General features: G+C 43.6%; 90 protein-coding genes, 2 pseudogenes and 1 CRISPR repeat array (1 of these 93 only partly in view). Of the genes and pseudogenes, 44 read left to right on the top strand and 48 right to left on the bottom strand.

The window, feature by feature from the left end:
- The 7 genes from MA_RS19485 to MA_RS19455 form a co-directional block, all read right to left on the bottom strand.
- On the bottom strand, positions 1-345 hold the beginning of the coding sequence (locus MA_RS19485) for a multiheme c-type cytochrome (protein ID WP_052279209.1). Its footprint begins 1038 nt before the window's first position; 345 of the gene's 1383 nt are visible here — the first part of the coding sequence; it begins with the start codon at positions 343-345; the stop codon falls past the left edge of the window.
- A gap of 262 nt (positions 346-607) precedes the next feature.
- Positions 608-973 carry a class II SORL domain-containing protein gene (locus MA_RS19480; protein ID WP_052279208.1) on the bottom strand — a complete coding sequence of 122 codons (366 nt, stop codon included), beginning with the start codon at positions 971-973 and terminating at the stop codon, positions 608-610.
- A gap of 74 nt (positions 974-1047) precedes the next feature.
- Complete coding sequence (locus MA_RS19475) at positions 1048-1401, bottom strand: carboxymuconolactone decarboxylase family protein (protein ID WP_011023641.1); 354 nt, start codon at positions 1399-1401, stop codon at positions 1048-1050.
- A 176-nt stretch (positions 1402-1577) separates the two neighbouring features.
- Complete coding sequence (locus MA_RS19470; RefSeq protein WP_048065787.1) at positions 1578-1802, bottom strand: DUF2180 family protein; 225 nt, start codon at positions 1800-1802, stop codon at positions 1578-1580.
- An 11-nt stretch (positions 1803-1813) separates the two neighbouring features.
- Positions 1814-2044, bottom strand: a complete 231-nt coding sequence (locus MA_RS19465) for a DUF2180 family protein (RefSeq protein WP_011023639.1) — start codon at positions 2042-2044, stop codon at positions 1814-1816.
- Positions 2045-2154: 110 nt separating this feature from the next.
- A complete protein-coding gene (locus MA_RS19460; protein ID WP_011023638.1) occupies positions 2155-2280 on the bottom strand; it encodes a desulfoferrodoxin FeS4 iron-binding domain-containing protein in 126 nt (41 codons plus the stop codon).
- Between the two features lie 111 nt (positions 2281-2391).
- Positions 2392-2583 carry a hypothetical protein gene (locus tag MA_RS19455; RefSeq protein WP_048065786.1) on the bottom strand — a complete coding sequence of 64 codons (192 nt, stop codon included), beginning with the start codon at positions 2581-2583 and terminating at the stop codon, positions 2392-2394.
- Positions 2584-2998: 415 nt separating this feature from the next.
- Here MA_RS19455 and mer point away from each other — a divergent pair, with 415 nt between their 5' ends.
- The 3 genes from mer (at position 2999) to MA_RS19440 (ending at position 5720) form a co-directional block, all read left to right on the top strand.
- Positions 2999-3985, top strand: coding sequence for a 5,10-methylenetetrahydromethanopterin reductase (mer, locus tag MA_RS19450; RefSeq protein WP_011023637.1), 987 nt, complete (start codon positions 2999-3001; stop codon positions 3983-3985).
- 107 nt (positions 3986-4092) lie between these two features.
- Positions 4093-5133: a F420H2 dehydrogenase subunit FpoF gene (gene fpoF, locus MA_RS19445; RefSeq protein WP_011023636.1), complete on the top strand. Its 1041-nt coding sequence runs from the start codon at positions 4093-4095 to the stop codon at positions 5131-5133.
- A gap of 65 nt (positions 5134-5198) precedes the next feature.
- Entirely contained in the window at positions 5199-5720 is a 522-nt protein-coding gene (locus MA_RS19440) for a nicotinamide-nucleotide adenylyltransferase (RefSeq protein WP_048065785.1), read from the top strand.
- A gap of 38 nt (positions 5721-5758) precedes the next feature.
- On the opposite strand, the gene MA_RS19435 is transcribed toward MA_RS19440, so the two are convergent.
- The 8 genes and pseudogenes from MA_RS19435 to tnpA all read right to left on the bottom strand — a co-directional run bounded on the left by MA_RS19435 (position 5759) and on the right by tnpA (position 13379).
- Positions 5759-6319, bottom strand: coding sequence for an adenylate kinase family protein (locus MA_RS19435; protein ID WP_011023634.1), 561 nt, complete (start codon positions 6317-6319; stop codon positions 5759-5761).
- Positions 6310-6711, bottom strand: a complete 402-nt coding sequence (locus MA_RS19430; protein ID WP_157860334.1) for a PEP/pyruvate-binding domain-containing protein — start codon at positions 6709-6711, stop codon at positions 6310-6312. Before MA_RS19430 ends, MA_RS19435 begins: the two co-directional genes overlap by 10 nt.
- Before the next feature lie 258 nt (positions 6712-6969).
- Positions 6970-7491 carry a pyridoxamine 5'-phosphate oxidase family protein gene (locus tag MA_RS19425; RefSeq protein ID WP_052279207.1) on the bottom strand — a complete coding sequence of 174 codons (522 nt, stop codon included), beginning with the start codon at positions 7489-7491 and terminating at the stop codon, positions 6970-6972.
- Between the two features lie 70 nt (positions 7492-7561).
- The gene (locus tag MA_RS19420; protein ID WP_011023631.1) at positions 7562-7795 is read right to left on the bottom strand and encodes a cytochrome b5 domain-containing protein; all 234 of its coding nucleotides are present in this window, start codon (positions 7793-7795) and stop codon (positions 7562-7564) included.
- A gap of 129 nt (positions 7796-7924) precedes the next feature.
- Entirely contained in the window at positions 7925-10018 is a 2094-nt protein-coding gene (locus MA_RS19415; protein ID WP_011023630.1) for a thioredoxin domain-containing protein, read from the bottom strand.
- A 613-nt stretch (positions 10019-10631) separates the two neighbouring features.
- Complete coding sequence (uppS, locus tag MA_RS19400; RefSeq protein ID WP_226990666.1) at positions 10632-11573, bottom strand: polyprenyl diphosphate synthase; 942 nt, start codon at positions 11571-11573, stop codon at positions 10632-10634.
- Positions 11574-12134: 561 nt separating this feature from the next.
- On the bottom strand, positions 12135-12404 hold the full coding sequence (locus MA_RS19395; protein WP_011023626.1) for a DUF2551 domain-containing protein: 270 nt from the start codon (positions 12402-12404) through the stop codon (positions 12135-12137).
- A 596-nt stretch (positions 12405-13000) separates the two neighbouring features.
- Positions 13001-13379: pseudogene (tnpA, locus tag MA_RS19390) on the bottom strand (IS200/IS605 family transposase).
- Positions 13380-13464: 85 nt separating this feature from the next.
- Here tnpA and tnpB point away from each other — a divergent pair.
- The 8 genes and pseudogenes from tnpB (at position 13465) to MA_RS19350 (ending at position 21853) form a co-directional block, all read left to right on the top strand.
- Positions 13465-14577 (top strand): IS200/IS605 family element RNA-guided endonuclease TnpB, encoded by a 1113-nt coding sequence (tnpB, locus tag MA_RS19385; RefSeq protein WP_011023625.1) that lies wholly within the window; start codon positions 13465-13467, stop codon positions 14575-14577.
- Between the two features lie 142 nt (positions 14578-14719).
- Entirely contained in the window at positions 14720-15400 is a 681-nt protein-coding gene (locus tag MA_RS19380; protein WP_157860333.1) for a 4'-phosphopantetheinyl transferase family protein, read from the top strand.
- 201 nt (positions 15401-15601) lie between these two features.
- Entirely contained in the window at positions 15602-15847 is a 246-nt protein-coding gene (locus MA_RS19375) for an acyl carrier protein (RefSeq protein WP_011023623.1), read from the top strand.
- Positions 15848-15852: 5 nt separating this feature from the next.
- A complete protein-coding gene (locus tag MA_RS19370; protein ID WP_048065781.1) occupies positions 15853-17331 on the top strand; it encodes a class I adenylate-forming enzyme family protein in 1479 nt (492 codons plus the stop codon).
- The gene (locus MA_RS19365; protein WP_011023621.1) at positions 17312-18334 is read left to right on the top strand and encodes a hypothetical protein; all 1023 of its coding nucleotides are present in this window, start codon (positions 17312-17314) and stop codon (positions 18332-18334) included. Before MA_RS19370 ends, MA_RS19365 begins: the two co-directional genes overlap by 20 nt.
- 179 nt (positions 18335-18513) lie before the next feature.
- Entirely contained in the window at positions 18514-19578 is a 1065-nt protein-coding gene (gene nadE, locus MA_RS19360) for an NAD(+) synthase (protein ID WP_048065780.1), read from the top strand.
- A gap of 301 nt (positions 19579-19879) precedes the next feature.
- Positions 19880-21018 (top strand): annotated as a pseudogene (locus MA_RS19355) (DUF362 domain-containing protein).
- A gap of 286 nt (positions 21019-21304) precedes the next feature.
- On the top strand, positions 21305-21853 hold the full coding sequence (locus MA_RS19350) for an acyltransferase (RefSeq protein WP_011023619.1): 549 nt from the start codon (positions 21305-21307) through the stop codon (positions 21851-21853).
- Positions 21854-22918: 1065 nt separating this feature from the next.
- Here the strand turns inward: MA_RS19350 and MA_RS29000 are convergent.
- On the bottom strand, positions 22919-23095 hold the full coding sequence (locus MA_RS29000; RefSeq protein ID WP_226990664.1) for a hypothetical protein: 177 nt from the start codon (positions 23093-23095) through the stop codon (positions 22919-22921).
- A 407-nt stretch (positions 23096-23502) separates the two neighbouring features.
- Positions 23503-24564, bottom strand: coding sequence for a radical SAM protein (locus tag MA_RS19335; RefSeq protein ID WP_011023617.1), 1062 nt, complete (start codon positions 24562-24564; stop codon positions 23503-23505).
- Positions 24565-24721: 157 nt separating this feature from the next.
- Between MA_RS19335 and MA_RS19330 the strand changes: the two genes are divergently transcribed.
- Both MA_RS19330 and MA_RS19325 read left to right on the top strand, forming a co-directional pair.
- Positions 24722-24907 carry a DUF362 domain-containing protein gene (locus tag MA_RS19330; RefSeq protein ID WP_048066529.1) on the top strand — a complete coding sequence of 62 codons (186 nt, stop codon included), beginning with the start codon at positions 24722-24724 and terminating at the stop codon, positions 24905-24907.
- 209 nt (positions 24908-25116) lie between these two features.
- Complete coding sequence (locus tag MA_RS19325) at positions 25117-25854, top strand: cyclase family protein (RefSeq protein ID WP_011023615.1); 738 nt, start codon at positions 25117-25119, stop codon at positions 25852-25854.
- Positions 25855-25885: 31 nt separating this feature from the next.
- Here MA_RS19325 and MA_RS19320 read toward each other — a convergent pair whose 3' ends face one another.
- The gene (locus MA_RS19320) at positions 25886-26494 is read right to left on the bottom strand and encodes a hypothetical protein (protein ID WP_011023614.1); all 609 of its coding nucleotides are present in this window, start codon (positions 26492-26494) and stop codon (positions 25886-25888) included.
- A 317-nt stretch (positions 26495-26811) separates the two neighbouring features.
- Between MA_RS19320 and MA_RS19315 the strand changes: the two genes are divergently transcribed.
- Entirely contained in the window at positions 26812-27165 is a 354-nt protein-coding gene (locus MA_RS19315; RefSeq protein WP_048065779.1) for a hypothetical protein, read from the top strand.
- A 197-nt stretch (positions 27166-27362) separates the two neighbouring features.
- Here the strand turns inward: MA_RS19315 and MA_RS19310 are convergent, their stop codons facing one another.
- From MA_RS19310 to MA_RS19300, 3 genes are all read right to left on the bottom strand, one after another.
- Positions 27363-27917, bottom strand: coding sequence for an XTP/dITP diphosphatase (locus tag MA_RS19310; protein ID WP_011023613.1), 555 nt, complete (start codon positions 27915-27917; stop codon positions 27363-27365).
- Positions 27910-29553, bottom strand: a complete 1644-nt coding sequence (locus tag MA_RS19305; protein WP_011023612.1) for a bifunctional N(6)-L-threonylcarbamoyladenine synthase/serine/threonine protein kinase — start codon at positions 29551-29553, stop codon at positions 27910-27912. Before MA_RS19305 ends, MA_RS19310 begins: the two co-directional genes overlap by 8 nt.
- Before the next feature lie 163 nt (positions 29554-29716).
- A complete protein-coding gene (locus tag MA_RS19300; RefSeq protein WP_048065778.1) occupies positions 29717-32779 on the bottom strand; it encodes a tetratricopeptide repeat protein in 3063 nt (1020 codons plus the stop codon).
- 1464 nt (positions 32780-34243) lie between these two features.
- On the opposite strand from MA_RS19300, the gene MA_RS19295 reads away from it, so the two are divergent.
- The 6 genes from MA_RS19295 to MA_RS28985 all read left to right on the top strand — a co-directional run bounded on the left by MA_RS19295 (position 34244) and on the right by MA_RS28985 (position 60491).
- The gene (locus tag MA_RS19295) at positions 34244-35371 is read left to right on the top strand and encodes a DUF3344 domain-containing protein (RefSeq protein WP_226990663.1); all 1128 of its coding nucleotides are present in this window, start codon (positions 34244-34246) and stop codon (positions 35369-35371) included.
- 248 nt (positions 35372-35619) lie between these two features.
- Entirely contained in the window at positions 35620-36141 is a 522-nt protein-coding gene (locus MA_RS19290) for a thioredoxin family protein (protein WP_048065776.1), read from the top strand.
- 244 nt (positions 36142-36385) lie between these two features.
- Complete coding sequence (locus MA_RS19285) at positions 36386-36670, top strand: hypothetical protein (protein ID WP_157860332.1); 285 nt, start codon at positions 36386-36388, stop codon at positions 36668-36670.
- 1762 nt (positions 36671-38432) lie between these two features.
- A complete protein-coding gene (locus MA_RS28995; RefSeq protein WP_011023607.1) occupies positions 38433-44078 on the top strand; it encodes a PKD domain-containing protein in 5646 nt (1881 codons plus the stop codon).
- Positions 44079-45585: 1507 nt separating this feature from the next.
- On the top strand, positions 45586-53040 hold the full coding sequence (locus tag MA_RS28990; RefSeq protein ID WP_048065773.1) for a DUF3344 domain-containing protein: 7455 nt from the start codon (positions 45586-45588) through the stop codon (positions 53038-53040).
- Between the two features lie 1400 nt (positions 53041-54440).
- Positions 54441-60491, top strand: a complete 6051-nt coding sequence (locus MA_RS28985) for a PKD domain-containing protein (RefSeq protein WP_011023605.1) — start codon at positions 54441-54443, stop codon at positions 60489-60491.
- Positions 60492-61237: 746 nt separating this feature from the next.
- Here MA_RS28985 and MA_RS19260 read toward each other — a convergent pair.
- The 11 genes from MA_RS19260 to MA_RS19210 form a co-directional block, all read right to left on the bottom strand.
- A complete protein-coding gene (locus tag MA_RS19260) occupies positions 61238-61420 on the bottom strand; it encodes a hypothetical protein (RefSeq protein WP_048065772.1) in 183 nt (60 codons plus the stop codon).
- A 516-nt stretch (positions 61421-61936) separates the two neighbouring features.
- A complete protein-coding gene (locus tag MA_RS19255) occupies positions 61937-62086 on the bottom strand; it encodes a 30S ribosomal protein S27ae (protein WP_011032551.1) in 150 nt (49 codons plus the stop codon).
- Positions 62087-62107: 21 nt separating this feature from the next.
- Positions 62108-62413, bottom strand: coding sequence for a 30S ribosomal protein S24e (locus MA_RS19250; RefSeq protein WP_011023602.1), 306 nt, complete (start codon positions 62411-62413; stop codon positions 62108-62110).
- Positions 62394-62981 (bottom strand): GTP-dependent dephospho-CoA kinase family protein, encoded by a 588-nt coding sequence (locus tag MA_RS19245; protein WP_011023601.1) that lies wholly within the window; start codon positions 62979-62981, stop codon positions 62394-62396. The genes MA_RS19250 and MA_RS19245 overlap by 20 nt, the downstream gene beginning before the upstream one ends.
- A gap of 1 nt (position 62982) precedes the next feature.
- The gene (gene spt4, locus MA_RS19240; protein ID WP_011023600.1) at positions 62983-63168 is read right to left on the bottom strand and encodes a transcription elongation factor subunit Spt4; all 186 of its coding nucleotides are present in this window, start codon (positions 63166-63168) and stop codon (positions 62983-62985) included.
- A gap of 31 nt (positions 63169-63199) precedes the next feature.
- Positions 63200-63784, bottom strand: a complete 585-nt coding sequence (locus MA_RS19235) for a DNA-directed RNA polymerase (protein ID WP_011023599.1) — start codon at positions 63782-63784, stop codon at positions 63200-63202.
- 58 nt (positions 63785-63842) lie between these two features.
- On the bottom strand, positions 63843-64208 hold the full coding sequence (locus MA_RS19230) for a PIN domain-containing protein (protein WP_011023598.1): 366 nt from the start codon (positions 64206-64208) through the stop codon (positions 63843-63845).
- Positions 64205-65431, bottom strand: coding sequence for a translation initiation factor IF-2 subunit gamma (locus tag MA_RS19225; RefSeq protein WP_048066527.1), 1227 nt, complete (start codon positions 65429-65431; stop codon positions 64205-64207). Before MA_RS19225 ends, MA_RS19230 begins: the two co-directional genes overlap by 4 nt.
- 369 nt (positions 65432-65800) lie before the next feature.
- Complete coding sequence (locus MA_RS19220) at positions 65801-66964, bottom strand: formate--phosphoribosylaminoimidazolecarboxamide ligase family protein (RefSeq protein WP_011023596.1); 1164 nt, start codon at positions 66962-66964, stop codon at positions 65801-65803.
- A 300-nt stretch (positions 66965-67264) separates the two neighbouring features.
- Positions 67265-68008: a stage II sporulation protein M gene (locus tag MA_RS19215; RefSeq protein WP_048066526.1), complete on the bottom strand. Its 744-nt coding sequence runs from the start codon at positions 68006-68008 to the stop codon at positions 67265-67267.
- Between the two features lie 109 nt (positions 68009-68117).
- The gene (locus MA_RS19210; RefSeq protein WP_011023594.1) at positions 68118-68987 is read right to left on the bottom strand and encodes a DUF63 family protein; all 870 of its coding nucleotides are present in this window, start codon (positions 68985-68987) and stop codon (positions 68118-68120) included.
- Between the two features lie 733 nt (positions 68988-69720).
- Between MA_RS19210 and MA_RS19205 the strand changes: the two genes are divergently transcribed.
- The 3 genes from MA_RS19205 to MA_RS19195 all read left to right on the top strand — a co-directional run bounded on the left by MA_RS19205 (position 69721) and on the right by MA_RS19195 (position 72243).
- Positions 69721-70791 carry an NAD(P)-dependent glycerol-1-phosphate dehydrogenase gene (locus tag MA_RS19205; RefSeq protein WP_011023593.1) on the top strand — a complete coding sequence of 357 codons (1071 nt, stop codon included), beginning with the start codon at positions 69721-69723 and terminating at the stop codon, positions 70789-70791.
- A 291-nt stretch (positions 70792-71082) separates the two neighbouring features.
- Positions 71083-71532 (top strand): UPF0179 family protein, encoded by a 450-nt coding sequence (locus MA_RS19200; RefSeq protein WP_011023592.1) that lies wholly within the window; start codon positions 71083-71085, stop codon positions 71530-71532.
- Between the two features lie 75 nt (positions 71533-71607).
- Positions 71608-72243, top strand: coding sequence for a DUF2150 family protein (locus MA_RS19195; RefSeq protein WP_011023591.1), 636 nt, complete (start codon positions 71608-71610; stop codon positions 72241-72243).
- A gap of 220 nt (positions 72244-72463) precedes the next feature.
- Here MA_RS19195 and MA_RS19190 read toward each other — a convergent pair whose 3' ends face one another.
- The 7 genes from MA_RS19190 to MA_RS19160 form a co-directional block, all read right to left on the bottom strand.
- The gene (locus MA_RS19190; protein WP_048066524.1) at positions 72464-73579 is read right to left on the bottom strand and encodes an aldo/keto reductase; all 1116 of its coding nucleotides are present in this window, start codon (positions 73577-73579) and stop codon (positions 72464-72466) included.
- Positions 73580-74026: 447 nt separating this feature from the next.
- Positions 74027-75190, bottom strand: coding sequence for a glycosyltransferase family 4 protein (locus MA_RS19185; protein WP_048065771.1), 1164 nt, complete (start codon positions 75188-75190; stop codon positions 74027-74029).
- 352 nt (positions 75191-75542) lie between these two features.
- Positions 75543-76571 carry a galactose-1-phosphate uridylyltransferase gene (locus MA_RS19180; protein ID WP_011023587.1) on the bottom strand — a complete coding sequence of 343 codons (1029 nt, stop codon included), beginning with the start codon at positions 76569-76571 and terminating at the stop codon, positions 75543-75545.
- Between the two features lie 57 nt (positions 76572-76628).
- Complete coding sequence (locus tag MA_RS19175; RefSeq protein WP_011023586.1) at positions 76629-78422, bottom strand: glycosyltransferase family 4 protein; 1794 nt, start codon at positions 78420-78422, stop codon at positions 76629-76631.
- Positions 78423-78798: 376 nt separating this feature from the next.
- The gene (locus tag MA_RS19170; protein WP_048065770.1) at positions 78799-79605 is read right to left on the bottom strand and encodes a DUF1638 domain-containing protein; all 807 of its coding nucleotides are present in this window, start codon (positions 79603-79605) and stop codon (positions 78799-78801) included.
- Between the two features lie 604 nt (positions 79606-80209).
- Positions 80210-81004: a DUF1638 domain-containing protein gene (locus MA_RS19165; RefSeq protein WP_011023584.1), complete on the bottom strand. Its 795-nt coding sequence runs from the start codon at positions 81002-81004 to the stop codon at positions 80210-80212.
- Between the two features lie 160 nt (positions 81005-81164).
- Positions 81165-81989, bottom strand: coding sequence for an ABC transporter ATP-binding protein (locus tag MA_RS19160; protein WP_011023583.1), 825 nt, complete (start codon positions 81987-81989; stop codon positions 81165-81167).
- Between the two features lie 570 nt (positions 81990-82559).
- Here MA_RS19160 and MA_RS19155 point away from each other — a divergent pair.
- Positions 82560-82916, top strand: coding sequence for a hypothetical protein (locus tag MA_RS19155; RefSeq protein WP_011023582.1), 357 nt, complete (start codon positions 82560-82562; stop codon positions 82914-82916).
- 252 nt (positions 82917-83168) lie between these two features.
- Here the strand turns inward: MA_RS19155 and MA_RS19150 are convergent, their stop codons facing one another.
- Positions 83169-83663 (bottom strand): GNAT family N-acetyltransferase, encoded by a 495-nt coding sequence (locus MA_RS19150; protein ID WP_011023581.1) that lies wholly within the window; start codon positions 83661-83663, stop codon positions 83169-83171.
- A gap of 135 nt (positions 83664-83798) precedes the next feature.
- On the opposite strand from MA_RS19150, the gene MA_RS19145 reads away from it, so the two are divergent.
- From MA_RS19145 to cas2, 5 genes are all read left to right on the top strand, one after another.
- Positions 83799-84518 (top strand): DNA alkylation repair protein, encoded by a 720-nt coding sequence (locus tag MA_RS19145; RefSeq protein WP_011023580.1) that lies wholly within the window; start codon positions 83799-83801, stop codon positions 84516-84518.
- A gap of 663 nt (positions 84519-85181) precedes the next feature.
- The gene (cas6, locus tag MA_RS19140; RefSeq protein WP_011023579.1) at positions 85182-85922 is read left to right on the top strand and encodes a CRISPR-associated endoribonuclease Cas6; all 741 of its coding nucleotides are present in this window, start codon (positions 85182-85184) and stop codon (positions 85920-85922) included.
- A 12-nt stretch (positions 85923-85934) separates the two neighbouring features.
- Positions 85935-86522: a CRISPR-associated protein Cas4 gene (cas4, locus tag MA_RS19135; protein ID WP_011023578.1), complete on the top strand. Its 588-nt coding sequence runs from the start codon at positions 85935-85937 to the stop codon at positions 86520-86522.
- A gap of 65 nt (positions 86523-86587) precedes the next feature.
- Positions 86588-87589, top strand: a complete 1002-nt coding sequence (gene cas1b / locus MA_RS19130) for a type I-B CRISPR-associated endonuclease Cas1b (protein ID WP_048065768.1) — start codon at positions 86588-86590, stop codon at positions 87587-87589.
- A gap of 1 nt (position 87590) precedes the next feature.
- Positions 87591-87854, top strand: coding sequence for a CRISPR-associated endonuclease Cas2 (gene cas2 / locus MA_RS19125; RefSeq protein ID WP_011023576.1), 264 nt, complete (start codon positions 87591-87593; stop codon positions 87852-87854).
- A 29-nt stretch (positions 87855-87883) separates the two neighbouring features.
- Here cas2 and MA_RS29550 read toward each other — a convergent pair whose 3' ends face one another.
- A complete protein-coding gene (locus MA_RS29550) occupies positions 87884-88015 on the bottom strand; it encodes a hypothetical protein (protein ID WP_281085358.1) in 132 nt (43 codons plus the stop codon).
- A gap of 150 nt (positions 88016-88165) precedes the next feature.
- A CRISPR array of direct repeats spans positions 88166-90269; the repeat unit is 30 nt; unit sequence GTTAAAATCAGACCTTAGAGGGATTGAAAC.
- A 124-nt stretch (positions 90270-90393) separates the two neighbouring features.
- On the opposite strand from MA_RS29550, the gene cas8a1 reads away from it, so the two are divergent.
- The 7 genes from cas8a1 (at position 90394) to MA_RS24805 (ending at position 98069) form a co-directional block, all read left to right on the top strand.
- Complete coding sequence (gene cas8a1, locus MA_RS19120) at positions 90394-91758, top strand: type I-B CRISPR-associated protein Cas8b1/Cst1 (RefSeq protein ID WP_011023575.1); 1365 nt, start codon at positions 90394-90396, stop codon at positions 91756-91758.
- Positions 91759-91760: 2 nt separating this feature from the next.
- On the top strand, positions 91761-92762 hold the full coding sequence (cas7i, locus tag MA_RS19115) for a type I-B CRISPR-associated protein Cas7/Cst2/DevR (protein WP_011023574.1): 1002 nt from the start codon (positions 91761-91763) through the stop codon (positions 92760-92762).
- Position 92763: 1 nt separating this feature from the next.
- Positions 92764-93387, top strand: a complete 624-nt coding sequence (gene cas5b, locus MA_RS19110; RefSeq protein WP_011023573.1) for a type I-B CRISPR-associated protein Cas5b — start codon at positions 92764-92766, stop codon at positions 93385-93387.
- A 20-nt stretch (positions 93388-93407) separates the two neighbouring features.
- Positions 93408-95624 (top strand): CRISPR-associated helicase/endonuclease Cas3, encoded by a 2217-nt coding sequence (locus MA_RS19105; protein ID WP_048065767.1) that lies wholly within the window; start codon positions 93408-93410, stop codon positions 95622-95624.
- Positions 95625-95905: 281 nt separating this feature from the next.
- Positions 95906-96091, top strand: coding sequence for a hypothetical protein (locus tag MA_RS19100; protein WP_048065766.1), 186 nt, complete (start codon positions 95906-95908; stop codon positions 96089-96091).
- A complete protein-coding gene (locus MA_RS29545; RefSeq protein WP_281085359.1) occupies positions 96088-96210 on the top strand; it encodes a hypothetical protein in 123 nt (40 codons plus the stop codon). Before MA_RS19100 ends, MA_RS29545 begins: the two co-directional genes overlap by 4 nt.
- Before the next feature lie 224 nt (positions 96211-96434).
- Positions 96435-98069, top strand: a complete 1635-nt coding sequence (locus MA_RS24805) for a PGF-pre-PGF domain-containing protein (RefSeq protein WP_226990662.1) — start codon at positions 96435-96437, stop codon at positions 98067-98069.
- 79 nt (positions 98070-98148) lie between these two features.
- Here the strand turns inward: MA_RS24805 and MA_RS28980 are convergent, their stop codons facing one another.
- Positions 98149-98295, bottom strand: coding sequence for a hypothetical protein (locus MA_RS28980; protein ID WP_157860331.1), 147 nt, complete (start codon positions 98293-98295; stop codon positions 98149-98151).
- 795 nt (positions 98296-99090) lie between these two features.
- On the opposite strand from MA_RS28980, the gene MA_RS19085 reads away from it, so the two are divergent.
- The 4 genes from MA_RS19085 (at position 99091) to MA_RS19070 (ending at position 103595) form a co-directional block, all read left to right on the top strand.
- On the top strand, positions 99091-99888 hold the full coding sequence (locus tag MA_RS19085) for a class I SAM-dependent methyltransferase (protein ID WP_048066520.1): 798 nt from the start codon (positions 99091-99093) through the stop codon (positions 99886-99888).
- 213 nt (positions 99889-100101) lie between these two features.
- Entirely contained in the window at positions 100102-101238 is a 1137-nt protein-coding gene (locus tag MA_RS19080; RefSeq protein WP_011023568.1) for a hypothetical protein, read from the top strand.
- Positions 101239-101834: 596 nt separating this feature from the next.
- Entirely contained in the window at positions 101835-102563 is a 729-nt protein-coding gene (locus MA_RS19075; RefSeq protein WP_157860330.1) for a 4Fe-4S double cluster binding domain-containing protein, read from the top strand.
- A gap of 459 nt (positions 102564-103022) precedes the next feature.
- The gene (locus MA_RS19070; protein ID WP_011023565.1) at positions 103023-103595 is read left to right on the top strand and encodes a flavodoxin family protein; all 573 of its coding nucleotides are present in this window, start codon (positions 103023-103025) and stop codon (positions 103593-103595) included.
- A 367-nt stretch (positions 103596-103962) separates the two neighbouring features.
- Here MA_RS19070 and MA_RS19065 read toward each other — a convergent pair whose 3' ends face one another.
- From MA_RS19065 to MA_RS19055, 3 genes are all read right to left on the bottom strand, one after another.
- On the bottom strand, positions 103963-105093 hold the full coding sequence (locus tag MA_RS19065) for a CapA family protein (RefSeq protein WP_226990661.1): 1131 nt from the start codon (positions 105091-105093) through the stop codon (positions 103963-103965).
- A 421-nt stretch (positions 105094-105514) separates the two neighbouring features.
- Positions 105515-105757, bottom strand: a complete 243-nt coding sequence (locus MA_RS19060; protein WP_011023563.1) for a hypothetical protein — start codon at positions 105755-105757, stop codon at positions 105515-105517.
- 793 nt (positions 105758-106550) lie between these two features.
- Positions 106551-107231 (bottom strand): class I SAM-dependent methyltransferase, encoded by a 681-nt coding sequence (locus MA_RS19055; RefSeq protein WP_011023562.1) that lies wholly within the window; start codon positions 107229-107231, stop codon positions 106551-106553.
- A 494-nt stretch (positions 107232-107725) separates the two neighbouring features.
- On the opposite strand from MA_RS19055, the gene MA_RS24800 reads away from it, so the two are divergent.
- From MA_RS24800 to MA_RS19025, 4 genes are all read left to right on the top strand, one after another.
- Positions 107726-108196, top strand: coding sequence for a GNAT family N-acetyltransferase (locus tag MA_RS24800; RefSeq protein ID WP_011023561.1), 471 nt, complete (start codon positions 107726-107728; stop codon positions 108194-108196).
- Positions 108197-109110: 914 nt separating this feature from the next.
- Positions 109111-110115 (top strand): dimethylarginine dimethylaminohydrolase family protein, encoded by a 1005-nt coding sequence (locus MA_RS19040; protein ID WP_011023559.1) that lies wholly within the window; start codon positions 109111-109113, stop codon positions 110113-110115.
- 268 nt (positions 110116-110383) lie between these two features.
- Entirely contained in the window at positions 110384-110560 is a 177-nt protein-coding gene (locus MA_RS19035; RefSeq protein WP_157860329.1) for a hypothetical protein, read from the top strand.
- Between the two features lie 719 nt (positions 110561-111279).
- A complete protein-coding gene (locus MA_RS19025; protein ID WP_011023557.1) occupies positions 111280-112080 on the top strand; it encodes a hypothetical protein in 801 nt (266 codons plus the stop codon).
- Positions 112081-113032: 952 nt separating this feature from the next.
- On the opposite strand, the gene MA_RS19020 is transcribed toward MA_RS19025, so the two are convergent.
- The 3 genes from MA_RS19020 to MA_RS27475 form a co-directional block, all read right to left on the bottom strand.
- A complete protein-coding gene (locus MA_RS19020) occupies positions 113033-113326 on the bottom strand; it encodes a hypothetical protein (RefSeq protein ID WP_048065761.1) in 294 nt (97 codons plus the stop codon).
- Positions 113327-113789: 463 nt separating this feature from the next.
- Positions 113790-113969: a transposase gene (locus MA_RS29855; protein WP_157860328.1), complete on the bottom strand. Its 180-nt coding sequence runs from the start codon at positions 113967-113969 to the stop codon at positions 113790-113792.
- Between the two features lie 102 nt (positions 113970-114071).
- The gene (locus MA_RS27475) at positions 114072-114218 is read right to left on the bottom strand and encodes a hypothetical protein (RefSeq protein ID WP_157860327.1); all 147 of its coding nucleotides are present in this window, start codon (positions 114216-114218) and stop codon (positions 114072-114074) included.
- Positions 114219-115343 lie beyond the last annotated feature (1125 nt).

Genomic DNA, 115343 nt, shown 5'->3' with positions numbered 1-115343 from the left:
TTTTGCAACTTCGCTGAGGTTAGAGCCGTCGAGGGGGGGAATTTCGGCCGAAACCATTCCTATGGGCGTATGGCAGCGAGAACAAAACTCCGGAGGAAGCCCCTGGGCTTCTGCAGCTACCCCGTATTCCTGAAGCATTGCTTGGTAAAAGAAGTCGCTGTCCGCATTCGAATGCATCGAGCCGTCCCATTCCCCGAAACTGCTCCCATGGCAGTTCGAACAAAGACCGGACTTGGAAAACTGGCTCGAGGTAAAGTCCCCGGGCCCGCTCGGGTCTGCCAGGGCAGAGGATGTCCAGATTCCTGTAAACAAAAAAATGCTAATCAAAAGTCCCGTGCTTTTCACTGACGTTCCCTCCAGACGTTACCCTCCGGTTTTTAGGTCTCCCAGGTGCACGTTTGCCTTTTCTCCCCCGGATATTCTCGACTTACTGGAAACCTGCCCTGAGGCCGCGTGAGTGTTGCTGTTCTCTCAGGTACGCAGGTTTACTGTTACGGATTTTCTTCTCCGTAGCCTCCTGCAAGTTTACTCTTCAGACTCTATAGTTCTCACTGTCCCTCAGGCAGCAGGCCCCAGCTAGCTTCCTCTTTTCTATGTCAGTTTCTCTTTAGCTCATCTTGATAGTCATGAACTCTTCCCAGAGCCCATGGATATTGCAGTTTTCAAGAGCCCGGAGTTTGCTCTCTTTTCCTGCCAGAGATTTGTCGGCCTCAACCGTGAATGTGGCTTCAGCCTTCTTGTTTTCTAAGGAGAGTTCCGCTCTCCTTATTTTTTTGTCGTTGAGGTAGAGTTCGATCCATTCAATGTGATGCTTTTCCTCCATTACATGAGGAATTATCCCCACTTCCACGGTCACATCAAAAGGCTCTCCTGCAACGATAGTTTCCGGTACGTTTATTATTGGGATGTGCTTTTTCTCGCCGTCGGTAAGGTTGTTAGGATCCGCAGGCTTGTTTATTTTTTCTTCCGCCATTTTCTTCCCCATCACTATTTTGTTTTAAAAATGTAGTTTTTAAATGTAGTTTTTATTTGTTCTCAAATGCGGCTTTACATATCTTTCAGCATTTTAAGAGCATTCCTGCATGCAGCTACGGCAGGAGCACCTGAGGTGATGAAGATGACTTCCATTGTCTCCATGATCTCTTCTTTGGTAGCTCCGTTTTTAAGCGCACTTTTCATCTGGGCTACGGTACAGGATTCGCACTGCTTTGATGCCACAACTGCAAGAGCCATGAGAATTTTCACTTTGGATGGAAGAGCTCCGTCCGTCAGTATTTTGTGATCGCATCTCCTGTATTTGTGCAGGAATTCCGGATCAAGATCCCCCAGCGTCTCCAGAACTTGCGGAGTGAATCCCATTTTTTCTCCCATACTCTCCAGTATCTCTTCATGCTCTGTCATTTTTCCAGTCTCCTTACTCCGATAACTACCAGCTGTTGATATTTATATTGGTTATTTATATTTATTATTAATTAATATTTCTCAAATCTGTGTTCAGGCCTTTTACTTCCTCATTCCTGTCCAAAGGCCCTTTATTAAAGTCCGCATCCTTTGTTATGGGCTGCACAATAATTTTTTCAAACGCAGAACCCGTCCCCGAGAATAGAACTGATGCATTCCTTACACATCATCCTGGGAAGCCCTTTCTTTAGAGTTTTGTGGGGCAGCGGGTACCCTCCTCCCTTCATTGGGAATTCTACCTGCTGGATATGTTCCATGCAGAGCCCTTTCCCGCAGACGATGCAAACACCTACGGCTTCGCTGTCTTTACCCTCTTCAAGGCAATCGTAACATTTCAGCATATTTGACCACCTCAGCAAACCTCATTAAACAGACAGTTCTCCTTCAGAGCTTCATGGCAGGGGACACAGACGATCCTTTTAATGTGTTCCTTGTCAGGCTTAAGTTCGATAGGATAGTCGCCTTCCCACGCAGGTGTTTCCTCATGGATAAGGTGTTCTTTGCAAACTCCTCTTCCACATACGATACAAATTCCCACAGCATCCGTATCTTTGCCCTCTCTGGCACATTCGTAACACTTCATTACTTTCCCTCCAAATCAGGAAATCCTGTTTTATCCGAATTTTATCCGCATATTTTCAGGTCTGAGATATCATAAACCCATACATATAGAGAGAATTTCTTACTTTTTTGTTATTCTTCAATGAGAGTCATATCTTCTCCGCAGCAAACAAGTGTTCCGCCTCCTACTTCTGTTACAACGACTTCGTTGCCGCAGATCTCGCAGCGGTACTTTTCTCCTTTTCTGGATACAGCCATAGCTACTTCACCTCCTTGCTTCTGAATTTAAATACCTCAAAACTTTCAAGCGGGCTTTCCCCTTCCCTGTAATCCCGAAATTACTCCGGGTTTCACCAACACTCATACATGTTAACCATTCTTTGTATATAATTGTAAGGACTTTTTAAAAAGTAACATAAATTTTTTCCTTCTATTCGGGTATGTCTTATTTTTTTCATACATTTCTGTCCGGGGTTTCAGGGCATTTCTTCTCCTCTTTTCACTGCTAATGGCCTCAATTTTTCCCCTGCCAAGCATGGAAAGGTCTGCAAATTTCGACATCCCACATTTTTACAATATAAATCTTTTCCTGCTTCCTGATGATAAACTTTCGCTAAAATAAGCTATTCAGTCTTTTTTCTGCATCCTATCCTTACCGCCTGAAATCCGGCATGGAACTACCCTATTCTGGAAAAGGTTTATAAGGTTTGATTATTTCTTTTGAATGGGTCAGGTATTTAATAGGTCTTCACTCTAAAGGACTGTTTGAGAATACATTTTATCAGTCTTTTTATATACAATTCATTTAATACAGTTAATTATATATAGATTCTTAAATACTGTTATGTGAATTCTAGTTAGGGTTGTAATTAACATTGATTGTAACGGATGTTAATTATAATTTAAAAGATATTTTTATATGGGACGAAAACAGGCCCATCTAGCCACTAAGCAGTAGTTAAAGGAGTAATCAAAGATGAAGTTCGGAATCGAATTTGTGCCGAGCGATCCTGCTTTAAAGATCGCATATTACGCAAAGCTCTCAGAACAGCAGGGATTCGACTACGTCTGGATCACTGATCACTACAACAACCGTGACGTATATTCCACTCTTACCGTTCTCGCTCTGAATACCAACAGCATCAAGATTGGCTCCGGTGTCACAAACTCCTATACCAGGAACCCTGCAATTACAGCATCAAGCATTGCTTCCATCGCCGAAATTTCCGGCGGCAGGGCAGTCCTCGGACTCGGACCCGGAGACAAGGCAACCTTCGATGCCATGGGCATTGCCTGGGAAAAGCCTCTTGCAACCACCAAAGAAGCAATCCAGGCAATCAGAGATTTCATTGCCGGCAAAAAAGTCTCCATGGACGGCGAAATGGTCAAGTTCGCAGGTGCAAAGCTCGCTTTTAAAGCTGGAAATGTTCCAATTTACATGGGTGCTCAGGGTCCCAAGATGCTCGAACTTGCCGGTGAAGTTGCAGACGGCGTCCTGATCAACGCTTCCCATCCGAAGGACTTTGAAGTCGCCGTGGAACAGATCCGCAAGGGCGCTGAAAAAGTCGGTCGCGACCCAAGCGAAGTCGATGTCACCGCATACGCTTGCTTCTCCATTGACAAAGACCCCGCAAAAGCCATCAACGCTGCAAAAGTAGTGGTCGCCTTCATCGTTGCAGGTTCCCCTGACCTTGTCCTTGAAAGGCACGGAATCCCTGTCGACGCCAAGAAGCAGATCGGTGACGCTATTGCCAAAGGAGATTTCGGAGCCCTCATGGGTGGACTTGTTACCCCCCAGATGATCGAAGCCTTTGCAATCTGCGGAACTCCTGAGGACTGCATGAAGAGGATTAAAGATCTTGAGGCAATCGGAGTCACCCAGATTGTCGCCGGATCCCCGATCGGTCCTGAGAAAGAAAAAGCAATAAAGCTTATAGGCAAAGAGATCATTGCAAAGATGTAATTTTTATTACATCTTGCATAATCATTTTTTTTACGTTATATTTTTAAAAACTTTTAAAAAACATCTTGCCGTTAAGGCAAGCTTATCGAGGCATTGGAGGTAACTGATTGCCACCAAAGATTGCAGAAGTCATTGATTATGACGTATGCGCAGCCTGCGGGGCATGCGAGGCCGTATGTCCCATCGGGGCTGTTACCGTAAAGAAGGCGGCAGGAATTCGAGATCCGAACGATCTGAGCCTGTATGAGAAAGGAGGCGGATACCAGGTTTGTGAAGGTTGCTTAACCTGTAGCCGGGTCTGTCCGGTAGTTGACGGTTTCATCCAGGACGAACTTACAAATGTGCGCAAGTTCTTCGGTGCAAGGTCAAAGGACAATGTAGGCAGCCAGGACGGTGGAGTAGCCAGCGGCATCCTCAAATCTCTCTTCAAGCAGGGTAAAATCGACTGTGCAGTCGGAATTACCAGAAATGAGAAATGGGAACCTGAAGTTGTCCTGCTGACAAGTGCGGAAGACGTGGAACGGACAAGAGGGACAAAGTACACCTCGGACCCCGTGCTCGCAGCGCTCAGGGAAGCCTTCGAAAAGTACGACCGGATTGCAGTTATCGGAGTCCCCTGCCAGGCTCATGCTGCACATTTAATCCGGGAAAATGTAAACGAAAAGATCGTGCTCATTATCGGACTGCTCTGTATGGAAAGTTTCCATCATGATGTCATGCTCGAAAAGATCATTCCTGAAATTCTCAAGGTAAAGCTCGAAGACATCCGGAAGATGGAGTTCACCAAGGGTAAGTTCTGGGTCTACACTAAGGACGGGGAGGTCCACTCCGTGCCCATCAAAGACGTGGCCAAGTTTGCCAGAAACCCCTGCCACCACTGCTGTGATTATACATCGGTCTTTGCCGATATCTCGGTAGGTTCGGTCGGGGCTCCTGACGGGTGGAACTCGGTCTTCATAAGAACCGAAATCGGAGAGAAGTACTTCGATATGGTCCGCGAGGATATGGAGATCATGGAAGACCCCAAGCCGGGCCTCGAACTTGTCGAAAAGCTTATCGGGATGAAGCGTAAGGGTAATGCTGAACATTTCCTTGAAGTTTGTGAGAAGTTCAGCTTTGAGACCGGAATCCGCAATGAAACGATCTGAGACCAGAAGATATATCCAGATATATCCAAAAAGATAACCAGTACAAATTCGAGGTGGAATCCGGGATGATGCGAGCTTTCTATATCGGACGTTTTCAGCCGTATCATTTCGGGCACCATGCCGTAATTACGCGGATTGCCGAAGAGGTGGACGAACTGGTCATAGGTATAGGAAGTGCCCAGAAGAGCCATGAAGCCACCGATCCGTTCACGGCAGGGGAAAGGGTACTGATGCTCTATAATGCGCTTGAGAACCTTCCCGTCCGTCATTACGTCCTTCCTATCGAAGATGTCAGGTATAACTCTATCTGGGTCCACCACGTCGCATCCAGAACCCCTCGTTTTGACGTGGTGTACTCGAACAATCCTCTCGTTATCCAGCTTTTCCGGGAAGCCGGGTTCTGCGTTAAGGAGTCTCCCCTTTATGTCAGGGAAAGGTACTCCGGGACTGAAATCAGGAGAAGGATGATTGCCGGAGAAAAATGGGAGCACCTTGTTCCGAAGCCCGTTGCGGAAACAATCAAAGATATTGACGGAATAACCCGTCTGAGGAATGTTTCTGCAAGCGATAGCAACTTTTCTTTATAATTCGGTCTGGGCAATACTTTTCTTCTCATTAATTCCTTTCAGGGTACCGAATCTATCCAGTCAAGGGAACCCGGGCCGTATTCCTGCAGTTGTTCTTCTTTTCCGCTCAGGAGAGAATCTATGATTTTTTCCACATCTCCTGCGGTCTCTTCCGCAGTTCTGCCAGTCGTGTTTATTTCAAAAACTTTGTCACACCATTCAAAAGCTTCTGCCAGGATCAAATCTATCGATTCGGCTTCTGCGTTTTCGTTTACCTTTTCTTCGGAATATCCGCGTTTTTCCAGCCTTTTTTTCAGCTCGGGCGGATAAGCCCTTAGCACGATTACGATATCGGTTATGTAGTGGGCAAGGTGGCTCTCAAGAATTACCACTTTGTTTGCCGGCTCCTTTTCCATTTCATTAATGAGCTCAGGAAGACGGCTTCGGACAAGTTCCATATCCGCAACTACCGAATCCCTTTTTTCATCAACCTCGGTATAGAGGTGTTCTTCTTTGATCAATTCGTTAAGGTGAATTATCTTCCACTGCCTTTTTTTTTCGAGAAGCTTGCTTACCGAGGTCTTTCCCGTACCAGGCGTGCCCGTAAGTCCTATGAGCATGGAGAGGAAGATAAGGTTTTATCGCAGTTATACTTAATCCCGGTTGAGCCAGTCCGGGATGTTTTTTCTGCTGTGGGAAGAGTCCAGCTGTCAGGCTCCACAGTGCTATCAACAATCCCCCGGTTAAGTCCGTATACGGCTTCGACAACGGCTTCAGCTTCTTTATCGGGATTTTTTCCGAAAGCAACCCCCGATACTTTGCCATCTATCATTTCCTGGACCAGAACAGCCATTGCACTGTCGAGAATATCGAGCCCTATTTCTTTTCGATACAGGAGAGTCATATTCGCCCAGGGGAAAGCCCGGATAAGGCGGAGATGCCGCAGGGCAGCCTGGGCTCCGCATATATTGACATATGAGGTGTGCACCCCCTGCAAAAGAGGTCTTTGCACTGTCTTCACCCGGGAACAGTCAGACCTTCCCTGTGCAGGGTCCCAGGGGCAGAAGCTTTTCCTCCGCAGACTTTTCCGGTATTTCCCGGGTATCTCCGATAGGTACGAGCCACCTTCCCGTAATCAACCTCCTCTATTAATTTCAGGTTTGAACAGAAACACACAGCTTGAATAAAAATAAAGCCTGATTACCTCGAAAAATGCTTGATTGCGTTATAGATATCAATCCAGGCAAATATCCCAGGCCGAATAAGCAGATTAAACCGAAACTTCAACAACGTGCTGGAAACGGGTCACAACAATATATTTTTCCGCCCGTATTTTCAGAAAAACCGTTGTAGGCGACTGCAAAAAATCCACGAGATGCGGGTGCTTCATCAGATAGATTTTTTCCATTATGCTGTGTTCGAAGTCCTCGACGGGTTCGACTTTCCCGAGCACTGTCACAGCCATTGCATCTCTAAAATCTTCGATTGCGTTCTTCCTGTTGTCAATCAACAGGGAGACAGAATGATTTTCTGACAGATTTGAGTATTTTCTGGTTGCTTTCGTGGTAGAAAAAAGAATATATTTCAGCTTTTCATCCGAGGCAAATGCAACAAGGCTCACGTAAGGTGCTGTTCCGTTTTGTGTTGCCAGGACGGCAAGAAGCTGGGATTCAAAAAATTCTTTCAGTTGTTCAAGCAGTTCTTTTTTTTCGAGCCCTTTCTTTTCTACAGGTTTTTCCCCTTCCTTTTCTTCCAGTTCCTGAGGAACAGCGGATGCAATCTCATCTTTCATACTCACAACCCCCTCTTATCTGTTATCCTGCTTTTTCCTGAAACCTTTTATCCATTCGTCACAATGCCTTTTATTTTTTCAAAGTTCCGACAACCGGGTAATCCTTAAAAACCTCAGGGCCGTGGGGCGCTTCGTTGTCCATAGCGTCCGAGAGATCCTGCCCTGAATCATGGAGCCCCTGGTGAGTCCCGTCTTCCCACATGTAACTGTCTGATACGTCGTATACCTGCCCGTCATAGGCGATGTAAATCTTGCCGTTCTTCCCGTTGTACTCTGAAAGTTCTTCAAGTGTATACTCTTTCATTTTCGGTTTTCCCCTTTCTTTGACTTTACAATATTAATTTGAGTTTTCATCTCATCAAGTCCGAGTTTTGATCTCATCCAATCCGAGTTTTGATCTCATCCTGAGGCTCGTATCAACGGAGTGCGGAACTCAGACATTAAGCAGCTTTAACATCTCTCTGGTTTCGGTGGTAGGAAGCTGGCATTCATAGTTCTGGCAGACGTATGCAGTTGCTTTCCCTTCAATAGGGAGCTGTTCTTTTGTATATTCCGCAAGGTCTGCAATTTCGGGATTTTCTCCTTCGGGCCTGAAAACCAGCACCTTATTGGGTGTGAAGTAGCTCCAGAGCTCTTCGAGCATATTCACTGTATCCGGAGACTCGCGTTTTCCTGAAATAATTACTTCGTATGAAGGGCCCAGTCTGAAATCAAAGGCAGACAGAAACTGAGTATACCCTGAAGGAGTTTTTTTGATCAGCTTTGAAAATGCGCGTTCGAGCCTGTCAGCAGTTTCTTCCATTCCGGGGTCGGCAATTAGCCTGGAGAGGCGCAGAAGATTCAACATTTCAAATGAGTTCCCTGATGGGATTGCTGCATCCGTAAACTCCTTTTTTCTGAAGATCAGAACTTCGCTATCGCTGGCTGTGAAATAGAACCCCCCGTTCTCCGGATCCCAGAAATGTTCAAGCAGCTCTCTGTTCAGGGAAACGGCTGATTTGAGGTAGCGCAGCTCGAACCCGGCCTCATAAAGTTCCAGGAGCCCATGTATCAGGAAAGCGTAGTCATCGGAAGTTCCGGAAATTCCCGCAACTCCGTCCCTGTAGCGGTGATGCAGCCTTTTTTCGGGGCCGTAAAGGGTTTCCAGGAGAAAATCCGCGGCTTTTTCTGCGGCTTTCAGATACTTTTCCTCCCCGAAAACCTGGAAACCTTTTGCAAAGGCGGCGATCATGAGCCCGTTCCAGTCGGTCAGGACCTTGTCGTCCAGTGAAGGCCTTTTGCGCTCGTACCTGGCTTTAAGGAGTTTCTCCCGGGCGCTTTTTACCCTGCTTTCAACTTCTTCTACGGGGATCTCAAGTTCGGCTGCAAGGGAACCCGGCGAGTGGACCATATAGAAGAGGTTTGTTCCGGTTTTTCTGCCTCTGATCTCTTCTTCAAAGTTGCCTCCCCTTTTCAAGTTAAACATTTTAATAATCAGTTCGGAGTCCTCAGGGCCAAGGATACTCATGACCTCTTCTATGGTCCACAGGTAGTACTTTCCTTCTTCCCCTTCAACATCGGCATCCTCTCCGCAGTAAAACCCACCTTCCGGGGATGTCAGGTCCCTTAAAACATAGTCAAGGATTCCCTCTGCCGTTTCTTTATACAGGTCTTTTCCGCTAACCTGATAGGCTTCAATGTATGCGATTGCGGTAAGGGCCTGGTCGTATAACATTTTCTCAAAGTGAGGCAGGAGCCACATGTTATCCGTGGAATAGCGGTGAAAGCCCGATCCCAGATGGTCATAAATTCCTCCGCTGCGCATATTGTCCAGGGTATGTTCTACCATATCAAGGGCTTCCGGGTCCCCGCTGCGTTTCCAGTAGCGGAGCAAAAAGGAAATTTTGTGCGGGGTCGGGAATTTCGGAGCCCTTCCAAAGCCTCCGTACTCGGGATCAAATGAATTCAGCAGGTCGTTATAGGCTTCTTCGATTATCTCTTCTCCAAGCCCTTCACCTGTTGATTCTACAATCATGTTCTGGATGGTGGATGTAATCTTCTCAGCTGAATCAAGCACTTCTTCATGTTGCTGGTCCCAGATTTCTTTTATCCTGGGGATCAGTTCCGTCATTCCTGTCTGGTTGAAGCGTGATTTTTTCGGGATATAGGTGCCTGCAAAAAAAGGTTTCTTACCCGGAGTCATAATTATCGTTAGAGGCCAGCCCCCTCTACCAAGGATAATCTGGCAGACAGTCATGTAAATATTATCAATGTCGGGCCTTTCTTCCCTGTCCACTTTTATGGAAACAAAAGCTTCGTTCATGAGTCTTGCAATCTCTTCGTCCTCAAAAGACTCATGTGCCATCACATGGCACCAGTGGCAGGTAGAGTATCCTATTGAGAGAAAAATAGGCTTATTTTCTTTTCTGGCTTTTTCAAAAGCCTCTTCTCCCCAGGGATACCAGTCCACAGGATTATAGGCGTGTTGTAGAAGATAAGGACTCTTTTCGTTAATCAGGCGGTTAGGTTTTCTTTGTTCTTTTCCCAATACAATCCCTCCTGCTTTTTACATAAAATCCTAATTTAAAAAGCATCTTTTTCTCTTCCCCCGGCCCTGAAAAGATTTTTTTCATTCATTATATATTTGCAGCCTTTGAGAAGTTCCGGGCGGGAGCTGAACCTCTCCTGAGCAGCCTTATACGCCTGCAGTTTAAATCCTGAAATACATGCTCTGCAGGAGCAAGGATTTAACTTCCTGAAAGCACCCATTAAAACTCCCCGTATCTGAATCAGTAGCTACCAAATATTAAATCCTTTACCGGATAACCTTACCGGATAACCTTACCGGATAACCTTACCGGATAGCTTTAATCCCATTAAGAAATTTTCATTTTCCCGGGTGTGCGATAAGTTCACAGGGTATCTGATATCCCCGGGAACTGAAAAATTAGATATGGCCAAACTTTCCCCAATTTACATAGTCGTCACCGGAATATCAATATATCGGTACTTTAAGGAGTTTTTTCCGATGGCTGAGATCCAGGATGGCAATTTTTTAAAAAAAGGATTATTGAGTCCATGCAGTGCAAAAAAAGGAATTATTGAGTTCGTGCAGTGCAAAAAAAAGATTATTAAGTCTGTATCCACAGGTATTTAAGACTTCAGGCCACTCCCTGCTTTTTTAACGGCAGGAGCTGTCCTAGCTCTTCGCTTTTTTCCCCGTATTTTCCCACTCCGAGGAAATTTATAACTTTTGAGACCCGGTATGAGTTTTCCTGCTTTTTTTCGTCTTTTCGGGCCTGATATACTCTGATTGAGCGGAGAAGGTCTATTTTTCGGAATTCCGGCCAGAAAGGAGCACAGAAATAGGTCGCACACTCGCTGCCGTTAGCCTGCCACGGCAGGAAGTTGGAGACTCTTTCATCGCCCCCGGTGCGGACGATCAGGTCCACATTCGGGACAGACACTCCTGGAGCTGGGTAGAGGTGTTTTGAGATCAGGTTTTCATCAACATCTTCAAGCGAGAGTTTTCCACTTGAAACGCAGGCTGCAATATCCCGGACTGCCTGCATTATGTCCTGCCTGCCGCCATAAGCAATAGCCACATTCAGGTTAAACTTTCTATGGGTTTCGGTGGCTTTTTCAATCTTTTCAATGGACTTGTTCAGAAAAGCCGGCAGTTTTGTTCTATCCCCTATTACCCTGATCTGTGTCTCTTTTTCGTAGGTCCTTTTGTCATTGTAAAGTTTCAGAAACTTCTCATTGATCAGGTTGAAAAGTCCATCGACCTCTTCTTCCGAACGCTGGAAATTTTCCGTGGAAAAGGCATAGAGGGTAAGCTCTTTTACTCCGATCTCATAACACCACTCAATAACCTGTTCTGTAACTTCTGCCCCCATAGCGTGCCCGAAGCTTCGGGTTCTTCCCCGCTGTCCCGCATATCTGCGGTTTCCGTCCATGATTACAGCTATGTGGTCAGGGATTTCGGAACTTAAAATCTCTTTTTCAAGCAGCTGTTCATACTCTTGGTAGAACATGCTGAACGTCCTATTTTTCACAAAGCGAAGCCCTGCCCGGAAGGCTCCTTTATTCCACGGTACCATTTTTTGGCTAATAATCTTTTTTCCCCCTGGCAGTATTGATAGGTAACAGGAATATTAATATACATTTTTTGCGGTATGAATTCAATTTTTCAGATTAAAATATTATTCCTTTTTTCCTTAATTTTTTCTACTGTCCATATTTATTCCCAAACTTTTTAACTTTTATGCTGAGACTCTCTGAAATTCCCTAAATTGAGATGGTAGTGTTGTATTTTAGGCTAATATGTATGTGTGGATAGAAAAGCCATTTGATACTAAATATAACAATTAAGTATAATGCCTAACTATATTAACTTTTTTAAATGAATTGAGCTAGCCGCCCGGTTTTGATAAAACCAGAGAAAGGTCATTTCTTCTTGGAAAGGGAGCTCTAATTAACGACACTGATTTTTACGGAAAACTATTTTCTATACGCCCGTTTTTGTCCTCCTGAATGAGAAATCTTTATAGAGTTTTTAAACCTACAGTTCGCTAAGTTTTGTCTAGAGCATCAACAGAGCAGAACAGGAGATTTGAATATTTCTTGTCACATAAAAACAGGATTTACAACCAGAAAATGGCTCAGTAATTCTCAAGAACAGAACCGACAATGTTTTTATAACTCTCTTTCAGGGAATATACGTTATGATCCCCTGTGACATTTATGCTCAGGATTCCAAGCCTGGTATTCATGAGCCCGACCATGGCTGACACTCCCCGGTAGCTTACCTCGAAATTTCCTTTATCGAGGAAGTCATAAACTTCACCGGTGGTGAACTTGTCTCCGGTCAGGAAGAGATTGAGCACAACCTTGCGTATCCCGTTATCGTCCCTGCCGAGATACTTTATCAATCTCGCTCTTACCCTTTCTTCCGCAGTCTGCAGTTTCGGACACCTCAGTTTTTGATGATAATTTGAATTATACTTTTTTAATACCGATTTGAATCTGCTCTTTATACCGTATTTATCCCGTTATGTTTGTTATTTCCAAACAGGTGCGACCCTGACAGAGGGGCGCTAAGAATCGAATACCCTATATCCTTATCGTTTATATATTTTAGGATTACTTTTTTTTGAATAAATATATTGGAGTATACTATGGATATGCAGATATGTCATACAGCTCCCCCTAATTAATTCAGAAAAGCTGAAAATCTCATAGTTTTTATATGAAGAAGCGTAAAACCCCTGAGTCTTTAAGTTCAGGGGGATATAAGCGTCAACTTCAACCCTGATTACGTATGTAATATTCGGCAGCTTCTTTACTAAGTAACTGTCACAAAACAGATTAGGCAGATTTTTCATAAAGTTGATTTTCACTTAGGAATGGTGAAAATTTAATTTCAAACACTTATGCCCTGTATTGCCATTAATGATATTGGGAAGTGCAATTATAGGGCCATTATCAAAGTGAAAACTTGAAGTCAAATTTCAACCATTCCTTAGTACTATTGATCTTGAAAATCAAGGCACCCAATTGAAACCCGTGCATAGTTTGTTCTGTGATGATTCCTAACATTTCCGATAGTAGAAGCAAAATATCCATCACTCCATAATGTATTTTCACCCCAATAATACTTTTCCAGATATTCCTTTTGTGATTTCCATAACCTGTTAGTAGATTCTTGTTTCAATTTTCTGACTATTGATAAGACGCTAACTTTCGGTTCACTCTTGATTAAGAAATGTATATGATCTTTGTCGGCTTCCATTTCAAGAATTTCAAATAGACTCTTTTGAAATCTCAATCATAATCTGTTTGAGTTCTTCGCTAATCGGTTCAAGTATGACTTTTCGGTATTTGCAAACAAAGATAACATGATACATTAACAAAAATTTGCTATGATTTCTTGTTTCATATTTCTTGTTTATCAAAAGCTATATATTTTGTTAAATCATATGATACCTTTGAATGATGAAAACGTTCAAATTTAGACTTTATCCTACAACTGCACAATCTGTTCAATTGAATCAGCATATAGGTAGCTGCAGGTTTGTTTATAATTGGGCACTTGATCAGAAAATCAAAACTTACGAACAAACAGGGAAATCAATTTCCAGATTTGACTTAAACAAATTAATTCCTACTCTGAAGGCTTCTAATGAATGGTTAGGAGAAGTAAATTCACAATCATTGCAGGGAATGACTAAACAGGTTGAATCCGCTTTCACTCGATTTTTCAGAGAAAAGAACGGTTTTCCTAAGTTCAGGTCAAAAAAGAATCCTATACAATCGTTCCCTGTACCTCAACACTATTTTGTGAACTTTGAAAATAATACCGTAAAACTTCCCAAAATCGGGGAAATTAAAGCGGTTCTTCATAGGAAGTTTGAAGGCGAGCTTAAAACAGCTACCGTTTCAAGGACTTGTAAAGGACATTACTACATCAGTATTCTTGTTGAAGATGGTAGAGAGCTTCCAACAAAGCAATCTTTTTCAGAATCAACTACGGTAGGTATAGATGTAGGTATCAGAGATTTTGCAGTCCTTTCTACAGGTGAAAAAATAGAGAATCCTAAATACCTGAAAAACTCACTTCAAAGGCTTAAAGTACTTCAGAAAAGAGTATCAAGGAAACAGAATGGCTCTAAGAACAGGGCAAAAGCCAAAAAGAGGCTTGCTGTACTCTATGACAAAATAACGAATCAGAGTAATGATTTTCAGAACAAACTTTCTTTCAGACTTGTTAGCGAAAACCAAGCCGTAGCTCTGGAAACTCTGAATGTTAAAGGCATGGTTAAGAATCATCATTTAGCACAGGCTATTAGTGATTCGGCATGGAGTAGCTTCGGTACAAAGTTAGAATATAAGGCTGAATGGTTAGGGAAAACTGTCTTGAGAATAGGACAATTTGAACCATCTTCTAAACTCTGTAGTGTTTGCGGATATTACAATAAAGAGCTTCAATTAAAAGACAGAGAATGGACTTGCCCTGATTGTAAAACAAAACATGATAGAGATATTAATGCCGCTATCAATATCAAGAAATTTGCTCTTATAGATCAAAATCTAATTGGATTGTAACACCTACGGAACGTGGGGAAGAGCTTGAGGACTTGCCCTCAATGGAGGGAGGAATGAATCAGGAAGCCACTCAGTCTTTAGCTGAGTGGTAGTTCACATAACAGTCAATTGTAGTAACTATAGTAAATATGCCGTGAGTTGCATGTACACAGAGAATTCGATTATACTCTCCTCCGTTCCTCTGAAAAACCTCCCTAACTTATGGGCACAAAACGATGTTCTCATCTTTCTTATTGATCTGGGTGATTATGATACGCTGAGTATGGAATGTCTCAACAACAGTGAAAGAGAACATTTTGAAAAACTTAAAACAGCATATTTCAAAAAAAGATATGTTGTCTCCAGAACGGTTTTGAAACATATCCTATGCCAGCTCCTCAACAAAAATTCTGTCCTTCAGATCGCTACTTACAAAGATGAGTTTGGGGAAGTGCATATACTCAACCACAATGAGCTGCATATCTGTCTCTCTTATTCTGAAAATATCGCAACTCTTTCAGTTTCAAAGGTTAAGGTTGGTATTGATGTCGAAATTAAAAGACCGATGGCACTGAAAAATACTTTGAAATACCTACAACCTGCATCTCCGTTTTCTGGTAAATCGGAAAGTGACACCTACGTTCTGATTGAGTGGACTTTGAGAGAGGCTTATTGCAAGTTTTCCAATAAGCCTATGTTATCCGTTCTCAGTAAAGAGCCGGACTTCAATAATACTTTTTATTCAAGCTATTTACTGGACAATAAATACATCTTTTCCCTCATTACTGATTCGGACTCACATACTATTAAGATCAGCCGCCTCGGGAAAATCAGTTCTGATTGAAATAGGATGTTCAATACTTTTGTCTCCAGATGCTGTTTAACTCTTCTGAATTTCTTCTTTTCAGTGTTTTCTACGGCAACCAATTGTTTCAAATTATTTATATAGTTCTATCGCATAGTTATATGTGGGCTTTCAACTAATATGGGCAAGGTGTGTGTGTTACTTACATAATAATCTAATTTGAATAAGGGGTAAGATTGTATGGAACAAGTAAGGGATAATATACTTGATTATTTGAAGGAAAATTCTTTCATGGAACGAGAAGCTGTTCTTGGAGATAATGATTCGCTCACCCAGAATGGCATCATGGACTCTATCGGTTTACTTGAATTGATAGACTACATCTGTGAAACATACTCTATCGAAATTCCTGAAGAAATGCTGACTCCGGAGAATTTCGATTCTCTGGAGGGAATCACTACCCTGATAAACAGACTGGCGAAGTGAAGTGTATGAGAATTGATGCTTATATCGCTGAACATGCCAGAAATACTCCTCACCAGACCGCACTAGAAGAGGGGAAAAAGTCCATTTCTTACAGCTGCCTTGATGAGGATATAAGCACAATTGCCTCATTTCTGACCGACTTTGAGCACTGCGGATTTGCAATACTCGCGGAGTCCGGCATACAGTACATAAAAATGCTTATGGCAGTATACCGATCAGGTAACATTGCAATCCCTCTGCCAATCGAATTGCCAGGGTTAAGCCTTGAACGAATTCTTGACGCTGCACGCATCAATAACATAATTGCAACGAAAAAACAATACTTAAGGTTCGGAAACGGATTTTTTGAACGTTTTGGAACCGTGATCGTTGTTTCTGATGATACAGCAGTGGAGGTCCTCAGCAAAAGGGTGGTATGCGAGAGAAACAATCCCGAACTGAGGCTGGTTCTTTATACCTCGGGTACAACAGGCACTCCCAAGGGGGTTATGTTGAGCGACAAAAACCTGGTAGCAAACGCCAGGTCGATAATCGAGGTTCTGAACATAAGCTCAAAAGATAAAGGAGCACTGGTAATCTCTCCGCATCATGCCTTCGGGAACTCGATAATCAATTCCCACCTGATGGCCGGAGGGTCGGTCCGTACGGGAACGATGAATTTCATGGATCCGGTTTTTAATCTCATTGAATCCGGAGTATCCATCTTCTATGGAGTGCCCAGTACCTATCGTATTCTTCTCAGATACCCTGAAAGGTTCAAAAAAGCCTTTGCGAATGTCAGGACCGCTGCGTCGGCCGGCGGAGCCATGGACATGTCTATCGTACGGAGTATCAGGGAGTTAAGTCCGGGTATGCAGATTCTGCCAATGTACGGTCAGACGGAAGCTACAGCAAGGCTTGCCTACCTGCCGACAGAGGATGTGGACGAATTTTTCGATACGATAGGAAAGGCGATTCCAGGGGTTACCCTGGATGTCTTTGACTCTGAAAACAGGCCAGTAGAACCTGGTATCACAGGCGAGCTTGTTGCCCGGGGGGACAATATCCTGCTGGGTTACCTTAATGATGAGGAAGCAACTGAAATGAAGATCATCGACGGGTGGATGCATACGGGAGATCTGGCGCAGAAACTTCCTTGCGGATACCTCAGGCTGCTTGGTCGTAAGGACGACCTCATCAAAATAGGTGACCACCGGGTTAACCCGAGGGAAATCGAGAAAGAGATCGAGATGAACAATGAGGTTTCCAGCGTTTTTGTTGTGCCCGTATTCCACGAGCTTATGGGCAGTGCGATCAGCCTCATGGTCATATCAAATCAGGAAACTGACGTCGATACGATTCTTGCTTTTTGCAGGAAGAACCTGCCAGGCTACCTGTATCCCAGAGAGATCCTCTTCATTGACCATCTTCCGCTGAGCGAGAACGGGAAAATCTCCAACAGGTCCATTATAGAGGAGTATCAGCATGTCAAAGCTAGTATGTAAAAAATGTGTTCTGGACTCGGATATTCCAGGCATAGAAATCAACGAAGAAAACGGGCTCTGCCATTTCTGTGAGACCTATGTTCCTCTTTCTTCTCAGGAGAAGGAGCAGTATCTTAACAGGATTGAAGAACTCTTCAAAGAATATAGTGGCAGGGGCAATTATGATGTTATATTTGCACTTTCAGGTGGAAAAGACTCTTCATATACACTTTACAAACTCAAAAAAGACTATCCCTTCCTGAGAGTCCTTGCTGTCCAGTTTGATAACGGTTTTATCTCGGATTATGCCGTGGAAAACGCAAAGAAAATGTGCGAAATTACGGGATGCGATTATTTTAAGCTGACAATGGAAAAGGATGTCCTCTACGATCTCTTCCGAAAGGCAGCCGAATCCTGTGATGCGTTTCCGAAGTTTGCCAAGTACAGGGCAAGCGACATCTGTAATATCTGCATCGGTATCATCAAACAGAAACTGATTGAACAGGCCATAATCCAGAAAGCGCCTTTTATCGTTTTTGCTTTTACGGCAGGGCAGTCGCCAAATCCCATAATCAAACTGTCAGCTAATTTCATACAGTGGTCAAGGAACCTTTTTGAAAAGCAGCTTCAAAAAATAGGTGTTGAGGACAGGGATGAACAGTTCCTTGTTAAAAATGAGGTAATCAAAAATATAGGTGAGGTTGCCCCCTCTATTCTACACCCGCTCTGCCTATGGGATTATAGTGAAGATAGAGTACTTGAGACCGTAGTGAATCTCGGGTGGAAATCTCCTGCTCTCAATGACAGTAATTCAACCAACTGTACCTTGAATTCTTTTGCATGTTATAACCACCTGGAAAAGTACGGCTTCCATCCGTATGCATTTGATATAGCAGGGCTTGTCCGAAGCGGGGAAATGTCAAGGGAAGAAGGGTTGGATAAACTTCACAAGGAACTCTCACAGCCGCTTATAAAGGACGCAGCAGAGAAGCTGGATATGAAGCTCAATAATTTGCAAAAATAATGCTGAAAATTTGCTCAGGTAAAATTTGCTCAGATAAAATTTGCTCAGATAAAATTTGCTCAGATATTATCTCAGTGAAAGGTCATTTAGTAAGAAATCCGGTGATTTGATACATAGTTGCCGGCAGTTTGAACGAATACCTAATTATCAAACAAATAATCGATCAGGGGAATAATATTATGCAGATAACTGAAGGTAGTGTAACGCAAACTATGGAGAATAATGCAGGGCAGTTAACTAAAAATAACGCCGGAAAGTTAGTGGACACTGGCAACGTTCAAATTCTTGAGGAACTGAACAGAGATATTGATAAGCTTGCTGCAAGCCTCAGGGGCTTTATACGGGAGCAGGTCACGGCTTTTAAGAAAAAAGGAGTGGTTCTGGGGGTTTCCGGAGGTGTTGACTCCGCCGTAACCCTTACGCTTTGCGTACAGGAGTTCGGCAAGGAAAAAGTATACGGTCTTCTTCTCCCGGAAAAAGAATCGGCTCCTTCAAGCAAGACCCTTGGAGCAGAAATCTGTGAAAGCCTTGGGGTTTCGTACGAGGAGGTCCCGATTTCTCCAATCCTGGAAGCCCTTAATATTTATGAGAAGAAAGATCAGGTTTTAAAGAGAGCCTGTCCCGAATATGATCCCGAAATACACAAAACCTCACTGGTTTTGCCTGATTTCCTTGACCGGGAACTTTTGAATGTTCCTTATATCCGGCTGATAAAAGACGGGGAAACGGTTGCCAAACACAGGTTGAAGGCAGCCGATTATCTGGAACTTATCGGGCTGCAGGGGGTCAAACAGAGGTCAAGAATGTTAGTCCAGTATATGTATGCCGAAAAAATGAATTACGTTGTTTGCGGCACAACAAACAAGACCGAGGTTGTCCTGGGTCAATATGTCAAATATGGGGACGGCGGCGTAGACCTCGAACCGCTTGCAGACTGCTATAAGACCCAGGTCTATGCTCTGGCAAAGCACCTCGGAGTAAATGAGGCGATCATAAAACGCCCTCCAAGTGCCGACACCTGGAGCCATTATACAACTGACGAGGAGTTTTACTGGCGTATGCCCATGCACATTATAGACCAGCTCCTGTATTCTCGAGAACACAACATGTCTTTAGAGGTAACTGAAAAGAACACCGGGCTTCCCAGAGATACCATCGAAAAAGCCTGGAGGCATATCGACCGGGTAAAGGACACCACTGAGTATATACGGGCTGTACCCCCGGTCTTCTATCTGGACAGGTAAGCTGCATATACGGAGGTAGCTGCATATACGGAGGTAGCTGCATATACGGAGATAGCTGCATATACGGAGATAGCTGCATATACGGAGGTAGCTGCATATACGGAGGTAGCTGCATAAGGGCAGGTATAGAGTAAATTGTTAAATAAAAATAGGCCTCTATTCCTGTCAGAAATGCGTTGAGGTTTTTGTCTTAAGAGGCACTTTCTCTTAAGATGTTTTTCCTCTGAAAGGTAACAATCCCGGCATTCGAGTCAACATTAATCCTTCAATATTAATCTATCAGTAATTCCGGTTGATAAGCATGAACTCCAGAGTTTACATAGTACGCTGTTTCGACTATTCTGGTGTAAAAGTTGCGATTCAGGAGGCTCTTACTCTGATAGGCGGGCTTGAGAGTATTGATATCTCCGGGAAATAGCGTACTCCTTAAACCTAACGTGCTCGCTATCCGGGCTCCGGAAGCTGCTGTCACCCCTCATCCTGCAGTAGTGGCTGCCATGTGTGAGCTTGTCCGGGAGGCAGGGGGTATCCCTGTTATAGGAGACGGGTCCGGGATTGCGAAACCGGGGTCTACGACGACTTCGGAGGCTTTTCGTGCATCGGGAATTGAAGGGATTGCATCCGCCTGCGGTGCAGAACTTATCAATTTCGAGACCTCAGGTTACACCGAGGTCGCTGTTTCCAATGCCAGACAGTTTCCGAGCCTGTACATCGCAAAAGCAGTCCTTAAGGCTGATGTGGTAATTGGTAATCTCACTTCCGAACCTCAAGACCCATGAACTTACTCTCTACACCGGGGCTGTAAAAAACTTCTTTGGGGCTGTCCCTCAGAAAATCCGAAAGCAGGCCCATGCCCTTGAAGGCCGTGACCGCTTTGGGAGACCGTTGTCGATATATATTCGGTAGTCAAACCCTGTCTCGCAGTTATTGACGGAGTAGTCGGGATGGAGGGAAGCGGCCCTGCCAATGGGACACCCATTGCTTCAGGAGTGGTCCTGGCAAGTTACGATTGTGTAGCCTTTGACATTGTTGCTTCCGAACTGATAGGGATTGATCCGCTAAAAGTGCCCACAAACAAAGCCGCGCTTTCGAGAGGGTTCGGGACACAAAATCCTGAAATTGCAGGTGTGACTCTGCAGGAATTTAATCTAAGGTTTAAAATGCCCGAAGGCGGAGTCACCGCGATGGTGCCTCACTTCTGATGAGAGCCCTTCGGAAACAGCTCACAGTAAAACCCTTCATCAACACCTCAAAATGTGCATTTTGCAAAGCCGGTGTTATGGACTGTTCAACGCATGCGATTGAGAAAGTGGGCAGGGCCCTCAAAATCAACCAGTAAAAGTGTATTCGGTGCTACTGCTGTCGTGAACTGTGCCCGAATGATGCATAGAAATAAAAAAGTCTTTACTCATGAAAATTGTAACCCGAAACAGAACCTGATAAACCCATCACATGCCAGGAACCGTTCCGTGACCTATAATCGGTCCCTTGATGTAATCATTCACACAATAGATAATAATATTACCAGATAGATAACTATTGACATTACCGATAATAATTCACCTGATAGATTATCATAAAATTAAGTTTCTTTCGAAATTATATCTCGAAAATCTCCATTACTACGGTTCAAACTTCAATTAATTTCTCTTTCAAGTTTTATAGGAAATATATTTATCGGTGGGAGAGTAATGAAAAGTAGGTTTCAGGTGTTTTTCACCGCAAAATGGGGGGCATTACCATGACTGCTGTTGTATCTAACAGAGATAAAATAAATTTTCATGAAGTGGCTGATCATTATCATAGTAATAAAATCATCTTTGGAATTAAGTTCCTGAAAAACTGGGCTCTTGAACGCCTCGCTTCCTGCGCTCCTGTCCCTTCCTGGAGAGCTAAGCTGCATAAAATGAGGGGTGTAAACATCGGGGAGAATGTGTACATCGGCTATGATGTGATTTTTGACAGGATTCACCCCGAGATGATCACAGTGGGGGACTATGCTGAAATTGGGGACCGCTGTATCCTGTCCGCCCATTCGAGAGGCAGCCTTACCACAAGGCAGGCTTATCCGAGGAGTATAGCTCCCATAAAAATAGGGCGCGGGGTTTCCGTAAATCCCGGATGTATAATCACCCAGGGAGTCGAGATCGGAGATAACTCGATAATCGGCGTCGGATCAGTAGTTTCTCGTAATATTTCTCCGAACAGCCTTGCTCTGGGTTATCCGGCTAAAGTTATTAAAAAGCTCGATGGAGTAGGCGAGCTTCAAACCTGATTTACAGGTTTTTATTTGTTTTTTCCTTCTTCATTCTGTTGCATATTCCTTACTATTTCCATTTTTTTCTCATTGATGAGCGATTCTTTTTGTTCATTAGTTTTTACTTCTGGTGCTTCCTGACTATATCAGTTGGCCCACTTCGGAATTCCGGAGAGAACATCCTTCAGTGTTCTCTTCCTACGCCGCGCAGAACCTATGCCGGTCCGCAAGCAAGATAATTAACGATTTGAAAGTCAGTACCGAAATTAAGAGATACAATATACCGAAGAAATATCCTCAGGGCTGAGAAAGCTGCCCTTAAGTCCGGAAGCAGTTTTTCAATTATTGTATTTATTAACGCTCCCACCAGCTGCCTGGCAGTTCTTCCCAAAAAGCAGAACGGAAGTAAAAAGAAGCAGAAAATTATTGTTTTCCCTGGCAAATATTACATGTTAGTTTCTTGTGGTGTCATCATTCGTTTTTGTTTTTGGACTTTTTCTCATCTCTCTTCTTTTCAGTCTTTTTGGGAAAGACCGCTCTCCTGCGTCGAGCGGGACATGAACGACATGATGTAGTGAATAACGTTGAACGGTCAGAGGTATCTTCAATTTAATCCTCTTGAGCTCAGTTCATTGCTAAAACCGTCAAGTAGTCCTCGAGCGAAACGAAGTGGAGCGAAAAGGACAGTGGGCTGTTGCGATTACATCGCAACTTCCGGAAAATCTTTGATTTTCTTATGATCCCGATGTGAAATTCGGGTAGTGCAACTCTCCCGGGAAAGGAGCGACCTCGTACAGCGGATATGATTGTACGGGTCAGAAAACCTGGATTTTAATCTGCTTGAGGAAATTTTATTTTTCAGCCCCGTACCCGAGCCCAAACCCGAATTTGTTCAATGCGAACAGTGTCATTAATATCACAACAAAAACACAGAAAACGGATACAAAAGATACTATAAGGTACTTAAATAGGCCAGCCTCCGCAAACCCTGTATCCATCATTGAGAATATGCTGATGCGTGCGTTGTACAGAGGATAGAGATAAGCGAGCCGTCTTCTGAGATATCGTCTAACAGCAGGTGCGTTAGGAAAGCTGCCCCTGCAAAAATTGCCATGACAGTGCCTTATCGAGTTTCCTGTATGCCGCATATCCTACAAGCATTCCGAAGAGGATCGCAGTGAAACTGAACAGAAGTGAGTGTGTCGGGACCGGGCCAATCAAGCAGTGGTTCAGATTGCCGTTTACGAACAGATTATACACAGACGTTACATCCGGAAATAAAGTGACATAAACCCCCGACTAACATCAGCAACAGTAGCTTCTTTGAGTCTTTTAATGAAAGTTCTCTGCGAGATATCGCTTTTGCTATGGCATATACGGCTGCGGCGCTGATGCAAAACCAGAAAACAGAACATGTACAACAGGATATGGCATGAGGATCCTTTTTCCAATTTATCGTGTTTCCCCTACGTGTTTCTCCCACGTAAAACGGATTTGAGTATTCCGAGCTCCCATCTCTGATCAAATCCGGGAGGAGATTATTACCTCTTAAACTCTATTACCCTATCTCCTACAAAATTTTCTTTCTCATTGGTCCGCTGGAAAAACTCTCCCTGTTTCTTTAAAATGGAACGGACAAAAGTCCAGATCTCTTCAGGGCAAAATATTTAGAGAGGGATCAGTTCTACAAGCAGTCCGTCTTCAAAAGGATGCCTTTCGACTATGAAAATTCTTGTCCCGAGGGGTTCGAGCTCTTCTTTGAGTCCGTCCTTAAGGTCTTCAAGCACCCACCATGCGATCTCGATTTTTCCTTCCTTCACTTCGAAAAGTTCATCAGGAATTTCGATCTCCCTGAGAATCTCTTCTGCAAGTGCCTGGTTCCCGCCGTTGATGACCCCATAGATAAGGGTGCCGTCTTCCGTGATTTCATCAAATTCTCTTGCTGTATTTTTTGCAATCCTCTGAAACCTTTTGCGCAGCTGGACTGCATCCTTATAGGTCGAGGAACAGAAATGCACCCGTTTGCACACCTGAAAAGCCTTTTCAGAATGCGTATGTGAACCTGCAGCAGCACAGGAGGTGTCTGATTCCAGGGAAAATCCGTTTTCAAGAAGAGCATCCGAGTTATTATCGGAAAATTCCAGTTCGTTCAGGTTGAGAAAGATTCCCATTTCCTCTGCAAAAGCCGCAACTATTTCAGCCCCTTCAAGGGAAGGGATTTCGATTCCTGTTTCCATGCCCAGGGCTTTTGCATTTTTCAGGGAGTCCGCATAGGGGCTGTGCCTGAGCTCTCCCCATACAACCTGTGGAGGGTGAAAGCGAATTTCGTCAAGGCCCGCTTCTGCTAACTTTTCAAGGATTTCCCGGTCCGGGGCAAGCGAGGTATAAAGATGAATATGGTGTTCTTTTCCAAAAGAGGACTTTAACAGGCGGATGTAGTACAGGACTCTCTCTACTTTTATCAGGGGCTCTCCTCCGGTAATTCCTGTCCCCAGGGCGTCCATAAGCCCGGCTTCCTTCAGTAAATCCTCATCGCTTTTTACAGGCCTTTCGTTTGCAAAAACCAGGTCTTTTCCCCGCCTTTCGTCCGAAAGTGGGCAGTAAAAACAGCTTTTAGGGCAGAGCCCTGTTACAAAGAGCACCATTTTGGCGCCCTGCTGGCAGAACCTGCAGCCTTCGGAAAGGTAGCTGCAAAAAGAGCCTGTCTGATCCTCAGTGAACTTTTCCATGCCTGAGACTGCATATTCTTTTGTCCTATATAAGGCTTGTTTCCTGTGATTTCTTTTATGTCTATGAAGAAACGCAACGAAAAAGAATTTTTCCGGGTACGGACTGGAAATTCAGGGCTCAGAAACTAATATATCCATGTATGCCAAAGATTCACTGATGTCAGAGAAGGATGGATATGTTGTAGTCTTCGGCTGCAAAAGGTGCGGCAAGTGCAAGGACATATGTCCTGTGGGCGCTATTTACGAAGAAAACGAACTTGCAAAAATTGATCCTAAAAAGTGTAACCTTTGCATGAAATGTATAGATGAGTGTACTAACAGATCCATTATTTACATGGAATGAGCTGAGAATTGAGCTGAAGGCATCGGAAATAATCCGGAATGAAATGAGCCCGAAGTCGTAATGATATAAATATGAAGTCATGACATGGACTCAAAGTAGGAATCAAATAGGAACAAAGTCGTAATGAGACGAACTCGAAATCGGAATAAAATCAGCGCAAAATCAGAATGAGGTCATAACAATAACAAAATTAGAAAAGGTCGGAAGAGATGTTTTCCTCTGAAAAAATACCGGTTAAGGGAAAAATCATTGATGTTACAGTTCCTATTTCTCCTTTTACTTCCGTCTTTCCCGGAGACCCGGAGCCTTCAATCGAAAAGTTTCTCACTCTCGAAAAGGACGGCTGTGCAGTTTCCAGCTTGGGTTTCGGAAGCCATACGGGCACACACGTTGATGCTCCTTCTCACGTCCTGAAAGGTGGCCTTCCGGTTGACAGCCTGGACATTGGAAGCCTTATGGGTGAGGCAATTGTTCTGGATTTTTCCGGGATATTCGGGGCATTGACCGGCTCCATTCTTGATGAAGCTTATCCGGTAAAGGAAGTCATTGAAAGCAGTTCAAATATTCCTATTCTCCTCTTGAAAACAAAGGTTTCTTTCCGAAAAGAGGAAGATTCCGAAATTTCAGGCTCTCAGGCCGAAAAAAGCGATAAGAGAAGGGAACTTGAGGAGTCACCAGAGAATTCTGCTTACCTTGATGCAAGCGGTGCAGCCTGGATTGTCCGGAATGGGTTCAAAACAGTAGGAATCGATGGTTTTTCCGTGGACAGCCTCTCTTCCGAAAACCTGCCTGCCCACCACATGTTGCTTTCAAATAACGTGAACATTGTGGAATGCCTTGACCTAAAAACGGTTGAGGAAGGAATGTATTTTTTCCTGTGCCTTCCCCTGAGAATTGAGGGCTGCGATGGGGCGCCTGCAAGAGCATTATTGATTTCTTACCTTTAATTTTTCATGATCTTCCGAACCTGGTCATTGTTCAGAACCTGGCCATTGTATACCTTATCCCGTCCCGGGTAACCATTTCGAACAGGAACTCGCCTGAAACCGGGGATTCTATCACCACACCCGTACTTTCGAGCCTGTCGAGCCCTGAAACCGTCTGGTTTCCATCCTGGATTTCGGCAGGGACCCATATGCCTTCCGAATTCCGGGTGCCTTTTATAAAGCGGATGGGATTTCCTCCGATAAGTACTCTCTTTTTAATCCCGTTTTCGTACTGGTAGATAAGGGTGTTGTTTTCCGAAACCCATGCGGAGTCGGTCAGGTTGCTATTGCATTCCCGGTCGGGATCTACTCCGAAACTGATATACCTGACTGACTCCGGAAGCGAAAAGCTCAGGATGCACATGCTGCCTTCGGGGCTGTACCTGTCTGCAGGGTCCCGGGCATACCCGCCCTGAATTGAGAGTAGAGAAAGGGAAGCGATTTCGACCTGTTTTTTAACTTCCGCTTCCTGAAGGACAGGCGAAGCCGTATCCCAGGCATGGGCCAGGAGGAGCACCACTGCGGCCAAAAGTCCGAGATATACTACGAGTTTAAGAGGAATAGTATCCGCAGCTGCAGTGTCGGAAATAATTTTCTTCATATAGAGATAAATGCTCTTAACATAGTAAAAAATTTCACTTATAGGGAAATGGAATAAAATGAGTATTTTTTCGGTAGCAAAAACTAAAAGGAAAACTTGAAGATAAAGGACGGTTTAAGGGTAACAGGAGACGACTGCTAAAAGAAAGCTTGAATAAAATAATGTTCTTATAATAAAATTATAACGAAAACGAAAGGTAATTATCAGAAAACACAGGAGGGTTTGGGATAAACAAAGAATGCGATGAAAATCTGTTATGTATCCCTTTTACTGAGGAGCAGCTTGAGGAAATCAAAAAGTATGCAGCCCTTAATGAAATGGAAGTTGAGGAATTTGTAATAAACGTTTGCCTGACTCACTGTCTCCGGCAAATGGAATATTTCCAGGGGCAGATACCAGAAGCCCCGAAAGTTGGAGGCGTGGCTGCAAAATCGGAAAGCGAGTCAAAAGCCGAGCCAAAGAAAATTGAAATTAAAAGTAAAAAACCTACCTCAAAAGACCTTCTCGACGGGCCTCTGGTCCTGGATCAGCAGTGCATAATGGATTTATTTGCAATTAAACGAGAGTTTGGCCATACTTCAAATAACAAGATCATTACCGTTGCCCTGAAACTGGGTTTGAATCAGCTCAGCGTGGCTCTTGATATGCTCAAACACAAACTGGAAGAATAAAAGAAAAGCGGAAATAAGAAAAGTGGAAAAAAGAAAAGTGGAAAAAAGAAAAGTGGAAAAAAGAAAAGTGGAAAAAAGAAAAGTGGAAAAAAGAAAAGTGGAAAAAAGAAAAGTGGAAAAAAGAAAAGTGGAAAAAAAGTGAGGTTAGTTCAGGTAAGCGGGCCTCTGCAGGTAACTTTCCTGGGGATGCAGGGTTTTTAAGCCTTGCTGGTAAACCATTCCAGGAACTCATCAACAGCCCTGCGTCGGTGGGAAACCTTATTTTTCTCGGTATCCCCCAGTTCCCCGAAGGTCAGGCCCTGGTACTCGAAGATAGGATCATATCCAAAGCCGCCAGTGCCCCGCTCTTCGTATGCGATCTTCCCTTCCACTACTCCGGGGAAAACCAGGGGCTCTTTTCCGGGTTCGCAGTATCCGATTACGGTTTTGAAGTACGCGGTCCTGTCTTCTTCTCCTTCCATCATTTTGAGCACTTTCAGGTTTCCGAGTTTATCTTCCACAAAGCGGGAGTAGGGGCCCGGAAAGCCGTTTAAGGCATTTATGAAGATTCCGGAGTCGTCCACCATCACAGGCATGTTCAGTTTGTTTGCAACATACTGTGCCCCGTGAGCGGCAATCGGTTCGAGTTCATCTTCCTGGAGTTCCGGATACCCGTTTTTCTCCTGGATGACTTCGATTCCGAAAGTTTTGAGGATATCCCTGATTTCGGCAAACTTGCCCTTATTCCCTGTAACAAAGACGATTTTATGCATAGCGAGCCCTCTTTTTTATCTCTTCAACTCGCTTGAGTACATCCTTTGAATCTATAAAAGTACTTCCATACCCTTTTTCAAAGGCTTTGACAAGGGTTTCGTGGCCGCGGTGCGTACTTTCAAAGGTCTGGAAAAGTACATGGACGTCCACTCCTCTGGCTTCCAGGCTTTTGTCAAAGTAGGCAAGCCCGAAGTCGATGAGGTAAAGTCGTTCCCCTGCAAGCAGGAGGTTTGAGGTGGTAAGGTCGCCGTGGACTATCCCCGAACTGTGCAGCCTGCCTACAAGCTCTCCGACTTTTTCCGAAAGCTCGGGGGTTATGAGGTACTTTATGGGGACTCCTTCGATGAACTGCATTTTGAGCTTGAATTCCTCAATGTCATAGATGATCGGCGTGGGCACTCCTGCCCGCCTGGCTTCAGATATCAAACGGGCTTCTGTCCGGTTCCTTTCCCTCCTGATCCTTTCATCTATCTCTTTGTGTCTGTAAAGCTTCGGGACCCTTTCCTTAACAAGCACTTTTTTCCCTTCCGGCCCCTCGTCAAGGTAAATAACAGCTTCAGCTCCGTTGTCCAGCCTTTCTCCTGGGGGCGCCCTGAGGAAAGCCTCGGGAGAGATTTCCGGGACTTTTTTCATCTCTTCTTCTTTTATCCAGGTAACGTTCACGTCATCGGTCCTGAAATTCGGGTTCACCCGCGAATCCTCAAGGGTCAGGGTATTTCCTGACTTATACATCAGGAGCCCGGTGTATGCGATCATCGTCCCGTTGTCGCCCATGAAGCGTTTTTCGGGCACATAGAACTTTGCCCCTCTGGCTTCACACATCTCATTTAACATCTCGCGAAGCCTTGTGTTTGCTCCAACCCCGCCTGCCAGCAGCACTTCATTTTTTCCGGTGTGGGCAAGGGCGCGTTCCGCAACCTCCACAACCATTGCAAAAGCGGTTTCCTGATAGGAGTAGCAGACATCTTCAAGGGAGGCTTTTTTCAGGGCTTCGCTTGAAGCCGTGGAAAGCCCGGAAAAAGAGAGGTCCATCCCCTTAATCACATAAGGAAGAGGGATATATCGTTTTGCGTCTTTTGCGCAGGCTTCGATTTTAGGCCCCCCGGGGTGAGGCAGACCTGCTCTCCGCGCAAACTTGTCAAGGGCGTTCCCAAGCCCGATATCAAGGGTTTCGCCAAAGACCCTGTAGCGCCCTTCCATAAATGAGATGACCTGGGAATTTGCCCCGCTTACATAGAGAACTACAGGATCTCTTGCCGGGGTTCGCCAGATCCCTATTTCTATATGGGCGATGCAGTGGTTGACCCCTATAAGAGGAATGTCCAGGGACAGGGAAAGCATCCTGGCTGCGGTTGCAATGGTCCTCAGGCAGGGCCCGAGCCCGGGTCCCTGTGAAAAAGCTATGCCGTCAAGATCTGAAGGTTCCACTCCTTTTTCTTTTGCTTCTGCAAGGAGTCTTTTGATAACACTTGCTGCATACTTTGCATGGTGCTGGGCGGCTTCTCTGGGGTGGATTCCGCCTACTTCGGGTTTATAGGTCTCCGTGACCTCTGCAATGATCTCGGTCTCGGTCACGATTGCGGCACTCAGGTTCCAGGCAGTGCCTTCGATTCCAAGGATGAATGTGTTTTTCAAGACTTCCGGTCTCCTTCCATTCCTTCTCCTCTACTTGCTGTCACTGCCTTCGATAATATCGGAGGGGGTTATATACATTTGCTTTTCTGCCATCCAAGGTTTTTAATTTCTCCTTCTTTTATGGCTTCACATTCTTTCAGGTTTTTCCCTTCTTTTCCGGATTTCAAAACTTCCCTAGCTTTTTCACACTTTCTTTCATGGGTTCCGGAGAGAACAGGTTTTTTTCAAGTCTTTCCGTAAACTCTTCCAGAACGGATGCGGGGATGTCAAATTCAGGAGGTGGCGGGGTAAACGTTTCAAGCTCAAGTTCTTCTTTTTCCGGCCTGCCGAGCCTGAACGCCGGGAGGAACAGGAGGGTGAACAGAATCAGAATCGAGATCAGATACTCTTCCCCATAAAGTGCCCATAAGGCACTGTTTTCCCCGGCCGGGTAAAAAATCTGGCTTATAACGGATGCAGGCCAGGATATAAGGGGCAGGGTTGAGGCTGCGGGATGGGACAGCAGCAGGCTGAAGACCGATAGGAAAATTAGTCCGAAGCCTGCTTTTTTAAGAGTCTCGTGGGTTCCCGGAGCAAGCCACCACTCCCACCAGGCCGATCCCGGACGACCTGTCCGGATGTTTTTAAGGAGGAGGGATGCAGACTGTTGTACCTTCCGGGAATTTTCGAGCTTCAGGCATTCTTCGAGTCTTTCGGATGCTTTTCGGAAGTAATGGGCCTTGCAGTAAAAAAGGCCCAGGAAGTACAGGGCGTAAGCCTTCAGTTCGTTATCTGCGGGGGTCTGGCAGATGGTCGCCTTTTCGAGTTTTCCGGCAGCTGCAAGGAGCATGTGCCTGAAACGTGCATTGTTTCCCTCAAAAGAAGCCTCTGCATACATGTACCTGGCATATGTATCCCAGAGCAGGAGCCTCTGGTCTTCCGGATCCAGGGCAAGCGCCAGCCCGAAGGACTCAAGAGCGTCTTCATATGCCTGTTCTTCAAGTTCAACCCTGCCTTTCAGGTTCCTTGAAAACGCGTTTTCCGGGGCTTCTGCAATTGAAGCTTCAAGCTCTTTTAAGGCTCCCCTGCTGTTCCCTAGCCTGAAGTAAATTTCTGCAAGCCCGTTCCTGGCATGAATGTTTTTCGGGTTTGCTTCAATTGCTTTCCTGTAAGCCTTCAGGGCCCTATCAAAATCTCCCTGTCTGGCACAGGCAAAGCCCAGCAGGCAGGAGGAAAGATCAGGGCATTTATCCTCTGCTGTGACCCTCTCGAGGACCTCGATAGCCTTCCCAAACTCCTGAAATCTTATCAGGGCAAAGGCTTTCATTACCGCAGCAGGGGTATCTTTCGGATCGAAGATAAGGACCGTATCAAAAGCTTCCAGGGCTTTTTTCCATTCTTCGCAGTGTACAAAAACAAGACCTTTTCCGGAACAGGCGATTTTTCCGTTTCCCGAAAGCTTTCTGGCACTCTCAAATGCTTCTAGGGAGGCTTCATACCTCCCGAGTGCGTCAAGGGCAAAACCTTTCGCGGTCCTGAGCCTTTCCAGCACGGGCTTTTTCTCGGCAGCATCCAGAGTCCAGGACATTTCCGCTTCTCTTTCTTCCCCGGGCTCCCCGGTTTTTTCTGCGCCTACGCTTGCGTAAAAAAGTTCCTCTGCCTGCTCAAACACTTGAAGTGCTTCTTCATATTCCCCGAGACATATGAGGGTAATTCCCAGGCAGGCCAGGGGATAGACATCCCCTGAACTGTATCTCGCTGCCCTGTCAAAAGCTTGAAGTGCTTCTTTATATTCCCCTAGCTCGGCAAAAGCAAGCCCTCTGTATTTCCAGCCTTCAGCCCCTATTTTATCTTCCGGGAGCTTCCCGGACAGCTCAAGGTATTTCTTAAATGCCGCCTGTAGCTTGTTTTCAAGAGTTTTTTCTTCTTCCTTTTGCCGGGCTTTAAGCTTGGAGAGGGCAACTCCGCGGTTGTAGCGGGCAGGCAGGCTTTCGTAATCAAGTGTAAGGAGGCTCTCATAAGCTTCGAGGGCTTCCTGGTACTTCCCGAGCTTGCAGAGCACATTTCCTTTCCCGTTCCAGGCAAAGCCGTTTTCGATGTCAAGCCTCAGAGCTTGCTCAAATGCCTCCAGGGCTCTGGAATAATCTCCAAGCTGATAATAAATTTCCCCGATCCCGCTCATGATGCAGCTGTTTTCAGGTTCGATGGAGAGGGCTTTTTCGTAAGCTTTCATTGCTTCGTAATATTTTCCGAAGGCAAGGAAACAGCTGCCTGTCCCACCCCAGTTTTCGAAATTTTCCGGGTCCTCTTCAAGGTTTTTCCTGAATGAGTCAAGCGCCTGTTGAAAGTTTCCAAGAGCAAGCAGGGTTTTTCCCCGTTTGATCTTTGCCTCGCTAAGAGAACTGTCCATCCAGAGTGAACTTTCAAATGCTTCAAGAGCTTCCTCATACCTCCCCAGGCTTCCGAGTAACTTGCCTTTTTCCATCACGTTTCCTGCATTCATGGGCTCAAGCACAAGGCTTCTTTCAAAAGCTCCAAGTGCTTCTTCTTTTTTCCCGATGCTTTCCATAATTTTTCCCTGAGTTTCCCATGCCTCTGCAGAAGAAGGTTTAAGTTTCAAAGCCTTTTCACTTGCCTTCAAAGCTTCCCTCTTCCTCCCCAGGGAAAGGTATGCTTTTGCCTTACCTTCCCATGCCCCTGCATGCGAGGGTTCCAGCGCCAGGGTCTCTTCAAAGGCTTTAAGAGCTTCTGCACTCTTTCCCAGAATGTAGAGAGACTCCCCCCTGTAATACCAGGCCCCTGGATTTTCGGGATTTATTTCAAGGGCTCCCGAGAGGGCTGAAGCAGCTTCGGTATGCTTCCCGAGCTGGTTTAAGGCAAGCCCGCTGTAGTAAAGAGCTCCTGAATGTTCAGGATCTTTTTCAAGCACCCTCTCGAAAGCCTCAAGAGCTCTCTCGGGAAGGTTCAGGTACCCCAGAGTCAGCCCCTTAAAATAGCGGGCAGAAACATTATCCGGGTCAAAAGCAAGAGCCTTTTCAAAGGCCTCCAGAGCTTCCTCAGGCCGGTCCAGATAACGCAGTATGTTTCCTTTATATTGCCAGGCAATCGTGTCCTGAGGATTTATCTCAAGCAGGGCATCGAAAGCTTCAAGAGCCTTTTCAAAATTTTTCTCTGACTCTATTGGATTTTTCAGGTTCAAAAGGGCAAGGGCTTTACTATACCAGGCTCTGGCGTAAAGAGATTGCATATTCCCCCCGGAGTTCTCTTCTTAAATTATTTGTGTGAAATATATCTGCTCACGGCTATATATATGCCTACCGAAAAGAGTTACTTATTTACTATATTCAAAAATTCCTAGTGCTATGAACGCTATCCCTGTGTATACATTACTACCTTAACTCCACTGAGATACGAAGGAGCTGAAATACCACTCATTATTTTCCTGTGTTCTTTTCTACGTGCCTTGCAGGTTTATTTTCTGTTCTGGAAGGAGTAGTAAGAACGGCAATACGAAAAGTCATATTTATCGCGCCAGCATGCCAGAAACGTTATTTTTTGTGAAGCTAACTGCAACGTTTGGCCTAGCCGCCTGAAACCTTATAATGTTACATGCATCTTCGGTTAAGTAAAGAATCGTGACAAATTGCCTCCATTTCTACGGAACGTATTCTGGCCCTTGAAGGCCCTTGGTCAAAATCCAGTGGCCTGTCAACCGAAAACTGCGGTACTGAATTGTCAACAGCCAATGAAAATTCTCGTTTTTCTTCTGTATTCTCAGCCAGACTGAATCAAAAATAAGGGACTTATTTTGTTTTTCATTGTATTTAATACTTTTGTCAATTTTTGTAATACCATATGTTATTAATTCTTTATTTTATATTATTTAATATTAATATATACTAAAGCAATTTTATACCATCTGTCCTATATTTTTGAATAAAACCACAAATAGATGTCATACATTTACTCATCAATTATATTTGTCTTATTTATAAATAACTTCATATTCTTTAATCAACACTATTTGAATTTTTATAATGATCTTGTTCCTCTTATATTCCCATATATCGGTGCCAGGAACAGTATTTTTTATCAGTATGAGGTTGCTTATGTTAATAAAAAAACTGTCGACCGGTGCCGAACAAAGATCGATTATATTTAAAACTTCTTTTATATATCTATGTTATTTAACTGGATAAATTACTATTTTGTATGATATACTCAATCAAAACAACATATGAGCTATGAAATAACTTTAAATACGTAGCAAAAACAACATAATTATGTCAAAGGGAAGTGGAGTCCAAAAATGAGATAAGTTAAAAAGTCCTGAACCCAATCTGCAAAAATATCGACCGATCAGTCAGGTAAACCAGGATATTGAGAGTGATATTTGACGAGTAATCATCTGAAGCATAAAGAAAAGGTGATTGAATTATTGGACAGAAAGAGCCTGGAAAACGACGATAAAAACTGATTTCCAGACCCTTGCCTAATACCGCTCGACAGTTTCTACCAAAAACAGTCGAGGCTAACCTGGAAAAGGATATAAAATATCCGTTTCTGGGCTATTGTATTATTTCGTGTTCTCTATATATACTTGCTGGAAAGTATCGATCGCCAGCTTCTTAAAATCTTCAGGAAGGACGGAATGATACAATTGATATTTCACAAGATGTGGAAACATATCGCAATAGAAAATCATTATAGAATGGATTTTGAGGAGCATATAATCATGATAAGAAAACCTGATATAAGCTTGCGCATCGGGATGTTTATGCTTGTCCTGTGTGTGGCGCTGGTTTTGACAGTGTTGCCGGCGGCTGCTAGCTATTATGCAGATAACCCGCTGACCGAATATGCACATGGAACAATCACAGGAAACATTAACTATACTTACGGGGACAGTTATTATAGCCCTAAAATGTGGAGTAACGACAACTATGTTTACACAACCAGACTTCCACAAGCAGTAGCAGATGATTCAAATGTGAGCGTAGTTATTGGAAGACTGTATGTGTACTGGACATGGAGTTTTAATGACACTGATCCTAATTCTTCATATGACACGGGAGTTCTCCCTATTATGAATGTAACCTTCAATGATGTGCAACTAACATTAGAGAACAGATCCTATGACCGTAAGGGCTATGGTAATTGGGATTATCCTAGTGGAACCGATTGTTATAATGTCACTTCAGAAATCATCCCATCACTTCCAGAGAATATTGTGAACATAACCAACGCGTATGGTTCTGATAAGAACCAGTCATTCAATATTCAAGCGGTAGGGCTTTTAACACTCACCAATTTTACGAGTGACTGTGAAACTACATACTGGATTTTTGATGGATGTGATATGACATATCTCAATTCGACCGTAACTCCGGCACTAGCAACGAGTTATGTGAATATTTCAGGTGTGAACACTAGCGATATGAGTCATGCAAGTCTAATTACCGCGATCCCGGCTGGAAATACAGAAAACAATACGCTCTATTTTAATGATCAGCCTATAGCGACTGGATTATGGGATGGGAACCCAAGAGATGGCAATTTCTCCTATAATGTAAAAGATATCACCAGCTACATTGAGAATGGCGACAATTCTGTGGGGATACGAAATGGGCTACCCAATAATGACTACACTTACACCGACAAACAGATGCAAGCAGCAAATGTCATTCTTTACTTGCAGGAATGTCATAATAATGGATGCCACTGCTACAGCACAAATCCTTTTAAATTTTGCGTAAAAACTACTAATGGTTGCATCTGTGATTATGCTGATATAGTGTGGAATTGGACGAATCCATTTGCTTCCATTGTGTATTCATAATCCTTAATTGGCTTTACCCGCAGATGAGAAAAGAACGAGTGTGATGGGAGAAACAGCCCGAATAAGGCTGCTCATCTCTCATTTATTTTTAGGGTTATTTATTTAATTTGACGTATTATTCCCATATAAAGCATCATCATTAACCTCATGCCAAATAAGTAGTGAGATGGGTAACTGTAATTTGGAGTGACTGTCTTATTGACAAGGTCCAGTTAAAAAATCAATCGCATTAATAGTAGATGGCTAGCATGAAAAAATTAGTTCTATTAATGATCCTGCTTGCAGTTGTTTTTTTTACAGCTGGCTGCATCGATAATAATTGGGGAAATTCTACAAGCTCTGAGTTAAGTCAGGGAATAAGTACTCCCGTGAAGATAACCCAGCTGGAGCAGATAAATACATCTCTCGAAAAAGGCCCGATCTTTATGAGAATGGGATCTAAATGGTGTCCAGATTGCCGGTCTATGAAACCAATCCTTGAAAAACTTGCAGTAGAATACCAGGGGAATGCCACAATCGCATATATGGATGTGGACCAGAATCCAGAACTTGCAGAATATTTCGGAGCAAAAACCATTCCTGACTCCTTTGTGATCGTGGATATTGAAAATGGAACATACGTATATATGCAAAAGAATGGAAAAATCAGCACGGACAGAAACCAGGCAAGGATTATTGGGTTGAGTGGTGATTCTGAAGATGATGAAAATGTGTTTGAAAGAGTCTTGAATTTTGCCCTTCTTCAGCAGGGGAATAATATATCTCAATGAAAGGGAATATGTGAAAAAATCAGACAGCAGTGTGTGTTGACATGTAATAAAAAAGCTTACGGTATAACATCAGAATAACACATTGTGCTAATCCACATTAGAGAAGCATATCTGTTGAAGTATAGAGGTTGCTAAACACCCAAAGTTAGGTTTACTGAGACTTGTGAACTTTATGGAATATGTATTTTCGGTAGATTATCACTATAGTTAGTATTTTGAAGTCATGCATATAATTCATAAATAGATGGCAAAAGACACTTTAGAAATTAGATATAGATTAATGAAGAGGAGTAGTATGGTCTGTCCTGTGTGTGTGGTTGGAGGAGCTGGGTTAATTCTTAGTAAGATTTTTGGACTCCCTGATGTCGTTGTGGCTTTTGTGACAGGTATGATGTCGACTTCAATGGCATATTGGGGAAATCATATCATAAAGAAAAAATGGAAGAAAATTAGGGGTCAGCTCGTAGCAATCAATATTATAGTAGGAATTTTATGTTTATATTCTCTTAAATTTATCGGGTTTTGGTAAAGCAAAATGCAAGCAGGTAGCGTGCCGATTTTTCTGTAATATTACAAATTTTGAGAGGCTTTGAAGTCAAAAATTCGAGATCAGTAGATTAGTTTCACATACGGTATCTAAAAAATTGACATTACTTCCAACCTGAGATTTTTCATATTTTATACCTAATTTATAAGATTTCTTATCTTAGATTTCTCCCCCTCTTTTCAAAAATAAGGTGAATTTTTGGCTCTTCGCTGTTTTGTGTGGATTGAAAATAATCGCATAGTTATAACGTAGATAGGTCAAAAAGAGAACCATCAATTTTGAATTTGATTTTCGCCAATAAATGTTTCTAAATTTTAGAGATGCTACTCTAATTTTTAGGGAATAAATGTGAGTTATCCACTCGAAACAGCGAAGAACCACCTTGAATGGTCGAGACGAAAGTTAAAGGTTAGGACAATAGTGGAATATCTGAGGTTAAATGGGAATGAGTTGAAGGTAGAGGAGAAATTTTTAGTGAAGTATTGAATTTATACATTCATATCATATAATTATGTATAAATAAAGAGCCTATCCCAAAAACAATGTTATTTCCACATGCAATAAGAGTTTCATAACTACTTTTGTAATCAATAGCTCGATTGATTCTTCCAATATCGAGATTCAACGAAGCGATTTTTGAGTTTTGGGATCAGCTCGAAATTAACCTTGTTTTTTAAAAAGATCTCACTGGCTCTTTGTTGAGAAATTTTCTGCCTGAAATCTATCGATTTTGTACCCAAAGTCTGCCTTAAATTTTGGTCTTTTTACATGTCTATATCCTGTTCCATTCTACAACGCTAGAAATCTTTAGATACAATACAGGATCCAAACTCGAACTGAAAAAAATGAAACCTTTTTTGTAAATTTCCTTTTAAAAAGGAATCGGATTTTTAACGAAAGCAAGGATATGAAGAAAATGGATTATCGGCAGGTTTAGTATTACGAACAAAGATGTTTGTGTTAATAATCATATATATAAAGAATTGATATTCATAATTTTTAGATGAATTTAAGTACATAAGGTCTACTTTCTCTTATTTAATATATCAAAGTTTTGAGAAATGATTCTCTTTAAGAGCTCAGTCTCCAAATTTGGATCATCTCTCTATAGAGAAATGCAACGAAATAACCTGCGTATATTTTCCAATTGTGTATGGTAATTTTCAGGCTCATTGGAGCCAATCGGAATTTACTGAAAATGATAGCTACGGGTTATTTCGTTGCTGGCTCAAACAATGGAATAAATGTTCGGGATGTGATATGAATAAAAAAGAAATGGTAAAAGTTAGAATACTGTGAACTCTTCTTATGTGATTGCCGACCTTAAATAAATTTTATGCAGCAGATCTATCCTTTAATGGTCAAAGATTCCCTTTATCCGGATCAAGCTGTCATAGAATTCAATGGTCCTGTTTTTTCCCGGGATCCAAATTCTAATTTTCAATCCCTGGCTATTTTGACCAGCAGGATCGCCTTTACATCATCCATTCTCCTTTGCGAGGACAAGTTTGGCGGGTCGAAATTAAATGTACATTGGCAGGACTATTCTACTTAACATAATTGTTAGAATACAGAATTTGACTGGACAGAGTCACAGAATTTCGGTAAACGATTGAATAGGCACATAGGCAGCTCTGAGAGTTCACAATTACTATGTAAGCTTTGAAAGAGAGAAAACACAATTTTCAGGTAGAAACGACCTGATAGGGTCTTTCACCTCCTTTTCAAGACGAACAACCCAAAGGTGATTAACATTAGCAATAAATACGTCATCTACATACTTCCAATACTGTTAATCCTGATTTTTGCCAGCACTTCCTCGGCTTTACCCACAGTAGCACACGACACGATTCGAGGTGAGATGTATGTGTCATCCACGGCAAACTGGGATTCCAAATACTCTACAAACAACTTTGACGTACCTAATGGAACCGTTATTTTTGCACGGTACTATGTAGGAGTCTGGGCTTCATCAGATACCAGAGCATCAATATCCACCACATTCAATGGACATGCATTTGAAACTAATCCGTCCTATTATTCTACCGAAATGGGTGTGACCTGGATACCCTACGATGTCGTAGACTACGTACTCCCCGGAGAAACAAATACTGCAACAATAGACTCGGCTTCCTGGGGCGATGGCAGACAGTACGGCAGCACTCTCGTAGTCGTACTGAAGAACGAAAGTAAGCCAGAGATAGAATGCTGGGTTGCAGAAGGCTGTGACTGGCTTCATTACGGAGATTACGTAGGATATGAAGTGGATAATTCTACCACATATTTCAACGGGACCGTGGATCTATCTAATGTGCAGAGTGCAAGTCTTTATTCAACCCACCTTACGGGATATAATTATGAGGATTTTAACGGAAAATCCCTTTCAAGTCCTGCCAATTCGGTAAGTGGTGACTACTTCGATTATATCAGGTGGGACAATATAAAACCTTCTCTTGTAACCGAAAACCAGACAGTTTTAGTTTCAAGAGGAGAAGATTCCTACTGTTCTCCAGTATTCCATGCACTATCAATTGAGTATAAAGCTCCGGATCTCCTGCCAGTAAACCTAACTCCTTTTCTTGTGTCTGCAGACACCGAAAATATTATGACTGCAAACATTGAGAACATTGGCAACAAGAGTTCTCAATCCTTTAATGTATCACTTGTGGTAAATGGTAATGTTGTGGACACTCAACAGGTTTCCGAACTGGCAGCTGGAGATAGTATAACAGTTGAATTCCACTGGAAGCCTGACGGCAGCACCGATGCCTACTCGTTGACCGTGGTCGTGGATCCAGAGAATATAGTAATTGAGTCAGAAGAGAGCAACAACAAGTTTACATCACTGGTTGGAATCACTTCAGCTACCACCCCCGTAGCCAATTTCAGCGCGGACAAGACTTCAGGAGATGTCCCGCTAACGGTTAACTTCACCGACCTCTCAGCGAACTCACCTACCTCATGGGCCTGGGACTTCGAAAACGATGGAATAATTGACAGTACGGAACAGAATCCTTCCTACACATATTCAACCCCTGGTACTTACACGGTCAACCTCACTGCTACCAATGCCGGTGGATCCAATTCCACCGCGAAAGTGGGTTATATCACAGCTTCCACTATCATTCCGGTCGCAGACTTCACAGCCAACAATACCAGTGGTAATATGCCGTTCACTGTGCAATTCACTGACATGTCCACTAACGCACCGACTGAGTGGCTCTGGGACTTTGGAGACAGTGCAAGCAGCACCGAGCAGAACCCGGTACACACCTATACTGCTGCAGGAAAATACACCGTCAAACTCACAGCTGCCAATGTAGCCGGAAACGACAGCGAGGAAAAAACAGACTATATTACCGCCTATATTTCGCCTGTCGCAAACTTCACAGCAACGCCGACCAGTGGAAGTGCGCCACTCGCTGTTTCTTTCACTGACCAGTCAACCAATGCTCCAACTTCATGGGTCTGGGACTTTGGTGATGATACAAGCTCAACTAGCCAGAATCCCACACACACATACTCTGCGTCCGGAACCTACACCGTGATACTCACAGCAACAAACATTGCTGGAACCAACACAACTACAAAAATAGGATATATCACAGTTTCGGATTTCAGGCCCATATGGACATCCAAATCTGAATGGAGCATTAACATTGGAAACGGCGTAATACCATGTTTTGCTGACCTTGATGGAGATGGAGACTATGACCTGCTGAGAGGAGACAGAGCTGGTGTTACGTATGCCTACGAGAACACAGGGAATGCAAGCAATCCGGTATGGGCGGCAAAATCGGAATGGAATTTGCCTGATATAGGAGATTATGCAACTCCATGTTCTGTCGACCTTGATGGAGACGGAGACTACGACCTGATGATAGGAGCCAAATCTGGTGTTACCTATGCCTACGAGAACATAGGAAATGCAAGCAGCCCGGTGTGGTCAAGGAAAACTACATGGGATGTGTCTAATGTAGGAAAGTATACAGCTCCATGTTCTGCAGACCTTGATGGAGACGGAGACTACGACCTGATGATAGGTGAATATTATGGTACTTCGTATGCATATGAAAACACAGGGAATAAAAGCAGCCCAGAGTGGACAACGAAAACTACATGGAATACGCCTGATGTAGGATATACCTCTAGACAAGCTATTGCTGACCTTGACGGCGACGGAGACAATGACCTGCTAATAGGAAATGTTTACGGTTACACGTATGCCTACGAGAATACAGGGACTAAAAGTAGCCCAGTGTGGGCAAAGAAAACTACATGGGATGCGCCTGAGATAAAAAATAATGCGGCACCAGCCCTTGCCGACCTAGATGGAGATGGAGACTATGATCTGTTAATAGGTTGGGCATCTTCAGGCAATTCATATGCTTATGAAAACACCGCCCCTCTGGTAGGATCAAAGCCAGATATCATACCCACTGCCGTTACCCCACCATCTGGAATTGTTGCAAATACACCTTGCACAATAGTTGCCACCATCAACAACTCCGGTACAGGAAATACAGGTACATTTAACGCGACCCTTTCCGTAAACGGCACAGTTGTGGACACACAATCCATATCAGGCATTTCATCGGACAGTAGCGCCTTGGTAAACTTCACATGGACACCGGAAGCAGCAGGTAACTACAGCCTAATAATAACTGCAGACTCGGAAAATGGGATAGCTGAATCGGATGAAGCTAACAATGTACTTACAGTGCTTGTCACAGTGTCGGCAGTATCGGAGTCTCCAGTTGCCAATTTCACTGCTGATGTAACAAGCGGCACTGATCCTCTCACGGTTAACTTCACTGACCAGTCCACAGGCACACCGACCTCTTGGTTCTGGGACTTTGGAGATGGTGTAAACAGCACTGAGCAGAGCCCTGTCCACACCTACACTGCAGAAGGTAACTACAGCGTAAAGCTGACGGTAACCAATGCAGACGGAAGCGATGAGGGGCTTAAGACTGATTACATAACTGTATCGAAGTCCTCAATACCTGTGCCTGAACCCGTTGCTGCTTTCACTGCGGATGTAACGAATGGTAGTGCTCCTCTCACTGTGAATTTCACTGACCAGTCCACAAATTCCCCCACTTCGTGGCTCTGGGATTTTGGGGATGGAGCAAACTCTACGGAACAGAACCCGGTACACACCTATTCTACTGAAGGAACCTATTCTGTCAACCTCACAGTTACGAATGAAGATGGAAGCGATTCCGAGCTGAAGACAGATTACATAACCGTAACTCAAGCGGGTCAAGTGGCAACGAACGACCTTAGCATCTCAGGAATTGTCAACACCGTTCCGGCTTCTGCGGTCTTTGCCAGGGAAACAAATCCTGTGAAAGTTCTCAATGTCCAAAACACAGGAACTGCTACCCTTAGTAATATTTCGATAGCTGTGTATGCAAGCGACGTATCCAGTGGAACAGTTCCCGTAGATACGACAACGATTGCGTCCCTTGCTGGCGATGCAACGACTACTGTAACCCTGATCGACCCCACTATCCGTGACCTTGAAGGCGGCACCGTGACCTACACTGCCGTTGTCGACCCGGACAACCTTATCGCTGAAACGGATGAGACAAACAACAACAAGAGCAGTTCGGCTAAACCTCTCAGGTACAATGGGTATAAGGGCAAAGGCATCTACTGGGAAGGCGGAAGCAATATCACTACCATGCATACCTTTGATCTCCAGGGGAACCTTTTGTATTCCACGCAGCCTGATTCTGCTTACCAACCCGTAGGATGGGAGAGCAGGACCGAAACCTGGACTGCAAGTGACCTTCCGGTCCCGGACGGCTCCACCATAGAAAAGGCCTTCCTCTATGTTGCCTACAACTGGGACCAGACGCCCGGTGGATATCCGTGGTTGAATATTAACTTCAACGGAAACGCCCTTGATAACGGAAACATCTCAACAGGAAATGGAACCATCTACAGAGACTGGAGCAATTTTGGAGCATATGCTGATTATGAATACGGGCTCTGTGTCTACGATGTAACCGACAAGTTTAGCTCTGCAGGAAACAGCCTTGTCATGACACCTGTTGGTGAAAACAAAAACGCACTGTATCCGAGCACTCTTGTTGTGGTCTACGGAAACGATAATGAAACCCGAAAGCAGATCTTCATCAATGAGGAATGCGATGAACTGGCTTATTCCCTGACAGGTTACGGGACCACGCCTGAAGAGGCTACTGCGTACGCTCCTTTCACCGGCATGTTCATTGACGTGGAAAAGGTCCAGAATGCTACGCTTTACAGTTTCGCAGGAAGTGCGGGACCCGAGGAAGGAAACCTTCTTTTCAACGGAAACATAGTGGCAACCAATGCATGGCAGGGAAGTTCAAATTCAGGAAGCCCTCTGGTCTTTGACGTGAAGAGCTATCTCAATGAAGCTGGTAACGAGGCGGGTATACAGGGTACAGCGAGCGGAGGTATGGACGCTCTTCAGCAGATCCTTGTCGTTGAATATCCGGAAGAAACTGTAGCTGCACCAGTCGCTAACTTCAGCGCAAATGTAACTGAAGGTGAAGCTCCTCTGCCTGTCCAGTTCACGGACCAATCCACAGGTACACCGACCTCGTGGTTCTGGGACTTCGGAGATGGAGCAAACTCGACGGAACAGAATCCAGTGCACACCTATTCTGCAGCAGGTAACTATACCGTAAATCTGACTGTAGAGAATGCTGCCGGAACTGATTTTGAGGTGAAATCGGATTACATAGAAGTTACCGAAGCTTCTGGATCAACCGTTACTCTCTATTTCGATCCGGCAAGTTCCTCAGTTTCAGAAAACGAATCCACTGAGATAAATCTTGTTGCAAGCAACTTCCCTGCAGGCCTTTCAGGCTACAACCTGACCGTTTCTATCGACGATCCGGCCATTGCCGAAATAGTCGATATAGAGTACCCTTCCTGGGCTCTGATTACTCAGAACTCTACCCTGCCCGGGACTTCTATCTACATGAAGACTGTTGACCTGGAAGATTCCGTTAAGGAAGGGGCAGCAGATGTTGTGCTCGCTACTATCAAGGTTTCTGGAAAGGAGAAAGGATCTGCGAACCTTTCGATCGGGGTTAAACGTCTGGAGGAAGATTCCGGAGACCCTATCGAACCAGCTCTCCTAACAGGGACAATTGAAGTGACTCTCCTTAGTCCTCTGCCGGACCAGGAATATGCCCCTAAAGACCTTGACGGAGACGGACTCTATGAAGACCTTACCGGAAACGGAGAGTTCAGTTTCGTGGATATAGTGGCGTACTTCCACAACATGGACTGGATAGAGGAAAATATGCCGGTGGAGTACTTCGACTTCAACGGGAATGGGAGGATAGACTTTGATGATGTAGTGGATATGTTTGCAATGATATGATTAAGGAGAAAAAAATGAAAAAACATGGGAAAATTTGATAAAATGGAAGGGAATTGAGATAAATTTTTCTCAAATTTCCCACAACTTTTTCTTTCATTTATTTCCAAATATGGCTATACGGGTCAGAACCTGGGGAGTTTGAATCCAGGTTGTTTTTCTCAAAAAAAGCAGATGAAATTCTCCGAATTATACTTTTGGATACTATTCACAAATAGATACGGATTTTTTTCTCTACCTGAAACTCCTCACCTGCGTACATTTACAGGCGAGGAATTCTCAGAGTCGAATGCATCGCAGACATTTAGGAGGCGTGTCTGTTCTGTTGTCTTTCGGATGTTTTTGGCAAGAACTATGTATGTTGAGCAGATATTTAATACTTTTGATAATTTTCATAATATTTAATGTTATCATATTTAAAATTTGTATTACTTGGCCGCAAGAAATAATTGCCCATAAATGTGGAATTCAAATAATTTTTGAAACTATGATAAGTGTATACGAAAGTCAAGCGCTGGGCTCACATGTAAATAACAGAGAAAAGTTCAAAGAATAATAATTTGAATGAAAAATTAAACTCCCCCCTTGCCTGCACTTACAGGTCTCCCATTCTCGTCCTTTTTTGAAGTACAATGACAGGTTTAAATTCGGATTCGTTGGTCACTGGTTAAGAAATTTTTCTGCCTGAAAGCTATCTATTTTGTACCTAAAGCCTATCTTAAATTTTGGCCTTATTACATGAGGTCTATGTCCTGTTCCAGTCTACAACGCGATACTCTTCAGATTCAATGCAGGACCCAAACTCGAACTGAAAAAAATGAAATCTTCTTTGCAAATTTTCTTTTATAAAATGAATAGAATTTTTATCGAAAGTAATGACATGGATATAATACATTACCGGCAAGTTTAGTGTTACAAATAAGTATATTTTTGTTACACAACACATATATAAATTACCACTATTCTTATTTTTTAGATTAATTTATATACGTAGTAACCTTTTTTCATACTAAATTTCCCAATTTCTGAACACCGATCCTCTCCAGAAGATTCAGAATCCATATTCGGATCAACTCCATATCATTGAATAAAATGTTAGAAGGCTGAAGGGAGGCAATAATACTTGAAAAGTTTTGTTCTTGACTTCATAAGTGATAACTAAATTTTACAGAGTAACTTAAATTCAATGATCTGAAAAACATCCTCAAAATACAAGTTCAAATTGTTTAGTATACACCGCAAATTTTTTTGTTTTTCATTATTGGGAGATTTCCCCTCAGATTAGAAGAGCTACAAAATAATTGTGGTTCAATCCCGAACAACCCCTCAGATCCTGCTGAAAAAGGCCACAGTCACAGGATTTGTGAATGAAAATTTTAGAAATGTGGAGTGAGTGAAAGATGAAACGAATATTTCTGGTTTTATATATAGCTGCACTTATGTGCATGAGTGCGCCTTTCACCCAAACCGTGGAAGGTGCAGGAAAGCCCCCCCAGACAGGGTGGTCCCGATGAAGCGGATAAATTTGCTGAATAAAGCCACGTTCCTGAGCTCCTGGATCTTCTGGCTCGGCCTGCTCGTATGCTTGGTTCTGATCGTAACCCCAGTTGCGGCGGCCGGCCCTGAGTGGACTGCGAACTCTTCCTGGAACACTCCTGATGTAGGCGAGTATTCAGTACCGGCTTTGGCCGATCTTGACGATGATGGCGACTATGACCTTATGATCGGTGCAAAGGATGGAATTACATATGGTTATGAGAATACAGGGACTCCAGACAGCCCCGTATGGACTGCGAAATCGGAATGGAATGTCCCTGATGTAGGTTCTTGGTCATCACCAGCTTTGGCCGACCTTGACTGTGATGGCGACTATGACCTTATGATCGGTGAAATCGGTGGAGTTACATATGGTTATGAGAATACAGGGACTTCAGACAGCCCCGTATGGACTGCAAAATCCGAGTGGAATACTCCTGATGTGAGCCAGAATGCTGCCCCATCTCTGGCCGATCTCGACGGCGACGGCGACTATGACCTTATGATCGGTGAAGGCTATGGAGTTACATATGGTTATGAGAATATCGGGTCTTCGGGCAGCCCGGAGTGGGCTGCGAACTCTTCCTGGAACATTCCTTCTATAGGTTATTATTCATCACCAGCTTTGGCCGACCTTGACGGCGATTACGACTATGACCTTATGATGGGTGGATATGATGGAGTTATATATGGTTATGAGAATACCGGGTCTTCGGACAGCCCGGAGTGGGCTGCGAACTCTTCCTGGAACATTCCTTCTGTAGGTTCTCGTTCATTACCAGCTTTGGCCGACCTTGACTGTGATGGCGACTATGACCTTATGATCGGTGAATCTACAGGAATTACATATGGTTATGAGAATACCGCTCCTATCATAGTTCCTCTCGCCGGGTTCTCGGCATCGCCGACCACCGGCAACGTTCCCCTGACCGTCCGGTTCACCGATGAATCTGCCAACAACCCGGCTTCGTGGTTATGGGAGTTCGGAGACGATACCAATGCAACAATGCGGAACCCGGTACACACCTACAATGCAGCCGGAACCTACAACGTGACCCTCACAGCGACGAACATTGCAGGCAACAGCACGGAGTCGAAGACCGGCTACATCACGGTTTTAGAGGCTGTTATTCCCGTTGCGAACTTCAGTGCAGAGCCGACTACCGGCGACGTTCCTCTGACCGTGCAGTTCACCGATGAATCTGCCAACAACCCGACTTCGTGGTTATGGGACTTCGGTGACGGAGGCGATACCAATGCAACGATGCGGAACCCGGTACACACTTACAATGCAGCCGGAACCTACAACGTGACCCTCACAGCGACGAACATTGCGGGCAACAGCTCGGAGTCGAAGACCGGCTACATCACGACGGTTTTAACGGCTGTTATTCCCGTTGCGAACTTCAGTGCAGAGCCGACTACCGGCGACGTTCCTCTGACCGTGCAGTTCACCGATGAATCTGCCAACGACCCGACATCGTGGTTATGGGAGTTCGGAGACGATACCAATGCAACGATGCAGAGCCCGGTACACACCTACAATGCAGCCGGAACCTACAACGTGACCCTCACAGCGACGAACATTGCGGGCAACAGCTCGGAGTCGAAGACCGGCTACATCACCGTAACAGGAGAGCCAATAAAACTGGCGGACTCGGCGTGGCCGAAGTTCGGGTATGATCTCAACAACACCGGACAGTCCCCCTATGCCGGGCCGCAGAGCAACAATATCGTGTGGACCTACACGGCCGGGGAATACTTTACGAATGGTGGTCCATCGATAGGCCCGGACGGTACGATCTACATAAATAACGTAGATAAAAAATTGTATGCGTTCTACCCGAACGGTACCCTTAGGTGGACCAACACCACAGGGGCGCGCAGCTATAGCACCCCCGCAATCGATTCGGACGGAACCCTTTATGGAGGAGACTACAACGGAAAGTTGTATGCCGTAAATCCTGACGGAACCTTTAAATGGGAATATACCACAGGCGATAAGTTTATGGGGTCACCGGCAATCGGATCTGACGGGATTATCTACGCAGCAGGCTACAATGGTAATCTGTTTGCATTCTACTCGGACGGTACCCTTAGGTGGAGCTACTCAACACCTGGTTTTGACTATAGCACCCCGGCGATCGCAACAGACGGTACTATCTACATCGGGACCTATAATTCATATTTATATGCAATAAACCCCGATGGGACTCTTAAATGGACCTATCAAGTCGGTGGTGAAATCTATAACTCACCGGCGATCGCAGCAGACGGCACCATCTATGTTGGGTGCGAGGATAATAACCTATATGCAATAAACGCGAATGGAACACTAAAATGGACATACACTACCGGTGCACAAATTTATGGTGCACCGGCGATCGGGGCGGACGGGACCATCTACGTAGGAGATTATAGCGGTATTCTTTCTGCAATAAATCCCGATGGAGCGCTCAAGTGGACCTACGAGGCCAATTACAGATTCTATTCTACACCTGTCATCGGATCGGATGGTACCGTCTACATTGGAGATTATAGCGGGACAATGAACGATAATAGTGGTAATATATATGCAATCAACCGCGACGGGACACTGAAATGGGAATATGCCACTGGTCGGATTCATAGTTCAGCATCGATCGGATCGGACGGAACCCTGTACCTTGGAAGTTATGATAATAACCTATATGCATTCAGGGATGTCGCAGATTTCAATGCAGGCCCGAAAATGGGCGGTGCCCCCCTGACCGTGCAGTTCACCGACGAGTCGACGGGTTCCCCGACATCGTGGTTATGGGACTTTGGCGACGGTGACGACACCAATTCGACGGTTCAGAACCCCGTCCACGTCTACACGGCGCCCGGGATCTATAACGTGACCCTTACGGGCGCTGATGCCTATCACAGTTATTCGACGGAAAAGATCGGCTACATCAACGTTACAAACGATAGTTCGGGCGTGACCGCACCTATCCCGAGCTTTACGACCGATGCCTCTTCAGGCCGGGTACCCTTCACCGTGCAGTTCACCGACACCACGACCGGCAACGTGAGCACCTGGTCCTGGGACTTCGGCGACGGCGAAACCTCTGACGAGCAGAACCCTGTTCACACCTATGTCACCGAAGGGACCCACACCGTCACCCTGACGGCCACCGGACCGGGCGGGACCGATACTGCGACTTCCACGATGGAGGTGGCCGCACCGCTCAACACGGGTAGTTATGACGGAGGATCACCGCTGCTCACCGTGCAGGAGGGCACAGTTTCAGGCGGGCTGTGGCACGGTTCATGGCCGGGATTCTCGGGATATGGTGAACAAACATTCACACTACCTCCCCACACGGAGATCAAATGGGCGAGGCTGTATGCCGACGTCTACTGCGGGCTCATGACGGACATAAAGTCCTTTTCGATGACTATAGACATCGACGGCGACGGTGACGGGATCTATGAACTGCAAAAACACGATGCTGCAAGCATCGACTACACTAACACTCCGGCATGGGTGAATGACCACGTGGTCAGGGTGACGAGCGACTACTTCATGTGGTACGACCTGACCGACAACATAACAGGAAATGAAGTGAATATCAAGGCTACAGGTGGAGGTTCTGACGGCAGGATCAAACATGTAACCCTTGTCGTTGCATACGATGACGGGGATGACGACGAGATCCATTACTGGGTGAACCAGGGTCACGACACTGCCAACACCGGCAGTTATACGGGTTCAACTGTATTCGGCACGTCCGCACTCTCCGATCCCGATGCTGTGAACCTATCCTCTATATACTGTGCAAGCGTCAACGGCGCATATACGTACAACGGAGAGTCGCTCTCATCTGGAGGACCGCAGGGCGAATACTTCGGATACAACGATTGGAATGTAACTGAGTACTTCAATTCAGGAGAGGACAGCACAGTTACGTACGCTCCTACCGGTTCTTATTACAAAATCCAGCTTGCACTTCTGACCGCATCCGGTGCAGGTTCATCCGGTGGTGACGGCCCTGTTGCAGACTTCACCGCGAACGTTACCTCCGGTGGCATCCCCCTTACGGTCTCGTTCACCGATGAGTCAACCGGTTCACCAGCTTCCTGGCTCTGGGATTTCGGGGACGGCAACAACTCTACGGAACAGAACCCGGTACATACATATTCCACTGAAGGAACCTATTCTGTCAACCTCACAGTTACGAATGAAGATGGAAGCGATTCCGAACTGAAGACAGATTACATAACCGTAACTCAAGCGGGTCAAGTGGCAACTAACGACCTTAGCATCTCAGGGCTTGTCAATACCGTTCCGGCTTCTGCGGTCTTTGCCAGGGAAACAAATCCTGTGAAAGTTCTCAATGTCCAAAACACAGGAACTGCTACCCTTAGCAACATTTCGATAGCTGTGTATGCAAGCGACGTTTCCAGTGGAACAGTTCCCGTAGACACGACAACGATTGCGTCCCTTGCTGGCGATGCAAAGACCACAGTAACCCTGATCGACCCCACTATCCGTGACCTTGAAGGCGGCACCGTGACCTACACTGCCGTTGTCGACCCGGACAACCTTATCGCTGAAACGGATGAGACAAACAACAACAAGAGCAGTTCGGCTAAACCTCTCAGGTACAATGGGTATAAGGGCAAAGGCATCTACTGGGAAGGCGGAAGCAATATCACTACCAGGCATACCTTTGATCTCCAGGGAAACCTTTTGTATTCCACTCAGCCTGATTCTGCTTACCAACCCGTAGGATGGGAGAGCAGGACCGAAACCTGGACTGCAAGTGACCTTCCGGTCCCGGACGGCTCCACCATAGAAAAGGCTTTCCTTTATGTCGCCTACAACTGGGACCAGACGCCCGGCGGATATCCGTGGTTGAATATTAACTTCAATGGAAACGCCCTTGATAACGGAAACATCTCAACAGGAAACGGCACCCTCTACAGGGACTGGAGCAATTTTGGAGCGTATGCTGACTATGAATACGGGCTCTGTGTCTACAATGTAACAGACAAGTTTAGCTCTGCAGGAAACAGCCTTGTCATGACACCTGTTGGTGAAAACAAAAACGCACTGTATCCGAGCACTCTTGTTGTGGTCTACGGAAACGATAATGAAACCCGAAAGCAGATCTTCATCAATGAGGAATGCGATGAACTGGCTTATTCCCTGACAGGTTACGGGACCACGCCTGAAGAGGCTACTGCGTACGCTCCTTTCACCGGCATGTTCATTGACGTGGAAAAGGTCCAGAATGCTATGCTCTACAGCTTCGCAGGAAGTGCGGGGCCCGATGAAGGAAACCTGCTTTTCAACGGCAACATAGTGGCAACCAATGCATGGCAGGGAAGTTCAAATTCAGGAAGCCCCTTAGTCTTTGACGCTACAAACTACATTAATGCAACCGGAAACGAGGCGGGTATACAGGGTACGACAAGCGGAGGTATGGATGCACTCCAGCAGATCCTGGTCGTGGAATACACGTCATCCGGAACCGTCCCGTCCACAGACTTCTCAGCCGACCCGACGAGCGGCACTGCACCGCTTAACGTGACGTTCACCGACGAGTCGGCGGGCGCCCCGATCTCATGGTCATGGGACTTTGGCGATGGCAACACATCGGCCCAGCAGAATCCAAGCCATATCTATACTGCACCGGGCACCTACACGGTGAACCTTACCGTGACCAACAACACAGGAAGCAGCAGTGTGACAAAGACCGATTATATCTCTGTCGCAGGTGGCAGCACTTACACTGTCGGTGAAGATACGGTAGTAATATGGAATTATGGCAGTACGACATGGACGGCTCCACCGGGGATATCAGAGGTTGAATACCTTGTGGTTGCCGGTGGCGGCGGCGGCGCCGGGCATTATTCGAATGGTGGCGGCGGTGCAGGAGGTTTCCTGAACGGTACACTGGCCGTAACCCCCGGTATGGGTTATGCTATTATGGTTGGCGCCGGCGGACCCGGCGGAGACGCCGGCGGCTCGATAGGAATGAACGGATCAGATTCGCAGTTTTCTACGGTCATCGCGACAGGCGGCGGCGCCGGCGGTAATTTAGGATCTGCAGGTCTTAGCGGAGGTTCCGGAGGTGGCGCCGGCTCATCAACCAGTGCTACTTTGCCTGGAGGTGATGGCGTTTCCGGTCAGGGCCACGCTGGCGGGTCTAACTACCCAACTGGCGGCGGCGGCGAACTGGCTGGCGGCGGCGGTGGAGGTGCCAGTGGAACTGGCGGAGACGGCGCATATCGTCTCGGTGGAGACGGCGGTGATGGTATAACCTCCTCAATTACCGGCACGGAGGTAGTCTATGCCTGTGGCGGCGGCGGCGGTGCAAACCTTGGGCCTGGTGGAACAGGTGGTTCATCAGCGGTCAATGGTGGAACAGGCGGCGGGCCTCAGAGTGGAAATGTCAACGGTGAAGCGGGTCTCGACAGCACTGGAACCGGCGGTGGCGGCGCTGGCTGGTATGGAACCGGTGGAGACGGCGGTGATGGTATCGTTATTATCAGGTATCATACCTCGGTACCGGTAGCGCCCGTCGCGGGATTCTTAGCTGACCCGACAAGCGGGACGGCGCCACTGACTGTCCAGTTCACCGATAACTCCACCGGCTCTCCGACAGAATGGTCGTGGGACTTCGGCGACGGTGCAACCTCCAATGAATCGAGCCCCATGCATACTTATTCTGCAGCAGGTAACTATACCGTAAATCTGACTGTAGAAAATGCCGCTGGTTCTGATTTTGAGTTAAAATCGGATTACATAAAAGTTTCCGAAGCTTCCGGGTCAACTGTTACTCTCTATTTCGATCCGACAAGTTCCTCAGTTTCAGAAAACGAATCTATTGAAATAAATCTCGTTGCCAGTAATTTCCCTGCAGGCCTTTCAGGCTACAACCTGACCGTTGCTCTCGACGGCCCGGCTGTTGCTGAGATAGTTGATATAGAGTACCCCTCCTGGGCTCTGATTACTCAGAACTCTACCCTTCCAGGTTCTTCTATCTACATGAAGACTGTTGACCTGGAAGATTCCATTAAGGAAGGGGCAGCAGATGTTGTACTTGCTACTCTTACTGTTTCTGGAAAGGAAAAAGGATCTGCGAACCTCTCTATAGGGGTTAAACGTCTGGAGGAAGATTCAGGAGACTCCATCGAACCAGCTCTCCTAACAGGGACAATTGAAGTAACCCTTCTGTCCCCACTGCCGGATCAGGAATATACCCCCAGGGACCTTGACGGAGACGGACTCTATGAAGACCTCACCGGAAACGGGGAGTTCAGTTTCGTGGATATAGTGGCTTACTTCCACAACATGGACTGGATAGAGGAAAACATGCCGGTGGAGTACTTCGACTTCAACGGGAACGGAAGGATAGACTTTGATGATGTTGTGGACATGTTTGCAATGATATAAGAAAAGGAAAAAAGGAAAAAATATGGGTAAAAATGATTAAATGAAAGGGAATTGAGATAATTTTTCTCAAATTTCCCACAACTTTTTCTTTCATTTATTTCCAAATATGGCTTATGGGTCAGAACCTGGGAAGTTTGAATCCAGGTTGTTTTTCTCAAAAAAAGCAGATGAAATTCTCCGAATTATACTTTTGGATACTATTCACAAATAGATAAGGATTTTTTCTCTACCTGAAACTCCTCACCTGCATACATTTACAGGCGAGGAATTCTCAGAGTCGAATGCATCGCAGACATTTAGGAGGCGTGTCTGTTTCGGTGTCTTTCGGATATTTTTGGCCAGAACTATGTATGTTGAGCAGATATTTAATACTTTTGATAATTTTCATAATATTTAATGTTATCTTATTTAAAATTTGTATTACTTAGCCGCAAGAAATAATTGCCCATAAATGTGGAATTCAAATAATTTTTGAAACTATGATAAGTGTATACGAAAGTCAAGCGCTGGGCTCACATGTAAATAACAGAGAAAAGTTCAAAGAATAATAATTTGAATGAAAAATTAAACTCCCCCCTGCCTGCACTTACAGGTCTCCCATTCTCGTCCTTTTTTGAAGTACAATGACAGGTTAAAATTCGGATTCGTTGGTCATTGGTTAAAGAATTTTTCTGCCTGAAAGCTATCTATTTTGTACCCAAAGTCTATCTTAAATTTTGGCCTTATTATATGAGGTCTATGTCCTGTTCCAGTCTACAACGCGATACTCTTCAGATTCAATGCAGGACCCAAACTCGAACTGAAAAAAATGAAACCTTCTTTGCAAATTTTCTTTTATAAAATGAATAGAATTTTTATCGAAAGTAAGGATATGGCTAAAATGCATTACCGGCAAACATATTGTTACAAATTAGTTTATTTTTGTTACTTAATGCATATATAAGTGATTACTATTCTTATTTTTTAGATTAATTTATATACGTGGTAACCTTTTTTCATACTAAATTTCCCAATTTCTGAACACCGATCCTCTCCAGAAGATTCAGAATCCAAATTCGGATCAACTCCATTACATTGAATCAAATGTTGGGGGACTGGAAGAAGGCAACAATACTTGAAAAGTTTCGTTCTTGACTTCAGAAGTGATAACTAAATTTTACAGAGTAATTTACATTCAATAATTTGGGTTGATCTGAAAAACACTATATAAAGCAGATTCAAGTTTTTAATTTACACAGTAAATATTTTTATTTTTTATTATTGGGAGATTCCCTCCTCGGATTAGAAGAGCTACAAAATAATTGTGATTCAATCCCGAACACCCCCCTCCGGTCCTGCTGAAAAAGGCCACAGTCACAGGATTCTTGGGTAAAATTTTAGAAATGTGGAGTGAGTGAAAGATGAAACGAATATTTTTGATTCTCTGTATAGCTGCACTGATGTGCATGACCGGACTGGCGTCTGCTGCAGAGGAAACAGTTGGAACAGTCGCAAACTTTACTACTAATACCACCAGCGGCTCTGCGCCCCTAACTGTACAATTCACCGACATATCTACCAACGCAACCAGTTGGGCGTGGGACTTCGAGAATGACGGCACCATTGACAGTACCGACCAGAACCCGGTGCATACCTACTCAACTGAAGGAATTTACACGGTTAACTTTACTGTTAGCAATGCAGGTGGAAACGCTTCAGAAGTGAAGACAGGGTATATATCTGTAAGTGAACCACTGCCTTCAGCCCCTGTTGCCAACTTCTCTGCAGACATTACTTCAGGCAATGCTCCGTTGACAGTCAACTTCACTGACCAATCAACAGGTACTGTTTCGTCCTATTCGTGGGACTTTGAGAACGATGGAGTAGTTGACAGTACTGAGCAGACCCCCTCTTATATCTACACCTCAGCCGGTACATACACTGTCAACCTCACTGTCACAAACGCCGCTGGTAGCGACTCCGAAGTGAAGATAAACTATATCACCGTTGAAGGAACAGGAACAGAAGGACTTGCAGACACAGCATGGCCAAAGTACCATTACGATCTCAACAACACAGGACGTTCCCCCTATATCGGCCCGCAGACCGGGAATGTCGTGTGGACATTCAACGCCGGAGGTTCATTACAATACAATTCACCTGCAATAGGAGCAGACGGGACCATTTATACCGGAAGTTGCGGTACCCATGAATTCTACGCCATAAATCCGAACGGGACTCTAAAATGGACGTTCAGAGTAGGATATACCTGGCAGAGATTTTATGGCTCACCAGCTATCGGAACGGATGGGACCATCTACACCGGTAACCGTGATGGTAATCTTTATGCACTTAATCCAGACGGCACTCTCAAATGGAGTTACGCTACCGCTAACGACATTTTCAAATCGCCAACGATCGGACCTGACGGGACGATCTATATCGCCAGCTGTGACGGTTATCTGCATGCAGTCAACCCTGACAGCACATTCAAATGGAAGGTCCGGTGGCAGAATGGGAACCATGAGGACGTCAATCTCATAGGTTCCCCCGCGATCGGACCTGACGGGACTATTTATATTGGAAGCAGCTCAGAGGCTGTCTTCCATGCGTTCAATCCTGACGGTACTGAAAAATGGAACTACACTTACACTACCGGAAGCACAGATTATATCTCATTTTATGGTTCCCCTGCTATCGGATCTGACGGTACGGTCTATATCGGAAATCGGGACAGCAAATTATTTGCTCTAAATCCAGACGGCACCCTCAAATGGGATTTCAGCATAGCCCAATACGACCAGATTCTCTGCGCACCTGCTATCGGAACTGACGGCACCCTGTACGCGAGGTCCCTGAATGGCAACTTCTATGCGATATACCCCAACGGCACTCTCAAGTGGAGCTGCTCTGTTGGCTATTCCGGTCATGGTTCCCCGGTGATCGGGGCGGACGGGGCCGTCTACGTCATAAACAGTGCGGGCAGAATCTGTGCGTTAAACCCCGACGGCACCCTCAAATGGGATTCCAATATCGGGGGCAGTTATTGTTCGCCTGCGATCGGATCGGATTCTACCCTCTACGTCTGCGCGGGCAATGCGCTCTATGCGTTCAGAACAGAGGCGCCCGTTGCGAACTTCAGTGCAGAGCCAACCACCGGCGACATTCCCCTGACTGTTCAGTTCACCGATGAATCCGTCAAAGACCCGATATCGTGGTTATGGGACTTCGGCGACGGAGACGATACCAATGCAACGATGCAGAACCCGATGCACACCTACAATGCAGTCGGGACCTACAACGTAACCCTCACGGCGACGAACATCGCAGGCAACGGCACGGAGTCAAAGACCGGCTACATCACGGTTTTAGAGGCCGTCATACCCGTTGCGAACTTCAGTGCCGAACCGACTACCGGCGACGTTCCCCTGACCGTCCGGTTCACCGATGAATCCGCCAAAAACCCGACATCGTGGTTATGGGACTTCGGTGACGGAGACGATACCAATGCAACGATGCAGAACCCGGTACACACCTACAATGCAGCCGGTACCTACACCGTGACCCTCAAAGCGACAAACTTTGCAGGCAGCAACGCAGAGTTGAAGACCGGCTACATCACGGTTCTGGAGGCCGTTACACCCGTTGCGAACTTCAGTGCAGATATGACCTCCGGCGATGTTCCCCTTACCGTCCAGTTCACCGACGAGTCTGCCAACAACCCGACATCGTGGACATGGGACTTCGGCGACGGCTCGACTTCAGACCAGCAGAACCCGAGCCACAGGTATGTCTTCGCCGGGAATTATACCGTCACGCTGACGGCAACGAATGCCGGCGGCTCTGGCACCGGGACGAAGACGGATTACATCACCGTAAATGCAGTAGAGAGAATAAAGCTCGCGGACTCGGCGTGGCCGAAGTTCGGGTATGATTTAAACAACACCGGGCAGTCCCCCTATGCCGGGCCGCAGAGCAATAATGTCGTGTGGACCTACACGGCAGGGGACAATTTCTATATTGGTGGTTCGACGATAGGGCCTGACGGCACGATTTACATATGCAACGCAGACCAGAATCTGTACGCGTTCAATCCGAACGGGACCTTAAAGTGGAGCTACAATACAGAGGGGTACTGCTACTACTGCACCCCGGCAATCGATTCGGACGGAGTAATATATGTTGGAAATCGTAATGAGAAGTTGGATGCCATAAATCCCAACGGCACCCTCAAATGGACATCTCCGACCGGGGATTATGTTTATGGATCACCTGCGATCGGATCTGACGGGATTATCTACGTGGGATGCCGGGACGGCAACCTGTACGCACTGTTCCCGGACGGGACCTTAATGTGGACCTGCGCCGTCGGAGGCAGATTCAATTACGTTTCTCCGGCGATCGCAGCAGACGGGACCATTTATGCAGGAAATTATGAAGACAACAAATTATACGCCATAAATAGCAACGGGATCATTAAGTGGTCATATGAAACCGGAGGTAGAATATATAACTCACCGGCGATTGCAGCGGACGGCACCGTCTACGTCGGGAGTTATGACAGTAACCTATATGCGATAAACCCCGATGGAACCCTTAAATGGAACTACACGACCGGCGCACAAATTTATGGTGCACCGTCGATCGCGGCAGACGGCACCGTCTACATCGGAAGCTATGACCATAACCTGTATGCGATAAACCCCGATGGAACCCTTAAATGGAACTACTATGCCGATGGCGAATTCCGTTATTCCCAGCCAGTCATCGGAGTGGATGGCACTGTCTATATCGGGGATTCCAGCGGAAAATTCTATGGAATTAGCCCAGGAGGGACACTTAAATGGGATTATACCACTGGCGGACGGGTTTACGGTCCGGCATCAATAGGATCGGACGGAACCCTGTACATTGGAAGCTATGATAAAAAACTATATGCATTCAGGGATGCCGAAACGCCTGTCGCAGATTTCAGCGCAGTCCCGATATCTGGGGGAGTTCCCCTGACCGTGCGGTTCACCGATGAATCAGCTGGTTATCCTACCTCGTGGTCATGGGACTTTGGTGACGGAGAAAACTCGACTGCTCAGAACCCTGCCCACATCTATACTGCGAGCGGCACCTACAACGTGACCCTCACCATTACAAACGATGCTGGCAGCGATACCGTGGAGAAGATCGACTATATCACTGTTACAAGTGGTGGAAGTTCGGGAGAAAGTGCACCTATAGCTGACTTCAATGTAGCACTTTACACCGACGATTGCATGCCGCATGGTACGGCTCCCATCACCGTGTCGTTCACCGACAACTCCACAGGAAATGTCAGTGTCTATATCTGGGAGTACAGAAACCTGTACACAGGTTCCGAGTGGACCGAATTTGGTTCGGGAGCGCAGAACCCGACAGATATAGAATTTTCAGATGTCGGGACATATGATATCCGCCTGACAGTCTCCAACTCCGGAGGAAGCAGCAACAGGACGATAGAGCATGCGCTTACGGCGGGGATGTCTCATGACTACCTTACAACAATCCAGAACGGTACAGTCTCAGGTGACCTCTACATAGACTCACGGTCTCCATGGACTACGACAGCAAATTATTCGTATACTCTTCCGGCATCTGGCGACGATATCGTATGGGCAAGGGTCTTTGTAAACGACTACTCGGGTTCAGGGTCCGGCAACGGCGCCCTCCAATTGAAGACAGAACTAGATTCTGATGGCGACGGTACCTTTGAAACAGTGTTAGGAGTCGAGGAGTGCAATATTCAGTCAGATACAGATCAGGTCGTCTACCCTCTCAATGACCATGTTAGTAAGGTCTATTCCGACTATGAGGCCTGGTATGATGTAGCCGACCTCCTAAACTCGACCACCCCAAATATCCGGGTGACTGCATCGGATATAGGCGTCACAGTGGGCTCGGATAGGGGCTTTGACGGTCGGATAAAAGGCGTCACGCTTGTAGTCGCCTACAATGACGGAGATTCTGACGAGGTCAATTACATCGTCAACCACGGAAACGACTGGATGACGGGAAGCAGTTCAACCACCTTTGACGCAAGTACATTTGCCAGTGGGTGGACAGAAGCAGAGATAAAGTCAGTATCTTTTTCCAGCACTGACGCCTCCTATACCCTTGACGGAAACAGTATTGCAGCCTCATCTCTTGGAAGTGGTGGTTACTACGAATTCAATTCCTTTAATGTAACCAGTGCGCTTACACCGGCAGCATCGAACACCTTCGGGTACACTAACCAGGGCGTCTCTTTCAAGATCTGCCTTGCGGCTCTGACCGTCGGATACGGGAATGAATCTGCAGGGGCTCCGGTCGCTGACTTCACCGGAACACCGACATCAGGTGATGCCCCGCTGACCGTCCAGTTTACCGACAACTCCTCTGGAGCTACAGAATGGTCTTGGGACTTCGGCGACGGAGACGATACGAATGCAACCGAACAGAACCCTGTCCACACCTACGCTGCAGAAGGTAACTACAGCGTAAAGCTGACGGTAACCAATGCAGGCGGAAGCGATGACGAGCTTAAGACCGATTATATCACTGTATTGGAGCCCTCAACACCTGAACCCGTTGCTATGTTCACTGCTGATGCAACTAGCGGAACTGTTCCTCTCACTGTGAATTTCACTGACCAATCCACAGGTTCCCCCACTTCTTGGTTCTGGGACTTTGGGGATGGAGCTAACTCAACTGAGCAGAACCCTGTGCATACTTATTCTGCAGAAGGTAACTACACTGTGAATCTGACTGTGGAAAATGCTGCCGGGACAGACTTTGAGTTAAAAACAGATTACATAGAAGTTACCGAAGCTTCCGGATCAACCGTTACTCTCTATTTCGATCCGACAAGTTCCTCAGTTGCAGAAAACGAATCCACTGAAATAAGTGTCGTTGCCAGTAATTTCCCTGCAGGCCTTTCAGGCTACAACCTGACCGTTGCCATCGACGACCCGACCATTGCCGAGATAATCGACATCGAGTACCCTTCCTGGGCTCTGATTACTCAGAACTCTACCCTGCCAGCAACTTCTATCTACATGAAGACTGTTGATCTGGAAGATGCCGTTAAGGAAGGGGCAGCAGATGTTGTGCTTGCTACTCTCACGGTTTCTGGAAAGGAAAAAGGGTCTGCGAACCTTTCGATAGGGGTTAAACGTCTGGAAGAAGATTCCGGAGACTCCATCGAACCAGCTCTCCTAACAGGGACAATTGAAGTAACCCTTCTGTCCCCACTGCCGGATCAGGAATATACCCCCAGGGACCTTGACGGAGACGGACTCTATGAAGACCTCACCGGAAACGGGGAGTTCAGTTTCGTGGATATAGTGGCTTACTTCCACAACATGGACTGGATAGAGGAAAACATGCCGGTGGAGTACTTCGACTTCAACGGAAACGGAAGGATAGACTTTGATGATGTTGTGGACATGTTTGCAATGATATAAGAAAAGGAAAAAAGGAAAAAATATGGGTAAAAATGATTAAATGAAAGGGAATTGAGATAAATTTTCTCAAATTTCCCTCCATTTTTTCCTTCCGTTTATTTAAAATATATTTCTAATGAGGGGGTTCTTTGCAAAAAAAAGGCCGGAATTTTAATTTCAATAACTTTAGCTTTTGCGATCCTTCTTTCTCCTGGTCTGCCCTGGGCCTGCAGTAGCTTCTCCTTCTTTTATAATAGGGTCCTCGGAGAAAATTTACTGGAGGTAGGGAAAACTGTGAGTTATCCTGGATGTGGATAACCTGTCTGATGGACTTTCAGGTTATATTCTGACCGCAAATGCTTTCATTTGCTCTTCAATTTCTTCAGAATATTTTTTGCATATCATAAAGAAACTTTTTCGGCTCTTCGCTATTTCGAGTGGATAACTTACATTCATCTATAAAATGTCGAAGTAGCACATATAAAATTTAGAAACACTTATGTTTGAAAATCACATTCTAGCTTGATGTTTCTCTTTTTGGCATAGCTACTTTTTAACTGAGCAATTATTTTCAATCCACATAGAACAGCGAGGAGCCACTTTTTTTCTGTTTTTTTTGCAGGAATGCCAAGCTTTCCCCTTCCCCTACTCTTTCTTTTCCGGTGGGAGTTTGAAGATAAGCCTGAAATTTCTTATGGTCAGGTTCTTTATGAGAAAGGGTTTTGGCCCCAGACCTTTTATTTTAAAGTTTTTTATGTCCGAGTCCTTTATTGTGATGCTTTTCTTTCTTGTGTTTTTCTCTGACATGTTACCCCCTTTGCTTTCCTGACGTCCTTTAAATTCAGGTTCTTTATAATAAGAGGTTTTGGTCTCAGGCCCTTTACTTTCAGGTTTTTTATGTGAATATTCTTTACTCTGACGATTTTTGTTTTCGCACTTTCCTCAGGCATATTTTATCCTCCTCCTTGCAAAATAGCGCCTGTCCGCTATCTGATGTCAGTCATTCCGTAGATGTCCCGTAGATATTCTCAAAAATGATATATATCTGAGATGTTACTTATTAATAGAAATTAGCATACAAAATAGATAAATTATTGCATGGTTATAACCTCAAAATATGACTTAATAATCTTTTGTGCAATAAATAATTAGGGTCTGAAAATATATAAATATTGAAAGGAGCCCTGCGGTAGCTCCGTGAAAAAGCTGTTGAATTGTTGAAAATCGAAAAGAAAGGGCTCGAATATTTAATGGTGGTATCTGAGCGTGTGAGGAAAAGTTTGATAGACTTCAAAGAATAGCTTGATCGATTTTAAAGAAAAGTTTGATCGATTTTAAAGAAAAGTTTGATCGATTTTAAAGAAAAGTTTGATAGACTTTCCTCCGGAGGAGGACGTGAATGAAAGAAGCCGCAGGAAAACTCCTGCGGTTCGAGTTGAAAAATGAGTTATGATTTCCCTTGCGGGTTATTTCTTGAATTCGGTGTAGCCGCACTTTCCGCAGGCAAGGCGGTTTTTGTGGTCGGCAAGGAATACACCGGGTCCGCATCTGGGACAGAACTGTTTGAGTCTGGTTACGGAGTCGCCCTGGACTTTATAGTAATCTTTTACTGCCATGTTTATACACCTCAGTAAGGCTTAAGCCTCTTCTTCCTCAGCTTCTGCTCCCGGGGCAGGGTTTCTCTTCAGGATATATTCCTGTTCTACCTGCTTCATGCGGGCTTCGTCTGCGTAGACCTTTGCATAGCCTTTGCTTTCCTGCATTCCGTATTCGGTCTTGATCCTCTGGATGATCAGCAGTTCAAGGGGAGCGTTCAACATTGCAGCAAGTTTGTTCCTGACATCACTTCTGGAAGGAGTCGAACCTTCATATTTCACAACGAAATCCAGTTCCCTTCTGTTTAAAAGTGAATTATTCTTGTCTTTAAGGATCTTTATGTCCATCTAGAATTCTCCGTATTTTATCCAATTCAGTATTCTGATTTTTGCTGATGAGCTTTTCAAAAAGTACTCTTATTTCTTCTTTCTTTTCCTCAGTGACCCTCACAAAGACCACACCCTCATCGGGTTGCCCGTAAAGGACCACAGACCCCAGCGGAGCCATAAGGATTACCGGAAGGGTTGCCAGATCCTCTTCTCCCCTTACAAAAATGCGGAGAAGTTTTTCTGAATCGAACGCTTCGCAAAGGGTTTTTATCAGCTCATCGGTGATAATCCCTGCAGGGTTGTCAACCGAAACTTCTTCATAGACTTTATCTCTGTTCCGGTCCGACACATCTCTGGATACCGGTTTCCTTTTGGTACGATTATCCACAATACAGATGTCCGGAATAATCCCGGCTTCGAGCAGGTGGAAGGTAGTAACATCCCCTACGGATATAAGTTTTGTGGGGCTTGCAAGCTCTCCTACAAACTTTTCTACGGTATCCCTGCCCTTCCCCCTGTATAAAGTGCCCAGGGGTCTTTTCATAAGTGGGCGAAGTTCTGTCGGAAGCTCGATATGAACACTCAACTCAGCGCACCTTCAAGGCAAATCTATCCGGGATGTCAACCCCGAGTCTTTTTGCGATTTCCGAGCGTTCCGTGTCAAGGATAATAACAAGTCCACTCCATTCTTCCGCAAGGTCCGAAGTTCCACAAACAGGACAGGTTTGCCCCTCCAGGACCCTCAAGCAGTGTCGACAGACTTTTTCTGACATTGCAAATCCTCTTTTTTGCCTTCTTTTTTATTCAGGCAGCCTCTTTGCCTGGGGCTTCCTGAGGCTGCTTCTTCCTGCGGGCTTCTTCGAGCCACTGCAGTTTCCCTAGAGCAGTCTGGCGCATGGTAAGCCCTATCTTGCTTTCCTTTGGTTCCCTTTCATTGATACTGACTGCAACAATTCTGGCTCTGACATGGTCCCCTTCGGCAATTGATTTGCCTCCGTTTTTAGTGACCAGCCTTGCATTTTTGGCATCATAAGAAATAAAGTCGTCAGTAATCTGGCTGACGTGGAGCAGCCCGTCCATCGGACCCATTCCAACGAAAACTCCAAAGCCAACAGCTTCCACGACCTCTCCTTCAATAATCTCCTGGAGCTCCGGAATGAACATTATGGCTTCGAATGTCACATCATAGTACACAGCCCCGTCTCCTACGAGAATATGTCCTTCTCCGACCTCGTCGATATTGTAAACAGCGACAAGGGAGCCAAGCTTTTTGTCAACCTGTCCTTCAAGTTTTTCCCGTAACGCGTTTTTAATGGTAGGCATTATTTCTTCCCCGAGAAGGGTGGGAGGAATGCGAACAGTATCAATGAGCTTCATTAATTTATACATCTGCTAATCACCCTAAATTTAATCAATGGAACTGCTGCCCGGAAATGTCCGGTGGGTTTCAGACAATATCAAGTCTGTTTTTCTGGCGCAGAGACACGGTTTGGATCCCGTTTTCGGCAAGTCTGCGCTTCAACCCTATATCATTTGTCAGAACAGCCGCTTCCATCTCGCCCGCGAGCCTGAGAATCACATCATCCGCAGGTCCCGTTCCGGCTATTCGTTCGCACCTGTCCATCATGGACCTGGCAACCTTTGCGGCCGTTCTGTTTGAACCTTTTTCCCGCTTTATGAGTTTTTCGATTTCAAATACAACAGCTTCAGGCACATAGAACTCATTAAAACCCAGCCTTTTCAGTTCTTCGAAAATATCCACTCCGAACTGGACAGGGATCATGAACCCGTTAGTATCGATTATGATTTTCAACTCTTTATTACCCCTACTCCAATGAGCCGCCAGCGGGAATCGATTCTCCTGCTAATAGCAACCATAGCTCCGACGGCTGCGCTTATCGGGCGCTTGAGTGCCACCTGAGCTTCATTTTTCCTGGCACTTGTAACGATCCCTACGGTCGTTGCAGTCCCTATATTGAGCATAAGGGGTTCACTGGTCTTGATTTCATTTATCTTTTCTTCCCTTGTAACTCCCACAACCCTGTCGAGCAGGTGAAGTTCCATGACAAACTGGTGCCTGGTCTCAGGCAGGGTGCCTGGGACGCCTGCGATCTGTCCGGTTAAAGAGTCGCCTTTCGTCAGGGTGGGGTCAAGGTAAGTTCCGACAGCCAGAAGCCCACCCGGAGTTGCTTCCTCTACCTTTGTCGGACCTGCATAAATGGATGAAATCGTTGTCACGATAGGAATCCATTTGGTGCTGCCTTCTGTTGTGACTTTTATTCCGGGTCTTATCTCGAGCTCGTCCCCGGGGTGAAGTACGCCTTCCGTAAGGGTGCCTCCGATAACTCCTCCGCGGATTTCATCGATTGAGGCTCCGGGCTTGTTAATGTCAAAAGATCGGGCGATCAACATGCTGGCAGGCTTATCCACTTTGTGTACAGGGGTCGGGATCTGGGTTTCCAGGGCATCGATCAGGACATCAATGTTAATATTCTGCTGGGCAGAAATAGGGATTATAGGCGCGTTTTCGGCAACCGTGCCCTTAACAAATTCCTTTATCTGGTGGTAGTTCTCGACAAGCTTTTCCCTTGATACGAGGTCAATTTTATTCTGGACTATAACAATGTTTTTAATTCCTATGATGTCCAGAGCCATCAGGTGTTCTTTTGTCTGGGGCTGCGGACATTCTTCATTTGCAGCAATTACAAGCACTGCTCCATCCATAATCGCAGCACCGGAAAGCATTGTTGCCATAAGTGTTTCGTGCCCCGGGGCATCTACAAAGGACACTATCCTGTGTTCTTCCGTTTTTTCTCCACAGTTGGGGCAGGTCTTCTCCACAGTATAACATTGAGGAGCAGGGCATTTCGGGCATTTCATGAATGGGGAATCGGCATATCCCAATCTTATCGAAATCCCTCTTTTTACTTCTTCACTATGCGTATCCGTCCACACACCGGATAAAGCTTTGACAAGTGTGGTTTTTCCATGGTCGACATGGCCTACCATGCCGATATTAACACAGGGCTGACTCAAGTTGTAGTTTCCTCCAGTAGAGTGAAGATAATCTGATATAAGGCAGGTATTTTTTCCGAAATCTGTGCCTCCAGGGATTTTAACTCCGGGGTCTGCAGATTTCAATTCTAAATCCAGTCTAATTCTTAATTTTCATTATGTGATCCTTGGTTCTATATAAGCTGTAGATTAAGCGGGATTTTACAGGAACGGGTTTTACATGAGCCCGAATCCCTTCGGGCAAATCCTGAATTTACAGGCTGAAAGCCCGGAAAAGTTTTTTCATTAAATTTCTGGTTATACGTGAATTTCGCAGATTAGGATTATACTTTTAAAGTTTACGGTATCCTGCACAACTCATACTACTAATGCCGGAAAGCCTTAATAAATTTATGTGACGATCATATCAAGTTTCTCAAGCTCCAGAGCGCGCCTGATCTCAAAGGCAAGCCTTCTGCCCGTACTCATCGGCCTTCTCCAGAGGGAGTTGCCGTAGGAATGCCCGACTGACATGTGCACGTTGGTCCCGCCGCCGACTCTCGGGGCCACATCATAAATATAGAAATTCAGGTCCTTGTCCACACAGGTCTGCAGGCAGAAAGGTCCTATAATTCCGGGGGCGTAATGCTCTTGAGTGGCTTTCACATACTTTTCTCCCATTTCGAATACCTTTTCAAGGAGAGACTCACGAAGAGTTGCCGAGTTGTGCCCGCAGACCGTGTATTCCGGAGTGAGCTGGTGCGGGGCAAGAGCCATCTGCTGGGGAGCAGGGAGCCTTACATGCCCGTCAAGGCTGGTCTCAAAGCGCCAGTCAATGCCAAGGAGTTCCAGTTTGCTCATTTTTGGCTCTATAGGGGAGTAGAACATATCAAGGTTGAACACAGGGCCTATAATATACCGCTCGATCCTGGCATTTTCAAGAGCTTCGCGCGTAATAACCCCCTGCTTTATAAGGGCTTCGGATTTTTCCTGGTACTCTTTATAACTTGATGCCGTGAAAAAGCCTCTTTCGAGTTTCTTTACGGCATGGGGAAGCTTTACCATTACGAGCTCGTTAATGTCTTTGGGAGACTCGATTTTTTCCGGAAACGGAAGCCCGGCTTTTTCAAGTATCCAGTAGTAACTCTGCTGTTCGCTTCTCTCCTCGCTCCTGAGGAGGTTCCTGCTCCCTACCATGGGCACTCTGAAATTATCTTCAATCTCATCGATGCTGCAGTAGGAGGTAAAAGAGCGGTTAGGGATAAAAAGCACTTTTTCGTCAACCAGTTTCTGCTGGTTCTGGGGCAGGAGGATTTCGTTATACTTCTTATAGACAACTGTCTCGTCGACAATTCCCCTCTTTATCTTCCCGTAGGGGTCTCTCTGAGCCCTGAAGTATTCGGTGTAAGTCTTCTCCCTGCCTGCCTGGCAGACTGCAAGGGTCCTGAAATCTTCTTCAACTGCTCCATCGCAGATGTCGAGTCCCGAGTGAGAGGCAATTGTCCCCACTTTAATCTTATCAGCATGTGCGTAATAACCTTCAACGATTTCCTTAATTTCTTTCCTATCAATCATATATGATGTCCCTAGGTTTTTTCGAGGTATTGATACTCCAGTGAGATAGGGACCAGATGTGATCCCGTGTGATTCTCTCCATGATCTTCGATGAGACGCCTGAAATACAGTTCATGCCTTAAATACAGGCCCCTGCGGTAGTTTTCCAGGTATTATGAAATAAGAGCTCTGATTGGATTTTTCCCCATTAACAGCTTTACCTATTAAAACCCTTTCTAATAGAAGTAATCGTTTATATAATAGAGGGTAAGCTGGAGGGCTGGTGTGCCCTCTCACGGCAGCTTCGTTTTATCCGATTTTTTAGAGGAAATTCAGGATCAAAGGTGTAATAAAGGTCTCAACTACAGCTGCCACGAAGAGGAGAGGCACAATCCAGCGGAAATAAAATCTCATCCCTCCTTTAAATTCTTTTTTAATTTCAGTGTGCCTGCCTATAAGGGCAGCGAAAACCTGGTGTCCTAACCTGAGCCCTATTCCGGCTGCCAGGAAGACCATGGGCAGTTCCAGTATCCCGTGCGGGAGCAGAGCAAGTACGATAAAAAGCAGGCCTCTTTCCTGGGCTACGAGGTGCGAGATTACTCCTACAATATATCCATTGAAGGCGACAAACAAAACCGGAAGAACCCCGAAGGCTAGCCCCAGTATAAGAAAGAGCAGGCTCACAAAGGCATTATTAAGAAAGATTCCAAACATAATTACTAGCGGATGCATAGCCAGGAGGGGCTCGAAGCGGTTGCTGAAATCTTTCATGAGTTCATCAGCCATATGCGGAAAATTTGCCGATGAGTTATAGCCTGCAAGCAGAGCCACGAAAAATACCCCGGCCATTATAAGGAAATAAGGCCAGATAAAATTCAGATAGCTGGTAAACTCGGATATTTTTGAGTTAGTTCTTTCCCCTGGCCTGGATTTTGTTTCTCCGCTTTCAGTTAAATGGAAATTTTCCACGGGGGCATATATTTTTTCTTCCCTTTCCCCTTCGGAAGTTTCTGCTTGTTCTTCTCCGTTTCTCTCCCTCAAATAATATTCTTCCTCTTTTTCCATGTTCATCCCCCAAGGATTTAACCCCTTAAATTCGGGTTCAGCAAGCAACGGTTTTCCATTCCTTTCAGATCTCCGAGTGCCGGCTGCAGACCCCTATTTTTCATTTCTTTCAGATTCCCAGCATCATTCGAATTGTGTTTCGAGTTGCCGGAGAAAGCCCGAGGATCAAAATAACCATCTTGATAAGCATCTTCAGGTTTTCGGACTCCTCATCTTTCTCAAACTGGGTATCAAGTGCATAAATAACCCCTACGAAGATAATTAGCTTCAACGGATACATAACCAATGCGGTACCCGTAAGTTCAATGAGATAAGATGGAAGCACGTGTTTTTCAAAGTATCCCAGTTTCTCTATTCCTATGTATGTCGAAGAAGCATCCATCATATGGGCGAGCAGGATTGAGAGGTTCAGGGGGTTGGTAAAGATCGCGGACTTAAAGTGACGGGCAACCAGGTAAAAGACAAGGGTCAGTCCTGTTCCCACTCCGATAACAAAGACCGGAACGTACGCGGCGACGACATTTTCATAATGTAGAAGAACGCCAAGGTTTAAGAAAAACCATACCAGCCCGAAGCCTGCGAACACGGGATGATAATCTTCCACAAACCCTGCTTTCTGCAGCCTGATTGAGAGCCAGAGGCAGATTACGGTTACCCCGAAAACCAGGAAATAAATATTCGGGGTTATAAGCAAATAGGAGAACGGGGGGTGAAAGATGCCGGCAGGGGAATCTTCAAGCACGCGCAGAGAAGAGCCTGCAAGTACGAATGGCAGGATTGAGAGAATAAACTCGGGGGTTATTTTTACTTCCAGCTTTTTGAGGAGCTTGAAAATCCCGAAAATACAGATGCCCAGTACGATTGCCCAGGTAAAGGTATTTACAAGATTATACCCTTCATCGCCCTTAATGGGATCCAGGTAGTAGGTATTGATAAATTGTGAAATCTTATCCGTTAAAATATTCATCTTATCACTCATTCAAAATGGCAATAACCTAATACAATTAATACTTACTGTACATAACTGAGTTTGCGTACTGGCTTATTTATCTGAAACAAACTTCTTTCCGAACTATGAATGTGGGAATCTCAACTGGTGAACGGTGTTCGGTTTAATCACAGATATTTCTTTGCCTTCTCGAAGCTTTGTTTCAGGAAAAGCAGATATCTTATAGGAATGTTATATCGAATAAATTTTATATTACTTCATTTTTATAATTAATATATGTAATTGTATCTGTTAACGGGTAAGGGTCAATAGACCTATCAACAGAGATGAAATTGATTGAAGGAAAGTCGGGAAAGAAGGATGTGAAGTAAACCGAGCTGAAGCATTTTCTTCTTAATCCCTCTGAGAATTAAGTTAATGAATTAAGTTTACCTATTAAACAGGTATTTGATATATTGTCCAAATTCTCTGCAGGTTTTACTATCTGTCGATATAATCCCTGATGCTTATCTGCTGGTGTTAAATACCCGGATGATTAGAGATATCTGCAGAGACAGTTGAGATGTAAATCTTCAGTAAGTAAGCCTCAATTCCGGCTGGCTTAAACCTGCCTTATTAATCAGGTCTATATTAGCTCTTTATCACAACTAAATATCACAACTAAATATCACAACTAAATATCACAAAAATATCACAACTAAATATCACAAAAATATCACAACTAAATATCACAAAAATATCACAACTAAAAATTCATGCGGGTATGAAATTGACCATCAATAAAAACAGCGCAAAATGGATGCAGCTTCCACGGGACGTGCTTGTCGGGCATGGCGTACTTGAGGAAATCGGAGATGTTTGCAGGGACCTGAAACTGAAAGGGAATGCGCTGATAGTTACCGGAAACACTACCCGGGACGTCGCGGGTAAAAGAGTGAGCACACTCCTGGAAAACGCAGGGAGCAGCACAGAAATGGTGCTTACCTGCAGGGCAACCATGGAGGAAGTCGATAAAATAATGCAAAAAGCCTCCGAGACCGGGGCTACTTTTCTTCTCGGGATCGGAAGCGGCAGATCCATTGACCTTGCAAAACTCGCTTCCACAAGGCTCGAAATCCCCTTTATCAGTGTGCCGACAGCAGCTTCTCATGACGGTATCGCGTCTTCCCGCGCCTCAATAATTGACAACGGAAAAAATGCTTCCGTACAGGCCCAGGCCCCTATTGCCGTAGTTGCAGACACCGAAATCATCTCGGCGGCTCCGTTCCGGTTTCTTGTAGCCGGCTGTGGAGACATTATTTCCAATTACACGGCAGTTCTGGACTGGGAGCTTGCAAGCAGGCTCCGAAACGAGTATTTCGGGGAATATGCTGCCGCTCTCTCCCGTATGGCAGCAAGGGTGGTAATAGAAAATGCCGATTCGATAAAACCGGAACATGAGACGTCTGCCAGGCTTGTGGTAAAAGCTCTGGTTTCGAATGGGGTTGCAATGAGCATTGCAGGCTCTTCAAGGCCGGCTTCGGGGTCGGAACATATGTTCAGCCACGCCCTTGACAGGATTGCCCCAAAGCCTGCGCTGCACGGTGAACAATGTGGAGTTGGTACGATCATGATGATGTACCTGCACGGGGGAAACTGGCAGGAGATCCGGGACGCCTTAAAAAAGATCGGGGCTCCCACGAATGCAGAAGAACTGGGCATAGAAGATAGATATATAGTTGAAGCCCTTTTACATGCACACAGTATCCGTCCGGACCGATACACAATTCTCGGAAACGGGCTTACTCCCTCGGCAGCCGAGAAGGTTGCAAGAATCACAAAGGTCATAAGTTGAAAAGTTGTTTTAACTCAGGCTGAAGCAAAAAATCAACAACTGTTTAAAATATCATAAAGATAAACAATGATATCTCAGAATCTTTCAGGCCGGGGTTCAGATCTAATTTCAGATCTAATAAGTATTAACGGCCCATTTGAGTTTAAATGAATTCGATTTATTCAGGATAATCCGTCTTAAGTGCCTGACTTCAGGTCTAATCTCAATACTAATTAGAAATATTTTGGGATCAGCTCCCGGAATCCCGAAAAACCAACGAATACCAGAATATATTTAAACGGAAGAACTATTATGACAGAAAGTGATACAAAAATAACACTCATCGGATCACGGCTGGCAAGGGAAGGACTGGAATTCATATTCAAAGGTGAAATGCCTGAATGTAAGAAATGCCGGTTGAAGAATACATGCCTTAACCTTGAACCCGGACGCAGGTATAGGGTCGAGAGAATCAGAAGCAAGGACATACATGAATGTTTCCTGCACGACAGCGGGGTACTTGCTGTGGACGTCAGCAGGGCTCCTATCCTGACAACTCTGGAATCGAGAAAGGCCGTTGAAGGAGCAAAAATTATGTATGAGCCAGCCAAATGTGGAAAGAGAGAGTGCAGCGTGTATGAGGTCTGCCACCCGGAAGGGCTTTTAAAAGGGGACAAATGCAAAATCGTAGAGGTCCTTGAAAGCCTTGACTCAAAATGTGAAGCCGGCAATTCCTTGAAAAAAGTGAAACTTGCCTGGTGAACATAAACAAACACCTTTTAGTAATAGTAAGATTGATTATTAATTAATAAAAAAGGTATATAAGCGGTGTTATAAGTGCCTGAACATGAAATGAACCAGGTCCCCCCCTATGAATTTTATACCCAAAAGCGCTGGGAAAACTGGCTCGGACGGGCAAGGGAAAGCGGTTTTCAAATAAAAGAAACAGAAGAAGAAGTCGGGAAGGAAAGTGCCGTATTTGTCAATATGGTTGACGACGTGATCCTTGCCTGCCTGAAAGTAACCGCTCGTTTTGAAAAAGCTATGCTCTCCAAGGAAAAAGCTCTGCAAATTCTTGAGGAGATAAGGGATATCGTGCTTTCCGAGGTCGATCCCATTTCTGAAGATATCGACCTTATGATCGATTCAGTACAGACCTCTCTTATGGGGGCGCTTGTCGCCTTTGAATGTTATGTTATGGGTGATTATGAGGGCGAAGCAAGTATCGATGAACTTATAAAAGCAGCAGTCGATGCCGAAGCCTCGGATAACCTTGACCTTGCTCTTGATTACACTGCCCAGTGCGGCGCAATCGTGCTTAAAGGACAGAGCCTGCCTGAAGAGGCAATGGCTGAACTCCCGTACGGCATTGTTGCAGAGTGGCTCGACGGGATTGATTCTATCTCGGCAGCAATGGTCGGAAGTGACAGTTACAAAGAATTTGATGAAGACGATGAGGAAGACGCCGTATAACATCTTCCTTTTAAACTTTTCTTTAAATTTTATATATATTTGAGGTTTTTAAGTATCTGAATTTCAGATACGATTTTTAAATATACAATTTGGCATGAAAGTGCCTTCAAGTACTTTCATTTTTTGGGCCCGTTATTCGAAGAGTTTCATGTTCGTTTTTTTAATTCAATACATTGTTAACGGTGGAATGATCAAAAATATAAAAGCCTGCCGGAAATTCTCATTTCTCTTTATCAAACCTAGTTGCGATCTCCTTCATGATTTCAGATATTGGCAGATGTTGCGGGCAACTCTTTTCACACTTGCAGCATTCTATGCAGTCGCTTGCTTTACCGTGACCAAAGACTGCATGTTGGTAATGCACAGTGGGGTAGTTGATATCTCCATACTTCATTGCATCATTATAAATTGAGAATAAAACGGGTATCTGGATATCCTGCGGACACCCCTCGACGCAGTACCGGCATGCAGTACAGGGGACCGCGGTACTCTTGCTAATGATCTCCTTGACTTCTTCGAGGACAGTATTTTCTTCAGGGGAAATCGGTGTCAGATTATCGAAGGTCTTGATATTATCCTTCACCTGTTCAATGGTGTTCATACCGCTCAGGACTATGAAAACTCCCTCAAATCCCGCAGCAAACCGAAGTGCCCACGAAGCAGGGGAATCCTCCGGATGGATCTTATGCATAAGTTTTTCCGCCTTTTCAGGGACCGAGGCAAGCGCCCCGCCTTTAACTGGCTCCATGACGATGATCGGTTTGTTATGTTTCCTCGCAACTTCGTAGCATCTGCGTGACTGGATGCTGATGTTTTCCCAATCGATATAATTTATCTGCAATTGCACAACATCCACATCGGGATGTTCTGTTAATATTTTAACAAGAACTTCCGGTGTGTCGTGAAACGAAAAACCTATATGCTTCACAACTCCCTCGTCCTTTTTCTGTCGAAGAAACTCAAAACCTCCGAGTTCTTCACATTGTTTATAGGTTTTGTTACCAAGGTTATGGAAGAGATAATAATCGAAATAGTCTACTCCACAACGTTTCAGCTGTTCGGTGAAAATATTCTCATAGTCCTCACTTTTTTTGAGATTATAGGTCGGCATCTTATCCGCGAGACAGAATTTTTCCCTGGGATACCGTTCTACAATTGCTTTTCTACAGGCGTCTTCAGCACACTGGGAATGATATGGCCAGCCGGTCTCAAAGTAAGTATAACCCGCTTTCATGAATTCATCAACGAGCCGATTAAAAAGATCCTGATCGATCGATTTCACATCGTCAGGACGGGTGAGTGGAAGACGCAACGTCCCGAATCCAAGTTTTTTCATAGCTAACATAATCAAGAAAAAATGATTATAAGTAATTTCCGTATTCTAAAAAAATAGCAATGTTTTATCTGAAAAGGTAACCGTTTTTTTCTATTGTATAAAATTGTCCTGAATTAAAATTGCAATGGCGCGGACATATCCCGCAGCAAACGACGGTATGTCCGCGTCAGCGCTATCAACCCTCAGCATAAGATCTCGCTTTATATGCAACCGTTTTTACACTTATTCGAGCAGTACTTTACACTACGTCTTTCTGAGTCAATTACAGTCCCAGAAATATACATTTCTTTGGTATGAAAGTACTTTCAATTACTTTTATTATTTGTGCCTGCTATTCGAAGAATATCATGTGTGTTTTTTTGAGGGGGTATCTGTATCCACTTTTAATTTAATTTTCTTTGTAGCAGCTTCGAGTTTAGAGACACGGTGAAACACTACTATTAGTGTTCAGGTTTTTTCTATTATTTTTTCGTATACTTCAAGGGTTTTTGTAGCTATCGTTTCCCAGTTGTATCTCTTTTTCAGGAGATCGTACCCCTTTTCTCCCATCCTGTTGCGGCCGAGCCCTTCAAGTACGTAATTGAGGCCCCAGGCAATGGACGAGGGCTCTTTATGGGCAATGACACCTGTCCTGAAGTTCTCAACAAGAGCGACTGCATCGCTTGCAACTACCGGCTTTCTTGCATCCCATGCCTCAAGCACGACTATCCCGAAGGGTTCGTTCCGGCTCGGGACACAGACAAGGTCACAGGCGTTAAACCAGTCTATGACGGTGTTATCCGGAGCATAACCAAGGAAATCGCAGGAGCCTCCGATCCCAAGCCTGTTAGCCTGGTTTTCACATTGATTCCGCATCTCTCCTTCTCCTATAAGCACAAACCGGGCATCCCGTTTCCTCAGGACTTTTGCTGCGGCTTCGACTAACAGATCCGGTCCCTTTTGGTAAGACATCCTTCCGGTAAAGAGCACCACGGGAAGGCAGGGGTGGATACCGTAGTTTCTTTTTATTTCTCCGGGGTCAATTTCCCTCTTTATTTTTCCCACGTTTATCCCATTGGGGATCTCCCAGAGCTTATAATCGGGAAGTTTGTATATGTGCTTGATTTCGTCTTTCAAAATCGTAGACGTAACAATTACATCGGAAGCTTCATACCCGCCAAGCCACTCCCTGTGTGAAATCTCTTTTGCTTCCCACCAGTCTCCGTGGCGGTTTCCATTACGCCCCCATTCCGTACTGTGAAAAGTCAGGACAAAAGGCAGCCCAAATTGGGCTTTAAGCCTGCAGAGGACATTTACAGGATGCCAGTCGTGCCCGTGGAGGATATCAAACTCTCCAGCTTCCTCCTGCACGTCCAGGAACCGACAGTACATGGCGTCGCACATCCTGTTCATCTGTTCAACTATTCCTCCATACCGGTCGCACTCCACTCTGTGGTAGTGAACTCCTTTGATGATTTCATCACTATTATCTTTGCCTCGTGTAAAAAGGTGAATATCATGACCTTTGGCTGCAAGAGCCTCAGAGAGTTCGGATACATGGGGTGAAATCCCACCTACACGTATCGAATACAAACTTTCCCAGCTAAACATTCCTACTCGAATCTTTTTCATAGACTCACTCATTCCTTTTTGTCAAGTGAAGGACATTGCGGCTGCTAAAAGTTACAGGTATCCCCCAGCCTGTTTTGTTAAAACCCTTCAGTTTTACCTGATATATTTCCAGATCGGTAACCGGTAAACTCAGGTTGCGCCTTTCTTGTCGTAATTTCTCTATCCTTCTTCCTCTAAAACCCTTCACGTACCTATTCAGAACAGGAATTCTCCAGATATGCCTGTTCACAGGATGATTTTCGCGTTAAGGATACATCTCTATACTTCCCTAACTTTATCCTTTTTAATTGTACATAAATATATCTCCGTTTTTTTCCCTATGTTCTACAGCGGAAACTTTCACTCCAGCTGTTTATTTTTCTCTCCCGACTTTCTCCCGAGTCGGCTCATTAATATCCCCCCTCAGATATGAAGCTGCCTTTTCAGGGGAAACCGTATTGATGTAAATTCCGGTATTCAATTCAAACCCCGCAGCCGTGGAGATCCTGGGCATCAGCCTCAGGTTCAGGTGGTACTCTGGTGTCTCAAAAAGCTGGTAGAACATGTGGTTATAAGGCAGGTTCCCCAGTACTTTTCCATAACTCCTGAGGACCGCTCTCAAAATTTCCCCGAGAGCAAAAAGGAGTTCCGGACTGAAATCTCCCAGGAAACTAATATGTTCTTTTGGAAGGATCCATACTTCAAAGGGTCCTGTTGAATAGTAAGGGGCAAAAGCCACAAATTTGCTATTTTCACGGATAAGGCGTGTCGAAGTTTTTTCTTTTTCAAGGAGCACACAGTAAGGGCATTTTTCTCCTTCCCTGATAGCCTTCAGTTCCCTTTCCAGAACCTGAGGGCAAACCGGCAGGGCGAGGAGCTGGCTATGTGAGTGGTTCTGTGAAGCGCCTGCAGCTTTTCCGGAGTTTTTGAACAGGGAAACATAACGGATTTTTTCACGGGCTGCGTAATGGCATACTCTGTCCTTATAGACTCCCATAAGCCCGGATATCTCAGCATCGGAGAATTCCTCAAGTTTTTTCCCGTGTACGGGGGACTCCACTATTACCTCATGGAAACCGAATCCAGGAAAAGCTTCAAGCCCTTTTCCGCGAAATCCGGGAGAGGGCGGAGCAGGAGAAAGTGCGGGATAGAGGTTTGGAAAACAGCGAAAATCCCAGTTGCGGACTCGTTTTTTTTCGGTATCGGCAAAGATCTCCCCCTTCTTATATGCCGCAGTTGCAGGAGGTGTTTTTTCTTCATTCCCTCCGCAGAACACGCAGCTTTCAGAATGATTTTTTTCGGAATCTTTGGCTGCCCCTGCAAAATCCGAAGGTCTTTTAGCTCTCCCTTCGGCAATTATGCAGTATTCGGGGAGAAAATAGTGCTTTCTGATTTCTGACATTTTCGGAAAACCTCAATCTACTCATGATTTCCTCTTTTACCTATTTAGGAGTCCTCATTATTTCTTTTTACAAAAGCGTGCCCCGCTTATCAATTCATAATACTGTTCTGCGGGTTTTTCCCAGCCCATGTCCTTTGCAAGGAGAAAAGCTTCCCTGCAGAGAAGTTTGTATTTCACCCGGTCGTCTATGAAATTTCTGGTAAAGTAACTGACTGAAAGGGCGTAGTCAAGGACGGTCTCGTAGTAAGAGAGGTCTATATTGTCTACCACTATTACTCCGCCCAGGCCTTCTACCAGGGACTCGATAGTTTTTATGGCATCGCTGAAACCGCAGACCCGGCTTACCACGCTTGGGGTCCCCTCTCTTCCGGCTTCGAGCCCCGTGAGCAGGAAGGGATCATAACGGGAAGGAAAAACTCCGGCACAGCAGCCAGCCATGAAGTCCCTTACCCCCATTCCCAGCCCACCGTCCCCGGGAGAGATGATCTGGGGGTAGAGCATAGCAGCAACCGAACGTTTTCCTCTTACCATTTTCGGGAAGTCAAGCTCTCTTTCCTCTATCATCTGCTGAAGCCTCAGCTCGTTTCCTACAAGCACATCTTTTGGAAGATTTACCGGGAACCCTTCCGGAAGGTTGGTTTTAGGGCCTTCCGTAGCTACAAGGAAACAGATCACCTTTATCCCCTCTTCCATATGCCCTTCCATGATGCTGTTCCTTATTATATGCTCGAGAGCTACAAGGGAATCGAGAAGGTCAGGGTACCCTTTGTTTTCAACCTCTATGCGGGAGATTGTGAAAATGGGGATAATCTTTTCGGGCTCGATCTTTTCCCCCCCGTAGTATCTGTACAGGTTTTCGGAAAGGAAATTCCGGATCTTTGAGAGGGAGAGTTCTTTTCGGCTCCAGTCTATTTTTTCGGCTTCGATTGTTATCCCGTTTCTAATAACAATCCCGTTAATTCCGTAAAAAAGTCGGGCTTCCTGGCGCGTGGATTCCCCTACTGCAGTAACCATGTCTGCGTACATGGCAAGGGCTTCGAGGGAGGCAAGGTTCTCAGGTACTCCCGGAGGCCACGTGCTGTCATTATTTCTTCTTTTCTGGATGGAGTTGTATCCGGCAGCTCTGCCGGGGATAGTAGCATGCAGGGTTGCAACGGAGTTTGTCGGGATTCCCAGTTTCCTAAGTCTCGCAGGAGCATAAAATACCCCAAATTCATGGCAGTGCAGGGAAACCCCCGGACAGGGAATTAATTCTTTCTCCTGGTCTTTCTCTTCTGCCAAAGTTTTGGGAGCCGAACTTACAAGAAGCTGGATCAGCTCGGAAATCGAATGTGAAAGAGAAAGGTAATGAGTATATTCCGCGCCATTTGGCATGCCTTCATATCTGAGGGAGTCAAGCCCCAGGAGTTCGTAGGCTTCGGCTTTGACCCTGCTTTCGAGAGTCATATCTTTCCCCCCATAGGTTGAACGGATTTTTCCAAAATCAGAGGTCTGGAATTGCAGGTAACCTATCCTGGTTTCTCCGACCAGTTCTTCTCCTGTGAAAACTTTAATGCCCTCGTCTTCAAGGGCTTTCAGGCTTTTTTTGAGTTCTCCGTCAGTGCTGAGAGGAGCAAGCCCGTTCATATCCGTAATCCTGTTCAAACCCCGGTTCCAGTCCGCGCCCCTGTGCCCGAAATACGGGCCCGCAACAAGGATCTCGGTATTTTCTTTTGCCTTCTTTAATTTCCCGGAGTCAAAAAGAGTCGCAAGGGTGTGTGCCTCTTCATGAATGACGTTCCAGATCCCGCCCATTTTATTTGAGGCAGGCCCTGCCTCTTCTCCGGCAATTATAATGAAATGGTTTCCCAATTCTGAATTCCCCCTAATGTTTTTTTTGCCGTTAGGTTTCGTGTTAACTTTTTATTTTCTATGAATATTAATGCCTCTCAATTTATAAAGTAAACTGATGTATACGGTGAAGCAGAGAAGTGCATAATAAATATGTGCAAGATGTGATCGCGATGTGTAAGATATGGCAAATATTTGGAAGATATGACAAATATGTGTGGGGAATATGTGTGAGATAGAAAACCGTGTCAATATGTTTTCCAGAACCTATCTTCCAGGACCGACCTTTAAGGATTGAATCAAAAAAATAGAAAACGATTCCGGAATCTGATGAAGCAGGATAGAAACTTTTCAGGCCCCGGTTTTCGGACTCGGATTCGGACTCGGATCCTGGTTTTCAGGTCTGGGAATGAGGGCAGGCCTCTAACATTGAGGCTTTTGTTTTTGCATAACAATTCTCCACAAGCTGCAGAGTCCCTTCGAGGTCCGTAACCTCAAACTCAAAGAGCGTAGAGAACTCTTTTACCCGGGCATCAAAGTCTTTTTCGTAGGCAAGGCCTGTATTTACCCTTGCAACCCTTTTGTAACCTGCATAGTCAAAGACGAATTTCGACATCTCAATATCATCCGGGTTCCGGCTCAGACCGGCAGTCCGGATCATTTCCCTCCAGTTCACGGCCCACATGGGGGTCAGGAAAAAGGTCCCTGCGCCTCTACAGCTTTTCAGGGCTTCTAGGTAGTGCCCCCTGCCTCCGAGGACAGCCCCTATGCAGTCGTCTACGATTTCTCCGTTCTCTTCTTTCAGGATACTCACCCTGCAGTCCAGGGCTCTGAAGTCCTCTTCAATTTTCCCGAGCACGTTTCCGCAAAGCCCGTAAAAGAGCAGGACTCCGTCCGAGCGGGGCGCCATAAGTTCTACTTTTGAATAAACGGTTTTTTTGAGGTTTTCAGGGATTGCATGGAGGGCAAGTTCAAGCATGTATATGATCAGGGTTAAACCTTCACCTTTCCCTGCGGATTTTTCGGGAATCGCTTCAAGGGGGAGCGCAGTATGTGCAATTCCCGCTTCTGCCATCTTTCTCATGATCCCGCCGCAGTCTTCGTTTTCCACCACAAGCACTTTTCCGATCTCAGGGTCGTTTTCAAGAAGGTGCATTATCTCGTCTTCGAACATCCTGCACCCTATTATGGTCATTACTGGCATGTAGACTCCTCTGGCATGTACAAATCTTTATTTCCCATATTTTGAAAAGCTGACCGGGCAGCTCCTGAGGGATTCCATGTAATCTCCGGAAGAATGTTTTTAAAAATAATATGCTTTAAAAATCAGATTTTTTAAAAAGCCTAAAAAGATTCAACTTAATTTGCCGGCATTTAAATATATTCAGTTATTATTTTACGTGTATCCATATATATCTGAGCGTTAAAATAATGCACTGATCAATCATCTGGTACATTTCAATAACTTGACCTAATGCCATCAAGACAATTTTTCAGGTTCTTTATGGTAATTTCAAAAAAGCTAATCGTTTTTTATCCAGTCCCATTTTTATCCAATCCCATTTGACCCAATTTTATTTTGATCCAATCTTATTTTGACCCAATCTTATTTTGACCCAATCTTATTTCGACCCAATCTTATTTTGACCCAATCCCATTTGACCCAATCTAATTTTTATCCAATCCCATTTGACCCAATCTAATTTTTATCCAATCTAATTTTGAATCAATTCCATTTTGATACAATCTAATTTAGAGCCAGTCCGCAAGTAGTGAAGTTTTTAAGGTTCTTTTTGGATAGAACCTTTTCAGGCTCTGAGCGGATTGAGAAGCATTTTTTTCATTAGCCTGTACGACTTTTGAGCTATTTCAGTACTGCCTTCAAGTTCTATGACCTCGAACCCGAACTTAAGTGCAAATTCTTCAATTTTTTTCTCAAAATCAGGTTCATAGGAGAGCCCTGTGTCAATCTTTGCAACTTTTCGATATCCGAGTTCTCTCATGTTTTCAGGGGTGAATTCAAAACTCGGGATCGATTTATCTCCCAACCTGAAAGCTTTTTCCCAGTTTACGGCCCACATGGGGGTTAAGAAAAAGGTATCACTGTGTTTTTTCAGGGTTTCCCGGTAGCGGGAGGTGCCTCCGAGGGCTGCTGCAATACAGTCTTCAAGGGGCTGAGACGGTTCGCCTTCGCTCCTGTCCTGAAGTAGCTTCAGGGAACACCTGAAAAATGAACAATCTTTCTGCATCCGGGATAAAGCATGTCCGCAAAGCCCATAAAAAAGGAGGATCCCGTCTGCAAACCTGGACATCAGGTTCAGGTTTGTATATGTTCTGCTTTTGAGCCTGGAAGGGTCCGTATGGAGTCCTATCTCCTGAAGCTGGACAATGACGCTGAACTCGTCCCTTTGCTTCAGGTGGGTTCTTAATTCATAAAATGGAAGGACTACCGGATCAAGCCCCTGGGATTTAAGTTTGTGCAGGAGCCCTATATTTTCTTCATTTTTTATGATGTAAATCTTTTCCGCTTCAGGGTCGTTTGTAAGCACATGGACAATTTCATCTTCGAAGATCCTGCAGCCGATTATGCCCATCACTGTCATAATATAAACTTTTCCCGGGACTATTAAAGAATATCCTTATCAGGAGAGCTAATAACTCTTAGCGGAAAACAAGGGTTTTTTAATTTTGAGTCTATTTCCTCCGTCCCGGTTAGCTCTGAAAGGGGAGGATTTTCAGGGCTGGGTCCGGGATATGCTTTTTTCAACTCCAGGCCTGGTAGTAACCTTCTTTTTCCAGGACTTTTACCGGGAGGGAGAAAAGTTCCGAGAGGTTTGCGTCTGTCAGGATCTCTTCTTTCTTCCCGTCCCTGAAGATTTTCCCTTCCTTTATGAGGACCACACGGCTGATTTCGGGTATAACGTCCTGCAGGTTGTGGGTGACAAGAATCACACTTTTGCCTGAGAGCGCAATTTTCCGGACGCTTTCGCGGAAGCCGTGAAGGGCTTTTAAGTCAAGGCTGTTTGCGGGTTCGTCTAAAAAGAGCGCCTGCGGGTCGTGCACAAGAGCCCTCCCTATCAGCACTCTTCTTGCTTCTCCTGTGGAAAGCTCGCACATCGGCCGCTCTTCGAGGTGAGAAATCTCAAGGAAGTCCAGAACCTCTTCTGCTCTCGCTTCCATTTCCGGGGTCACTTCGTGGTTGTAATATATGCCTATGCTGCTGAAAAACCCGGAGAGCACCACATCCAGGACCCCGATCCGGCGGCAGCAGGTCTGCTGGAGTTCTCCAGAGACTATCCCGAGAAGCTTCCTGAGCTCAAAGACGTTCCAGGTCTCCTTCCCCATTATTTTCAGTACGAGCCCGTCGGCCGCTGCAAGAGGATGGTACTCTTTTGTTAAGGTTTTGATGAGGGAGGACTTGCCGGAGCCGTTGGGCCCGATAATTGCAACGTGTTCTCCGGGATTGATGGAGAGTGATACGGAGTCAAGGATCTTTTTCCCGCCCCTAACCACCGTAACATTTTTCATTTCCAGAAGAGAAGACGAGTTCTCAATCTCCGGTTTTTCGAATTGTTCAGCCATTAGCATCATCTTTTAGTTTGAGTCCGACTTTCAGTCATTAGTTAATTCATAGTCTCCAGCAAGGCTCTCACTTCGGGATTCCACCGGACTTCTTTTGCTGGTTCCTTTTTGCTGTGATCGCCTTTGATGAAATTATCTGTTGTCGGAGTTTTCCTCTTAGTTGAAATTCTCCTTTTTAAATCTTTTCCATACTTACAGAATACTTCCTCACTTTATTAAAAACAGGGCTAAAAATATTCATAAACTTTACATATTGAGTACATCGGGTATATGTTAGAAATACTCTTCTATCTATGCTCAAAACCAACTTCAGGAGCCCGTAATATCTCTTTTTTTATTTTATTCCTGAAAAAATCCTGTTAAATATATATTTTATTGTTTTCAATCTTATTCAAGCTCGTTTAAATCTTTATTTCGTATTCAGGAGCTCATAAACACCTTAAATATTATTAAAACCAGTTGTGGGCTCCTTACTAAAATTTGTGAACCTCTACCTTAGTTTCTTACGCTTATATAATCTCACAAAATAAAGTCGCTTTTAATTAAAAACAAAGAAGTAATAAGAGGGGGGTTTTCTTGGAAGTAGGCTATGCTTGGAGTTCGTTCAGGTCTTATCTGTACGATATCCGCTTTATCATCCTTTTCTATGTGATAGGGGACTGGGCTTCTACGTTTTACGCACTGCCTTTCGGCACAGAATATAACCCTGTTCCTGCCATGATCCTTGAAAAGTATGGAATTTATCATCTACTGCTTATAAAAATTGCATTCATCCTTTTGCTCTTTTACGTAGCTCCGGCGATAAAAACTTCAAAGGAACGCTGGACTCTCACAAAACACGTCATAGAATCCGTGGGCATCCTTGTAACCGCAAATAACCTTATGGTAGTCTGGTACGGAATAAGCCTTGTAGAGACTCTGGGGCTGGTCTGAGTTTCTACAGATCCCCCTTATCCGGGCTTTGTTTCCTCAGTTTTTATTTTTCTCGCCTGTTGATTAAGGTTCCAATTTTGCTTCTGCCCTGCTTCTGCTCTGCTCTGCTTCTGCTCTGCTTCTGCTTCTGCCTCGCCGCTATCTGCTGCTTGCTTGGGAACAGTATTTTGTCTGTTTTGGCATTTTGCCTGTTTTGGTATTTTGTCTGTTTTGGGATCTGCCCGGTTCCGGGAGCTTGCCTGTTATGGTATTTTACCTGGTTTTCGCGTATACGAAACAGTCGTAGTACCCTTTTCCTATCCTGTGGATTTTTTTTGCCACGCCTTCTTTTTCGTACCCGCACTTGAGGGCAACCTGCTCGCTCGCCAGATTTCGAATATCCATCAGGATGGCAATCCTCTGCAATTTCAGTTCGTCAAAACCGATTTTCTCAAGCTGCCTTACGGCTTCGGTTGCGATTCCCTGCCCGCAGTAATCCTTATCTACGAGATATCCGATTTCCCCTACCCACGGCCTGTGCTGGTCGATCCTGATCCCGCAGGCTCCTACGAGTTTCCCGTCAAAAAAAATCGAATAGTTGTGTTCAAAATTGGTTTTTCTTTTTACCTCGTTCAGATTCAGGAAGCGTTTTTCGTCCTCAAGGGTTTCTACCGGGACTTCTATGTATTCAAAGTCCGTTTGTGTGAAGATTTCAAAAAAACGTTTGGCATCTGAAAGTTCCTGAGGGCGAATCTTTACATGAGGCATGATGGAAAATAAGCTTCCCTCATGAAAAATGTTTTTGACGCCTCCCTTATGCCTCTCTTATACCTCCTTTATACCTCCCTGATTTTTCCTTCTGAAAAAGAAACTATAAGAACACCTTTGATTTAATAAAGAACTGTGCAAACCGATATCGTATCCAGGGTCAGGAAAGACTTAATAGAAAACGTTGACGAAAAGGCGAAAAACAGCTGTTCCCGCTTTTTTAAAGAGGAAGTGAAATGCCACGGGGTCAGGGCGGCTGCGGTCAGAAAAATCACAAAGGACTATTTTAAGGAACTGAAATCGGCAGGCCAGGCGGATAAGGAAAATATATTTGCCCTCGGGGACCCCCTTCTGCAGTCGGACTACTGCGAGGAAGCCTTTGTCGCCTTTGAGTGGGCATACATGGTAAGAGCCGAATACACCGAAGCCGATTTCTTCGTTTTTGAGCACTGGGTCGAGAACTACGTCAACAACTGGGCGAAATGCGACACCCTCTGCAACCACACGGTTGGCTCTTTTATCGAAAAATTCCCCTCTTACATTGAAAACCTCAAACTCTGGGCGCAATCGGACAACCGCTGGTTCAGGCGGGCGTCAGCCGTAACCCTCATCCTGCCTGCAAGAAAAGGCCTTTTCCTGCCCGAGATCTTCGAAATCTCAGACCTCCTCCTCACGGACAAAGACGACATGGTCCGGAAAGGCTACGGCTGGATGTTAAAAGAAGCCAGCAAACCCCACCTGCAGGAAGTCTTCGACTACGTCATGAAAAACAAAAAAGAAATGCCCAGGACCTCCCTCAGGTACGCAATCGAAAAGTTCCCTGCAGACCTCCGGGCCAAAGCTATGGAAAAGTAAGCCTGAAATCCCGGGCTTGAAGACTAAAGAATCAAGGACTGAGGATTAACGAAACGAGGATCGAAGATTAAAAAATTGAGGATTAAAGGTTAGAGAAAAGACGATTTTAATTTACAGAGGAAAGACGATTTTAATTTACAGAGGAAAGACGATTTTAATTTATAGAGGAAAGACGATTTTAATTTACAGAGAAAGATCAGAGGGAGCAGGGAGTCTTTTCGATGCAGTACCCCCATACTACATCCTGAAACTCCTTCTCCCCCATATTCTCTTTGTCTCATTTCCCATATATTTTACCTGCAGTCTGGTCTGCAGGCGGGTCCATTATGCAAGCTTTGTCTGTCTGCCAATTACCTCAATGTCTTCACAAGTATTTTTTTCTTTTTACCCATCAATGATAACGATTTGATATTTCGGAAGTTTTGATGGGAAAATTTACTCTTCCTTCACTTCTTCTATGCTTCTCCGGCTAGCGTAATGCGATGATAACTTTCTATTTTTATTTATTGAGACATAATGTGAAGGTGTGAACATTTGAGAAATTAGGGTAAAGGACGGTGGGAGTTAAGATTTGTAAGTTTGTCAGGGAAACAGCTTACTAATTTTCTTCTTTTTCTCACAATTTGTGTTTGTTATAAATACAAAATATCACAATAGTTCTTTATGAGATGCAGGGTAAGTATCCGAAAAATATCTCCCTATCCGCTTCATTATGATTATCAGTATGGCCTTGCTTCCATGCTATACTCTAAATTAGCCACCTCAAATGTAGAGCTTGCGGCTAAAACTCACAGCAAGCAAGGTTTTAAGTTCTATACTTTTTCAAATCTCGTTCTTGATGATAGAATCCCCGAAAAGAATGGGCTAAATTTCAAGACGGCTCATTTTTTCCTATCATCTCCTGATCCTGAGTTCATAAGAAGTTTTGCGGAAGGGCTTTTGCTTGAACCGGAGTTTTTTCTCGGGAACAATGAAAACAAAGTCAGTTTCATAATTGAAAGAATTGAAGTTCTTCCTGCAGTACATTTTTCGGATATGTGTACTTTCAGGACTCTCTCGCCTATCTACTTAAAAACCCTGAGAAAGCAGAATGATAAACTAGTAGAATTCGATCTGTACCCTAAAGACTCGAAATTCCATGAAAACCTGCATAAAAATCTGGTTGCCAGGTATGAAGAATTTTACGGATCAAAAATCGAGAAAGACTTTTTTGAAATCCTAAATATCCCCAATTTCAAACCCAAGCGTGTAAAAATCGAAAACAATTATAGGCGCTGCAGTTTGATGGATTTTTCTATCTCTGCAAACCCGGAGCTCCTTAAATTTGCTTATGATGCCGGGCTGGGTGAAAAAAACGCTATGGGGTTCGGATGTCTGGATCTATTGCAGGTAAACACAAAGTAAGGAGACTCAGGAGTGAATAATGAGGCTGGTAAAGATAACGACTGTGGTTTAAATGATCTGGAAGATCGTCCCGAAACAAGTATACATGCAGAAGTTTTCCTTGACTCTGTTCGTATTACTGGAGTTAAGGTAAACTATTACCACATATGCAAGACAAAACTCTGGCTATTTTCTCATAATATTACTCTTGAGAAAGGTGATGATAATGTTGCTTTAGGAAAAATTCTGCACGAAGATCGTTATAAGAAGAATTCTAAAAACATTACCATTGATGGAATAAGCATCGATTTTGTGAAAACAGGGAAAAGAATTGAGATTCACGAAATCAAGAAAAGCAAAAAAATGGATGCTGCCGATAGGGCTCAGCTTTTATTTTACCTTTATTACCTCAAGAAAAGAGATTTTGATGCCGTGGGGGTTTTAAATTACCCTCTTCTTAATAAAATAGAAAAAGTTGAATTGAATCCCGAAGATGAGGACGCGACTGAAAGAGAAATTGAGGAGATTAAAAAAATAGTTCTTGGCTCAATGCCTGTGCCAGCTCATAAGAAAATTTGTTCAAGATGTGCTTATCAGGAATTCTGTTTTTGTGGGGAATGAGATGAAAACGGACATGAATTGCTTCAAAGTGATGAAACTATTGAGAAGTAAGAGGAGGTAAAAGAATCCGCGAAGATTTTTACATTTTACAGGATGGAATTTTGAAGAGAAAAGAAAACACAGTCTATTTTGAAAACAAAGACAGCAGAAAGATCCTGCCAATAAACAAAATAAACTCTATTTTCGCTTATGGTAATCTTTCTTTCTCGTCAGGAGTCGTCTCCTATCTTTCAAAAGAAGGAATTCCGATCCATTTTTTTAATTACTACGGGTTCTATGAGGGTTCGATGTATCCACGGGAAACCCTGGTCAGTGGAGATCTTGTAATTCGGCAGGCTGAAAATTATCTCAATTCTGAAAGACGGTTGTGCCTTGCTGGAAAATTTATTGAGGGTGCCTGTGGAAATATCCTGAAAAACCTCAGGTATTATGCAAGAACCCGGGAGGACGTTCAGGAAGCAGTTGGAGATTATGCAACTTCAATAGAAACTGAGTTTTCCCGCCTGAAAGATGCAGAGACAATACCCTCAATGATGAGAACGGAAGGGAAAATCAGGGAACTCTACTACAATGCACTCGATGAAATATTCCCTGAGGAATACAGGATAATAAAACGCACTAGAAGACCGCCGGAAAATAAAATGAATACGCTAATCAGTTTTGGGAATTCTCTCGTTTATTCCACGACCCTTTCAGAGATTTACAATACTCAGCTCAATCCTACAATTTCATACCTGCATGAGCCTTTTGAACGCAGGTTTTCTTTATCTCTCGACGTGAGTGAGATTTTCAAGCCAATTCTGGTAGACAGGATAATTTTTAAACTTATTAACAAAAATATGCTGGATGATAGCTGTTTCAGGGGAGAAATCGGAAACATGCTACTTAGCGAGAAAGGAAAAAAGATCTTCCTCAAAGAGTATGATGAAAAGCTCAAAACCACTATCAAACACAAAGGCCTGAACAGGAATGTATCTTATAAAAGCCTGATCCGGCTGGAGCTGTACAAAATTTCAAAACATGTTCTTGGAGTGGAAGATTATAAACCTCTTGTGATGTGGTGGTAAAATGTATGTGGTAATTGTGTACGATGTAGGAGTAGAACGGGTAAACAAAGTGAGATCTTTTTTAAGGGAATATATGAACTGGGTTCAGAACAGTGTCTTTGAAGGTGAACTCACAAAAGCCGAATTCCTGAAAATTAAGTCAAGGCTTAAAGAACTCATCCAGGAAAGTTCTGACCATATCATTTTCTACAGCTCAAGAGACAGAAAATATCTTGGAATCGAAGATCTAGGAACTCCAAAAGCAGATACAAGCAACATAATTTGATCTGCCAGATCTGTAATTTCATTCCTTAATCAATCCTCCTCTATGATCCAATTCTTTATTAATATATTTCTCATCGTTCCTCCATTTACAGTTCCGTTTTTTCTCTTTTTTTCGTGGATCCTTATATATGAAGCTCCAGATGAACAATCCACGAAACCCACTCTTAAATCTCTCTCAAAAAAAGAATACTTTTATATCGTAAAGCACACAAATAACATTGCCTAAAAACAGCATCATAACCCCGAATTCTTCAACTTTCGTTTGAAAAGATCATGCATCTAATTTGCATAAATTCGGGGGAAATTTCCTTGGTTAAAATCAGACCTTAGAGGGATTGAAACTGAGATCCACGTATATATTATTTGTCGCGGTGGAATGTTAAAATCAGACCTTAGAGGGATTGAAACCTCTCTCATTTTCGGAGTGGCTCCGAGCATAGCATGTTAAAATCAGACCTTAGAGGGATTGAAACGTTATCCGGAAATCCCCGCAGGCGTTCGCATTCAACGTTAAAATCAGACCTTAGAGGGATTGAAACATATCTGAAGTGTATATATATGAATATGAAGATGTAGTTAAAATCAGACCTTAGAGGGATTGAAACGCATATCTTCAGTTTCGTTTCGATAGTCCTCTGCAACTTGTTAAAATCAGACCTTAGAGGGATTGAAACTCATACTGCCTGACACTATGCCCCGTTGGATTATGTTAAAATCAGACCTTAGAGGGATTGAAACAAGGAGAGAACATGAAACAATATGAAGTTTCAGCAGGTTAAAATCAGACCTTAGAGGGATTGAAACGGTCTCAGATGCGGTTTACCTGGCATTCTTGAAGTGTTAAAATCAGACCTTAGAGGGATTGAAACCTTGAATATGAACTCGATGCGAAGAATGTAAGGCTGTTAAAATCAGACCTTAGAGGGATTGAAACATTTTCTCCTGGATCTCAGGAGTTAGCTTAGACTTCAAGTTAAAATCAGACCTTAGAGGGATTGAAACAACTGCTTAGAGGCATCTATCGAAGGCTCACTTACAAAGTTAAAATCAGACCTTAGAGGGATTGAAACTTCTAACATCCATCTCATACCGAGAACTCAACCTATGATAGTTAAAATCAGACCTTAGAGGGATTGAAACGTCGGTGTTGTCCAGGTCCCTGCTCCTGAAGAAATCGTTAAAATCAGACCTTAGAGGGATTGAAACTAAAAAAGATGAGAAACCATACGAATGGAAAGATTGTTAAAATCAGACCTTAGAGGGATTGAAACTAGTTTATGACGTTAGCTACCCCTGCTGAATCTCCTGAGCGTTAAAATCAGACCTTAGAGGGATTGAAACCTCGTCGTCCTCTATGGTTACGGGAGGCTTATAGGTATAAGGTTAAAATCAGACCTTAGAGGGATTGAAACACAGCTTGATTTCTTGAGAGTCAACAAAAAAATATAGTTAAAATCAGACCTTAGAGGGATTGAAACGTCGTCAATATAATTACGGCTGCGGCTCGTGCATTTGTTAAAATCAGACCTTAGAGGGATTGAAACACATCTTGGAAAGACACATCAGCCGTACTTGATTCTGTTAAAATCAGACCTTAGAGGGATTGAAACATCACTAGCATTCCTTACATTGTGATGAATGTCGTTGTTAAAATCAGACCTTAGAGGGATTGAAACGCACTATTATTTTTTATAGCAACAAAACAAAACTGTTAAAATCAGACCTTAGAGGGATTGAAACACTATGTATGAACCATTAGAGGCTACTGTGCCGAGTTAAAATCAGACCTTAGAGGGATTGAAACCACATCTGCACCGGTGTAACATGCAACTGTTTTTGAATGTTAAAATCAGACCTTAGAGGGATTGAAACCGATTCTTTTTTCAGGTTCAAGGACCTCAAAACTCTGTTAAAATCAGACCTTAGAGGGATTGAAACTGGATATCATCAGGACACCAATTGACATCCTGATAGGTTAAAATCAGACCTTAGAGGGATTGAAACGGTCATATCTGAGGATTTTAACCATGATTCAAAGGATGTTAAAATCAGACCTTAGAGGGATTGAAACCCGCTTGAAAGGTATGATAGCGTGAAAGTATATGCAGTTAAAATCAGACCTTAGAGGGATTGAAACGGTTTGCATGAAGCCATTCGCTACAGCTCCTGCAACCGGTTAAAATCAGACCTTAGAGGGATTGAAACGCAGCAACAGCAGCCGCAGACGTTCCCATTAAAGTTAGGTTAAAATCAGACCTTAGAGGGATTGAAACAATAAATGTAAATGGGAGACGGTTCCGAGTCCACGCACGGTTAAAATCAGACCTTTGAGGGATTGAAACGATTAAGTGTATTACAGGGATCACAGGGATCCTTAAAGCCAATGGTTAAAATTAGTTCTTAAAGTAAAATCCTACTTAAATAGATATTTAACTTTTTTTATTTGATGAAAAAGGAAAAGTTAATTATTTGAATAGTTTTTTCTATTTCAGAATGTTTTTTTGTGAAAGTAAGTTTTCTGGAAAATGGGAGTATAAATAATGAGCCAGAACTTTCTTTATAAGTTTACTGGAAATCCTTTTGTGGATGCTGGGATCTGGGCTATTTGCGAGTGGTCGGGTAGAAAAAAGCCTGAGGAAGTAAAAATTGAAGATCTCCAGGAGATTACCTCAGACATGGTTCCTATATATTTGACCAGTGAATGGGTAAAGAATCTTCACTCTTTTTTTCCTAATAATGCCGTTACTAATCCTTCAGTAAAAAATAAGAATCAACGACTTCTTGAGTATTTAAAGTCCTTAGTTAGTCAAATTGAACCTATAGATGTATTAACATCTGGAAACTGTGTTACTTGTGGTAGACGTAATGTCGAACAGATCAGGACAAAAACAGAAATACCTCTTATTGGGTCAGGCGGAATGATCAATTATTTCCCAAGTGGACAGCCTGGAGCTGATTATTGTCCTGCATGTACTTTTGCAGTCCAGTTTTCTCCTCTGGTCTCTTATTCCTGCGTAAAACTTCTGCTTCTCCATTCAGACTCAGAAAAAGTAATGCATTACTGGGCAGATAAAGCAATAAAAGATATTCGAAGACAGATTTCAGTAAATAGTTACAGTGGCTGTTACGATGAAGGATATAAAAATCCTGTTAATGCTCTTTTCCACATAATTGAAGATATAATCCTTCAATATGAAGAGAACTGGATAACCGAAAATCCTTCTATAAATATGTATCATTTTACAAACTACATTCAGGGGCCTGATCTTGATATCTATAGAGTTCCAACTCCTGTGTTCAGATTCCTGGCTTTTGTCAAACAAATGGACCAATTTTCGGAATGGAAAAAAATTGTCAGAAAGGGCTATTTTCACCAGGACAAAATAAAGGAAGGGGATGACTACAAAAATAGAGGAAATTCCGTTTACATAAATCTTCTTAAAGGGAACTCTATTGTGAAATATTTCATAGATAACAAAACTCGGCAGGTCTATGGAGATTGGGAATTACTAGGATATTATTTGACAGAGGTAAGAAATATGGGCGGTAAGAGATTGGATACTCTCAAGAAGGTTGGGGACAGCCTCTCTGAGTACATAAAAGATACCCAAAATATAAAAAGACTAAACCAGCTTGAAATGGCAAGCAACTTTGCCACATTCAGGAATCAACTGAGGTTGATTGAAAAAGACAGAATTAAACTGGGAGATCAAGACTCTATTTTTACTCTCGAAGAATTTATGGAAGACCTCTTCCCTGAAGGAAATATGGGCTGGAAAGAGACTCAGGATCTTTTACTTTTCAGGATTTACGAAAATCTGCATAACTGGCTTGTTGAAAAGGATACTTTAAAATCTGAACTTATTTTTAGTGAGGAAGGAACGGAATTATCTGAGGAGAACTGACTATGACACGCACGGTAAACGGTTTCATGCTTATTGATGCTCCCCATTCAGCATTAAACAACGCAGGAAATGACAGCAGTGAGCGGACAGAAAATATTGTCAGAGTAAAGGTGATTAGGAAAGGAAGAAAAGTTTATCCGTATGTCTCGGGCCAGGCTCTCAGGTACTGGTGGCGGACTACCTTGGAAGAAAAATTCGACTGGAAAGTTTCTCCTATCGAGCGCGAGAAGAAAATAGCATTTACAAATGCTAATCCTGTCGAATATGATGATGACGATGTTTTTGGATATATGAGGGCTCTCAAAAAAGCAGATGGTGGCACTGTTACAAGACTTTCGGTCCTGAAAAATTCGCCTCTCGTTTCTGTTACAGGCCAGGTTCCTACAGAAGATTTCGGAGTAATGGCTCGCCACGAAGGCGATCCTGTTCCTTATGAACACGAATTTTATTCCACTGTTTTGAAAGGGATCTTTTCACTCGACCTTGGCAATATAGGTGTGTTCTACAAAAGTGAAAAAACTGGGTACAAAAACATGTATCCTGAACTCGAAGCAATTGCAGAGAAGAATGGAGCTGCACAAGTAGAAAGTAAGTGGGTAATGCCTGCCGAAGTCAGGACAAAAAGAGCAAAAGATGTTTTAAAAGCTCTTCCGTATCTCGCAGGCGGTGCGAAACAAACTTCGCATCTTACTGACGTCTCTCCAAAGCTTCTCATACTTGTAGGAATAGACGGTGGAAATCACCTATTCATGAATCTCGTCAGAGAGGAAAACGGAGAAGCTTCTCTGGATATTGAAGCTCTGGAAGACGTAATTTCCGATTATTCAGATATCCTGTTGACTGATATCTATATCGGAAGGCGTAAAGGTTTCATGGAGGAGCTCGATCCCGTACTTAAAGCCCTAACTGAAAAATATGCGGGCAACAGTCCGAAAGTAATTTACGGCTCTATAAACGAAACAGTTGATTCTTTTGTGCAAGTGATTCCCGGGCTGATGGGGTAAGATGAAAGTTTTAAGGATCAAAATTGAGGGCTGGACCGCATCTTTCAGGTATCCGGGTTTTATAAGCGGTTTCCAGCCTACTCTTCCAGTTCCTCCCGTAAGTACTGTATACGGGTTGATTTCAGCAGCAAGAGGAGAGTTAACTGTCCCTGCCGATGTGAATATTGGTTATGTATTTGACTTTGAGAGTAAAGCCGTAGACCTTGAAACTATCTACGAATTAAGTCCAGGACTTTCTGCAAAATCAAATGTAATAAAAAGAGAATTCCTGTATAATCCTACACTCTATCTCTACCTTGATAGGCCCGATTTTGAGAAACACTTCCGTAAGCCTCGATATCCCCTTCTCTTTGGCAGATCTGGAGACCTGGCAAAAGTTTCAGAATTAAAAGAATTGGAACTTGAAGAAGAGGCTGGGAAGAGATTAGGAAAAACAATTCTTCCCTTTGGAATCAAAGGCGCATATGGTTTAGTTCAGGCTCTCCCAAGTCATTTTACAGATACAATTCCCAGAAAAGCCGTAGGGGTAAAGCCATATCTTTTGATGGATGAGTTTTTTGTCTATCCTGAAAAGTGCTTGTTCGACCCGGAAATGGATTGGGCGGTCTGGCTTCATAAGAATTGATAGTAAGTAATGGAAGAAATATGGTAATTCTTGCTAAAACAGATCCCGACGAAACTCTGCTGGAACATACAGAAAAAGCTCTTATGGTTTTCAAAAGCATAAAGGATGCTTACCCTGAAACGCCTAAGATCTGTGGAGTGCCTGAATTCTGGGAGCATCTTTTCTATTCTATTTTTTTCCATGACTTTGGAAAGGCTGCATCAGGATTTCAAAAAGCTCTCTCTGGAATGGAAAAATGGAAATACAGGCATGAAATTCTCTCTGCAGGTTTTGTTTCTGGGCTTGAATATGATAATCAACCTAAAGATGCCATAGCCATGGCAATAATCACGCACCATAAAGATGTATCTTATTTGCGAGAAATGTTTCAGACGTATCCAAGCCCGGTTGGCAAAAAAAGGTATACTGAAAAGCTGCAGGAATTAACTCCTAACTTTGAAGAACTCAGGGAAATTCAAAGAAAAATTCCAGAAATCAGCGGGAAATACCTGGGTTTTGAATTAAATAAATTTAGAGAAAGAGAATCAATAGAAGAAATGGTTGATTCTTATAAAAATACCGTACTACCCTATAAAAAGCAGCTTGAAAACGATGAATTAACAAGTTTGCATGGAAAATACGGAATATTTCTTAAAGGGTTTTTAACAGCCTGCGACCATCTTGCATCAGGAGGAAAGTACGGCTTATTATGTGGAATTGAAGACATGAAAGCTGTATACAATTTTTCCGAAATGAGAAAGACTCAGAGTCAAGCTTCAGAAACAAAAGGAGATGCCTTTTTAATCGCACCTACTGGAAGTGGAAAAACAGAAGCTTCGTTGTTCTGGAGTCATGCAAACCAGAATCTTAGCAAGTCTAAAAGGGTCTTTTACCTGCTTCCCTATACTGCCAGCATAAATGCAATGTATAAACGGCTTCAAAGGGATTTTAAAGACCCTGAACTTACCGGTATTCAACATGGAAAAGCTATGTACTATCTGTACCGGAGCTTTGAGGATGAAGAAGATTACTTGATTGCAACTGAAAAGGCAGAGCAGGTAAAAAACCTCACAGATAAAATTTACAGGCCTTATAAAATAGCGACTCCCCATCAAATTCTTAAATCCATGTTTGGAATTCGAGGTTTTGAGCAGAACCTTGCAGAAATGTCTAATGCTCTTTTTATAATGGACGAAATCCATGCTTATGATGCTCATACAACTGCTCTGATACTTGAAACTTTAAAGATCTTAAAAGAGTATCAAGCTAGTTTTTTGATTATGTCTGCTACTCTTCCTTCTTTTCTGAAAGAAATGTTCAAGCGAGAACTGGGAATCACAACAGAAATTTCCTTTACAGAATCTGAACTTAATGAGTTTACAAGACATAGAGTTTCTGTTCTTAAAGGAGGTATTTTTGATAATTTGGATCTCATTCAAAAAGAGCTTGATGATAACAAAAAAGTGCTTGTTGTTTGTAACACCGTGGCTCAGGCTCAGAAGATATACACCTTGCTTTCTGAAGGAATAGAAAATTGCGGCTTAATCCACGGAAGATTTATCCTCAGAGATAGGGAAGAAATTGAATCAAAATTAGAGAATCTGAATCTTCTAGTTGGCACACAGGCAATTGAGGTCTCTCTTAATATAGATTATGATGTACTGTTTTCCGAGCCAGCTCCTCTCGATGCCCTTATCCAAAGGTTTGGAAGAGTTAATCGAAAAGGATGGGAAGAAAAAATAATCAAACCTGTATATGTTTTTGAACAAGGATCTGAAAATGACAAATATGTTTACAAAAACCAGGAAATAGTCTCTAAAAGTCTGGAGCTGTTAAGCAAAGAGGATATTCTGGGAGAAAGCAGAATTCAAAAACTTGTGGATGAAGTTTATTCTAGTGGGTATCAGAGCTCTGATCTGGCATCTTTCGAAATGGTAAAAAAGAACTTCCCCAAGTTTCATAGCAGAATTTTTCCCTTTATAAATGAAAAAGAAAATAAGGAAGAATTTTATAACCTATACCAATCAGTTGAAGTTGTTCCAATTCAGTATAAACTTGAATATCTTGAGGAGATAGAAAATAGAAGATATTTTGAAGCTATGAAGTATGTTGCCTCGATAAGCGTTGGTCAATACAAAAAACTAATGCACAACAATCAACTAGAGATTGATTCTGACATGATATTCGCAAGTGTTGAATATAGTCCTGAGTTGGGTCTTTTGTTGGCTTCGGAGGAGACTATTTTAGGGATTTTCTAATCCCAGTAAAAATCTTAAATCCTAACTTTATTCATAAGTTCTAATTTTATTCATAAACAAGCTCTTTTAAAACAAGGATTGAAACTTAAGCGACTGTGCAGGAACTTATCCATCTCTTTGAGATTCGAAAACAAGATCCACTAAAACAAGGATTGAAACAGTATAAAAAAGTTGTCCAAAGCAGAATCCTCTGTAGCACCCAAACACAAAGGATTCTGCTTTTTCTTTTTTTGGAGTGAACATTGTAAATTTGTGTTCAAAGTATATAAAATGTACTCCTTGTGCAAGATTCGAAAGCAGGATCCACTAAAACAAGAATTAAAACAGCTGACGGTGCATCAGTATTTGAAAATACCAGGCCAGGCGAAAAAGTCGAAGGGTGTGAGGTAATTGAAAGCCTCAAAAAAGACTATTGGAGAGGGAAGGGACCTGATCCAAAACCTTCTGCGACTGCGGTAGATACATGAGAAACGTATATGTGAAGGCCACAGTTGACGGAAAAAGTGACATTGTCAAGGTTGGCCTGGTTTGCAAGTGTGAGAATTTCATCCCCGATGAAGAAGGGCTGGATAAATTACCTGTTTAATAAAAACCGACTTATACTATGCGAAAAATATATGAACTAAAAAATGTAGGGGTGTTATTCTGACAAAAAAGTTATTATCTATTCTATTCGCTGCAGCTCTAGCCCTTCAGGTCCTCGCTGGATCTGCAGCAGCTACAACCTTTACGGTCGATGACGACGGACCCGGAAACTATACAACGATCCAGAGTGCGGTGAATGGAGCTTCCACCGGTGATCTGATTGTAGTGAAGCCTGGGGTATACCATGAAACTGTTGATATAACTGTTCTGGAACTTGTGTTCAAAGGCGAAGGGATGCCAGAGGTCGACGGATTCAAAGAAGATATTCCTGGCGAGAATCCAAAAATAGCTATCTGGGGATTCAACATCACCGGAACTGGCATAAGCATTGACGGGAAATACAGTGGAGGGAATAATATTCATGACAATGTATTCCGTGAATGCGGGATATATCTTGGTATACAGGAATTTTCAGAGGATGACATTATTGAAAATAATGTGTTCAACGGTGGAGAAACGGCAATTAATTATGACGGGGATAGTGGTTTAAAAATTCGAGGCAACAAAATATCTGATGCAAATACCGGGATAAAAATTGATTCGATGCACTCTCAAAACCGGGTAAAAGAAATTTCAGGAAACACTGTCCAGGGGTGTGATGTCGGACTGGTCCTGGAAGATTATACCAGAGTTGATGAAATTTATAATAATGTTTTCAACAATACAGAGAATTTCAAAATTAGTCCCGGACCATACTTTGACATGATCCCAAAAGTACAAAGCTGGAATAAAGCCAACCTGTCAAAAGATGAGAACATCATCGGTGGCCCATACATCGGAGGAAACTACTGGGCCACTCCTTCGGGAGATGGTTTTTCTCAAACTCATCTGGATACTGACGGCGACGGGATTGCAGAAGAAGAATACCAGATAAGCGAAGGAAATGTTGATTATTTCCCCCTGGTCACTCCCAGGGTAGAACCCGGGGAAGAACCTGAAGAAGAACAGCCTGAGTATGAGGACAATAGTACTGAAGACAACTCGACTGACGTTATCCTGCCAGGGAACGAGACTAACTCTACCGACGATACAACAGTGGACAGCTCCAGCAACTCAGGCGGCAGCCGCAAGAGTTCAGGAGGTTCGTCCGGAGGCGGTGGTGGAGGGTCCCCTGAGCCTGCAAAGAATGTTGAAGTTAAGGAGCTCTCCCAGGTCTTTATCACAAACGGTAAGGCTGTTAAGTTCGAGTTCAAAAACAATGCAACCTGCGTGGTCTCTGTAGACTTCGACGCGATCAGGAACGCAGGCAAGACCACAACTATTGTCGAGCAGCTAAAAAACAAGTCCGCCCTGGTCCCTGAACTTCCTGCAGGTGAGACGTACAAATCCTTTAATGTCTGGGTTGGTAACAGCGGATATGCAACCTCAAAGAATATAGAGGACCCTGGCCTGACCTTCAGGGTGGAAAAAGCCTGGATTAAAGACAATCAGGTAGAGCAGGACACAATCACCCTGAGCAGGTACGTGGATGAGGACGAGCATGATGGCAAGGATGGTGCCTGGACAGAACTGAATTCAACTCAAGCCGGAGAGGATGATAAGTTCCTGTACTTCTCAGCAGAAACCCCAGGGTATGGTTCGTTTGCAATTTCCGGAGCTCCTACCCTGAAAGCCCCGGGAAAGCAAGTCCTTGAGCTGCAGGCTGAGAACAGGACGGTTGGATCCGTGAACGCTTCAGAGGAAGAGGACAAAGGGGCTGAGGAAAGCAACGGGGTTGGAAAAACTCTTATAAACATCGGAATTGTAACCTGTGCCCTTGTAGTCGTAATAGGACTGGCATTAAAAGGCGCAAAGAAGTAAGGAGGAGTAATTACTTCGCAGTCTTTGCGAAGATCTTCTTCAATTCTTTTCTATTTTCTTCCGGTGCGCTCCGCATTAATTACCTCTCCGGAATGTTCCTGGAGGGAGAACCGTACTCATGAACAAGGGCTATGCATGCCCTTTTTTCTTTTCCATCAAAGACGTTTACCTCGGCAGTCAGTCCATACACCCGGTGTCGATCTGTTGGAGAGCTATCATTCGTCAAAAAGCAGTTTTGAAGAACCCTTCCTCCTGATAGTGGCTTCCTTCAGAGACAAGGTCAACTGATCAGGAGAAATCTTTTCTGTCATTTTATCTTCCGGGAACATGCTTGCCTGCAGGATCCCACTCTCAGCTTTCTCTTTTAAAGTAGCTTCCCGGGTTCCAGCGAGGCAAGCACTTTCTCAGAATTTGACGAAAACTTTAGCATATCACATCAACTTTTCCCAGAGTCACTGAGCCAGAAAACCTATGACCAGACAGGCCCCGAGAATACAGGCACGCCAGTGTTCCAGGCTTGAAACTCTGCATTCCAGTGTACAAATAGACTCAGACTCATTTGTTTTTTTGCTGTGGTCTCAATATTTTCGAACTTTGTGTCAAATTCGAGAGCAAAATCCACTAAAACAGGGATTGAAACAACTATACAAATTTTGTTTTCTTGTTGAAAATAAGCCATATCCTTATACAAAAAAGATTATGACTCTGTAGCTGAAATAAGACGGGGTAAAAAGTTTTCTCATTTATTTGATTCAATATCAAAACTGGTCACAGTACCTGTATACAAAGATTTTTGGATATGTGATGAAGGGATCTTGAAAGCCGGCATAGAAGATGATTGGGTGAAGGCCGGATATGATAATTTGCTATAAGGAGAACTTGGGCCTGTTATGTTACCTTGCGGAGTCACATATTTGATTCTTCAGGGTTTTGTTTCAGGACAGGGGATACACTCTTAGATGATGGGATCAGTCCCTTTAAAATTTGGAAGGCGGTTTTAAGGACGGATACATGCAGGACAGTGGAAGCATTTTATGATGGTAATCCGGAATATGAATGGCGGAGGCTTGAGATACACCGGATTGAATATGAAACAACACGCAGATATCTGGATATTTACCTGCCCAAAAAATCTAGAATACTCGACGTAGGGGGAGGGCCCGGAAGATATTCCATATATCTGGCTTCACAGGGGCATAATGTTACACTTTTTGACCTTTCTTCAAAGAACATTTTACTTGCAAAGGCAAAAGCTGAAGAGCAAGGCGTACATTTAGAGGGCTTTATTCACGGCAATGCGCTTGAACTTGATCACCACACAAAAGGCCGATTTGATGCAATCCTTTGTATGGGGCCTTCATATCATCTTACTGATGAGAGTCAAAGACATATTGTAATCGATAAGTGCGTAAATGTTCTGAAGCCTGGCGGTATTCTGTTTGTGTCGTTCATTTCCGCATTTGCACCTATAATTGATATGATGAAAGGATACCCGCATATGATTCTGGACGAAAAGGACAGATTATTGGATTACCTGAAGGATGGGACCAATATTGTTTCTGAGGAAAATCCCGGATTCACGGACGCGTGGTTTGAAAATCCGGCAAATATAGAGGGTATTATGAAAAAGTATCCGCTTGAGAAATTAGTTATTACTGCAATAGAGGGGATGTTGTCGCCGAATGAGGGAAAAATAAATAGTCTGCCGGAGGACTGCTTTAATGCATTTATCGAGCTTTCCATGAAACTATCCACAAACCCGATGACATGGGGCAGCTGCGAGCATATGCTCTATATTGGAAGGATAAGTAAGTCCTGAAAGAATTATATCAAAAGCCGGAGCTGGGCTTAAAAAGCAGTAAAGGGGCTATTTGAGAGCAAGATCCATTAAAATAAGGATTGAAACTTCCCCGCACCTCGGGCTGCGGATGGCTGCATGCGCTGTAACTGGCAACGAGAAATAAGAGAGTCTGCTTATACTCAGCCTGGCGGGCGGGGCCTGTCTGCAATTCAAAATATAGTTATTGCGTAGTTGAAAGAGGGAAATGCGATGGAAACCCGGGATCTCATCCGATGGCTGTTAAAAGAAGGCGGGCCTGTCATCCGATACCGGAGCATGTGCGAGCTGGAAGGGTCTCGCACGCTTTCCGGTGACGAAGCTCAATTGGATACTCTGCTCTGGACTGAAAAGACCCGCTGGCTATTGGAACAAATGGATCTCTTCGGGCCGATTACGCACGTCGATAACCGCGTGTTTAACTCCCTGCACGGGATGAAACCTACTTGCCTCGAAAACGTTATTCCGCGGCTTCTGGAGCGGGGATTGCGGGCAGGAATAACGAGCTTCGATGAAAAGATGGAGCGCTTCCGGCAATACGTGGATAATCCCCTGGTTCACAGGGCGCTTGAGAAACCCGAATCTGCCTCTGTCGAGGAGGGAAGGGCGCTCTTTATTGCTACCGTCATGGCTTCGTACTTTTTGCGCGGCGGATACGAATACGATGAGATCATTCAATTCGTGATGCATAGGATGGAATTGTTATCCCGGCTGGCGGCGGAAAAAAATTATGACATTCATATGTCGGATGCGGAACTGGTCCGCCTCCCGAAGAAATGGGCAGGAAAACCTATCATCCGCCCGGAAATGGTACCCTCAAGCGGAACCAAACCATTACCCCTGATCCATGATCTCTTTGCCTTTGCTTACCTGCCAGCAGTGTTCCTGAAAAACCAAAACCGGCATCAGCTTGAAGATATCGTGGCTTATGTAACCGACGAGCGTTACCGGGCTTTCCCTCCAGGTTATGGCTACATCTGGCCGGAAAGCAATAGGCGAGTTTGTTATGCCTGTGGGTGGAATCTCGATCTGCCCTACCTGGGCAGCGAAAATCCATATCAGCAGCGAAAAATAGTTCAATATATGGAACTGTTGGCACATTTTCCAGCGGCGCGAAAATCCCCCTGGTTTCAGAAAAGGATGCAAATCCTGGAAACCTACCAAACGGAGAGGGGCACTTACTGTTTTCCATCCCCCTATCTGGTGGAAAAGAAAGCAGGATACTATGTGGGAGGCGCGTATATGGGGCTGGAAGATAACCGCAGGAATCCAAAGACCCTGGAATTGGAATCAACTTTCAGAATGTTATTGATCAAGAAACAGATCGCCTAACTGCTGTCCAGCTTGACTGCCCGTCCATCGTCAGTATGGAAAATCGGGATGTGGCTGCGATAACCGTGGAGAGGTATGAATTGGGAAAATATCGCGTGGAAGTTGCTTAAAAAGCCAAAATATATACAATATCAAACACGCCGTTATATATTCGAGGAGTCCATGTCTGCGGATATAGAGCACTTTTCCCACAGAACGAAACGATCCCCGGGTTATTCACGAGCAAAACCTACTAAAACAGGGATTGTAACTTACATCCTGATGTGCATCAGGGCTTTCATCAATTCATTCGCGGGCAAGGTCCGGTCTTGTCTCTGAGTTATGGATCAATTCCGAAAAAGCGAGTATATCCGCCGTATTTAATGAATATATTGAGAGATTCTTACGCTTCCGTTTTTCAAGGACTCACACCCACGACCAGAACTCCGGCAACGACAAAAGGAATAACTGATCACACATGGAGTTTTAAGGAATTATTAACGTTCAGGATTCCTGTTCAATAAATTGAAAATCCGGCCCAATAATTAACAACCAAAAATAAGGTTTCGTAGATTATCATCTCCTGAAGGGCTTTGTAAATGGAAACAATAGATAGTGTGAAACAAATATCCTCGGAAATTAGGAATTCCCTGCTGAAAGAGGGAGCATCCCTTGTTGGATTTGCCGATATCAGGCCTATCCCGTCAGAGGCACGGCAATCGATGGATCATGCAATCTCCATTGGCGTGGCGCTAAATCCTGCCATTATCCGACGGGTAGGACTAAACGGGCCGACCAGAGAATATTCTTACGATAAAGTACGGGCAAACAGTCTTGCAAACTACCTTTGTGAATTTGGGACGAAACTCCTGACGGACAGAGGATATAAAGCCGTTCCACTTTTGGCGGATGACCACAAGAAAGTCGATAAACAAACAGTGAGTGCTCCATTCCAGCATAAAACAGCGGCGACAAGGGCTGGTCTGGGCTGGATCGGGAAATCGGCGTTGCTTGTCACGGAGGAGTACGGTTCCGCCCTAAGGCTAAGTACCATCCTGACCGATGCCGTACTTGAATGCGGGACCCCGATAGAGATCTCGAAGTGCGGCGAATGCCAGGAATGTACAAACGCTTGTCCGGCAAAAGCAATAAATGGAACACTCTGGGACATCGCAAAGAGCAAAGAGGACATCCTTAAAGGCAGAAATCACCTGATAAATTTAACAAACTGCAGCCGATACTATTCTAAAACTAATGAAATGCTTGGCATAGTAGCGCCGGCAAGAGTGTGTGGCATTTGCATAGCGGCCTGTCCAAAGACCAAGCGTTACATCGGAGAGAAATAGATTATGAGAAGGATTTCTGAAAAGGTATGTCTATTTACCCATTACTGTCGAGCTTTGTGAAGATAACGGTACTGCTACAAAAACACAGGTTCAAAAAGGCCAAATGGCCAAAATGCTTTATCGGCGAGATCATGAAAGTGAGAGAAGGCACCTCTGCTGTCTGTGATCGGGACACATTCCCATGTGGGATGGGAAAATCTTGTGGGGGAGTTGCTTGAAATAGCTGATCCATCCATCCAATATCGAATCGCCGGGATATCTTCAATGAGCCTGTGTTCGCGGATATAGATTGCCTTTACCACGGAGCAGTAATAGATCCCCCAGGTTATTCAAAAGCAGATCCACTAAAACAAGTATTGAAACAATATTTTCTTTGTCTGCGGATGAAGATAATATTTATATACTGTTCAGGATCAAGATCCTGAAACTGGATTGAAACTTACTAATCGGGGTATAATTATGAAAATAATGGTTATAACAAGTAGTCCCAACAAAGAAGGTTTAACTGCAAGCTGCGGCGAAGCTGCAAAAAGGGGGATTGAAAAAGGAAACGGCGAAGCAGTAATGGTCCGATTGAACGATTTAAATATTCTCAGGTGCGAGGCCTGTGATCAGGGATGGGGGATCTGCAGGCAGGAAGATAGATGTAAGCTGGAAGATGATTTTGAGAAGGTTCATGAAGCTATGGGTGAAGCTGATGGTTATGTCGTTGTCACTCCCGTATACTGGGGGGAAATGAGCGAATCAGCCAAAGCTTTCTTCGACAGGTTAAGAAGATGCGAAGCGAAATTTTCATCTGATGAAAGGAACAAAATACAGAATAAACCATTCATATGCGTGGCAGCTGCAGGCGGCAGCGGAAATGGCACTCTAACCTGCCTGACCGGCATGGAAAGACTGTTTTTCCACCTGAACAGGAGGGACTATAAAAATATCACAAAATTCGATTATATAGGCGTCACCCGGAGAAATAAAAGTTATATGCTTGACGCAATCGAAGCCGGCGCTTTAAAAATGGCTAAAGGCGAATAATTCATTTTACCAGCAACTTCCGTAAATTACGAGATATCATTGTAAAGATTGTAAGAAGAAATCGATTTCATTAATGCAGTTTTTTCTCCAGGAACCGTTCGCATTATAGTGCGGTTCTGCATAAATCCCTGCCCATGCGCAGAGCCTGTGCATAATGCACTGTTGTATCCTGAAATGATTTCGTAGGTCCAAAACCATTTGAAAGTTCAATCTACGATACAATAGCAGGCGACCCAAAAGGTTAAATGTTGAGTAAATTCAAATTCCGTTTAGGTACTGTGAGATAATCATGTAAAATGAAACAAATTCGAAGTTGAAGTAAAATAGCGGGTCACCTGTCTACGATATATCTCTGCAATAAAAGAAATTAAAAAAGCGAAATCATTTCAGGATACAACACAGAATTATCGCTAAGTAATTTAAATTCCGTATCAAATGCCTTCCCTTCCCTGTTTAAAATGTTTTTTGTCCATTCCGCGTCATTATGGCCTGCGTAGTTTAATCTAAAATTTTTTATCTGCATGGGGACGATCTTTAGTTTGCTTATATTTCCCGTATCAGCGTCGAAGCCGGCAAAATACATTAAGGCGAGGTCTTCCCTGTACATTTCACAGTCTGTTATCCCTTCATAATCATTTATAAAATCACCGCATCCGTATAATATTAATCTATTTTTATAAACCTCAATGCCTACTGGATGATGCGATGAATGGCCGTGCACTATGTTTACTCCTGCCAGATCGACAAGGTTATGCGCAAACTCCATATGAGCCCCGGGTATTTTGTAGCCCCAGTTGCCACCCCAGTGGATTGATACTATCGAAATATCATTCTCGCCTCTTATTGCGTCGAATTTTTCCTTTATATTCCTGACCGTATCTATTGAATAATCGGGAATAAGATTTACCCCGGCTTTGTTGTTTTCAGCGCTCCATTCATTCGGTATGCCGCTTGTAATTGAGCCGCAGGAATATATTAAAACTCTCCCCTTCCCTTTTAAGTCAAATACGGCAATTTTTTCAGCTAAAGACTTATCGATTCCTGCGCCTGCAAATTTTATTTTTGCATCGTTGAGTGTTTTAACGGTTTCATCAAGCCCCTTATATCCCCAGTCCAGGACATGATTATTGGCAAGGGAAGTAAAATCAATCCCCACGTTCTTTATTACGTCAATATTTTGAGGATTTAACTTATAATGAACTTCCTTATGTTTCCAGTAATCCCTGCTTGATGTTATGCTTGTTTCAAGGTTTATAATCTTTAAATCCGGTTTTTTATTGTCAAATTCTTTTAATGCATCTCCCCAGACATATGAATAATCCACAGGTTTATTAATCTCGCCGTTTTTGGCTTCTGCAATATACACATACCATTTTGCAGACTTCATGCACGGCTCATAAATCTCCGGATCGCCCGGATGAGGCAGAATCTGGTCAATCCCCCTTCCGGGCATAACATCGCCGCATAGGAAAATTGAAATTATTTTTTCTATGAGCATATCCATAATTTAATTCCGGATATCATTTATAATATTTCATTACATTATTATAAAATTTCTGAATTTTGGCAAATAACATAGACTGTCCGTAAATCTATTGTGTTTTTCAATAAGATGCCTACAATAATTTCTAGTGCTGCGATTCCGAAGTATGTTCACAAAAATTTGATGTTTGAATCTATCCAGTGATCACGAATTTCTCGCTAAATAAGGAATTTATTTTGGAATCTTTTGAGTCTTTTTCCATATTCGAGAGCAAGATCCATTAAAACAAGGATTGAAACAGAACTACGGGGTTTTCATTCAGTTCATCAGAATAATTCGAGAGCAAGATCCATTAAAACAAGGATTGAAACTTAAGTGATCCGAACGGAACGAAGTGGAGTGAGAGCTCAGAGGGGCTTGAGTAAATCTGGTGTCCTTATTTCTCTTTAGACTTTTTAATAATATCAATCACAGCAAGAATTATTCCAAACCCCATTAAACTATAACCAATTAGTCTGTCATCGCCAAAAATAATCCCGGCTAAAACAAATCCAAAGGCCAAACCTGCTAAAGGTGTGAGTTTTCTTTCTTTCTTATTTTTCTTTACAAAAAACACAAGTAAAGCGATGATAGCTAAGATAACGATTGATGTTATTATGTAAAATTGTGATATAATCATATTACATTAATTTATTATTCGTTGTATCTAAATCTGTTGAATCTCAGGGGCTCCAGATTTATTTCACTTAACTCGTTTTTATGCGAAGTGTCTTCATAATTAAAATCAAATATTGCATATCATACGAAGTTATGGCAGTCTTCAATCGTATAAAAACTAACTCAACTACACTTCTTTTTAAGCGAATATGAAAACTGAACTACAACACAAATATCGATTATTTTACATTTTCACATTGAATGTCCACACTGTCAACGTGAGCTGTCCAAATCATATTGCTGCCACAATATTGGCAGACAATTATATCTTTAAACACCGATTTTTCAAAACTACTTTTTATTCTTCATCATTAAAGACAGTTTAAATGAAGACAATTTAAGTCCATTCTTTTTTGACAGTGACCACAAAAAATAATCTCTGTGAGTTTATTTTTTGCGTTGAGGAAGTGAATTCGTTCGTACTTTCACGGCCGCTATTTTATCAAAATTCTTCGATCATTAGGTGCTCTTAAAACGTCATCATTTGCCAGTACGAAGTTTAATTCAACAGCAAGATCCACTGAGACATGGATTGAAATTCCTCTTGCTGTGAGCTCAAAATGGAAAAAACTAGACTAATTTGCGGACAAGATCCATTAAAACACGGATTGAAGCTGCAGTATCCGCCTCCAGACATTATATTTGATTCTCCAATTGTGTTTAGTTTGAAAAACCCATTAAAAATTGGAACTCGTTACTTTCCTGAAGCTCAAGATGCTGAAGATCATAGTTTTTTGGCACTGCCTTATTACTTCTCACTTTGTTTTTCTGGCCTTTATTACTTCTGAAGGAAATGTGTTTTGACTTATTTCTTCTGTTTCAAGTAATTCAAAACCACTCAATTTTATATTCTCTTTCAATTTAATAGGACGGCAGTAGGTTATTATATATGGAAAATATTTGGCAATGTAAAACCAGATCCTGTTGTGCCATTTTTCTCCAAATGCCATCGAAGTTATAACTAATCTGCCTCCGGGCTTTAAGACCCTGTTAAATTCCCGGAGGACTTCATCAATTTTTTCTCCTGGAAATAGGTCCAGCATATAATTATTGATTAGTACATCAAAATATTGATCCTGATACTGTAAATTTAAGGCATTACCTTCGTTTAGATTATAGTTTTTATTATTGACATCCTTTAACCTTTTTTTTGCTCTTTTAAGCATATCATCAGAAATATCGATCCCTTCGTTTTCTCCCTCAGGATTCAATTTGACAATATGTTCAAACATTATCCCGGTACCGACCGCAACCTCCAGAACTTTTTCTCCGTTTTTTATTTTTGACATCTCCAAAGCCTTATTAACGGCTTTTTCCTCTGCAAATCTACTCCATAAATCATAAAACCAGGCTACTTTAGAAAAAGAGTTTTTTATTTTTTCAACTGAAAAATCTCTTTTCAGGATGTTAATCTTCGTTTTCTCCCTCCTAATCAATTATAATCACTACCGTATAATATCTATCGACACCAAGTATTTTTATATTTTTCATTATCTGACTCCCCATTTCTTAAGAAAACAGAATTAAAATCAGACCTTAAATGGATTGAAACCTGAGTTCGGCTTCAATAACACCGGAGAAAATAGAATTATTGCCGTTACTATGAAAGAGAATGCTCCGTCTCAGCAAGTCCTTACAAATCTTGGTTTCAAACTGTAGACAACAGGCCTCTTTATGGGTGTGAAGTGAGGGTGTGACGTGAAGGTGTGAAGTGAAAGTGTGAAGTGATGTACTATGAGTTCACTAAAGCAACATTCCAGGCCAAACATGGCGTTTGAGAGGGACTCTTGTATCTCGGCAACCCTAAGCTTTTTATTCGTCAATGAAGTGCTTTTAAAGATAAAGCATGTATTCACAGTTGAAATCGATCAGTCTAACCAAAAAACGATCAGCAGAGCCACCTCATTAACAATGGGTTAAGGTTGTCATTATGATTGATATGTTTCCAATGGAAAAAGGTGAAGAACAGGAAACTTACGAACTTATCGTGCGTGTCTTTCATAAGTATGTTGCTCCTGTTTATTCGGAAAACGGCGTTGCCAGGTTCCTTGGTATGCTTTCACCAGAAGGGTTGAGTGAGATGAACAATGGGAAAAATTCCTTTGTCATTGTAGCCAGGGACCAATCCAAGATAATTGGAATGATATCGGTAATTAATGATAGTCACATAGCCTTATTTTTTGTGAGCCCACGCTATCAGGGAAAAGGTATCGGTAAAAACATCCTCGATGAGGCAATTAAAAATTGTTTGAATCGGAACCCCGAATTATCGGCAGTCACCGTAAGTTCATCGCCAAATTCCAAATCGTTTTATGAAGAAGCTGGATTTGAAGTTATCGGAAATGAAATCAACGAGGAAGGCTTGCGCTTTACTCCGATGCGGAAATTGTTACGACAATAAATAAGCAAACATGCGGTTTCATAATTGACCGCTCGGAGCTGGCGGCTTATGAACCGCTGGTTCATAAATTTCAAGTCATCGGGATTAAGTAACTTCCTTAGAGCGTGTCTTAAAATTAAACTTAATCCTACAAATGGGATAGGGCTACATGCATTTGAACCGAAAAACGGTAGCATTTAATGTCTACTGTGCTTTATTTTATACTTTGAGTTAGTATAGTCCTATGGGGGAACGGGAGTGTCACGATTTTGCTGTAAATTAGAAGTCATATTATCCAACTGGGGAAATGGTTTGAATTTTAAGACAGCTCTCAGAGGGATTGAAACCTGACCTTTCAGCGCAGAGTCACACACTGGCCCAGCGTGATCTGGTCGGGTGTATCGACGGTAAAGCGCTCGATAACCGGCGCCTCGGCAACAGGTTTGACAGTCAGACCCCCTTGATTGCAAGCGCTGCCGCACCATTCTGGCTCCACAAACTCCTTGGTGTACTCGTGCATACCGCACCGGGCGTGATCTGGAGGAGCTGTACGATCACCGTGGAGGTGTTGCTTTCCGCCAGTAACGGAGCCTCCAGATCTGGTGTTTCTGTATGCTTTCAGCAGGCGTACTGCTGACCAGGTGGCGGAGGTCAAAGCTACCTGGCCTCGTACGCGTTGCTTTGTGCTCGTCGAGTTTGCTCGGCACCAGGAAATTACGCAACAAGCCGGTGCAGATATGGTTGTGCTTGAGGGGTTCGCACCGGGAAGGCTGCTGGAGATGCTCGACAGAGTCCGTATGAGCACAGCTCACAGCTCATCCGGGGATTCCACAGCCCATCCGAAGGATAGGACACCCTGGGGAGAGGGATCCAGTGGTCGTCAAGGGCGATCAGCATTCTTTGTGATTCCAAAGCCAATAAGATGAGAATTAATCATGCAACAGAAAAGAGTTAATGTGACTCATGACTGGGGAACTTTGAAAGAAGTAGTTGTCGGTCGCGTCATTGATTTTCGTTATCCCGAGTACAGCGAAAAGCTCAGGCAATCGGTAGCGTATGTTCCAGAGAAGATGCAGAAACAGCTGCGAGATTACGCGGGAAAACTCTTCTCAGAAACATCTCCGGGAGACTATGAACGGGCGGTTGCGCAGGTTGAGAATCTCGTGGAGTTCCTCGAGAAACGGAACATTGTCATTCACCGGCCGCGTGCCCTCAGTGACGAGGAACTGCGCGCGTACTATGAGTTTTCCTCATTTTCCGGTCAGACATATGCTCGCGATTCCATGATTGTGATCGGAAACCACGTGATCGAAGCGGCTTTGCGCCAGCCCTGGCGTTTCAAAGAACGCTTCGGTCTACGCCCTCTCTTTGAGCAGCTTGCGGCTGAACGAGACTGCCACTATGCCGTCATGCCGCCCCCCAGTCCGATGCGACAGGAAGACATTCAGTCGGGTACCGGGGCCTATCTTGAAGGCGGTGATGTTTTCCCTTTCGGCAAAGATGTGTTGGTTGGGCACAGTCAAGGGAATTTTGCCACAAGCATGAAGGGAATCGAGTGGCTGAGAAACTATCTGGGGGATGAATACACCGTGCACACGGTCGCCTTGGGTGCAGACTACCTGCACCTCGATGACGGGCTGGCGACGGTTCGTGAAGGGCTGGCGATCATCTGCCCCGATATGTTTGTGGAAGGTTTGCCGGATTTGATCAAGGGTTGGGAGTTTATCAACGTCACGAAATATGAAGCGCTCAACCTTTTGGCTGGCAATGGGATGATCCTGGGCCCCAATGAGATACTCATTGATAAACGTCTGCCGCACATTGCTGAACAACTCGACAAAAAAGGTGTCAATGTCCATACCATTGAATATGATGCCATCACCATTTTTGCCGGTGGTTTGCGTTGCAGTCACCACCCGCTTGTTCGTGAATTGGACTAAAAAGGGATATTCATGCAATCCAGGGTTCAAAATGCAGCCGACTATGTAGTACACAACAGCAAGATCTACACATCCAGTGAAAAGCAGCCCTGGACCCAAGCTATTGCCATCGAAGTCGATGCATAGTCCAGGCCGGCGATAACGATGGTGCCCAAGCGTTTAAGGGCAAGTATACGCTTGTCTGACCTGCGCGGCAAGTTCCTGATGCGGACATCATGGCCAGCCACACAAAAATCCGTTGATGACCATGGACATCCTCTTGGGCCTGATGCCCGAGTATACAGAAAAAGCCGACCAGATGCTGGCGTTGCTCAAGGATCGAGATGCAGGCTTCCTGCAACGTACGTATAAAATAAAATCGTTAATATCATCCAAAACATATTTTGGGGCTATTGAATGTGGTATGCTGGATAGTCTCCCACCAAATAAAACTGTTTTTCCCTGATTATTTTTTTCTTTATATTCATATGATGGTTTTCTTTTTTACTTGTTTTAATTTTCTGATTTTTTAGAACAATTCTCTGTGGCACACGAAATCTTTATGTATTTTAACACATTTACATTATTATGTAAATCAAATTTACTTGATTTACTTGCAAAACGGCATTTTCCTCCCGAAATCTGAAGAGCCGGTCCCAAAAACCAAAGATACTTCTTCGAACCTCGATTTTGAAATAGTTAATCGAGTTTCCGATCGGGAAAGTAGTTCTGAAAACTCTTATTGACACAGGAATAAGAATTGGTCCCGGGACATGCTCACAACCGTCAGGCAGCAGTTTGCCATTTGAAACCTCCATAAAGCTGCAGGTTTCCAGAAGTTGTTTGCCATTTTCAATCTTCTGGAATCTGCAGGTTTCCAACATCCGTTTATTCTCGGGCAAGGTTCACTAAAACAATTCCTGTCGCAATAGGAAGCTTTTATATAAAGAAGCGTAAAACTCCTGAGTCTTTAGTACAGGAGATGTAAGTGTAATTTATCCCTATTACTTTCACTTTCCTCTAAACTTTTAATACCATTAAAGCCGCTTAATATTAAGCGTGGGTTAGCGAAAACCAGGCAACCGTTGACAATGAGTTACCTTCAGGCTTGTTTTTTGGGTTCATTATCTCTTTTTATTGAATGTAACTTTTTTAATATGAGCAAGTTAGAGGGAGGAGCTAATCATGTTATATGAAAATATTGTATCGCTGAATCATCGTATAATTATGTGTCAAGAGATTTCTGAATCCGAAAAACAAAATATAACCAGACTAATATTGTATAAATGCAAATCTCAAGATAACAGAATAAATTTCTGGCTAAAAAGACATCAATATATGTATCCCTATTATTTGTTGCCTGCTGATGAGGAGAGTTGTTTAGAACGTAGTAAAAAACTAAGACTTATAACAGGGGAACTCCCAAAGACATATTTATTATCACATAATGCGTATGAACTTGAATTATTAAGAATTTTAGCTTTATGGCATTCTGACAATGATGACATAAAAGAAATTCTTAAAGTAACCGAACAACGGTTAGAGAATACTTGTTTTGGGCATTTTTGCAGTAAAGGCGAATGTTTTGGATTATCGCTGGTAGCCTTACGTTATTGGAATACATATGCACCCGAAGATGCTGACAGAATCAATGACATCCTTATGAAACTTAGTCAGTATAGTATTAACAGAGGCGTAAACGGAAGTAATAACAACATCCCATCTTTTTACTATTTACTCACATTATCCGAGCTTGCAGATAATAATGATATTGCAAAAGAAATTCTTGAGAGCAATAGTCACACTTTATATTCTCAATTTCAAAAAGGATGGATTGTAAATCCTGATAATGCCGATAGATACAATCCTATTAGAAAGTACGTTATCAGAAACGCATTGTCAAAGTTATCAGAATACAAGCATATGAAAAATGCTGAAGTATATGTTGGTAGCGATGGAAGATGTTATGGAAAATGTGTATATTGATAATTGGAGAAGAGTATCTTTTAGAGAATGGATTTAGAAATTATTTCGATACAAGAATTAAGATTTTTCTTAGACACATTGATTGCATCAATACATTCGATTAAGTGCCTATCCGAAAAGTCGGTAATGCGATCGAAAAGTTACAGCAGGTCTATAATAGTAGGGCATCTTCTTCGGTTTTGTATATTGCTAATGGTAAGTTACAGTAGGTCACAACACTTTTCGGATAGGCTCTAAGTTTTTTACTCCCATTACTATTTTTCCAAATCATTTCTTTTGATGGTCAATTTGTATTCGATTGGCATTACACATATGTAATCTAACGTTTACAGTTGTACTGAAGTTGCTCGCTTTTTCTCTCCCACGACTAATCCTCCTTCCCATGCTTGATGAGATATCCTGGTTTGAAAGTACTATGAAAATTTGTAGAGTCGTAGAAATACAATATTTAAACCAACTAAGGCTTTTTAAATTAAAATTCGCGAGCAGAAGCCGCTAAAACAGGAATTCTAATAACTCCTTTTTAATCTTCTTCTCCTTGAAATTCAAATTATCTAGCTAGTTTAACTAAAATAGGACTTACGCAGTTGAGCTGAAAAACACAAGCGGAAAAGACTTAACTGTATATACAAGAAACGTGTTGACGACTCCGCATATGTTTGATTTTACATTTCAAGTGCGTAAGTCCTATAAAAAAGATTGAAAAAAGATTACACAACAGGCTGTCTCAAAACTAAAGTTAATTCTACAATTGTGTCAAATTTTTCTACTACAAGGTTAATTCATGTGTAAATTTCTCTAATTTAGGTGGTCTTGTTTTTAAATTCAACGTTGCTCATTATCCAATTGTAGAAATGGTTTGAGTTTTGAGACAGCCTGACAAAAGGATGTTTTGCTTTTGTGATTTGTTCACGGGTAAGATCCGCTAAAAATAGATTGAATCTTTGCCGTTTTATTCCAGTTCTATTTCCAGCCCACCAATGAATCCGGTTGCTACATTATATACAAATGCAGTTATTATGCCGCCAATAAAACCTAAAATTCCGTAGAAGATAGGTAACGCTATAATAGCTCCAGCTCCGAACAGCAACCCTGCGAATGCTCCCTCATTTCCCATCACGGAACCCATTCCTATTGATGTGAGAGTCAGTATAGCGCCGAATATAAAGCCCATTATTGCGTAAATAGCTCCGGAAACCTTCCCAAGTGATAACACGCCTATTTTAGTAATATGTTTTGTAACCATAGAACAAATCTCCTTAAATAGTATAATAAGATACATCGAGAAAATATAAATAGATATTCGATATACTCTTGATAATTATCTATTTATCTATAGTGATCATGTTTATTGAAAAAAATATATATTAAAATTGAATACTCCTTCTACATGTTACTTTATATCCGGGGCGGTCTCAAAACTCGACCCGTCTATGCAATTGGATAATGGCATTTTTGGGTTCAAATGTAGATTGGAAATTATTCTGAAATTAAAGGTATATATTAACCTTGTAGTCTAATTATTAACCTATTTTTAGAGCCAAATATAGTTTTGAGACAGCTTTAGGGGTTACGCAGTTTGCTCTTAAGCTCCCGTTTTTACCATCATTGTCAACCCATAAATTTATTTAATGTGTCACAGAGGGTTACTTAAATATTCTGTTACTGCCACTCTCCTAATTTTCATGGTACTTTCAAACCAGGATATCTCACTTTTGACTCTCTGTAATTCCAGTTCTAAGGAAAGCTCTTAATGAGAACATTATATATGCTCTTTGTGACTCTTCCTTTCTTGCCTGACATTTTTCTATGCCACAAAACTGTTTTATCCCTCTATGATATTCCTCAATCTTCCATGACTTTTTATATTTTACAGTAAAAGTATACACATTTTTACTTTTGATTTTCTTCCCGGAAGATGATAATGACGAGGTGCATTACCCTCAGCCATGCCGACGTGGAAAGACTCGATCATTCCGTGACGACAAAAATTAAATAAGCGGTGAGATCTCGACCGCAGCCATAATTATAACTCCGATGCTCATAAATCCCACCGCTACTCCTATATAATTTGCTTTTTTCTTTGAGCAGTCTCTCCAGATATCTTCCGCTTTCCCTATCGTCGCTACCATATCCATCGTACGATATTTTGGTTCTCTTTCATAGGGATCATCGATGTGATCTTACTAAATCATCAAATTTCTTTCACTTGTTCTTATTTATTCATATTTTTATAGATAAATTTATTACTAAGTAACTACTATCATTTAGTTGGCTAGCTTCAAAACGAACTCTTAACCCCCCCATACCCCACAACTTTTTTAAGTATTGAAGCTGGCCCCTATGAATAAGCAAAAGAATGTTTTGCAAAGGCAAAAGAATTGGAAGGCAAGAGCACTTTTCAATCATCAAAAAAGAAGAACATGCGGGGAAAAATACCAAAGTCCTCTTCGACGGAGACCAAATAAAAGCAGGATGAGTTTAACCGCATTTTTAGGGTTAAGATGGAAAACAAATTTCCTGCAATGACGTTGAGGATTATCAGATCACCTCTAGCTCGTCAGGTATTCCTCAATGGATCATCATTGAATCAAAATCAGGTCAAATGAATGAAGTGAATGCTGTTCAGGTGGGAGAGATCTATAAAATACATGCTCATTTTAGTGAAACTAAAAAACTCAATACTATCTAATTTTTGGCCAAAATAAGTTAGTGAGAGGGGTAGATTAAGAGGAAGGGGATTTCCTCTCGATTTTTTAGTGTGGTGGCATAGGATTGAATCTAACCCTCTCTTGCTGTTCATTCCGTTTTTAGAGCTATGAAAGCTTATTATAACTTATTATAATCTCCAAATATTTATAATTTGTGGAGAAGTTGCGTACTATTCCCAATACCTAACAATGTATATAAAAAAGTAACTAATTGGCTTCTGATGTACACTTGGAATATGTTCGAAAGTATTACAATATTTGGATCCGTAATCAAAACTTATTTTTAAATACTTGTGTTTTTAGAAAAACTTTTCTATTTAAAAAAATATAAGTGTATAAAAAAATCAATCATGTACTTAGAGAGAACTGGAAAATATAACTGAAATCCAAAACCTTTGTTTCTCCTGTTTGAAGTTGAAAATTCTCTCGAATCCAGTCCTCTCTACCCTCTGAAATTAAATAGATTTTTGTAAAGATGGTTTTCACTTCCTCCGAAAAATTTTTATTCTATAATCTCTTCTATTTTATGGGCCAGTTTCTCATCTGAATACT

Origin of the sequence: Methanosarcina acetivorans C2A (assembly GCF_000007345.1) — an archaeon.
Lineage (GTDB): Archaea > Halobacteriota > Methanosarcinia > Methanosarcinales > Methanosarcinaceae > Methanosarcina > Methanosarcina acetivorans.
Note: the sequence above shows the minus strand (reverse complement) of the source record. Positions and strands in the feature narration are given on the sequence as shown.

Excerpts from the sequence above, each read along its gene's own strand:
- MA_RS19295 (WP_226990663.1), top strand. The coding sequence starts at position 34,244 with ATGGATTTTGAGGAGCATATAATCATGATAAGAAAACCTGATATAAGC.
- MA_RS19235 (WP_011023599.1), bottom strand. The coding sequence starts at position 63,784 with ATGTATAAATTAATGAAGCTCATTGATACTGTTCGCATTCCTCCCACC.
- MA_RS19070 (WP_011023565.1), top strand. The coding sequence starts at position 103,023 with ATGAAAATAATGGTTATAACAAGTAGTCCCAACAAAGAAGGTTTAACT.
- MA_RS19350 (WP_011023619.1), top strand. The coding sequence starts at position 21,305 with ATGGGGGGCATTACCATGACTGCTGTTGTATCTAACAGAGATAAAATA.
- MA_RS19370 (WP_048065781.1), top strand. The coding sequence starts at position 15,853 with ATGAGAATTGATGCTTATATCGCTGAACATGCCAGAAATACTCCTCAC.
- tnpB (WP_011023625.1), top strand. The coding sequence starts at position 13,465 with ATGATGAAAACGTTCAAATTTAGACTTTATCCTACAACTGCACAATCT.
- mer (WP_011023637.1), top strand. The coding sequence starts at position 2,999 with ATGAAGTTCGGAATCGAATTTGTGCCGAGCGATCCTGCTTTAAAGATC.
- MA_RS19215 (WP_048066526.1), bottom strand. The coding sequence starts at position 68,008 with ATGGAAAAAGAGGAAGAATATTATTTGAGGGAGAGAAACGGAGAAGAA.
- MA_RS19455 (WP_048065786.1), bottom strand. The coding sequence starts at position 2,583 with ATGTCGAAATTTGCAGACCTTTCCATGCTTGGCAGGGGAAAAATTGAG.
- cas2 (WP_011023576.1), top strand. The coding sequence starts at position 87,591 with ATGTATGTGGTAATTGTGTACGATGTAGGAGTAGAACGGGTAAACAAA.
- MA_RS19330 (WP_048066529.1), top strand. The coding sequence starts at position 24,722 with ATGTCAGAGAAGGATGGATATGTTGTAGTCTTCGGCTGCAAAAGGTGC.
- MA_RS19470 (WP_048065787.1), bottom strand. The coding sequence starts at position 1,802 with ATGCTGAAATGTTACGATTGCCTTGAAGAGGGTAAAGACAGCGAAGCC.
- MA_RS19475 (WP_011023641.1), bottom strand. The coding sequence starts at position 1,401 with ATGACAGAGCATGAAGAGATACTGGAGAGTATGGGAGAAAAAATGGGA.
- MA_RS28985 (WP_011023605.1), top strand. The coding sequence starts at position 54,441 with ATGAAACGAATATTTTTGATTCTCTGTATAGCTGCACTGATGTGCATG.
- MA_RS19250 (WP_011023602.1), bottom strand. The coding sequence starts at position 62,413 with ATGGACATAAAGATCCTTAAAGACAAGAATAATTCACTTTTAAACAGA.
- MA_RS19285 (WP_157860332.1), top strand. The coding sequence starts at position 36,386 with ATGGCAAAAGACACTTTAGAAATTAGATATAGATTAATGAAGAGGAGT.
- MA_RS19210 (WP_011023594.1), bottom strand. The coding sequence starts at position 68,987 with ATGAGTGATAAGATGAATATTTTAACGGATAAGATTTCACAATTTATC.
- MA_RS19205 (WP_011023593.1), top strand. The coding sequence starts at position 69,721 with ATGAAATTGACCATCAATAAAAACAGCGCAAAATGGATGCAGCTTCCA.
- MA_RS19365 (WP_011023621.1), top strand. The coding sequence starts at position 17,312 with ATGTCAAAGCTAGTATGTAAAAAATGTGTTCTGGACTCGGATATTCCA.
- cas6 (WP_011023579.1), top strand. The coding sequence starts at position 85,182 with ATGAGATGCAGGGTAAGTATCCGAAAAATATCTCCCTATCCGCTTCAT.
- MA_RS28990 (WP_048065773.1), top strand. The coding sequence starts at position 45,586 with ATGAAGCGGATAAATTTGCTGAATAAAGCCACGTTCCTGAGCTCCTGG.
- MA_RS19040 (WP_011023559.1), top strand. The coding sequence starts at position 109,111 with ATGCAACAGAAAAGAGTTAATGTGACTCATGACTGGGGAACTTTGAAA.
- MA_RS19325 (WP_011023615.1), top strand. The coding sequence starts at position 25,117 with ATGTTTTCCTCTGAAAAAATACCGGTTAAGGGAAAAATCATTGATGTT.
- MA_RS19420 (WP_011023631.1), bottom strand. The coding sequence starts at position 7,795 with ATGAAAGAGTATACACTTGAAGAACTTTCAGAGTACAACGGGAAGAAC.
- MA_RS19150 (WP_011023581.1), bottom strand. The coding sequence starts at position 83,663 with ATGCCTCATGTAAAGATTCGCCCTCAGGAACTTTCAGATGCCAAACGT.
- cas5b (WP_011023573.1), top strand. The coding sequence starts at position 92,764 with ATGAAAGTTTTAAGGATCAAAATTGAGGGCTGGACCGCATCTTTCAGG.
- MA_RS19025 (WP_011023557.1), top strand. The coding sequence starts at position 111,280 with ATGTTATATGAAAATATTGTATCGCTGAATCATCGTATAATTATGTGT.
- MA_RS19480 (WP_052279208.1), bottom strand. The coding sequence starts at position 973 with ATGGCGGAAGAAAAAATAAACAAGCCTGCGGATCCTAACAACCTTACC.
- MA_RS19060 (WP_011023563.1), bottom strand. The coding sequence starts at position 105,757 with ATGATTATATCACAATTTTACATAATAACATCAATCGTTATCTTAGCT.
- cas8a1 (WP_011023575.1), top strand. The coding sequence starts at position 90,394 with ATGAGCCAGAACTTTCTTTATAAGTTTACTGGAAATCCTTTTGTGGAT.
- MA_RS19460 (WP_011023638.1), bottom strand. The coding sequence starts at position 2,280 with ATGGCTGTATCCAGAAAAGGAGAAAAGTACCGCTGCGAGATCTGCGGC.
- MA_RS19200 (WP_011023592.1), top strand. The coding sequence starts at position 71,083 with ATGACAGAAAGTGATACAAAAATAACACTCATCGGATCACGGCTGGCA.
- MA_RS19170 (WP_048065770.1), bottom strand. The coding sequence starts at position 79,605 with ATGCCAGTAATGACCATAATAGGGTGCAGGATGTTCGAAGACGAGATA.
- MA_RS24800 (WP_011023561.1), top strand. The coding sequence starts at position 107,726 with ATGATTGATATGTTTCCAATGGAAAAAGGTGAAGAACAGGAAACTTAC.
- nadE (WP_048065780.1), top strand. The coding sequence starts at position 18,514 with ATGCAGATAACTGAAGGTAGTGTAACGCAAACTATGGAGAATAATGCA.
- MA_RS19160 (WP_011023583.1), bottom strand. The coding sequence starts at position 81,989 with ATGCTAATGGCTGAACAATTCGAAAAACCGGAGATTGAGAACTCGTCT.
- MA_RS27475 (WP_157860327.1), bottom strand. The coding sequence starts at position 114,218 with ATGGATATGGTAGCGACGATAGGGAAAGCGGAAGATATCTGGAGAGAC.
- MA_RS19380 (WP_157860333.1), top strand. The coding sequence starts at position 14,720 with ATGTACACAGAGAATTCGATTATACTCTCCTCCGTTCCTCTGAAAAAC.
- MA_RS19105 (WP_048065767.1), top strand. The coding sequence starts at position 93,408 with ATGGTAATTCTTGCTAAAACAGATCCCGACGAAACTCTGCTGGAACAT.
- MA_RS19255 (WP_011032551.1), bottom strand. The coding sequence starts at position 62,086 with ATGGCAGTAAAAGATTACTATAAAGTCCAGGGCGACTCCGTAACCAGA.
- MA_RS19220 (WP_011023596.1), bottom strand. The coding sequence starts at position 66,964 with ATGATTGATAGGAAAGAAATTAAGGAAATCGTTGAAGGTTATTACGCA.
- MA_RS19020 (WP_048065761.1), bottom strand. The coding sequence starts at position 113,326 with ATGGTTACAAAACATATTACTAAAATAGGCGTGTTATCACTTGGGAAG.
- uppS (WP_226990666.1), bottom strand. The coding sequence starts at position 11,573 with ATGGTACCGTGGAATAAAGGAGCCTTCCGGGCAGGGCTTCGCTTTGTG.
- MA_RS19165 (WP_011023584.1), bottom strand. The coding sequence starts at position 81,004 with ATGACAGTGATGGGCATAATCGGCTGCAGGATCTTCGAAGATGAAATT.
- MA_RS19335 (WP_011023617.1), bottom strand. The coding sequence starts at position 24,564 with ATGGAAAAGTTCACTGAGGATCAGACAGGCTCTTTTTGCAGCTACCTT.
- MA_RS19425 (WP_052279207.1), bottom strand. The coding sequence starts at position 7,491 with ATGAAAGATGAGATTGCATCCGCTGTTCCTCAGGAACTGGAAGAAAAG.
- MA_RS19065 (WP_226990661.1), bottom strand. The coding sequence starts at position 105,093 with ATGCTCATAGAAAAAATAATTTCAATTTTCCTATGCGGCGATGTTATG.
- MA_RS19320 (WP_011023614.1), bottom strand. The coding sequence starts at position 26,494 with ATGAAGAAAATTATTTCCGACACTGCAGCTGCGGATACTATTCCTCTT.
- MA_RS19290 (WP_048065776.1), top strand. The coding sequence starts at position 35,620 with ATGAAAAAATTAGTTCTATTAATGATCCTGCTTGCAGTTGTTTTTTTT.
- MA_RS29545 (WP_281085359.1), top strand. The coding sequence starts at position 96,088 with ATGAGAAACGTATATGTGAAGGCCACAGTTGACGGAAAAAGTGACATT.
- MA_RS19185 (WP_048065771.1), bottom strand. The coding sequence starts at position 75,190 with ATGAAAAAGATTCGAGTAGGAATGTTTAGCTGGGAAAGTTTGTATTCG.
- MA_RS19375 (WP_011023623.1), top strand. The coding sequence starts at position 15,602 with ATGGAACAAGTAAGGGATAATATACTTGATTATTTGAAGGAAAATTCT.
- MA_RS19465 (WP_011023639.1), bottom strand. The coding sequence starts at position 2,044 with ATGAAGTGTTACGAATGTGCCAGAGAGGGCAAAGATACGGATGCTGTG.
- MA_RS19435 (WP_011023634.1), bottom strand. The coding sequence starts at position 6,319 with ATGCTCATAGGACTTACGGGCACGCCTGGTACGGGAAAGACCTCGGTA.
- MA_RS19300 (WP_048065778.1), bottom strand. The coding sequence starts at position 32,779 with ATGCAATCTCTTTACGCCAGAGCCTGGTATAGTAAAGCCCTTGCCCTT.
- MA_RS19180 (WP_011023587.1), bottom strand. The coding sequence starts at position 76,571 with ATGTCAGAAATCAGAAAGCACTATTTTCTCCCCGAATACTGCATAATT.
- MA_RS19440 (WP_048065785.1), top strand. The coding sequence starts at position 5,199 with ATGATGCGAGCTTTCTATATCGGACGTTTTCAGCCGTATCATTTCGGG.
- MA_RS19190 (WP_048066524.1), bottom strand. The coding sequence starts at position 73,579 with ATGAAAAAACTTGGATTCGGGACGTTGCGTCTTCCACTCACCCGTCCT.
- MA_RS19310 (WP_011023613.1), bottom strand. The coding sequence starts at position 27,917 with ATGCATAAAATCGTCTTTGTTACAGGGAATAAGGGCAAGTTTGCCGAA.
- MA_RS19035 (WP_157860329.1), top strand. The coding sequence starts at position 110,384 with ATGCCCGAGTATACAGAAAAAGCCGACCAGATGCTGGCGTTGCTCAAG.
- MA_RS19315 (WP_048065779.1), top strand. The coding sequence starts at position 26,812 with ATGGAAGTTGAGGAATTTGTAATAAACGTTTGCCTGACTCACTGTCTC.
- spt4 (WP_011023600.1), bottom strand. The coding sequence starts at position 63,168 with ATGTCAGAAAAAGTCTGTCGACACTGCTTGAGGGTCCTGGAGGGGCAA.
- MA_RS19260 (WP_048065772.1), bottom strand. The coding sequence starts at position 61,420 with ATGCCTGAGGAAAGTGCGAAAACAAAAATCGTCAGAGTAAAGAATATT.
- cas7i (WP_011023574.1), top strand. The coding sequence starts at position 91,761 with ATGACACGCACGGTAAACGGTTTCATGCTTATTGATGCTCCCCATTCA.